81 protein-coding genes and 2 pseudogenes are annotated in these 90,337 nt (G+C 42.9%); 66 read left to right on the top strand and 17 right to left on the bottom strand.

Going from position 1 to position 90,337, the window contains the following annotated elements; translation table 11 throughout:
* Positions 1-115: 115 nt before the first annotated feature.
* The 7 genes and pseudogenes from C1G53_RS13350 to C1G53_RS08105 form a co-directional block, all read left to right on the top strand.
* A pseudogene (locus C1G53_RS13350) lies at positions 116-223 on the top strand (PadR family transcriptional regulator); the annotation flags it as partial.
* Complete coding sequence (locus C1G53_RS08130) at positions 213-710, top strand: DUF2812 domain-containing protein (RefSeq protein ID WP_029187636.1); 498 nt, start codon at positions 213-215, stop codon at positions 708-710. The pseudogene C1G53_RS13350 and the gene C1G53_RS08130, both read left to right, overlap by 11 nt.
* Before the next feature lie 266 nt (positions 711-976).
* Complete coding sequence (gene hrcA / locus C1G53_RS08125) at positions 977-2,011, top strand: heat-inducible transcriptional repressor HrcA (RefSeq protein ID WP_105118320.1); 1,035 nt, start codon at positions 977-979, stop codon at positions 2,009-2,011.
* Positions 2,012-2,023: 12 nt separating this feature from the next.
* Positions 2,024-2,536: a nucleotide exchange factor GrpE gene (grpE, locus tag C1G53_RS08120; protein WP_002943082.1), complete on the top strand. Its 513-nt coding sequence runs from the start codon at positions 2,024-2,026 to the stop codon at positions 2,534-2,536.
* Between the two features lie 226 nt (positions 2,537-2,762).
* Entirely contained in the window at positions 2,763-4,586 is a 1,824-nt protein-coding gene (gene dnaK / locus C1G53_RS08115) for a molecular chaperone DnaK (protein WP_024417547.1), read from the top strand.
* A gap of 511 nt (positions 4,587-5,097) precedes the next feature.
* Positions 5,098-6,234, top strand: a complete 1,137-nt coding sequence (gene dnaJ, locus C1G53_RS08110; protein WP_105114409.1) for a molecular chaperone DnaJ — start codon at positions 5,098-5,100, stop codon at positions 6,232-6,234.
* Positions 6,235-6,326: 92 nt separating this feature from the next.
* Positions 6,327-7,574 carry a MucBP domain-containing protein gene (locus C1G53_RS08105; protein ID WP_105118319.1) on the top strand — a complete coding sequence of 416 codons (1,248 nt, stop codon included), beginning with the start codon at positions 6,327-6,329 and terminating at the stop codon, positions 7,572-7,574.
* Between the two features lie 119 nt (positions 7,575-7,693).
* On the opposite strand, the pseudogene C1G53_RS13345 reads toward C1G53_RS08105, so the two are convergent.
* Positions 7,694-8,184, bottom strand: a pseudogene (locus C1G53_RS13345) (transposase); the annotation flags it as partial.
* Between the two features lie 250 nt (positions 8,185-8,434).
* Here C1G53_RS13345 and C1G53_RS08100 point away from each other — a divergent pair.
* The gene (locus tag C1G53_RS08100) at positions 8,435-8,887 is read left to right on the top strand and encodes a pyridoxamine 5'-phosphate oxidase family protein (protein ID WP_105118318.1); all 453 of its coding nucleotides are present in this window, start codon (positions 8,435-8,437) and stop codon (positions 8,885-8,887) included.
* 131 nt (positions 8,888-9,018) lie between these two features.
* Positions 9,019-9,360, top strand: coding sequence for a metal-sulfur cluster assembly factor (locus C1G53_RS08095; protein WP_105118317.1), 342 nt, complete (start codon positions 9,019-9,021; stop codon positions 9,358-9,360).
* A gap of 26 nt (positions 9,361-9,386) precedes the next feature.
* Here the strand turns inward: C1G53_RS08095 and C1G53_RS08090 are convergent, their stop codons facing one another.
* The 5 genes from C1G53_RS08090 to C1G53_RS08070 form a co-directional block, all read right to left on the bottom strand.
* The gene (locus C1G53_RS08090) at positions 9,387-9,773 is read right to left on the bottom strand and encodes a DUF6176 family protein (RefSeq protein WP_105118316.1); all 387 of its coding nucleotides are present in this window, start codon (positions 9,771-9,773) and stop codon (positions 9,387-9,389) included.
* Positions 9,774-9,820: 47 nt separating this feature from the next.
* Positions 9,821-11,539, bottom strand: coding sequence for a dihydroxy-acid dehydratase (gene ilvD / locus C1G53_RS08085; RefSeq protein WP_105118315.1), 1,719 nt, complete (start codon positions 11,537-11,539; stop codon positions 9,821-9,823).
* 165 nt (positions 11,540-11,704) lie between these two features.
* Positions 11,705-12,127 (bottom strand): hypothetical protein, encoded by a 423-nt coding sequence (locus C1G53_RS08080; protein WP_105118314.1) that lies wholly within the window; start codon positions 12,125-12,127, stop codon positions 11,705-11,707.
* Positions 12,102-13,043, bottom strand: coding sequence for a phosphodiester glycosidase family protein (locus C1G53_RS08075; RefSeq protein ID WP_105118313.1), 942 nt, complete (start codon positions 13,041-13,043; stop codon positions 12,102-12,104). The genes C1G53_RS08080 and C1G53_RS08075 overlap by 26 nt, the downstream gene beginning before the upstream one ends.
* Positions 13,030-14,082, bottom strand: a complete 1,053-nt coding sequence (locus tag C1G53_RS08070; protein ID WP_105118312.1) for a bifunctional glycosyltransferase family 2/GtrA family protein — start codon at positions 14,080-14,082, stop codon at positions 13,030-13,032. The genes C1G53_RS08075 and C1G53_RS08070 overlap by 14 nt, the downstream gene beginning before the upstream one ends.
* 226 nt (positions 14,083-14,308) lie before the next feature.
* On the opposite strand from C1G53_RS08070, the gene C1G53_RS08065 reads away from it, so the two are divergent.
* The 6 genes from C1G53_RS08065 to C1G53_RS08040 all read left to right on the top strand — a co-directional run bounded on the left by C1G53_RS08065 (position 14,309) and on the right by C1G53_RS08040 (position 20,860).
* Complete coding sequence (locus tag C1G53_RS08065; RefSeq protein WP_105118311.1) at positions 14,309-16,012, top strand: acetolactate synthase large subunit; 1,704 nt, start codon at positions 14,309-14,311, stop codon at positions 16,010-16,012.
* Entirely contained in the window at positions 16,005-16,481 is a 477-nt protein-coding gene (gene ilvN, locus C1G53_RS08060) for an acetolactate synthase small subunit (protein ID WP_105114429.1), read from the top strand. The genes C1G53_RS08065 and ilvN overlap by 8 nt, the downstream gene beginning before the upstream one ends.
* A 139-nt stretch (positions 16,482-16,620) precedes the next feature.
* Entirely contained in the window at positions 16,621-17,643 is a 1,023-nt protein-coding gene (gene ilvC / locus C1G53_RS08055) for a ketol-acid reductoisomerase (RefSeq protein WP_105118310.1), read from the top strand.
* Between the two features lie 758 nt (positions 17,644-18,401).
* Positions 18,402-19,652, top strand: coding sequence for a threonine ammonia-lyase IlvA (gene ilvA / locus C1G53_RS08050; RefSeq protein ID WP_105118309.1), 1,251 nt, complete (start codon positions 18,402-18,404; stop codon positions 19,650-19,652).
* A 27-nt stretch (positions 19,653-19,679) separates the two neighbouring features.
* A complete protein-coding gene (locus C1G53_RS08045) occupies positions 19,680-20,567 on the top strand; it encodes an SPFH domain-containing protein (protein WP_161941391.1) in 888 nt (295 codons plus the stop codon).
* Positions 20,568-20,650: 83 nt separating this feature from the next.
* A complete protein-coding gene (locus C1G53_RS08040) occupies positions 20,651-20,860 on the top strand; it encodes a hypothetical protein (RefSeq protein WP_009910800.1) in 210 nt (69 codons plus the stop codon).
* Positions 20,861-20,976: 116 nt separating this feature from the next.
* Here C1G53_RS08040 and C1G53_RS08035 read toward each other — a convergent pair whose 3' ends face one another.
* Positions 20,977-21,720 (bottom strand): amino acid ABC transporter ATP-binding protein, encoded by a 744-nt coding sequence (locus tag C1G53_RS08035; protein ID WP_105118307.1) that lies wholly within the window; start codon positions 21,718-21,720, stop codon positions 20,977-20,979.
* Positions 21,713-23,278, bottom strand: coding sequence for an ABC transporter substrate-binding protein/permease (locus C1G53_RS08030; protein ID WP_105118306.1), 1,566 nt, complete (start codon positions 23,276-23,278; stop codon positions 21,713-21,715). Before C1G53_RS08030 ends, C1G53_RS08035 begins: the two co-directional genes overlap by 8 nt.
* Positions 23,279-23,405: 127 nt before the next feature.
* Here C1G53_RS08030 and C1G53_RS08025 point away from each other — a divergent pair, with 127 nt between their 5' ends.
* The 8 genes from C1G53_RS08025 to sufB all read left to right on the top strand — a co-directional run bounded on the left by C1G53_RS08025 (position 23,406) and on the right by sufB (position 31,611).
* On the top strand, positions 23,406-24,242 hold the full coding sequence (locus C1G53_RS08025) for an undecaprenyl-diphosphate phosphatase (protein WP_105118305.1): 837 nt from the start codon (positions 23,406-23,408) through the stop codon (positions 24,240-24,242).
* A 125-nt stretch (positions 24,243-24,367) separates the two neighbouring features.
* Positions 24,368-25,090 (top strand): adaptor protein MecA, encoded by a 723-nt coding sequence (gene mecA, locus C1G53_RS08020; RefSeq protein WP_105107770.1) that lies wholly within the window; start codon positions 24,368-24,370, stop codon positions 25,088-25,090.
* Complete coding sequence (locus tag C1G53_RS08015; protein WP_105107769.1) at positions 25,087-26,274, top strand: glycosyltransferase family 4 protein; 1,188 nt, start codon at positions 25,087-25,089, stop codon at positions 26,272-26,274. Before mecA ends, C1G53_RS08015 begins: the two co-directional genes overlap by 4 nt.
* Before the next feature lie 79 nt (positions 26,275-26,353).
* Positions 26,354-27,127 carry a Fe-S cluster assembly ATPase SufC gene (gene sufC, locus C1G53_RS08010; RefSeq protein ID WP_024376584.1) on the top strand — a complete coding sequence of 258 codons (774 nt, stop codon included), beginning with the start codon at positions 26,354-26,356 and terminating at the stop codon, positions 27,125-27,127.
* 16 nt (positions 27,128-27,143) lie between these two features.
* Positions 27,144-28,406, top strand: coding sequence for a Fe-S cluster assembly protein SufD (sufD, locus tag C1G53_RS08005; protein WP_105118304.1), 1,263 nt, complete (start codon positions 27,144-27,146; stop codon positions 28,404-28,406).
* Positions 28,407-28,409: 3 nt separating this feature from the next.
* Positions 28,410-29,633, top strand: coding sequence for a cysteine desulfurase (locus tag C1G53_RS08000; protein ID WP_105118303.1), 1,224 nt, complete (start codon positions 28,410-28,412; stop codon positions 29,631-29,633).
* Entirely contained in the window at positions 29,620-30,060 is a 441-nt protein-coding gene (sufU, locus tag C1G53_RS07995) for a Fe-S cluster assembly sulfur transfer protein SufU (protein ID WP_105118302.1), read from the top strand. Before C1G53_RS08000 ends, sufU begins: the two co-directional genes overlap by 14 nt.
* Positions 30,061-30,195: 135 nt before the next feature.
* Positions 30,196-31,611 carry a Fe-S cluster assembly protein SufB gene (sufB, locus tag C1G53_RS07990; protein ID WP_105118322.1) on the top strand — a complete coding sequence of 472 codons (1,416 nt, stop codon included), beginning with the start codon at positions 30,196-30,198 and terminating at the stop codon, positions 31,609-31,611.
* Positions 31,612-32,325: 714 nt separating this feature from the next.
* Here sufB and pbp3 read toward each other — a convergent pair.
* A complete protein-coding gene (gene pbp3 / locus C1G53_RS07985) occupies positions 32,326-33,567 on the bottom strand; it encodes a D-alanyl-D-alanine carboxypeptidase PBP3 (RefSeq protein ID WP_105118301.1) in 1,242 nt (413 codons plus the stop codon).
* Positions 33,568-33,778: 211 nt separating this feature from the next.
* Here pbp3 and C1G53_RS07980 point away from each other — a divergent pair, with 211 nt between their 5' ends.
* From C1G53_RS07980 to C1G53_RS07935, 10 genes are all read left to right on the top strand, one after another.
* Positions 33,779-35,569: an oligopeptide ABC transporter substrate-binding protein gene (locus C1G53_RS07980; protein ID WP_105118300.1), complete on the top strand. Its 1,791-nt coding sequence runs from the start codon at positions 33,779-33,781 to the stop codon at positions 35,567-35,569.
* Between the two features lie 223 nt (positions 35,570-35,792).
* The gene (locus C1G53_RS07975) at positions 35,793-36,791 is read left to right on the top strand and encodes an ABC transporter ATP-binding protein (RefSeq protein ID WP_105118299.1); all 999 of its coding nucleotides are present in this window, start codon (positions 35,793-35,795) and stop codon (positions 36,789-36,791) included.
* A 3-nt stretch (positions 36,792-36,794) separates the two neighbouring features.
* A complete protein-coding gene (locus C1G53_RS07970; RefSeq protein ID WP_105118298.1) occupies positions 36,795-37,736 on the top strand; it encodes an ATP-binding cassette domain-containing protein in 942 nt (313 codons plus the stop codon).
* A gap of 1 nt (position 37,737) precedes the next feature.
* Complete coding sequence (gene opp4B / locus C1G53_RS07965) at positions 37,738-38,694, top strand: oligopeptide ABC transporter permease (RefSeq protein ID WP_105118297.1); 957 nt, start codon at positions 37,738-37,740, stop codon at positions 38,692-38,694.
* A 13-nt stretch (positions 38,695-38,707) separates the two neighbouring features.
* Positions 38,708-39,610: an ABC transporter permease gene (locus tag C1G53_RS07960; RefSeq protein ID WP_105118296.1), complete on the top strand. Its 903-nt coding sequence runs from the start codon at positions 38,708-38,710 to the stop codon at positions 39,608-39,610.
* Positions 39,611-39,734: 124 nt separating this feature from the next.
* The gene (locus C1G53_RS07955) at positions 39,735-40,100 is read left to right on the top strand and encodes an Asp23/Gls24 family envelope stress response protein (protein WP_002939192.1); all 366 of its coding nucleotides are present in this window, start codon (positions 39,735-39,737) and stop codon (positions 40,098-40,100) included.
* 2 nt (positions 40,101-40,102) lie between these two features.
* The gene (locus C1G53_RS07950) at positions 40,103-41,767 is read left to right on the top strand and encodes a DAK2 domain-containing protein (protein ID WP_105118295.1); all 1,665 of its coding nucleotides are present in this window, start codon (positions 40,103-40,105) and stop codon (positions 41,765-41,767) included.
* Positions 41,768-41,867: 100 nt separating this feature from the next.
* Positions 41,868-42,308, top strand: coding sequence for a tRNA (adenosine(37)-N6)-threonylcarbamoyltransferase complex ATPase subunit type 1 TsaE (gene tsaE, locus C1G53_RS07945; protein ID WP_105118321.1), 441 nt, complete (start codon positions 41,868-41,870; stop codon positions 42,306-42,308).
* Positions 42,301-42,825, top strand: coding sequence for a GNAT family N-acetyltransferase (locus C1G53_RS07940; RefSeq protein WP_105118294.1), 525 nt, complete (start codon positions 42,301-42,303; stop codon positions 42,823-42,825). The genes tsaE and C1G53_RS07940 overlap by 8 nt, the downstream gene beginning before the upstream one ends.
* The gene (locus tag C1G53_RS07935) at positions 42,825-44,066 is read left to right on the top strand and encodes an LCP family protein (RefSeq protein ID WP_105118293.1); all 1,242 of its coding nucleotides are present in this window, start codon (positions 42,825-42,827) and stop codon (positions 44,064-44,066) included. The genes C1G53_RS07940 and C1G53_RS07935 overlap by 1 nt, the downstream gene beginning before the upstream one ends.
* Positions 44,067-44,103: 37 nt before the next feature.
* Here the strand turns inward: C1G53_RS07935 and C1G53_RS07930 are convergent, their stop codons facing one another.
* Positions 44,104-44,403, bottom strand: coding sequence for a chemotaxis protein (locus C1G53_RS07930; protein ID WP_105118292.1), 300 nt, complete (start codon positions 44,401-44,403; stop codon positions 44,104-44,106).
* Between the two features lies 1 nt (position 44,404).
* Positions 44,405-44,818, bottom strand: coding sequence for an HIT family protein (locus C1G53_RS07925; RefSeq protein ID WP_105118291.1), 414 nt, complete (start codon positions 44,816-44,818; stop codon positions 44,405-44,407).
* Positions 44,819-44,879: 61 nt separating this feature from the next.
* Here C1G53_RS07925 and C1G53_RS07920 point away from each other — a divergent pair, with 61 nt between their 5' ends.
* From C1G53_RS07920 to C1G53_RS07870, 11 genes are all read left to right on the top strand, one after another.
* A complete protein-coding gene (locus C1G53_RS07920) occupies positions 44,880-45,614 on the top strand; it encodes an ABC transporter ATP-binding protein (protein WP_105118290.1) in 735 nt (244 codons plus the stop codon).
* Positions 45,611-46,648 carry an ABC transporter permease gene (locus C1G53_RS07915; RefSeq protein WP_105118289.1) on the top strand — a complete coding sequence of 346 codons (1,038 nt, stop codon included), beginning with the start codon at positions 45,611-45,613 and terminating at the stop codon, positions 46,646-46,648. The genes C1G53_RS07920 and C1G53_RS07915 overlap by 4 nt, the downstream gene beginning before the upstream one ends.
* Positions 46,649-46,701: 53 nt before the next feature.
* Entirely contained in the window at positions 46,702-47,496 is a 795-nt protein-coding gene (gene ccrZ, locus C1G53_RS07910) for a cell cycle regulator CcrZ (RefSeq protein ID WP_105118288.1), read from the top strand.
* Positions 47,493-48,128, top strand: coding sequence for a tRNA (guanosine(46)-N7)-methyltransferase TrmB (gene trmB, locus C1G53_RS07905; RefSeq protein WP_105118287.1), 636 nt, complete (start codon positions 47,493-47,495; stop codon positions 48,126-48,128). The genes ccrZ and trmB overlap by 4 nt, the downstream gene beginning before the upstream one ends.
* 214 nt (positions 48,129-48,342) lie before the next feature.
* Positions 48,343-48,813 carry a ribosome maturation factor RimP gene (gene rimP, locus C1G53_RS07900; protein WP_105118286.1) on the top strand — a complete coding sequence of 157 codons (471 nt, stop codon included), beginning with the start codon at positions 48,343-48,345 and terminating at the stop codon, positions 48,811-48,813.
* Positions 48,814-48,852: 39 nt separating this feature from the next.
* Positions 48,853-49,995 carry a transcription termination factor NusA gene (nusA, locus tag C1G53_RS07895; protein ID WP_105118285.1) on the top strand — a complete coding sequence of 381 codons (1,143 nt, stop codon included), beginning with the start codon at positions 48,853-48,855 and terminating at the stop codon, positions 49,993-49,995.
* Positions 49,996-50,011: 16 nt separating this feature from the next.
* Positions 50,012-50,308, top strand: coding sequence for an RNase P modulator RnpM (rnpM, locus tag C1G53_RS07890; RefSeq protein WP_105118284.1), 297 nt, complete (start codon positions 50,012-50,014; stop codon positions 50,306-50,308).
* The gene (locus tag C1G53_RS07885; protein WP_238139121.1) at positions 50,295-50,603 is read left to right on the top strand and encodes a YlxQ-related RNA-binding protein; all 309 of its coding nucleotides are present in this window, start codon (positions 50,295-50,297) and stop codon (positions 50,601-50,603) included. The genes rnpM and C1G53_RS07885 overlap by 14 nt, the downstream gene beginning before the upstream one ends.
* A gap of 17 nt (positions 50,604-50,620) precedes the next feature.
* The gene (gene infB / locus C1G53_RS07880) at positions 50,621-53,404 is read left to right on the top strand and encodes a translation initiation factor IF-2 (RefSeq protein WP_105118282.1); all 2,784 of its coding nucleotides are present in this window, start codon (positions 50,621-50,623) and stop codon (positions 53,402-53,404) included.
* A gap of 121 nt (positions 53,405-53,525) precedes the next feature.
* A complete protein-coding gene (gene rbfA, locus C1G53_RS07875; protein ID WP_024379497.1) occupies positions 53,526-53,879 on the top strand; it encodes a 30S ribosome-binding factor RbfA in 354 nt (117 codons plus the stop codon).
* Positions 53,880-54,122: 243 nt separating this feature from the next.
* The gene (locus C1G53_RS07870) at positions 54,123-55,268 is read left to right on the top strand and encodes a carbohydrate-binding domain-containing protein (protein WP_105118281.1); all 1,146 of its coding nucleotides are present in this window, start codon (positions 54,123-54,125) and stop codon (positions 55,266-55,268) included.
* 42 nt (positions 55,269-55,310) lie between these two features.
* Here C1G53_RS07870 and C1G53_RS07865 read toward each other — a convergent pair whose 3' ends face one another.
* Positions 55,311-55,970 carry a trimeric intracellular cation channel family protein gene (locus C1G53_RS07865; protein ID WP_105118280.1) on the bottom strand — a complete coding sequence of 220 codons (660 nt, stop codon included), beginning with the start codon at positions 55,968-55,970 and terminating at the stop codon, positions 55,311-55,313.
* Between the two features lie 233 nt (positions 55,971-56,203).
* On the opposite strand from C1G53_RS07865, the gene C1G53_RS07860 reads away from it, so the two are divergent.
* From C1G53_RS07860 to C1G53_RS07840, 5 genes are all read left to right on the top strand, one after another.
* Positions 56,204-57,172 (top strand): thiamine pyrophosphate-dependent dehydrogenase E1 component subunit alpha, encoded by a 969-nt coding sequence (locus C1G53_RS07860; RefSeq protein ID WP_002942391.1) that lies wholly within the window; start codon positions 56,204-56,206, stop codon positions 57,170-57,172.
* 51 nt (positions 57,173-57,223) lie between these two features.
* Positions 57,224-58,219, top strand: a complete 996-nt coding sequence (locus C1G53_RS07855; protein ID WP_014638601.1) for an alpha-ketoacid dehydrogenase subunit beta — start codon at positions 57,224-57,226, stop codon at positions 58,217-58,219.
* Between the two features lie 225 nt (positions 58,220-58,444).
* Positions 58,445-59,830: a dihydrolipoamide acetyltransferase gene (locus tag C1G53_RS07850; protein WP_105118279.1), complete on the top strand. Its 1,386-nt coding sequence runs from the start codon at positions 58,445-58,447 to the stop codon at positions 59,828-59,830.
* Between the two features lie 196 nt (positions 59,831-60,026).
* Positions 60,027-61,787: a dihydrolipoyl dehydrogenase gene (gene lpdA / locus C1G53_RS07845; protein ID WP_105118278.1), complete on the top strand. Its 1,761-nt coding sequence runs from the start codon at positions 60,027-60,029 to the stop codon at positions 61,785-61,787.
* A gap of 113 nt (positions 61,788-61,900) precedes the next feature.
* Complete coding sequence (locus C1G53_RS07840; RefSeq protein WP_105118277.1) at positions 61,901-62,581, top strand: hypothetical protein; 681 nt, start codon at positions 61,901-61,903, stop codon at positions 62,579-62,581.
* Between the two features lie 44 nt (positions 62,582-62,625).
* Here C1G53_RS07840 and C1G53_RS07835 read toward each other — a convergent pair whose 3' ends face one another.
* Positions 62,626-63,582 carry a hypothetical protein gene (locus tag C1G53_RS07835; RefSeq protein ID WP_105118276.1) on the bottom strand — a complete coding sequence of 319 codons (957 nt, stop codon included), beginning with the start codon at positions 63,580-63,582 and terminating at the stop codon, positions 62,626-62,628.
* Positions 63,583-63,735: 153 nt separating this feature from the next.
* Between C1G53_RS07835 and C1G53_RS07830 the strand changes: the two genes are divergently transcribed.
* The 4 genes from C1G53_RS07830 to rpsR all read left to right on the top strand — a co-directional run bounded on the left by C1G53_RS07830 (position 63,736) and on the right by rpsR (position 65,965).
* On the top strand, positions 63,736-64,725 hold the full coding sequence (locus C1G53_RS07830; RefSeq protein WP_029944207.1) for a lipoate--protein ligase: 990 nt from the start codon (positions 63,736-63,738) through the stop codon (positions 64,723-64,725).
* Between the two features lie 172 nt (positions 64,726-64,897).
* Positions 64,898-65,188: a 30S ribosomal protein S6 gene (gene rpsF, locus C1G53_RS07825; RefSeq protein ID WP_002942403.1), complete on the top strand. Its 291-nt coding sequence runs from the start codon at positions 64,898-64,900 to the stop codon at positions 65,186-65,188.
* Positions 65,189-65,199: 11 nt separating this feature from the next.
* Positions 65,200-65,694, top strand: coding sequence for a single-stranded DNA-binding protein (locus tag C1G53_RS07820; RefSeq protein ID WP_105118275.1), 495 nt, complete (start codon positions 65,200-65,202; stop codon positions 65,692-65,694).
* Between the two features lie 31 nt (positions 65,695-65,725).
* Complete coding sequence (gene rpsR, locus C1G53_RS07815) at positions 65,726-65,965, top strand: 30S ribosomal protein S18 (RefSeq protein WP_002939250.1); 240 nt, start codon at positions 65,726-65,728, stop codon at positions 65,963-65,965.
* 410 nt (positions 65,966-66,375) lie between these two features.
* Here rpsR and C1G53_RS07810 read toward each other — a convergent pair whose 3' ends face one another.
* Positions 66,376-67,032 (bottom strand): DUF1129 domain-containing protein, encoded by a 657-nt coding sequence (locus C1G53_RS07810; RefSeq protein WP_105118274.1) that lies wholly within the window; start codon positions 67,030-67,032, stop codon positions 66,376-66,378.
* Between the two features lie 15 nt (positions 67,033-67,047).
* Positions 67,048-67,992, bottom strand: a complete 945-nt coding sequence (locus tag C1G53_RS07805) for a magnesium transporter CorA family protein (RefSeq protein WP_105118273.1) — start codon at positions 67,990-67,992, stop codon at positions 67,048-67,050.
* Between the two features lie 574 nt (positions 67,993-68,566).
* Here C1G53_RS07805 and uvrA point away from each other — a divergent pair.
* From uvrA to nusB, 5 genes are all read left to right on the top strand, one after another.
* Positions 68,567-71,395 (top strand): excinuclease ABC subunit UvrA, encoded by a 2,829-nt coding sequence (uvrA, locus tag C1G53_RS07800; RefSeq protein ID WP_105118272.1) that lies wholly within the window; start codon positions 68,567-68,569, stop codon positions 71,393-71,395.
* A 99-nt stretch (positions 71,396-71,494) separates the two neighbouring features.
* Positions 71,495-72,556: a M24 family metallopeptidase gene (locus C1G53_RS07795; protein ID WP_105118271.1), complete on the top strand. Its 1,062-nt coding sequence runs from the start codon at positions 71,495-71,497 to the stop codon at positions 72,554-72,556.
* Positions 72,557-72,620: 64 nt separating this feature from the next.
* The gene (efp, locus tag C1G53_RS07790; protein WP_029998462.1) at positions 72,621-73,178 is read left to right on the top strand and encodes an elongation factor P; all 558 of its coding nucleotides are present in this window, start codon (positions 72,621-72,623) and stop codon (positions 73,176-73,178) included.
* A gap of 26 nt (positions 73,179-73,204) precedes the next feature.
* A complete protein-coding gene (locus C1G53_RS07785; protein WP_105118270.1) occupies positions 73,205-73,597 on the top strand; it encodes an Asp23/Gls24 family envelope stress response protein in 393 nt (130 codons plus the stop codon).
* Complete coding sequence (gene nusB / locus C1G53_RS07780) at positions 73,587-74,006, top strand: transcription antitermination factor NusB (protein WP_105118269.1); 420 nt, start codon at positions 73,587-73,589, stop codon at positions 74,004-74,006. The genes C1G53_RS07785 and nusB overlap by 11 nt, the downstream gene beginning before the upstream one ends.
* Before the next feature lie 66 nt (positions 74,007-74,072).
* Here the strand turns inward: nusB and C1G53_RS07775 are convergent, their stop codons facing one another.
* Complete coding sequence (locus tag C1G53_RS07775; protein ID WP_105118268.1) at positions 74,073-75,038, bottom strand: LacI family DNA-binding transcriptional regulator; 966 nt, start codon at positions 75,036-75,038, stop codon at positions 74,073-74,075.
* Positions 75,019-76,473, bottom strand: coding sequence for a sucrose-6-phosphate hydrolase (locus C1G53_RS07770; protein WP_105118267.1), 1,455 nt, complete (start codon positions 76,471-76,473; stop codon positions 75,019-75,021). The genes C1G53_RS07775 and C1G53_RS07770 overlap by 20 nt, the downstream gene beginning before the upstream one ends.
* A 201-nt stretch (positions 76,474-76,674) precedes the next feature.
* On the opposite strand from C1G53_RS07770, the gene C1G53_RS07765 reads away from it, so the two are divergent.
* The 8 genes from C1G53_RS07765 to C1G53_RS07730 form a co-directional block, all read left to right on the top strand.
* A complete protein-coding gene (locus tag C1G53_RS07765; RefSeq protein WP_105118266.1) occupies positions 76,675-78,564 on the top strand; it encodes a sucrose-specific PTS transporter subunit IIBC in 1,890 nt (629 codons plus the stop codon).
* Positions 78,565-78,808: 244 nt separating this feature from the next.
* Positions 78,809-79,690: a fructokinase ScrK gene (gene scrK / locus C1G53_RS07760; RefSeq protein WP_105118265.1), complete on the top strand. Its 882-nt coding sequence runs from the start codon at positions 78,809-78,811 to the stop codon at positions 79,688-79,690.
* A gap of 171 nt (positions 79,691-79,861) precedes the next feature.
* Positions 79,862-80,527, top strand: coding sequence for a hypothetical protein (locus C1G53_RS07755; protein WP_105118264.1), 666 nt, complete (start codon positions 79,862-79,864; stop codon positions 80,525-80,527).
* Between the two features lies 1 nt (position 80,528).
* A complete protein-coding gene (murC, locus tag C1G53_RS07750; RefSeq protein ID WP_105118263.1) occupies positions 80,529-81,860 on the top strand; it encodes a UDP-N-acetylmuramate--L-alanine ligase in 1,332 nt (443 codons plus the stop codon).
* Between the two features lie 54 nt (positions 81,861-81,914).
* Entirely contained in the window at positions 81,915-82,397 is a 483-nt protein-coding gene (locus C1G53_RS07745) for a GNAT family N-acetyltransferase (RefSeq protein WP_105118262.1), read from the top strand.
* A 74-nt stretch (positions 82,398-82,471) separates the two neighbouring features.
* Positions 82,472-84,277 (top strand): endolytic transglycosylase MltG, encoded by a 1,806-nt coding sequence (gene mltG, locus C1G53_RS07740; RefSeq protein ID WP_105118261.1) that lies wholly within the window; start codon positions 82,472-82,474, stop codon positions 84,275-84,277.
* An 85-nt stretch (positions 84,278-84,362) separates the two neighbouring features.
* A complete protein-coding gene (greA, locus tag C1G53_RS07735; RefSeq protein WP_105118260.1) occupies positions 84,363-84,845 on the top strand; it encodes a transcription elongation factor GreA in 483 nt (160 codons plus the stop codon).
* Between the two features lie 426 nt (positions 84,846-85,271).
* On the top strand, positions 85,272-90,337 hold a 5,066-nt coding region (locus C1G53_RS07730; RefSeq protein ID WP_153046677.1), incomplete at its 3' end, for a MucBP domain-containing protein.

Below are 90,337 nucleotides of genomic sequence, written 5' to 3'. Positions count from 1 at the left end.
CTCTCTTCGGGTTTTCGGTCTGTACTGAAATCAAGGTATTATTGGGAATCCCAGCTTAAATCATAGATACCGTAAGGGATTTTATTCTTTATTTAAAACTTTGCAACAGAACCAGCGGAAGTTTTATCGGATAACAGAAACAGGTCGAGAAATCCTAGACATAGAATTGGCTCGGATTGAACGGCTCTATCGAAATAGCAAGGGAGAAAATGATGGAGACTAGGACAGAGTTCAAGGTATTTTTTATCACAGATTTCAGTCAGCAAGCAGACTATCTCAGTGAGATGCATCAGCAAGGGTGGAAACTAGTTAAGATTAGCTGGCTCTTGTTTTATCATTTTGAAAAATGCCTGCCAGAAGGGGTTGTGTATCAGGTTGATTTCAAGAAAGCAAAAAATAAAGATAGAGAAAACTATCTGCATATGTACGAGGAATATGGATGGGAGTTTGTCGTATCCTGCCAAAATTTCAATATTTTTAGGAAACCTGCGAAGATGGGAGAGCTTGAATTATATGGTGATAGAGAAAATAAAGTGGAGTTTGTGAAAACAATCTTCCAAAGACGCTATTTGCCATCTTTGGGACTGTACGGCATTCTACTGGGAACAAGTTTGCGTTCGCGTCCAGGTTTTGTCTTAGGTATTTCTATCATTTATATTCCGCTTTTATTATTACTAGGCATCCGTTTTTATCGTATGGTAAAAGAGTAACTAGGTCCTCAGACTGATTTTTAGCACTCTAAGCAAAAGAGTGCTAATTTTTTGGTTTTTTCTCTTGACAATCCATTTTTTCGGCGTATAATGGGAGTATATAGGTTAGCACTCGACATCATAGAGTGCTAACGCTCTTCGAAAATCAACACTAACCGTTGTCAGCTTGCCTTTGTGAACCACAGTTCTACATTCGGCCTCGCTTCCTAGGCTACTGTCGATTTTCATTGAGCGTAACTAAAACAGTGTTCATGAAAGGAGCGAAGATGATTACCCAACGTCAAAATGATATTTTGAATCTGATTGTTGAATTGTTTACGCGACATCATGAGCCAGTTGGTTCTAAGGCCTTACAGGAAATGATTGCTTCAAGTTCGGCTACTATTCGTAATGATATGGCTAAGCTGGAGCAGTTGGGCTTGCTGGAAAAGGCTCACACTTCAAGCGGTCGGATGCCCAGTCGGGCTGGTTTTCAATACTTTGTCAACCACTCGCTTAATTTGGAACACATCAATGAAGAAGATGTTTATCAGGTGGTTAAGGCCTTCGACTTTGAAGCTTTCAAGCTGGAGGACATCTTGGAGCGGGCCAGCACAGTCCTAGCGGATTTGACAGGCTATACCTCGGTCATTTTAGATGTGGAGCCAACCAGTCAGCAGCTGACTTCCTTTGACATTGTGCAGCTCAGTAGCCACGATGCCCTGGCAGTCTTGACTTTGGACCAGTCCAAACCTGTCACCGTTCAGTTTGCCATTCCTAAAAACTTTTTGTCCAGGGACTTGGAGGTGCTCAAACGCTTAGTTGATGAGCGCTTCGTAGGACAGACAGTCTTGTCCATTCACTACAAGCTACGGACGGAGGTTCCCCAAGTGGTGCAGCGTTACTTTGCCACGACGGACAATGTCTTGGATCTCATGGATTACATCTTTGCCAATCTTTTCCAAGAATCGGTCTTTATTAGTGGAAAAGTTGCCTCGCTGACCTATGGCAATCTAGCTACTTATCAGCTCTTGGATAGCCCTCAGTTATTGGCACCAGAGTTGCGACAGGGCCTGGCTCCAGACCAGCAGACCAGCATTTCCGTGGCGGAACATCGTGATCCAGCCCTAGCGGATGTGACAGTTATTCATCATCGCTTTCCAATCCCCTATCGGGGCATGGCCCAGATGAGTTTGCTTGGTCCTGTTGACATGAACTACCGCAGGCAGATGAGTTTGATCAACATCATCAGTCGCGTCCTATTTATGAAATTAACCGATTACTACCGTTATCTAAGTAGTAATCATTACGAAGTCAATTAGAAGGAGAATGCTTTGTCAGAAGAAATCAAAAACGAAGAAATCGTAGAAGAGGTTGAAGCAACAGAAGAAGTTGTGGAGACACCTGAAAAATCAGAATTGGATTTGGCAAATGAGCGGGCAGAGGAATTTGAAAACAAGTACCTCCGTGCCCACGCTGAAATGCAAAATATCCAACGCCGTGCCAACGAGGAACGCCAAACCATTCAGCGTTACCGTTCGCAAGACTTGGCTAAGAAAATCTTGCCAAGTTTGGATAACTTGGAGCGTGCCCTTCAAGTTGAAGGCTTGACAGAAGATGTCAAAAAAGGCTTGGAAATGGTTCAAGAAAGCTTGATTCAAGCCCTCAAAGAAGAAGGGGTGGAAGAAGTCGCAACAGATGTCTTTGACCCAAATCTTCACATGGCTATTCAAACAGTCCCAGCTACAGACGATTGCCCAGCAGAACACATCGCACAAGTCTTCCAAAAAGGCTACAAGCTGCATGAACGCTTGTTGAGACCTGCTATGGTGGTAGTGTCGGAGTAGTCGCTCTGCTATTTTACAAAAAAAGAAACTTGACCGAAATGTCATGCACAGTAGTTTGCAACCAATCGCTTCGTCGCGAGGCTCCTAGCTCTTGGGCAAACTTTGTGTCGGTAACTCTAAGGTCGCTAAAGCGACAAGAGTTACTCGAAAACTATGAAAAAACCTCGTCTGCAATGACGGTAAACTATGAATGAATAAAAGAAAACTAAAATAAGAGGTAAAACACATGTCTAAAATTATCGGTATTGACTTAGGTACAACAAACTCAGCAGTTGCAGTTCTTGAAGGAACTGAATCAAAAATCATCGCAAACCCAGAAGGGAACCGCACAACTCCGTCTGTTGTATCTTTCAAAAATGGTGAAATCATCGTTGGTGACGCGGCTAAACGCCAAGCGGTAACCAATCCAGATACTATCATCTCTATCAAATCAAAAATGGGAACTTCTGAAAAAGTTTCAGCAAACGGCAAAGAATACACGCCACAAGAAATCTCAGCAATGATTCTTCAATATTTGAAAGGCTACGCTGAAGAATACCTTGGTGAAAAAGTAACTAAAGCAGTTATCACTGTTCCTGCTTACTTCAACGATGCTCAACGTCAAGCAACAAAAGATGCTGGTAAAATCGCTGGTCTTGAAGTAGAACGTATTGTCAACGAACCAACTGCAGCAGCCCTTGCTTATGGTTTGGACAAGACTGACAAAGACGAGAAAATTTTGGTATTCGACCTTGGTGGTGGTACTTTCGATGTGTCTATCCTTGAACTTGGTGACGGTGTCTTTGACGTACTTGCTACAGCAGGTGATAACAAACTTGGTGGTGATGATTTCGACCAAAAGATTATCGACCACATGGTTGCAGAATTCAAGAAAGAAAATGGTATCGACTTGTCAGCTGATAAGATGGCCCTTCAACGTTTGAAAGATGCGGCTGAAAAAGCGAAGAAAGATCTTTCAGGTGTGACATCAACTCAAATCAGCTTGCCGTTTATCACTGCAGGTGCAGCAGGTCCGCTTCACTTGGAAATGACATTGACTCGTGCGAAATTTGACGAATTGACTTACGACCTTGTAGAACGTACAAAAATTCCTGTTCGCCAAGCCCTTTCAGATGCAGGCCTTAGCTTGTCAGAAATTGACGAAGTTATCCTTGTCGGCGGTTCAACTCGTATCCCAGCCGTTGTAGAAGCTGTAAAAGCTGAAACAGGTAAAGAGCCAAACAAATCTGTCAACCCTGACGAAGTGGTTGCCATGGGTGCGGCAATCCAAGGTGGTGTCATCACTGGTGATGTCAAAGACGTTGTCCTTCTTGACGTAACACCATTGTCACTTGGTATCGAAACAATGGGTGGCGTATTTACAAAACTCATCGACCGCAACACAACTATCCCAACTTCTAAGTCACAGGTCTTCTCAACTGCGGCGGACAACCAGCCAGCTGTTGATATCCACGTGCTTCAAGGTGAGCGTCCAATGGCAGCGGACAACAAGACTCTTGGTCGTTTCCAATTGACTGACATCCCTGCAGCACCTCGTGGTATTCCACAAATCGAAGTAACATTCGACATCGACAAGAACGGTATCGTTTCTGTAAAAGCCAAAGACCTTGGTACGCAAAAAGAACAAACTATTGTTATCCAATCTAACTCAGGTTTGACAGACGAAGAAATCGACCGCATGATGAAAGATGCAGAAGCAAACGCTGAAGCAGATAAGAAACGTAAGGAAGAAGTGGACCTTCGTAACGATGTTGACCAAGCAATCTTTGCGACTGAGAAAACTCTGAAAGAAACTGAAGGCAAAGGCTTCGACGCAGAGCGCGACCAAGCCCAAGCAGCTCTTGACGAGTTGAAAGCAGCACAAGAAGCCAACAACTTGGACGACATGAAGGCTAAACTTGAAAACCTCAACGAAAAAGCCCAAGCTCTTGCAGTGAAACTCTACGAGCAAGCCGCAGCAGCACAACAAGCAGCCGCAGGCCAAGAAGGTGCCCAAACTGCTAACAACGCAGGCGATGATGTCGTAGACGGCGAGTTTACGGAAAAATAAAAAGGTCTGGGAGACCTTTTTATTCCGAGCTACGAAATTCTTCACTAGGCTTCGTTAACTCTCCTCGATGAACTCCAGTTCAATCTTCGTCCAGTTGCCTAGCCTAGTCTTGAATTTCTTTGAGTATCTAGAACAAGGAAAGTTATCTTTTTTCCGAAGTTCTTAGCTCGAACTCAGTTCTTATCTTCTCGAGAATAGAAATCATTATTAAATCAAGATTCCAATCACAGAGGTTGCAACCCAGCCTCTGTTTTTGGGTAAATAACCCTTCTAACTTTTACAGAAAGAAAAGTGTTCGCAATCGAACACGGGATACTTTCTGAGTTTCGTCTATTTTTTACGAAAGGAATTGAACCCGCCCTAAAAGCTGTGTGAAAAGTCAAAAAGTCTGGGGATAGACTTTTTGAGAAATAGCTGTCGCTTATTGTTTTTGTACGACAGGGCTGAAAGTGTCCGCTGGACACTCTCACTCCCTATTTTCACTTTGCTTTTTACGGGCTTGGTATCTTATATGAACAATACTGAATTTTACGATCGTCTGGGGGTTTCTAAGAATGCTTCGCCAGACGAGATTAAGAAGGCTTATCGGAAGCTTTCAAAGAAATACCATCCAGATATTAACAAGGATCCGGGTGCGGAGGATAAATACAAAGAAGTTCAAGAGGCTTATGAAACCTTGAGTGATCCGCAGAAGCGTTCTGCCTATGACCAGTTTGGTCCAGCTGGGGCAAACGGTGGCTTCGGCGGCGGAGCTGGTGGTTTTGGTGGTTTCGATGGAGCTGGTTTCGGTGGCTTTGAAGACATCTTCTCAAGCTTCTTTGGTGGTGGCGGTGCGACCCGCAATCCGAATGCTCCTCGTCAAGGGGATGACCTCCAATACCGGGTTAACCTTAAGTTTGAAGAGGCAATTTTCGGCGCAGAGAAAGAAGTTTCTTATCACCGTGAAGCTACTTGTCGGACTTGTACGGGTTCAGGTGCTAAACCTGGTACTAGTCCAGTAACCTGTGGACGCTGTCACGGTTCAGGGATTATCAATGTGGACACGCAAACACCACTTGGTACCATGCGCCGTCAAATGACCTGTGATGTCTGTCATGGTCGTGGGAAACAAATCAAAGATCCATGTACAACTTGTCGCGGAACCGGTCATGAAAAACAAGCTCATACGGTAACGGTTAAGGTACCAGCTGGTGTGGAAACTGGTCAGAAAATCCGTCTGGCAGGTCAGGGGGAAGCAGGTTTTAATGGAGGTCCTTACGGAGATCTCTATGTGGTCATTCAAGTCCAGGCTTCAGATAAGTTTGAGCGTGAGGGGACAACAATTTATTATAAATTAGACCTCAACTTTGTTCAGGCAGCCTTGGGTGATACGGTCCATGTGCCAACCGTTCACGGTGATGTGGATATGGTGATCCCTGAAGGAACACAGACAGGTAAGACCTTCCGTCTGAAAGGCAAGGGAGCTCCAAGTGTTCGTGGCGGGGCTATCGGTGATCAGTATGTGACGGTCAATATTGTTACTCCTACAAGTCTGAACGACCGTCAACGTGCAGCTCTTAAAGAATTTGCAGCAGCAGGAAACATTGATATCAAACCTCATAAAAAAGGCTTCTTTGACAAGGTAAAAGATGCTTTTGAAGAATTGTAAAATAGCTGAGATAAAGTAAAGATACATAGAGTAGCTTCTCTTTCAGGAGCGATATTCTATTCTAAAATAAAGCAAAAAGGAAGTGTAATGTATTGCTTCCTTTTTCGTTGTGCATACTGTCTTTAAATAAAACCTTGTTTTCTATCGTTAAAGAAGGCACAACTGTTACTTATGTGTACCAAAAAGTTGCCAACTGGATTCCGCAAATCCCAGGTGTACCTGAAGGAGAAGAACCAAAAGTTCCATATCCATTCGATCCAGACAATCCAGATGTACCAGTGACACCTACTCCTGATACAGTGATTCCATACGTGCCAGGTTATGTGCCAGTTGGTCCAGATGAGGTAACTCCATTGACACCAGTAGATCCAGAGGATCCATCTAAGGGTTATGTGCCACCAACAGTGGATAATCCAGGTGAAAATACTCCAATCCCTTATGTGAAGGCTGGTTCGGTAGTTGTTAAGTATCAAGATACTAACGGTAAGGAATTGATTGCACCTGTTGTAGATGAAAACAATGTAAAAGTTGGTACTGCCTACGATACGACAGATCAGAAGAAGACTGAGATTAAAGATGCTGAAGGCAACCGTTACGTCCTAGTTCCATCTAAGACAGTTGGTTCAGAGACTGGTGAAGTAACAGATGGTACAACAGAAGTTATTTATGTGTACCAAAAAGTAGCCAACTGGATTCCGCAAATCCCAGGTGTTCCAGAAAAAGAATACCCAGTAGTACCATATCCATTTGATCCAAACAACCCAGATGTACCAGTGACACCTACTCCTGACACAGTGATTCCACATGTTCCAGGCTTCACACCAGTAGATCCTAAGACCAACGAGCCATTGAAACCATTTGATCCAACAGATCCTAATAAAGGATATGTTCCACCAGTTCCAACAACACCAGGTGAAAACACATCAATCCCTTACGTACCTGCAACACCAACTAAGAAAGTTGTGACAAACCATGTTGACGAAGTGACAGGTCTTCCAATTGCACCGCAAGAAGAAGGAACAACCCCTAACAAGTCAATCCCAGGTTATGAGTATGTACGTACAGTTGTAGATGCAGATGGTAATACAACTCACATCTACCGTAAGAAACCAACGACGCCAGTAACACCAGTTCTACCAGGTGAGCCAGTAGCGCCTGCAACACCAGTTGCACCTGCAGTATCTGCTAAACCAGCGGCACCAGCTACATCTGCTAAGTCAGGTGCGGCACAGTTGCCAAATACAGGTGAGTCAAGTACAGTAGCAGCTTCTGCCTTTGGTGTGGGTATGCTGGTTGCAGCACTTGCTTTGGCAGGTAAACGTCGTCGTAACGAAGACTAATTCAGATTTTATCAAGAGGAATCTTTCTTGATAAAAAGAATATGAATGGAGAAAGCAAGGGTTTAGGCCCTTGCTTTTTTGGCTCTTTGTCAACTGTAGTGGGAAGATGTCAGCTAACATTAAGAGAGAACGAAGTTCGTTTTCTCATTTTTGATGTTTAAGGCAATCAAAATCAGTTTTTTAAAGTTTTCATCTTCCTAAAACAAAGGCATTTCGTTTAATGACTTTGATGAGATTATTAGTAGATTCCAATTTTGCGTTGGAATAAGGCAATTCCAATGCGTTTAAACCTTGTCCTTATCTTTTAGAAACGTCTTGAATACCGTCTGGAAAATAGGGTTAATTGAGGAATTTTCCTGTTTGATGAGGTTAAAGAAATAGTCTAAGTTTTTTTCTTGGAAATGGGAAAGAAGGATTTGGTAGACTTGATGCTAGAATTTCAGTTCTTCTGAGAAATTCAGTGTCTTCTGAACCACCTCATTCTGTGCAAGGTTTGCCCAAAGGTACGGGAATGAAAGTGATTCTGGGACAGTTTACAGCTGTCTTTTAGGAGAGTGCGCCAGTGCTTTTTCATGGATCGATAAGGTATAGACCGCGTATCAAAAGTTTCACTTTACTATTTCTAGGCTCAGGAGTCTTAGTTACCCCCCTTACTCTTGCTTTATCCGATATAAACTCTTTTTGTGTGAGTTCGGTTGCTTTTCATTATTGGTCATATGGACTTTTTCTACATTCAAAAAGGCTCTTATAATCTTCTTTGTGTATTTTACTCACAGCAGTTTTATTGATCCGTATTTTTTCTTAACTTTCTTGTTAGAATTTGCTATAATCAAGGTAGAAAGAAGTCTAGGAGGTGTGCTATGGAATTGAAAGATATCATGGACATTTTGGAAGAAATGAAGGTAGGGATTTTTGCTACGGTTGATGAGGCGGGTAATCCTCATTCCAGACCGATTCATATTACAGCTGCGACGGAAGATGGTGTATTCTTTATGACAGGATCAGAAACACATTTTTACCATCAATTGATGGGAGATGAGCGCCTAGCCGTCACGGCCTTATCTGAGGAAGATTATCTTATTCAAGTCATTCGAATTGAAGGAAAGGCTAGACCGGCAAGTCAAGAACTCTTGGAAAAGGTCTTTGCGGACAATCCCTATGTCCAACATGTTTATAAGGATGAAGAAAGTCGGAAGACCATGCAAATTTTTCAACTTTATGAGGGGAAAGGTTTCTACCATAGCTTGACCCAAGGTCACAAGTATGTCTTCCAGATTGGAGAAGGTCAGTCGAAGGAGATGAGAGCGATCTAATTCTCTAGACAGAAAACTTCAAGAAGCTCTTTGGAGCTTCTTTTTGAATATTCAGACAATTAAGCTACATTTTCTTGAAAAATTATGAAAAATATGAGAAAATGATAAAAACAAGAAAGTTGAGAATTCCAATGAGAGATGATATAAAAATCAATGACCGAGCAGCTGCACTTTCAAGTCAATTGATCGAAGTCCTAGAGAATATTTATGACCCGGAGATTGAATTGGATATCTATAATTTAGGCTTGGTCTATGAAATTGATTTGGATGAGAATGGATTTTGTAAGGTCATCATGACCTTTACTGATGCTGGTTGTTCTTGTGCTGATACCATGCCAGGAGAGTTGGTTGCAGCCTTGAAAACCATTGATGGTATTGAGGATGCCCAAGTAGAGATTGTCTGGTCTCCTGCTTGGAAAATGACCCGTATCAGCCGTCTGGGACGGATTACGCTAGGTATCAGTCCAAAATAAAAAGAAAATGAGTTGCATGGAGCAGCTCATTTTTTAAATGTTTCATTGTATTGTCTGTCTAATTCTTCCATAGTTTCATAAATCAGCTTGGGAATCATGACAACCTGAGGTTCAAGATCCACCATACCATAGTTCGGGTCGATGCATTCATTCCAGTATTCTAGGTGTTTTTTGTCAATATAGGATTGGGAATGATCTACCTCAATCCCGCCTTCTGCTTGGACGGAATACCAGTAGAGGTATTCACGACCGTCCAGCACTTCACGGAAGATGGTTTCGACATACATTTTCTCCCCTTCCAGAGTGAGAAGGGTGTCTTCCATGTGGTCATTGAGAAAGGTCATCCACTGGTCAACGACAGCTGACTTCCCCTCTTTGACACGGAAACGAGATAGTTCGACGTTTAGTTTCATTTTTTCTCCTTATGAAAACCCTGTCGCAGTGCCAGGGTTTTGTAATGTTATGATTGTTTCCCACTGCGTTCTGGTCTCCAGAAGTCGGTAACAGCTCCTTTAGAGGCAGAAGACACGGTGTGGGCATATTTGCCGAGAACACCACGAGAGTAAAGCGGTGGAATGACCGTCGTTTTCTTGCGTTCTTCAATTTCTTGGTCAGAAACGTGCATGGTGATTTCTTTGGTATCCTGGTCAACCGTCACCAAATCTCCTGTGCGGAGGTAGGCGATTGGACCGCCGTCCTGGGCTTCAGGAGCGATGTGGCCAACAACCAGACCATAAGTACCACCAGAGAAGCGGCCGTCTGTCAGAAGGGCTACCTTGTCGCCTTGGCCTTTGCCGACAATCATAGAAGAAAGGGACAGCATTTCAGGCATACCTGGACCACCTTTTGGTCCAACATAGCGGACAACAACAACATCGCCATCGACGATATTGTCAGAAAGAACAGCCTCGATAGCCTCTTCTTCAGAATCAAAGACTTTGGCTGGACCAGTATGGTTACGGACTTTCACACCGGAAACCTTGGCAACGGCACCTTCAGGTGCTAGGTTACCTTTGAGGATGATGAGTGGGCCATCTGCACGTTTTGGATTTTCAAGTGGCATGATGACATCTTGACCAGGTGTCAAATCTGCAAAGTTTTCCAAGTTTTCAGCAACGGTTTTACCTGTACAGGTGATGCGGTCACCATGGAGGAAGCCGTTTTTGAGCAAGTATTTCATAACCGCAGGAACACCACCGACATTATAGAGGTCTTGGAAAACATATTTTCCAGATGGTTTCAAGTCTGCCAAGTGAGGTACCCGTTCTTGGAAATCATTGAAATCTTCCAAGGTCAAGTCAACGTTGGCAGCATGGGCAATGGCCAGCAAGTGAAGAGTAGCGTTGGTTGAGCCGCCGAGAGCCATGGTAACAGTGATAGCATCTTCAAAGGCTTCACGCGTCATAATGTCAGATGGTTTGATGCCAAGTTCAAGCATGCGTACAACAGCACGACCTGCTTCTTCAATATCAGCCTTCTTCTCAGGAGATTCAGCAGGGTGAGAGGAAGAGCCTGGAATGGACATACCCATGACTTCAATGGCAGTAGCCATGGTATTGGCAGTGTACATACCACCGCAACCACCAGGTCCAGGACAGGCATTACACTCAATCTGGCGAACTTCTTCAGCAGTCAAGTCGCCATTGTTCCATTTTCCGATTCCCTCAAAGACTGAAACGAGGTCAATATCTTTACCGTTGAGATTGCCTGGTGCAATGGTTCCGCCATAGGCAAATACAGCAGGGATGTCCATGTTGGCGATGGCAATCATAGAACCAGGCATGTTCTTATCACAGCCACCGATTGCAACAAAGGCATCGACGTTATGACCGCCCATGGCCGCTTCAATAGAGTCAGCGATAATATCACGGGAAGTCAAGGAGAAACGCATACCAGGCGTTCCCATGGCAATCCCGTCTGCAACGGTGATGGTGCCGTATTGAACAGGCCAGCCCCCTGCCTCTTTGACGCCTTCTTTGGCTAGTTTTCCAAAGTCGTGAAGGTGGATGTTACAGGGTGTATTTTCTGCCCAAGTCGAAATAACCCCAACAATCGGTTTTTCAAAGCTATCATCCGTCATGCCTGTAGCACGCAACATAGCACGGTTGGGCGATTTGACCATCGAATCGTAAACAGAGCTACGGTGACGGAGGTCTTTGAGTGTATCTTTATCTGTCATTTCTCTTCTCCCTATCTTTCTGGTGATTAGTTCTCTTATTATACCATAGTTATGAGGGAAATGAAAAAGGATTCGTTAAATGATGTGAAATTTCTGAATTTTACAAAAAATAAAATAAAACAAAACAGCCTTGGATGTTCCAAAGACTGTTCTAGTTTGTTCTTGTTACTGAGCAGTTGCTCGGAGCTGTGCTTTCTTGTTTCCGGTAAAGAAGAGGCTAATCAAGGCAAGAATTAAGAATCCTGCTCCGATAAACCAATAGGGTTGGTCCAAGGTGGTTGAACGACCAGACAGGTTGATGATACCACGGAGTAGGAAGCCTGCTGTAATGGTGGCAACACCTGAATTCCAGAGATTGAAGGTCAGACGTGATAGATTTGGCTTTAGAGTGAGCATACCAAGGAGTAAAGCTCCGCCAATCAGGGTCACACAGAACATATAATGCATGAAGAATGAAACCTCGCCATAACTAAGGCTTTCGTAGATACGACTGAAGATAAAGAGGAAGGCTGTTGTAGCCAAGTAGGTAATGAAGGTGCGTGCAGTACGCGTAGATGTTTGATTAGTAACCGATGTAGACAATGTCACTTACCGCCCTTTCTGAGATAGTATTTCCATTTGTTGTTGGATTGTTGATGACTTGGCCGTTGAAGTAGAGGGTTGACGAACCACCACCGTCAAGGTTATAGGCTGTTTTGGCACCATACTGCTTCATAACCTCGGCCATTTGATAGAGAGAAAGTCCTTGACTTTCAGAGGTACGTCCGTCTGCGACTACGATGATGTAGTGGTTTTCATCAATAATACCGATTGCAGAGCGTGGATTGGATGACTTGGCACGACCAACTTCTGTTGATGTATCAACGACAATTTCGCCATTCTCTACCAATGATGGACCGAATGCTAAGAGGTTGACGACACCCTTGTCAATCAATTCTTGAGCAGTGATTTCATTTTCATAGATGATTTCAAATGAGCCGTCGGCGTAGATTGCCAAGTCGCCGTAAGCTGCATTGTCACGGACAGTGTCACGGTAGAGGACGCCGTTTTTAATGACATAACCAGTTGAGTTGGCGCCGTAATAGTCACCGTTGACTGCTAGGATAGCATTGTTTGCAGCGGCGGTTTCAGAAGTTTTGGCCGTTACGTTCGTACCGTAGGTATTTTGAGCTAGAGCTGTCTTTAGATACTCTGGAGAGCTGACCTGGATATCAGCCACATAGACAGTTGTGTTGTTGGTAGTGATGGTTTCTAAGTTAACTTGGATATTATCATCAGAGTAAGATGTATCTGTTGTCGTCACGTTGGTAGCTGTTGAGGCAGTGGTGGCTGATGAAGCGGTCGTTTCTGCTGTCGGTTGACTACTTGTAGTAGTGCTGTTTGCCGCGACGGTGGAAATAGCTTCAGACAGGACAAAGGTTTTCAACATAGAGTAGGAAAATCCACTCGTTAGCAGCATTCCAAAGATGGTGGCGTAGGCAAAGGGTTTTTTAAGCAATTTCATGGGAATATGATTTCCTTTCTTTAAAGATGATATTTTTTTGAATGAGCCAAGAGGCTAGGAAGAGGAAGACTCCGACCACAAGTTTGACAAGGTAGAGGTTAAGTCCAAGAATTTGATGGAAAAGATAAAGAAGAGCTGTATCAGCTAGGAAGAGAATGAGAGCTAGAGTAAAGTAGCCAGCACCTGTTCGTGCGACGCTTTCTTCGTTTTTAAAGACTAATTTCTTATTGAGGACAAAATTACAGCTAGCACTGCAGATGCGAGCAATTGTGTTTGCAGCTAGTAGTCGTGCAGCTGTTGGTAGTCCGGTCAGCACTAACAAAACTAAGGCATAGATACCATAGTCGACTAAGAATCCACCAAAAGATGCCAGAGCAAATTTGAAGAGATTTTTGTAAATGAGTAGTCCATCTTTTATGGGACGAAAGTGCGAACTGGCATTATCATCGATATAAATAGTTTGAATAGGAACTTCCGTAATTTTATAACGTTGACATGCCTGAGTTAACATGTTCATCTCGTACTCATAGCGGTCGCCGTCAATTTCTAACATGAATGGAATTAAGTCGGTATGAAAACCACGCAAGCCTGTTTGTGTATCGGATACATTGACACCGGTTTGTAGTCGGAACAAGACTCTTGTTAGTTTGTTACCGAAACGGCTACGGAGCGGAATATCTTTGGTAAATTGACGAACACCAAGGATGAGGCGACTGGGTAGGTTCATGGCTGCGCGTGCGACACGGTCTATATCATTCACAGCATGTTGACCATCTGCATCAGCGGTAACAACGACACCAGGCTTTCTCAAATCTTGGATAAAGCTAAAGGCTGTCCGCAAGGCTTGTCCTTTTCCTTTGTTGATATCATGGTGGAGAACAATGGCATAGGTTTTGGCGATTTCAAGAATATTTCTTGCTTGGTCTGTACTACCATCATCTACAACAATGACCTGGCAGTTTAGTCTATTTTTCATAACTTCTAAGAGTTGGATCAATTTTTCATCTGGCTGATAAGCCGGTATCACTACATAATACATATCATAAACCTCGTCTGTTTTTCTTGATGAGTCTACTATACGGGACTTTCCTAAAAGCAAGCTAAAACCAGAGGGGGCTTGCGATTAGCTTAAGTTTGCTTTAAGAATTTCTTTGGAAAATTTTAAGAATCCGAACAAATGTAGGAATTTTCAGAAAGTTTTCTTGACATTCCAATTCCTTGTGATATTATAGTAGATAACACACTTGCAGAGAGGAGGAATATTCGTGCAAGAATTCCAATTAGACCAACCACGTTCAGGGTCTTATCTAATCTTAGACACCTTGCACCAACTGGGAGTTGACCTTGTTTTTGGTTACCCAGGTGGCGCAGTTTTGCCGTTATACGATGCTATTTATCAGTATGAGGGTATCCAGCATATTTTGGCGCGACATGAACAAGGGGCAGTTCACGAGGCAGAAGGTTATGCAAAATCATCAGGAAAGGTGGGCGTAGCCATTGTCACTTCTGGTCCAGGAGCAACAAATGCCATCACAGGCATTGCGGATGCAATGGGAGATAGCGTCCCTTTGTTGGTCTTTACAGGTCAAGTAGCTACACGGGGGATCGGTAAGGATGCCTTCCAAGAGGCCGATGTCTTGGGTATGACCATGCCCATTACTAAATATAATTATCAGATTCGAGATACTGCCGATATTCCTCGTGTCATTACAGAGGCACTTCATATCGCGACGACTGGCCGCCCTGGTCCGGTTGTCATTGACGTTCCAAAAGATATTCAAGAGAGAATAGTTGATTTTTATCACGACCCAACTGTTCAGCTTCCAAGTTATCAACCGACTGTTGAGCCAAATGGTTTACAGGTCAAGAAAGTATTGAAACAGCTTAGTCAGTCCAAGCAGCCAGTTATCCTAGCTGGTGGAGGAGTTAACTACGCGGATGCTAATCAGGAACTGATTGCCTTTGCAGAACGTTATCGTATTCCTGTAGTTTCAACTCTGCTTGGTCTTGGAGCCATGCCTATCGAGCATGAATTGGCGCTGGGTATGGGAGGCATGCATGGTTCTTATGCTGCCAATATGGCTATGAACGATGCAGACTACATCATCAATATCGGTGCCCGTTTTGATGACCGATTGACAGGCAATCCCTTGACCTATGCGCCAAATGCCCTGGTTGCCCATGTCGACATTGACCCTGCAGAGATTGGCAAGGTCAAAAAGACAGCTATTCCTGTCGTAGGAGATGCCAAGGCAACTCTCCAAGCCCTGCTCAAACTGGATTCAGTAGAAACAGATTATGCAGCCTGGACAGCCCAGGTCTTGGACAACAAACGCCGAGCACCATTTTGGTATGAGGAAGATGATCGGGTTATCAAACCGCAAGAGGCTATTGAGTTGATTGGTCAGCTAACCAAGGGAGATGCCATTGTGGTTACAGATGTTGGTCAACACCAGATGTGGGCAGCCCAGTTTTATCCATACAAACACGCTCGTCAGTTGGTGACTTCAGGCGGTATGGGGACCATGGGCTTCGGTATTCCAGCAGCCATTGGTGCCAAGTTAGCCAATCCAGACAGGGAAGTTGTCTGCTTTGTTGGGGACGGTGGTTTCCAGATGACCAACCAGGAATTAGCCATTCTCAACGGCTATGGTGTACCGATTAAGGTGGTTCTGATTAACAACCACTCGCTCGGTATGGTCCGTCAGTGGCAGGAGTCCTTCTATGACAAACGTCGTAGCCAGTCTGTCTTTGATGCGGAGCCAAATTTCCAGTTGCTAGCGGAAGCCTACGGAATTGCTCACTACAGTTTTGACAATCCAGCGACCCTGGCTGAAGATATGAAAGTTATTTTGGAAGACAAGCCCATGTTGATTGAAGTGCATATTTCCAAAACAGAGCACGTTCAACCAATGGTGCCAGCTGGCAAGAGCAATGCAGAGATGTTGGGGGTGAAGTTCAATGCGTAGAATGTTAACAGCAAAATTACGGAATTCATCCGGCGTCCTCAACCGCTTTACGGGTGTATTATCTCGTCGCCAAATCAATATTGAGTCCATATCCGTCGGCCCAACAGAAATAGATGGGATTTCCCGTGTTACCGTGATTGTTGACGTAGTTAGCCAGGATGAACTAGAGCAAATCATCAAACAGCTCAATCGTTTGATTGATGTGGTCCGTGTCCGTGATTTAACGGATATTCCCCATTTGGAGCGGGAAGTAATCTTGGTCAAAATCGTTGCACCACCAGCTAAGCGAGCAGAAATTTTGGCTATTATTCAACCTTTCCGCGCTAGCGTGGTCGATGTAGCCCCTCATTCCATTACCATTCAAATGACAGGTGATGGAGATAAGATTGATGCTCTCCTGCGTGTCATTCAGCCTTATGGCATTAAAAATATTGCGAGGACGGGGGCAACTGGCTTTAGCAGAGACTAATGCTCTTCGAAAATAAACACTATACTGTGTTGACTTGGCTTGATGAACTTTAGTTCTATATTCGCCTTCGTCGCCTAGTCTAACCTTCATTTTCTTTGAGCATCCAACCTTATAAATAAAAAATAGAAAAGAGAATTTTATGGCAGTAGCAATGCAATATGAAAAAGATGTAACAGTAGCAGCACTTGACGGCAAGCGTATCGCCGTTATCGGTTATGGTTCGCAGGGTCATGCCCATGCCCAAAACTTGCGTGATACAGGACACGACGTTATTATCGGTGTGCGTGCAGGTAAGTCATTTGACAAGGCAAAAGAAGATGGATTTGAAACCTTTGAAGTGGCAGAAGCAGCAAAACAAGCGGATGTCATCATGATTTTGGCTCCAGATGAAATCCAAGCTGACCTTTACAATGAAGAAATTGCTCCAAATTTGGAAGCTGGCAATGCTCTTGGTTTTGCCCATGGTTTCAACGTTCACTTTGAATTTATCAAGGTGCCAGCAGATGTGGATGTCTTCATGTGTGCACCAAAAGGTCCAGGTCACTTGGTTCGTCGTACCTTTGAAGAAGGATTTGGTGTACCAGCCCTTTACGCAGTTTACCAAGATGCAACTGGCAATGCCAAGCACATCGCTATGGACTGGGCAAAAGGCGTTGGTTCAGCTCGTGTAGGTCTTTTGGAAACAACCTTTAAGGAAGAAACGGAAGAAGACTTGTTTGGTGAGCAAGCAGTTCTTTGTGGTGGCTTGACAGCCCTTATGCAGGCTGGTTTTGAAGTCTTGACAGAAGCGGGTTATGCACCTGAATTGGCTTACTTCGAAGTTCTTCACGAAATGAAACTCATCGTTGACCTTGTTTACGAGGGTGGCTTCAAGAAAATGCGTCAATCTATTTCAAACACTGCTGAGTTTGGTGACTATGTATCAGGTCCACGCGTGATTACAGACCAAGTCAAAGAAAATATGAAAGCAGTCCTTGCGGATATCCAGTCAGGTAAATTCGCAAATGACTTTGTAAACGACTACAAGGCTGGTCGTCCACGCATGGAAGCTTACCGCAAAGAAGCAGAAGGACTTGAAATCGAAAAAGTCGGAGCAGAACTCCGCAAAGCAATGCCATTCGTCAGCCGCAACGACGACGATTCGTTTAAGATTTATAACTAGAATAGCCTACGGATAGGCTATTCTAGCCCTTGCCTAGAAATACGAAAGCAAGGCAGTTAAGGTGGACTGTTTTAGCCCTCGCCTGAAAACGAGAAAGCGAGGTAAGTCCAGTGGACTGTTTTAGCCCTCGCCTAAAAACGAGAAAGCGAGGTAAGTCCGGGGGACTATTTTAACCCGAGCTTGACAACAAGAGATCGAGGTAAGCCTACGGATAGGCTATTCTAGCCCTTGCCTAGAAACAAGAGAGCGAGGCAGCCTACGGATAGGCTATTCTAGCCCTTGCCGAGAAATACGAAAGCAAGGCAGTTGAAGTGGAGTGAAAGAACATGGTATAGGCTCTTTCAGCTAGTCGTCCAGAAATTCAAGCATACGCTAAAAGATTGGAAAGCGGAATTTTGGTTACCAATAGACAGTTGGAAAAGCTTTTGCTTCCCTATCCTATTTTGAAGTTAGGGAGTTTTGGAAAAGTTTAGTAGACAAGACATATTAAAGAGCTGGTGGGGCCAGCTCTTTTGACCGTCTATTTATGGTATAGTCCTTTAATAGATAGTATTTGCTTTCTTCGGATCCCTATGTCTAAGTGTAACTCGATCCATCATTAGAGAGGTTACTTTGACCCACTCAAGGAAGACTACTATAGCTAAAAAGTTCGGTATTTGACCGAAATATATAATATTATTTTAAATATGCGTATAATTGTTAGTATTATTTTTAAAATACTGGTACAATATGATTGATAGAAAGAAATTAGTGCAAATATGATTACAGCAAAAAATGTAGAGCAGGCCTACGAAGTCTTAAAAAGAGTTGTCGTTCGAACGCCATTAGATTACAGTCGCTACTTATCAGAAAAGTACGGAGCCACCATCTATATCAAGCGTGAGAATGAGCAACGCGTTCGTTCATTTAAAATACGTGGAGCCTACTATGCCATTTCTCAATTATCAGATGAAAAAAAGGCGCTAGGTGTGGTCTGTGCTTCTGCCGGCAACCATGCCCAAGGTGTTGCCTATACTTGTCAAGAGATGCAGATACCAGCAACCATCTTTATGCCTATTACAACACCACAGCAAAAGATTGGACAGGTTCGTTTCTTTGGCGGTGACTATGTAGATATTCGTTTAGTGGGCGATACTTTTGATGAATCTGCTCAGGCAGCACAGGATTATACTACGGAGAGTGGTAAGACCTTTATCGACCCATTTGACGATGACCATGTTCAGGCGGGTCAAGGAACGGTTGCCTATGAAATAATAGAAGAAGCCCAGGAACAGACCATTAGTTTTGATCAAATCCTCGTGCCCGTAGGTGGAGGCGGTTTGATTGCTGGTGTTTCTGCCTACCTCAAAGAACACGCGCCAGAAATCAAGATTATCGGCGTTGAAGCTAACGGTGCTCGTTCCATGAAGGCAGCCTTTGATAAGGGACGTCCTATCAAATTGGCGAGCATTGATAAGTTTGCGGATGGGATTGCTGTTCAAAAGGTTGGTGCTAGAACTTATGAAGTGGCTCGCAAGCATGTCGATAAGTTGGTTGGTGTTGATGAGGGTTGGATTTCAGGTACCATTTTGGACCTCTATTCAAAACTCGGGATTGTAGCTGAGCCAGCAGGTGCAGCGACTGTGGCAGCTTTAGAAGTCATCAAAGATAAGATTAAGGGGCAGACTATCTGCTGTATTATTTCAGGTGGCAATAATGACATTAACCGTATGCCGGAGATGGAAGAGCGTGCCCTTATTTATGAAGGGATTAAACATTACTTTGTAGTGAATTTCCCGCAACGACCGGGTGCCTTGCGTGAATTTGTAAATGATATTTTAGGTCCAAATGATGATATTACTCGCTTTGAGTACATCAAACGTGCCAATAAGGGAACAGGTCCGGTCTTGATAGGGATTGCCTTGGGCAATAAGGAGGATTACGCACAGTTCCTATCGCGTTTGGAGGATTTTGATCCCCAATATATCAATCTTCATGAAAATGACTCACTTTATAAAATGCTTGTTTAGGAGGTAAATATGGAAGCTGGTTTTTTGATGGTTTTCATTAGTTTCTTATTTTTGGTCTTGCTTGTCTTGATTTTAGTGGTTTCAGGGCTATACGTGGTCAAGCAACAGACGGTTGCCATCGTGGAGCGGTTTGGGAAGTACCAAAAGACTTCTACCTCTGGTATTAACTTTAAAATCCCCTTTGGGGTAGATGTGATTGCGGCCCGTATCCAATTACGGATGTTGCAGAGTGAGATTGTGGTAGAAACCAAGACCCAGGACAATGTCTTTGTGACTATGAATGTCGCCACTCAGTATCGTGTCAATGAAAACAATGTTACGGATGCTTATTACAAACTCATGCATCCAGAGGCACAGATTAAATCCTATATTGAAGATGCCTTGCGGTCATCCGTTCCGAAATTGACCTTGGATGAACTCTTCGAGAAGAAAGATGAAATCGCCCTTGAAGTACAAAAGCAGGTGGCGGAAGAAATGTCGACCTACGGTTATGTTATTGTCAAGACCTTGATTACCAAGGTTGAGCCAGATGCCGAGGTTAAGCAATCAATGAATGAAATCAACGCAGCTCAGCGGAAACGGGTTGCGGCCCAAGAATTGGCAGAAGCCGATAAGATTAAAATAGTCACTGCTGCTGAAGCAGAAGCTGAAAAAGACCGCCTACATGGTGTGGGGATTGCCCAACAAAGGAAGGCAATTGTAGACGGACTAGCAGACTCTATTCGTGAATTGAAAGAGTCTAACATCAGCATGACGGAAGAGCAGATTATGTCTATCTTGTTGACCAACCAATACTTGGATACATTAAACAATTTTGCACAAGGAGGTAATCAAACAATCTTTTTACCAGCTAATGCTGGCGGAGTGGAGGATGTACGTACACAAATATTATCTGCTCTAAAGGTTAAAAATTGAGTAAAATCCGAACATTTTACTTGACAATTCAAAGCAATTTGTATTATACTTAATTGCACGAATAAATTGGAAAGGGGTTCCTAATGACTAGTTACGAAAAAGTTGCCGCTGTTGTCGGCTGGGTACGCGAAAAGAAAATCACTGGCTACCGTATCAGCAAGGAAACAAATGCTCGTGAGATGTCAGTTATCGCTCTTGCACAAGGACGCGCTAAAATTGACAACATTTCATTTGCGACTGCCTTGGGGTTGATTGACTTTTACGACAAAAACCACAAGAAATTTGAAAACTAATCTAAGTCATAGTATTTAGACGATTGCATAAGAGGGTCATCGAGCCCTCTTTTTTGACGTCAAAAAACCTTACCAGCTTTGAAACTGGTAAGGTTACTATCTATAAGAGAGAAAGCTTATCCTAAAAAACGCTGGAGGAATTCGCGGGTCCGCTCTTCTTGTGGATTTTCAAAGATTTGTTGAGGAGTACCTTCTTCAGCGATGACACCCTTATCCATGAAGATAACACGATCAGAAACATCGCGGGCAAATTCCATTTCGTGAGTAACAATCACCATGGTTAGACCAGACTTGGCCAAATCCTGCATGGTTTTGAGTACCTCACCGACCATTTCTGGATCTAGAGCAGAAGTTGGTTCATCAAAGAGAATAACTTCGGGATCTACAGACAGAGCACGGGCAATGGCAACACGCTGTTTTTGACCACCAGAGAGTTGGCTTGGTTTGGCCTGCCAGTATTGCTCAGTCATACCGACCTTGTTGAGGTTTTCTTTGGCGATTTTCTCAGCCTCTGCACGATCGCGTTTCAATACAGTGGTTTGTGCTACGATGGCATTTTCCAAGACATTGAGGTTGTTAAAGAGGTTGAAGGACTGGAAAACCATGCCTAGTTTTTCGCGATAGGTGGTCAAATCATAGCCTTTGCCCAAGACGTCTTGACCGTGGTAGAGGATTTGTCCTTCGGTTGGTGTTTCCAAGAGGTTGATGGAACGGAGGAAGGTTGATTTTCCAGACCCCGAAGAACCGATGATGGAAATCACTTCTCCTTTTTCAACTGTCACAGAAATGTCCTTGAGGACTTGGTTTTGTCCGTAGGATTTCTTTAGGTTTTTAATTTCTAGAATGATGTTCTTAGTCATGAAGCACCTCGATTTGCATTTGGTTGGCACCAGTTGTATAGGTGTCTGTGTCAAAGCGTTTTTCAACTGCACGCAAGATGCGGGTCACAGTAAAGGTCAAGATAAAGTAAATAATGGCAATGACGGTAAAAGTTTGGAAGTACTGGTAGGTTTGTGTGGCAACAGTATTTCCTGAGAAGTACAATTCAACAACTGAGATAACATTCAATACAGAAGTATCCTTGATGTTGATAACGAACTCATTACCAGTAGCTGGGAGGATGTTGCGGATAACCTGTGGCAAAACAATCTTGCGCATAGTCTGGTTGTGGGTAAATCCAAGAGCCGTTGCGGCTTCGAATTGCCCCTTGTCTACTGCGAAAATACCACCGCGGACAATCTCACTCATGTAAGCACCTGTGTTGATGGATACGATGAAGATGGCAGCCAGGGTACGGTCAAGGTTAAGACCGAAGGCTTGGGCAGTACCGTAGTAGATAACCATAGATTGTACAATCATTGGTGTACCGCGGAAAACTTCGATGTAGATATTGATAAACCAACCGAGAATTTTTTGACCAATAGCAAGAGCCTTGTTAGCTGCTTTTGGAGCAGTACGGAAAACACCAATTAAAAGACCGATAAGGGTACCGATAATGGTTCCAAGGATGGAAATGAGCAGGGTCATTCCAGTACCACGAAGCAACTGCTGCCAGTTGTTGACAATGATATTCCACACTTGAGCAAAGAAGCTAGGAGTTTCGCCTTCGCTGGCTTCTTCAACAGGCTGGTTTTCAATCATATTGTCCATAAGGGCAATTTGGTCGTTCTCCGAAAGAGTAGCTAGTACTTCATTGACCTGGCTGATGCGAGCATCGTCTTTACGCATACCGACAGCAATAGTCACGTCCTCAGCATTGGTTTCAAAATTATCCGATAATTCGACCATCTTGAATGTCTTGTTAGCTGCTTCGGCTGTACGACCTTCTGGACGCTCAGAAACATAGGCATCAATAATACCAGCTTCTAGTGCTTGACGGATTTGAGAGAAATCACCCATAGCTGTTTGTTTATCAGCTCCTTGGATTTGGTCAATCAAATCGTAGAGGTAGACACCTTGCTGGGCAGTGATTTTGGCACCAGCAAATTCAGCCAAGCTAGTCGCCGTAGCATACTGGCTGTCTGAGCGAACAACCAAGGTTGGAATAGATGTATAGTAGCTGTCTGAGAAAGCAATTTCTTTCTTACGTTCTTCAGTTGGGCTCATACCGGCGATGATCATGTCAATCTTGCCAGAAGTAAGGGCAGGAACCAGACCTTCCCACTTGGTTTTAACAACTAGCAACTCTTTATCCATAGATGCTGCGATTTTTTTTGCAATCTGGACATCGTAACCGTTGGCAAATTGGTTGGTTCCTTCGATCGGAACTGCTCCGTTACTGTTATCTTCTTGGGTCCAGTTAAATGGAGCGTAGGCTGCTTCCATTCCTACCCGGAGGTATTCATCTGCTTTAACACCGGTTGCCATGGAAAAAACAGCAATCAGTGTTAGCAGAAATATACTAAGTTTATGTTTCATAATGTCTCCTTAATAAATAATATTATTCCATTTTATTAAAAATTCTGACAAATTTCAATCTCCTTGTACCATGAAAGGAAGTTTTTTTTATGGTATAATAATAAGACTTGATATAAAGGAGTGTAGTATGTTACTCGAATTATTAAAAGCTGTTTTTTTAGGGATTGTTGAAGGGGTGACAGAGTGGTTGCCTGTTTCTTCAACAGGGCATTTGATTTTGGTTCAAGAGTTTATGAAGCTCAACCAAAGTGCTAGTTTTGTAGAAATGTTCAATATCGTCATCCAGTTGGGAGCCATCCTTGCTGTTATGACCATCTATTTCAAAAAATTAAACCCCTTCCAGCCGGGTAAGACCAAGCGTGAGATTCAGTTGACCTGGCAATTGTGGGCAAAGGTTGTCATAGCCTGCCTGCCTTCTATTCTAATAGCTGTTCCATTGGATAGTTGGTTTGAAGCGCATTTTAACTTTATGGTCCCTATTGCCATTGCCTTGATTGTCTATGGTATTGCATTCATCTGGATCGAAAATCGTAATCGGGATCTAGAGCCACAGGTGACAGATTTGGCTAAAATGTCTTATAAGACAGCTCTCTTGATTGGTTGCTTCCAGGTCTTGAGCATTGTTCCGGGCACTAGTCGTTCTGGAGCAACTATCCTTGGAGCGATCATTTTGGGTACAAGTCGAACGGTTGCTGCTGACTTTACCTTCTTCTTGGGAATTCCGACCATGTTTGGTTACAGTGGTCTGAAAGCTGTTAAATATTTCTTGGACGGAAATAGCCTAAATCTTGAGCAAGTTCTCATTCTCTTGGTTGCTAGTTTGACTGCTTATCTTGTTTCCTTAGTTGTTATACGCTTCTTGACCGACTTTGTGAAGAAAAATGATTTTACAGTTTTTGGATATTACCGTATTATCTTGGGAGTAATTTTGCTAGTCTATTCTTTTATCACATTCTTATTTTAAGAGCAGGGCAACCTGCTTTTCTTTTGTCTTTCAAGCAGTCATTTAGTATAATGGAAAGAGATATGTATGAGAATTGAAAATGAATGCTATATTTTTCGGCACCTATTCATTAGTATGAGGTAAGTATGAAAGTAAAACAAATTAGTGATTCGACCTTGAAAATCACTATAAAAATGGATGATTTAGAAGAAAGAGGGATGGAGCTGGCTGACTTCCTCATTCCTCAAGAAAAGACAGAAGAATTTTTCTATACCGTCTTGGACGAATTAGAATTGCCTTTAACCTTCCGAGAAAGTGGGATGTTAAGTTTTCGTGTCACTCCTAAACCAGATCGGGTGGATATTTTTGTAACCAAGTCTGACTTAGATCAGAATTTGAATTTTGATGAGTTTTCTGACTTGTCGGATTTTGGTGATATTTCCAGCATGAGTCCGGATGAATTTTTCAAGAATTTGGAGCAGACTGCTCGAGAGCGAAGCAGTAAGGATATGGATGCTGTTCGTCATTTGGAAGAAGTTGAAAAAGCTGAAGAAGCTGAGGAGAGCGAGTCAGAAGGCTACATCTACTATATCCTTGATTTTCCTAACATGGATGAACTGATGGCTTTTGTAGGAACAGTAGATTACCCTATCGAAGAGTCAGAGCTCTATAAGATGGACGGTCATTACTATATGACTGTCTTGATCAATATCGAGGAACGTTCTAAGCGTTACCCTGACTATCTTCTGGCGCGTATGTTGGAATTTGCCAATGATACTAAGTTGACTAGACCTGTCTTACAGGAACATGGGGTGACCCTCTTGCCAGTTGCAGCCCTAGAGGAACTTAGGAAGGTTTCCTTGCTATGATGCCTTTTGCTTTAAAATATATAATGGTCATCATTTCGACCATGGTTGTAGCAGCGATAGCAACTCCTTTGGTGCGTTTTCTATCCTTCAAGGTTGGAGCAGTGGATAATCCAAACGCGCGTAGAATCAACAAGGTGCCCATGCCATCGGCTGGAGGCTTAGCTATCTTCATAGCTTTTTCCTTGGCTGCCTTGGTCTTTTTGCCGAGAATTGTCACCCACATCAATTATCATGGAACCTACCTGCATTATATTTTGCCCTTGATTGTATCCTCGCTTATTATCATCATTACAGGCTATATTGATGATGTGAAGGAGTTGGGTCCAGCTCCAAAGATGTTTGGAATTGTTCTTGCAGCAACCCTGATCTGGTTTTTTACGGAATTCCACTTTGATAGCTTCAAGATCCCATTCGGTGGGCCCTTGCTCATTTTTCCAAGCTGGCTATCCTTCTTTTTAACTGTCTTGTGGATTGTGGCAATTACTAATGCCGTTAATTTGATCGATGGTCTAGATGGTTTGGTGTCAGGGGTGTCTATCATTTCCTTGACGACCATGGGAATTGTTTCCTACTTTTTCTTACATGATAGCAATATCTTTTTGACCCTGACTATTTTTATTTTAGTGGCCGCTATTATAGGCTTTCTACCTTATAATTATAATCCAGCTATTATTTATCTAGGTGATACCGGAGCTCTCTTTATTGGTTTCATGATTGGAGTTTTGTCACTCCAAGGATTGAAAAATTCTACAGCTGTTGCGGTAGTTACCCCCATGATTATCTTGGGGGTTCCAATTACAGATACGGTTGTAGCCATCATCCGTCGAAAATTGTCTGGAAAAAAAATTTCAGAGGCGGATAAGATGCATTTACACCATCGTTTGCTATCTCTAGGCTTGACCCATCGTGGTACAGTTTTAGTTATCTATGCCATTTCCTTCCTATTTTCTTTAACCTCGCTCTTGCTCAATGTTTCCAGTCGTCTAGGCGGTGTTCTCTTGGTTCTAACCATGGGTCTGGGTGTAGAGGTCTTATGTGAGTTGATAGGTATTTTTGGTGAAAATCGCATGCCCTTGCTTAATTTCCTTCGTTTCATTGGCAACAGTAGTTATCGTCAGGAACGCATAGCGGATTGTAAGGAAAAGCGCTGTCTTCGTAAACAGCAGACCAAGAAAAGAAAATAAGAATCTTTCTAAACAAGAAGAGAGCCCTTAGGCTCTTTTTTTGATATAATGAGAAAGATAATAAATAAAGGAGTATACGATGTCAGTATTAGAAATCAAAGACCTTCATGTTGAAATCGAAGGTAAGGAAATCCTCAAAGGTGTCAATTTGACCCTCAAAACAGGTGAAATTGCAGCCATCATGGGACCGAACGGAACAGGCAAGTCCACCCTTTCCGCAGCTATCATGGGTAATCCAAGCTACGAAGTAACACAAGGGGAAGTTCTCTTTGACGGTGTTAATATTTTGGAGTTGGAAGTGGACGAGCGTGCTCGTATGGGACTTTTCTTGGCCATGCAATACCCGTCGGAAATTCCGGGAATCACCAATGCAGAGTTCCTCCGTGCTGCTATGAACGCTGGCAAGGAAGATGAAGACAAGATTTCTGTCCGCGATTTCATCACCAAGTTGGATGAAAAGATGGAACTCCTCAACATGAAAGAGGAAATGGCAGAGCGTTACCTCAACGAAGGTTTCTCAGGTGGTGAGAAAAAACGCAATGAAATTCTGCAGTTGCTCATGTTAGAGCCAACTTTCGCTCTTCTTGACGAGATTGACTCAGGTTTAGATATTGATGCCCTTAAAGTGGTATCAAAAGGTATCAATGCTATGCGTGGTGAAGGCTTCGGTGCCATGATTATCACTCACTACCAACGCTTGCTCAACTACATCACTCCTGATGTTGTCCATGTCATGATGGAAGGCCGTGTTGTTCTGTCAGGTGGACCAGAATTGGCGCAACGCTTGGAAAAAGAAGGCTATGTCCAAGTCGCAGCTGAGCTTGGCATCGACTACAAAGAAGATGACATTTAAGTCTTTGGAGGACCCTATGACCAAAGATAAAATTCAAGAATTTTCAGCCTTGCAGGCAGAACCAACTTGGTTGACAGACCTGCGTCTTAAGGCTTTTGACAAAATAGCAGAGCTGGACTTGCCGGTTATCGAGCGGGTCAAGTTTCACCGTTGGAATCTAGGTGATGGAAGCCTTGCTACAAATGATGAAATCGGAGCTGTTCCAGATTTTACAGCTATCGGTGACAATCCTATGTTGGTCCAGGTTGGCAGCCAAACGGTTCTAGAACAGTTGCCGGTTGACCTTGTAGAGAAAGGTGTGGTCTTTACGGACTTTGCTTCAGCTCTAGATGTCATTCCTGATGTCATTGAGAAATACCTCGGTGTAGCAGTTCCATTTGATGAACACAAATTGGCAGCCTGCAATACAGCCTATTTCAACGCAACCGCGGTTCTCTATGTTCCTGACAACGTTGAAATTGACCAGCCAGTTGAGGCACTTTTTTACCAAGATAGCACTAGCTCGATTGCCTTTAACAAACGTGTTCTCATCATTGCTGGGAAAAATGCCAAGTTTAATTACCTAGAACGCTTTGAAAGTTTGGGAGATGGAGCGGAAGCGACTTCGGCTAATATCATTGTGGAAGTCATTGCCCTTGCGGGTAGCCAAATCAAGTTTGCAGCCATTGACCGCCTTGGCAAGCACTTGGATACCTACCTTAACCGCCGTGGTTATCTTGGAAACGATGCCAGCATTGACTGGGCAATCGGTCTTCTTAACGAAGGAAATGTGATTGCCGATTTGGACAGCGAATTAAAAGGAAATGGTAGCCATGCCAACCTCAAGGTTGTTGGTCTTTCATCAGGCCGTCAGGTCCAAGGTGTGGATACGCGCGTGACCAACTACGGTCATAATTCTGTCGGTCACATTCTGCAACATGGGGTTATCCTTGAAAGTGGAACCCTGACCTTTAACGGTATCGGTCACATTGTCCGTGGTGCCAAGGGTGCAGATGCCCAGCAGGAAAGCCGTGTTCTCATGCTATCCGATAAGGCTCGCTCCGATGCCAACCCAATCCTCCTCATCGATGAGAACGAAGTTACAGCTGGTCACGCAGCCTCTATCGGACAGGTTGACCCAGAGGATATGTACTATCTCATGAGTCGTGGTTTGGACCGTGCAACAGCTGAACGATTGGTCATTCGTGGCTTCCTTGGTGCCGTCATCACAGAAATCCCTGTCAAGGAAGTCCGTGACGAGCTGATTGCCGTCATTGAAGAAAAACTAACAAAGAGATAAGATATGGATTTGGAACGCATTCGCAAGGATTTTCCAATCCTAGACCAAGTTGTTAACGATGAGCCGCTGGTCTATTTGGACAATGCGGCGACCACTCAAAAACCGCAGCAGGTGCTGGATGTGCTGGCAGATTATTACCAGAAGGACAATGCTAATGTCCACCGTGGCGTTCACATCCTTTCGGAACGGGCAACGGCTCGCTACGAGGCGGCTCGGCAGAAGGTAGCTGATTTTATCCAGGCCAAGTCTAGCAAGGAAATCCTCTTCACCAGAGGAACGACCACCGGTCTTAACTGGGTGGCTCAGTTTGCCAGAGAAATTCTCCAGCCAGACCAGGAAGTGATGATCTCGGTCCAAGAGCACCACTCCAATATCATCCCTTGGCAGCAAGCCTGTCAGCAAACAGGTGCTAAGCTCCGCTATGTCCCTCTAAAAGACGGCGAGCTGGATATGGACCACCTGCGATCGCTACTATCTTCCAAGACCAAGTTCGTCTCCCTGGCCCACGTGTCCAATGTCCTGGGCAGTGTGGCTCCTATCGGAGAAATAGCAGAGCTGGTGCATCAAGTCGGTGCCTACTTGGTGGTGGACGGAGCCCAGTCAGTTCCCCACATGGCCGTCAACGTGCAAGAATTAGACGTGGACTTCTATGCCTTTTCAGGCCATAAGATGTTGGGACCGACAGGAATTGGCGTTCTCTACGGCAAGGAAGAATTACTCAATCTCATGTCGCCAGTTGAATTCGGCGGTGAAATGATTGACTTTGTCTATGAGCAGTCAGCCACTTGGAAGGAATTGCCTTGGAAGTTTGAAGCAGGAACGCCCAATATTGCAGGTGCCATTGGGCTGGGAGCAGCCATTGATTACCTGACCGAAATTGGTATGGACGCTATCCAGGCCCACGAGGCAGAACTGGTTGACTATGTCTTTCCAAAATTGCAGGCTATTCCAGGCTTGACCATTTATGGCAGTCAGGATCTGTCCAAGCGGACGGGAGTTATTGCCTTTAACTTGGACGACTTGCATCCACACGATGTGGCAACTGCTCTGGACTATGAAGGTGTTGCTGTGCGGGCTGGTCACCATTGTGCCCAACCGCTTCTCAGGTATTTGCAGGTACCAGCCACCGTTCGAGCAAGTTTTTACATCTACAACACCAAGGCTGACTGTGACAAGTTGGTTGAGGCAATCATCAAGACAAAGGAGTTTTTCAATGGCCCTATCTAGATTAGATTCTCTTTATATGGCAGTTGTGTCTGAACACTCCAAGTCGCCTCGCCATCGTGGGAGCTTGGACGGAGTGGAAAAGTTAGAGCTCCACAACCCAACCTGTGGCGATGTGATTGAACTATCCGTCAAGTTTGAAAATGGGAAGATTTCCGACATTGCCTTTGATGGTGTTGGCTGTACCATTTCAACCGCCTCGGCTTCCATGATGACTGAAGCAGTCCTTGGCAAAGAAATCAAGCATATTGAAGAACTAGCAGAAATATTTTCGCAAATGGTACAAGGGCAAGAGGATGCACGTCAGAAGGAGTTAGGGGACGCCTCTCTCCTTGCAGGTGTCGCCAAATTTCCTCAACGAATCAAATGTGCCACATTACCGTGGAATGCCTTAAAGAAGACGATCGAACGAAATGAAAGTGCTGAATGAGCATGAACAAATAAATAAAAATGAAAATCATACAGAAAGGATTGTTCAGTTTCTGATTGGAATTGAACAGGCCCAGCAAGCTTTGAGGAAAGCGTAACAGCATTCTCATACTTTTTGGGCTTAGTATCTTATATTATGTCAGAAGAAAGAATTGAACCAACCCCGATTGATCTTGGGGAATACAAATTCGGTTTCCATGATGAAAATGTGGAACTGGTGGCTTCGACTGGTAAGGGCTTGAGCGAAGAAGTTATTCGTCAAATGTCCCGTATCAAAGGCGAGCCAGAATGGATGTTGGAATTCCGTTTGAAATCCTACGAAACCTTCAAGAAAATGCCGATGCAGACCTGGGGAGCCGACTTGTCTGAACTGGATTTTGATGATATTGTTTACTATCAAAAACCGTCGGATAAGCCAGCACGGAGCTGGGATGATGTACCGGAAAAAATCAAGGAAACATTTGAACGCATCGGTATTCCAGAAGCCGAGCGTGCCTACCTGGCAGGAGCCTCTGCCCAGTACGAATCAGAAGTGGTCTACCACAATATGAAGGAAGAGTACGACAAGCACGGCATTATCTTTACAGATACTGACACGGCCCTCAAGGAACATCCAGAACTCTTCAAAAAATACTTTGGAAAACTAGTTCCACCGTCAGACAATAAACTAGCCGCCCTCAACTCAGCGGTTTGGTCGGGTGGAACCTTCATCTACGTACCAAAAGGTGTTAAATTAGATATTCCACTCCAGACCTACTTCCGTATCAACAACGAAGGAACAGGGCAGTTCGAACGCACCCTCATCATCGTGGATGAAGGAGCAAGTGTTCACTACGTAGAAGGCTGTACGGCTCCGACTTACTCAACAGCTAGCCTCCACGCTGCTATTGTGGAAATCATTGCCCACGAAGGTGCCTATATGCGTTATACCACCATTCAAAACTGGTCTGACAACGTTTATAACTTGGTAACCAAGCGTGCCCGTGCTGAGAAAAATGCCACAGTTGAGTGGATTGACGGCAACCTTGGTGCTAAGACGACCATGAAATATCCAGCGGTTTACTTGGAAGGCGAAGGAGCTCGTGGAACCATGTTGTCCATTGCCTTTGCCAACAAGGGTCAGGTACAGGATACCGGTGCCAAGATGATCCACAACGCCCCACGCACTTCATCCTCTATCGTATCCAAATCCATTGCCCGTGGCGGTGGAGAAGTCAACTACCGTGGTCAAGTTACCTTTGCTAAAAACTCAGCCAAGTCTATCAGCCACATCGAGTGTGATACCATTATCATGGATGATATTTCCAAATCAGACACCATTCCATTTAATGAAATTCACAATTCACAAGTGGCGCTTGAACACGAAGCCAAAGTATCAAAAATCTCAGAAGAGCAACTTTACTACCTCATGAGCCGTGGCCTATCTGAATCCGAAGCCACAGAAATGATTGTCATGGGCTTTGTCGAACCATTCACAAAAGAACTCCCAATGGAATACGCAGTCGAACTCAACAGACTGATTGCCTATGAGATGGAGGGGAGCGTTGGCTAATTTGTGTAGCTCCACATAGCTAAGAAGCTATTTGGAGCACACAAATGCCAACGCTCGTTGGAAATAGAGAGCGACGGCAGTCGCTCTTCTTTGTAATCTTATAAAAATCCTATTCCTTCCACGCTCGTCGTTTTCTGTAAGAAAATGATATGTAGCTAGGAGTTCCGCAGGAACTCTCACCAACCGAGGTGGGAGATGAGGAGTAGCGAATGCTACTCTACATTGCAATGTCAACGCTAGTTGGAAATAGAGAGCGACGGCAGTCGCTCTTCTTTGTAATCTTATAAAAATCTTATTCCTTCCACGCTCGTCATTTTCTGTAAGAAAATGATATGTAGTGAGGAGTTCCGCAGGAACTCTCACCAACCGGGGTTGGTGATAAGGAGTAGCGAATGCTACTCTACATTGCAATGCCAACGCTCGTTGGAAATAGAGAGCGACGGCAGTCGCTCTTCTTTATAATCTTATAAACTTCCTATTCCTTCCACGCTCGTCGTTTTCTGTAAGAAAATGATATGTAGTGAGGAGTTCCGCAGGAGCTCTCACCAACCGAGGTGGGAGCTGAGGAGCGATGGCAGTCGCTCTACTATGTAAATTTAGCAAACTAGTCTGGGAGATTAGATTACCTCACTGATGTTGCTCCCTGCAGGAACTTTACAAGCCTATAACATAAAAATACTATGCCGAGTGCTTATCTGGCATAGTATTTTTGTATTATAATTTCTCGTTCACATATCGAACGAAGTTATTCCACCATGAAACTGGCCAAGGAGCTTTTTTCATATCATTTGGGAGGACCATTTCTACACTGGCTTGCTCTCCAATATAACCTTTCCCAATCAAGTCTTGGTCTTTTAATTGTAGTTTTCCAACAACGCTACCAGCAGTCAAGGGTGCATCGATTTCATTTGTAGTAGGGATAAAGTTTGCAGACGCAGTCAATTCTGTCTGATTGCGCTGAACGATGTATAGGTCTGCAGCAGCAACGACGGGACTGGTTTCCTTTTCTCCGTTAAAGACCTTAATTTTACTATTGTTGTAGGCTTTTCCTTTTTCGGCAATTGCAACCCGTGAAAAATTGGCATAGACATAGTTCATCAAATCATTGGTTGCAACAAAACGATTATCAGGCATAGCCAAACCGTCCGTGGCATTGAGGACTACTGTAATGATACGCATACCAGCTTGTTGGGTTGTGGCCAAGAAACCTGAACCAGCAGAGTTTGAGGTCCCTGTTTTCAACCCATCCACTCCCCCACGAGCATGGGTTCCGTCACTCAGCATTTGGTTGGTGCTATAGTAGGTATAGCCACCAAAGTCATAGGCGTTGAGTGAGGTAATCTCTAGGACTTGCGGATAGTCAAGAATGAGCCGACGTGCAATAGTAGCCATATCGAGTGCTGAAAAGTGATTGGCATCTTCAGGACTGGAACCAGGATAGATATTACCTCCTAAATCAGCATTATCCAATCCAGAAACGTTAACGATTTTAGCATCTGTAATGCCCCATTCCTGAACTTTTGCCTTCATTCGATCTACAAAAGCGGCTTCGCTACCCGCTATTTTTTCAGCCAGAGCAATGATGGCGCTGTTGGATGAAGTGATGAGAGAGGCATTCAATAGATCACGGACAGAATAAGTGCGCTCATCCAAATTCACGTTACTGAGTTCGATATTGGCAGTCAAGCTATAGGAGTAGTCTGAAATGTCCACCATGGTATCCAAGTTGATTTCGCCTTTTTCCAAGGCTTCGTAGACCATGTAGACACTTAAGAGCTTACTGATGGAGGCGACACTGGCTTTGGTTTCAGCATCTTGTTGAAAAAGGATTTTTCCTGAATCAACCTCAACCGCGATAGCATGTTTAGCTGCTACCGAGAAATCGTCCGCTAGGACAGCGGGGCCTCCGATAAGAAAACTAAAGGTTGCCAATAATAGAAGTATTAACTTACGCATAAACATTCCTTTATCTGATATTTCTTCCATTATATCACATGGATTGTAAGAAAAATAAGGAAAAAACATGAAAAATAATAGAAAATAATGAAAATTTATGTTTTTACAAAATTTTCTGACAAAAAGACTTTATTTAAGAAAATTTTATGATATAATAAATTTCATAAGACATACAATTATGTGTCAAACAAAAAGAAAACAGAGGTGTTTTATGAAAAAGACAACAAAACTCTTTGCACTTGCAGGTGTAACTCTTCTTTCTGCATCTGTACTTGCTGCTTGTGGTTCTAAATCATCAAGCTCAACAGAACAAAACTTGTCATTCCCGTCAGAAGTGAAACAAGACGGAACTGCTGTGGCTGATGCACAGTTGAAATACGCTTGGGTGTCGCCAACAACTTCATCAGGTCTTTTGATTGATGAATTGACTGAGAATACAACAGACTCAACTTTTGGTGGAATGGTCGATATCTCAATGTTCGGTTATGATGGAAATCGTAAATTAGACGATTCAGGTCTTGCTAAGGCTGAATTTGATATCGAAAACAAAAAAATCACTGTTAGTTTGACAGGTAAAGACTACAAGTGGTCTGATGGTCAGCCATTCACAATCAATGATTACATCTTCACAATCAAGTCATTGGCAAGCAAAGACTACACAGGTGTGCGTTTTGATGATAAATTCTTGAACATCGTTGGTATGGAAGAATTTGTGGCTGGAACAGCATCTGATATTTCTGGTATCAAGAAAGTTGACGACTACACAGTAGAATTGACTGTGAAAGAAATGTCACCTTCTATGATGTATGCTGGTGGTGATGTACCTGCCTATATCCAGCCAGAACACATCTATAAAGATATTCCTGTGGCTGATTGGGAAAAGAGCGAGTACTCACGTACTGCTAAACTTGTAGGTATGGGTCCATGGAAGATTAAAGAAATCGTTAACGGTGAGTCTATCACTTACGTTCCAAACGAACACTTCTTCAAGGGAACAACTCCAAAAACAAGCTCATTGAAGATCGATATCGTATCACCTGATACTATCGTTTCTGAGATGAAAGCTGGTAACTACGATATCGCAGATATGCCGGTTGACCAATTGGACTCATACAAAGACTTGTCTAACTTGAACATCGTTGGTTCACTTAACTCATCTTACGAATACATCTCATTTAACTTTGGTAAATATGACGAGGCTGCTGAGAAGAACGTCATGAACGAAAACGCTAAGATGAACGATGTGAAACTTCGTCAAGCGATTGCCTATGCAATTGATACCAAGACAGCTGGTGAGAAATTGTACAACGGTTTGTACCACCCAGCAAAATCATTGATTATCTCATTCTTTGGCGATCTTCACGATTCTGAATTGGCAGGCTACACATACGATCCAGAAAAAGCTAAGAAACTCTTGGATGAAGCTGGCTACAAGGATACAAACGGTGACGGCATTCGTGAAGGTAAAGACGGTAAAGAATTCAAAATCACTTTCGCAGCTCGTAAACGTACAGAAGCCAACGAAGCACTCGTACAACAATACATTGCTTGGTGGAAAGAAGTTGGCTTGAATGTTGAATTGTACACTGGCCGTACTGTTGAAGTAAATACTTTCTACGATGCAATTCAAGCAAATGACCCTGCAATTGATATGTATGCTGGTGGATGGTCAACAGGTTACGATCCAAATCCTAACGGACTTTGGGGAGAACTTGCTCCATTCAACATGTCACGTTTCGTATCTGAAGAAAACACTAAATTGTTGGAGGCAATCGGCTCAGTAGAATCATTTGATGAGAAGAAAAACCTTGAAAGCTACAAGGCATGGCAAAAGTATGCTGCTGAACAAGCATTTGCTATCCCAACATTTGAATCTGAAGAAATTACAGCACTTAACAAACGTGTGAAGAACTACGATTCTAACTACGGTTCAGCTTCAGGCAAAGGTATTGCGCTTGAAAATATCGAATTGACAGCTGACAAAGGTGTAGCAGCAGAATAATCCTATTTCATCCAAATAGTATCTGAAAAAGCCAACCTGGTTGGCTTTTTTCAGATGGCTATTGGAATTTTCAGATAATTATGGTATAGTAGAACCAGTACACAAAAAAAGAGTAATTTACTTTTTAATATATGAATTGGTTAGTCAAAGACTGGATGATGTTGATATTATAGAGTTCGAAATGATTGAGCTTGATTAGCCGATAGACAAAGGAGGACGAAGCGTGGCTACTGAAAAACCGCTTTTAGATATTAAAGATTTACACGTCGGATTCCGTATTGCTGATGATTATTTTGATGCTGTTGATGGCGTTGATATTTCATTGCAGAAGAATGAGATTCTTGCAATCGTTGGAGAATCAGGATGTGGTAAATCTACTTTGGCAACGACCATTATGGGCTTGCACAATCCATTAAACACAAAAATAACAGGAAGTATCCAGTACAATGATATGGAGTTGATTGGGATGGATGAAGCTAAGTACAATACTGTACGCGGAAATGACATTGGGATGATTTTTCAAGATCCCTTGGCTTCCCTCAACCCCTTGATGACCATTGGAGCGCAGATTGATGAAGCCCTCTTCTATCACACGGACTTGGATGCGACTGCTCGTACGGAGCGTGTTTTGGAGTTGTTGGCTCAAGTAGGTATTCCGAACCCGAAGCGTACCTTCAAGCAGTATCCACATGAACTTTCAGGTGGTATGCGCCAGCGTATTATTATCGCTATGGCCCTTTCTTGTAAGCCACCAATCATTATTGCCGATGAGCCTACAACAGCCTTGGATGTGACCATTCAGGCACAGATTTTGGACCTCTTGAATGATATTCAGGCGGAAACGGGTTCTGGTATTATTTTGATTACCCACGACTTGGGTGTAGTGGCAGAAACGGCTGATCGTGTAGCCGTTATGTATGGTGGTCAGTTTGTTGAGGTGGCTCCTGTTGAGGAACTCTTTACCAATCCAAAACATCCATATACACGTTCGCTCTTGAAGTCAAATCCGCAATCAGGTGGCGAAGGTGGGGATCTTCACGTTATCGAAGGTATCGTACCACCGATTACCAAAATGTTGCGTCAAGGTTGCCGTTTTGCACCACGTATTCCTTGGATTGAAGCAAGTGCTCACGAGGAAAATCCAGGTATGCATGAAGTAGGACCAAACCACTTTGTTCGTTGTACTTGTCACGAAACATTCTATTTTGAAGAGGAGGCCTAAATAGTGGGATTTATTGAAGTAAAAGATTTAAAAGTCCATTATCCAATTCGAAGTGGCTTCTTTAACCGTGTCACAGACCATGTTTATGCCGTGGATGGTGTCAATCTCGAGTTTGAAGAGGGAAAAACCTATGGTTTGGTAGGCGAGTCAGGTTCTGGTAAGTCAACAATTGGTAAGGCAATTATTGGTTTGGAGCGGGCTACATCTGGTCAAATCATCTATGAGGGTCAGGATGTGACCAACAAATCACGCAGTAAAAAAGGTAACTTTAATCGTGATGTCCAAATGATTTTCCAAGATTCGCTTTCTAGTTTCAACCCTAAAAAACGTATTTTAGACATTATTGCTGAGCCTATTCGTAACTTTGACCGTCTTTCTCCAGATGAGGAGAAGAAAAAAGTCCTTCAACTCTTGGATACCATCGGTCTCAACGAAGAAGCCTTGATCAAGTATCCACATGAATTTTCAGGTGGTCAGCGTCAACGTATCGGCGTTGCCCGTGCCCTAGCAAGTAATCCGCGTCTGATTATTGCTGATGAGCCTGTTTCTGCCTTGGACTTGTCTGTTCAAGCTCAGGTTTTGAACTATATGAAACGTATCCAAGATGAGTTTAAACTCAGCTACCTCTTTATTTCTCATGATCTTGGTGTTGTGCAACATATGTGTGACGAATTGTTTATCATGTACCGTGGTCGCTTCGTAGAAACGGGTAACAAGCAGGACATCTATAACAATCCACAGCATATCTATACCAAACGTCTTTTGTCAGCTATTCCATCGATTGATCCAGTTAATCGTTTGAAGAACAAGGAAAAACGCTTGGTTGCTGAAAAAGAGTATCAAGAAAAACAAGGTCAATACTATGATGAAAAGGGTCGAGTTTACGATTTACAAACCTTCTCAGCAACTCATCAGGTAGCCCTTCCAAAAGGAGGTCAGAACTAAGATGTGGAAAACAGTTTTACGTCGTTTGCTCATGATGATTCCTCAAATTATCATTTTGAGTGTCATCGCTTTCTTCGTGGCTAAGATGATGCCAGGGGATCCTTTTACGGGTATGATTGATCCCAATATCGACCCAGCCATTATCGAACAAAAACGGATTGCAGCAGGGTACTATGACCCAATTCATATTCAATACTTCCGCTGGGTTGGTAATCTCTTGCAGGGTGATTTTGGTCAGAGTTTCCTCTTTAAGCAACCTGTTTTGGATGTTATCATGCAACGCTTGAACAACACTATTTGGTTGTCGCTCTTGACCATGATTTTGACCTATGCTATTGCCCTTCCTTTGGGGATGATTGCTGGTCGCTACCAAAACTCTCTAGCTGATAAGGTGATTGGGGTTTACAACTTCCTGACCTTCTCAACACCAACCTTCGTTTTTGCCATTCTTATGTTGTGGTTGTTTGGTTTTAGCTTGGGCTGGTTCCCAACTCGTGGTTCAATCGGGGGTGGCGTTGAAGGTTTTGCAGCAGTACTCAGCCGTCTTCATCATATGATTTTACCGGCGATTACCATGGCTATCTTATCTACAACAGTAACCATCCAGTACCTCCGTACAGGGATTATCGATGCTAAGAGCCAAGATTATGTCCGTACGGCGCGTGCTAAGGGTGTTCCTGAGCGTGTGGTTTACAACCGTCATATCTTCCGTAACTCTATTCTGCCAATCGCATCATTCTTGGGTTATGAATTGACTGGTTTGATCGGCGGTTCTATCTTTATCGAGAATATTTTTACCTATCCAGGTATCGGTCAATTGTTCTATAATTCCATTTCTAGTCGTGATTATAGTGTTATCTTGGCCCTCTTGTTGATATTTGGTATGGGAACTCTCTTGGGAACCTTGATTTCAGATATTATCATGAGTATTGTAGATCCACGTATCCGTGTGAAATAGAAGGAGGAGTAAGGTGAGTAAAGAAAATAAAAAACAAGTACAATCAGCTTCAACTCCTCCAGGTGGTTTTCGCGTCATCGCGCGTGAGTTCTTGAAGGATAGATTAGCTTTAGCTTCCTTGGTCATTTTGGTGACAGTTCTTTTGACTGTTTTCATCGGTGCCCTGGTCTTGGATCAAGAGCAAGTGATGAAAGTCAATCTTTTGGGACGTTACTTGGAACCTGGAGTTGATGGTTATATCTTGGGAACGGATGAAGGTGGTAAAGATATCTTTGGTCAGTTGATTATTGGTGCTCGAAACTCCATTGTTATCGGTTTTACTATTACCATTATTACAAGTATTGTTGGTATCTCGGTCGGATTGATTTCAGGCTACTATGGAGGTCGTTTGGATGGTTTCTTGATGCGGATTGTGGACTTCATTATGATTCTACCTGTTACGATGCTCATTATCGTTTTCGTAACGGTTATCAAAAACTATACCATTTATCACTTTATCCTAATCATGAGTGCCTTCTATTGGACAGCTAAGGCCCGTCTTTTCCGTACGCGAACCTTGTCTGAGGCTAGCTTGGATTATGTCAATGCGTCGAAAACACTTGGAACAAGTGACTTTATGATCATGTTCCGTGAGATTTTGCCTAACTTGAGTTCTTTGATTATTGTCAACTTGACCCTCAACTTTGCAGGGAATATTGGTATCGAAACATCATTGACTTATCTAGGCTTCGGTCTTCCGTCGACAGTTCCAAGTTTGGGTACCTTGATTTCAAATGCCCGTAATGCAGATATCTTAGAGAACAAGACTTGGATTTGGTTGCCAGCAGCTATCTTTATCCTTGTTATGATGCTTTGTATCAACTATGTCGGTCAAGCCTTCCAACGTGCTGCCGATGCAAAACAACGTTTGGGTTAACAAACACATAAGGGTTCCTTCGGGAACTCTTTTTCTCTTCCTTTCAGCTGTCACAAGCTTGTCTTTTACAGAATACAGAAAATGTGGTAAAATGGAGTGATAAAACTATTTGAGGTAAGGAATTATGACTGTAAAAATCAATACAAAAGACGGCCAGATTGAATTAACTGATGACGTGATTGCCACAGTTGTCGGTGGTGCTACGACTGAGATTTTCGGTGTTGTTGGTATGGCTAGTAAGTCTGCGATTAAGGATAATTTTCAGGCCCTTTTACGCAAGGAAAATTACTCCAAAGGTGTTGTCATTAAGACCTTGGAAGATGGTCGCATTGCAGTCGATGTTTACACTGTTATGAGTTACGGTGTGAAAATCAGTGAAGTATCTCGCAATATCCAAGAACGTGTGAAATTCAACTTGGAAAATCAATTGGGTATCTCTGTTGATGCCGTTAATGTTTTTATCCAAAATATTAAAGTCGTAGGAGAATAATTGTGTCTAAAATTACAACAAGTTTATTTCAAGAAATGGTGCAGGCAGCATCTACTCGTCTGAATAAACAAGCCGAATATGTAAACTCATTAAACGTCTTTCCTGTTCCAGATGGCGACACGGGAACCAACATGGGCATGACCATCACCAATGGTGCCAAAGAAGTGGCAGACAAGCCTGCAAATACGGTTGGTGAAGTCGCTCAAATCTTGTCAAAAGGTTTACTTATGGGTGCTCGCGGAAACTCTGGTGTTATTACGTCACAATTGTTCCGTGGTTTCGGTCAGTCTGTTAAAGGCAAGGTTGAATTGGACGGTAAAGACTTGGCGCAGGCCTTCCAACATGGTGTAGAAGTGGCCTATAAGGCTGTAATGAAACCAGTTGAAGGTACCATTTTGACGGTTTCTCGTGGGGCAGCTACAGCAGCTCTTAAAAAAGCAGAAGAAACTGATGATGCGGTAGAAGTTATGCGCGCAACCCTTGAAGGTGCCAACCGTGCCCTCAAGAAAACACCTGAAATGTTGCCAGTCTTGAAAGAGGTTGGAGTTGTCGATTCAGGTGGTCAAGGTCTGGTTTATATCTACGAAGGCTTCTTGTCAGCATTGACAGGTGAGTACATTGCTTCTGAGGATTTTGAAGCAACTCCAGCTGTTATGACAGAAATGATCAATGCAGAGCATCACAAGTCTGTAGCTGGCCATGTAGCGACAGAAGACATTACCTTCGGTTACTGTACAGAAATCATGGTAGCTCTTCGCCAAGGACCTACTTATGTCAAGGACTTTGATTATGAAGAATTCCGTAACTACCTCAACGACCTTGGTGATTCTCTCCTAGTTGTCAACGATGATGAAATTGTTAAAGTCCATGTCCATACTGAAGATCCGGGCTTGGTCATGCAGGCAGGTCTTCAATATGGTAGCTTGGTCAAGGTAAAAGTGGACAACATGCGTGAACAACATGAAGCGCAAGTTGAAAAAGAAGAAGCCTACCAAAAACCAGCTGAACAAAAAGAATATGGCATTGTTGCTGTTGCGGCAGGTGAGGGATTGACAGAAATCTTCAAATCACAAGGGGTTGACTATGTGATTTCAGGTGGTCAGACCATGAACCCATCAACAGAAGACTTTGTCAATGCTATTGAATTGGTCAACGCCCGTAATGTCATCTTGCTTCCAAACAACAAGAACATCTTGATGGCGGCTCAGACTGCAGCAGAAGTTGCTGAAGTGGCGGTTAAGGTTGTAGAAACCAAGACTCTACCACAAGGCTTCACTAGCTTGCTTGCCTTTGATCCAAGTCGTGATTTGGAAAGCAACTTTGAAGCGATGACGGCATCTCTCGCAGAGGTGAAAAGTGGTAGTGTGACAACTGCAGTTCGCGATACAACCATTGATGGTCTTGAAATTCATGAGAATGACAACCTTGGTATGGTTGATGGCAAGATTGTAGTGTCCAATCCAGATATGATGGAAACACTTGTTGCTACATTTGAGAAAATGCTGGATGAAGATAGCGAAATCGTAACGATCTATATCGGTGAAGATGGTGATGAAGAATTGGCGCAGACACTTGCTGAACAGCTAGAAGAACAATTTGAAGATATCGAGGTCGAAATCCATCAAGGAAACCAACCAGTTTATCCATATCTTTTCAGTGTAGAATAAACAAAATCGCAGGCCTAGGCTTGCGATTTTTTCTGTAGATTTGTCTACAATTTCCAGTAGACCTATGACAAAGCCGAATGGCTATGGTATAATAACAAGTATGTATAGTCAAAATGAAAATGAATTGATTGCAATCGGTGAGCGAATTGGTAGGGCTTGTAAGGCCAATCAAGTGCTAGTCCTGTCGGGCGATTTAGGTGCAGGAAAGACCACTTTGACCAAGGGTTTGGCTAAGGGTTTGGATATTGACCAGATGATTAAAAGTCCGACTTATACCATTGTCCGTGAGTATGAAGGTCGAATGCCTCTCTACCATCTAGATGTCTATCGGATTGGTGACGATCCGGATTCTATTGATTTAGATGATTTTCTCTATGGTGGTGGTGTGACGGTTATCGAATGGGGAGAATTGTTGGATGCAAGCCTATTAGATGACTATTTGCTCGTTCGTATCGAGAAGGAAGAAGACGGTCGTCGTCTGACTTTTAAGGCTCATGGGGCTAAAAGTCAAGTATTGGCTGAGGAAATACAGAATGACTGAAAAAGAAGTATATTTTAGCGAGGCTGAGCCAGCTGATGCGGTGGCCTTTATTGATTTTATGAACCAAGTGGCTAGCGAAACGGATTATCTGGTCATGGATGAATCAGGCTTTCGGTTTAGTCCTGAAGAGATGGAAAGGATTTTTGAAGCTGGCATTGAAAATCCTGGTGAACTGTGTTTGCTGGCGAAAGTAGGAACGGAAGTTATAGGGGCTATTTCTGTCAAATCATCCAAACAATTTCGGATCAGCCATATCGGGAATATTTTCATTGCGATAAAAAAAGATTACTGGGGACATGGCTTGGGGACCATTTTACTGGATGAGGTCATCGAGTGGGCTCAGGAAATAGACCTCCTCAAGCGTCTGGAATTAACTGTTCAGGTGCGCAATCAAGCGGCAGTCCACCTCTATCAGAAGATGGGCTTTGTGATTGAAGGGACCCAGGTGAGAGGGGCTAGAACAGATGAAGGGGAATGGCTTGACCTCTATTACATGGGCAGGCTAATTGGTGAATGATGACAATTGGAAAAAAAATAGTCTTAATGTCGTTGGCGATTATAGTTCTGACACTTGGAGCTGGATTTGCCTATGGGATTAGTTTATTAAACTTTTCGACAGATGCGATTTCAAAAACCTTTAGGCAGTTAGATGGTGAAGAGGAAATTACGCCTATCGATGCAACGGAGCCTCTTACCATTCTTTTGATGGGGGTGGATATGGACCAGGCTACTCGTGGTGGCGTTTGGGAGGAAGGTCGAAGTGACTCCATGATTTTGGTGACGGTCAATCCCAAAACTAAGGAAACCACGATGATGAGTTTGACGCGTGATATCATGGTGGAGATTGCTGAAGCCAATGGAGAATCAACAGGAACGGTAGAAAAACTTAACCACTCCTATAGCTACGGGCAGGCTCCTATGGCTATTGCTACCATTGAAAAAATGATGGACATCAACATTGATCGTTACATTGAAATCAATATGGATGGTCTAGTCGAGCTAGTTGATGCAGTAGGTGGGATTGAAGTCAATAATACACTAGGTTTCCCGATTTCCATTTCAGAGTATGAACCAGCCTATACGGCAATTGTTCCAACAGGTAAACGTTTGGTAAATGGTGATCAGGCTCTTGTATATGCACGGATGCGTTACGACGATCCAGAAGGAGATATTGGTCGTCAACGCCGTCAGCGTGAGGTCATTACAGCTATTGTGAAGAAACTTCTACAACTAGATGGCTTTACCCAGTATAAGAAAATTTTAACAGCTATTTCCAACAACATGCGGACGGATATTGAAATCAGTACGGCAACGATACCAGAACTTTTAGGATACAAGGACTCAATTAGGAATTTACATTCCTACCAATTGAGAGGAATTGATGAGCTTGTTGATGAAATCTATTACCAGCTACCTCCTACCCAGCATTTGCTAGAGATGCAAAATATCTTGAAGACTTCTATTGGTTTAGAAGCAAAGACGGATCTCCTAACAAATGTTAAGGTTTATGAGGGGCAGATGGGCTTGTCTAGTCCAATCAACGTCTATAATGCTTATACAGATTTACTAGAACTTGAGGCCAGTCCTTGGGCGGAAGTGATTGATTTGGAGACGATGACGGGGACGGTCGCTACTGATGCAAGTGACTTACAAGTCAGTGAAGAGCAGTTTGATTCTGTTGTAGTTGAGACTACAGAAACAGAAATATCTGGAACAACCGAGGTTGGAACAGAAATACAAACAGAAGAAGGACAATAAAAAATGAGGTTGGATTTCCAATCTCATTTTCTTTGGCCTATTTTTCGTCTTCTTTTTTATATTTTGCCATTACTTTTTGGATTTCTTCTAGATTTCCTGTAATACTTTGCTGATAGACACGGCTTTTGTACTGTAAATCATTTGCTAGACTTTCTAGTGGCTCTTTGAAATTTTGGATGATGGCAAGTTGTTCCTGGATATTGGCTTTGCTTGTTTCCATATCAGTCATAATTTGCTTGGTATCCTTGACTTCTTTGGCAATTTTTTCTCGGTTGGATATGGCCAGATAGGTAGCACTAGCAGCAGATAGGGCTAAGAGGAGGTTGCGAAGTTTCATCTTATTCTCCTAGATAGACTTCTTGAGCCAAATTGGCTAGGGCAGGAAAATCAGGTTCATTGACCTTAAATTGAATATCCAGACCATCGTTCTGGTCAAAGCGAGGCAGGAGGTGGATATGGGTGTGAAAAACGGTTTGTCCAGCTGCTTCTTCATTGTTGTTGACAATATTTAAACCGCTAGCGCCCAATTTTTCCTTCAAGTGACGGGCAATAGCTGGAACGGCAGTAAAGAGTTGTCCAGCTGCCTCGGCGTCCATATCTAAGACATTACGATAGTGTTTTTTTGGAATGACTAGGGTATGTCCCTTGGTGACCTGAGTAATGTCTAAAAAGGCAAGAACTTGGTCATCTTCATAGACCTTGGAAGCTGGGATTTCTCCAGCTATAATTTTACAAAAGATACAATCTGACATAATACGCCCTCTTTCTAGGATTTCTGTTATAATAATTATATCAAATTATAGGAATAAATGTATGTTAGAAGTTAAAAATGTCACAGGGGGCTATGTCAATATCCCTGTCTTGAAAGATGTTACCTTCACGGTTGAAAATGGTCAATTGGTTGGCTTGATTGGTCTAAATGGTGCTGGGAAATCAACGACTATCAAGGAAATCATCGGCCTCTTGACGCCTTATCAGGGGCAAATTTTGATTGATGGCCAAGGGCTAGCTCAGGCTCCTGAAATTTATCGGAAGAAGATTGGCTTTATCCCTGAAACACCTAGTTTATACGAGGAGTTGACGCTAAAAGAGCACTTGGAAGTGGTGGCAATGGCTTACGATTTGCCATGGGAAGCTGCTTGGGAGAGAGCAGAGAGATTGCTGAAAATCTTTCGTTTGGAAGAAAAGTTAGACTGGTATCCGGTTAATTTCTCTAAGGGCATGAAGCAAAAGGTCATGATTATCTGTGCCTTCCTGGTAGAGCCGAGCTTGTTAATCGTTGATGAGCCATTTTTAGGTTTGGACCCAGTTGCCATTGCAGATTTGATTGCTCTCTTGGAAGAGGAAAAGGCAAAGGGGACTTCTATCCTTATGTCCACTCACGTTTTGGACTCGGCTGAAAAGATGTGTGATTCCTTTGTGATTTTGCATCAAGGACAGGTGAGGGCGACAGGGAATTTGGCGGACTTGCAGACTCAATTTGGTATGGAAGGTGCTAGTCTGAATGATATTTACCTGGCCTTGACCCAAGAAGGAGCAGTTGGATGAAAGCATTGTTCCAAAAACGCAGACGAGATTTTCTAGAACGGTGTTCCAAGTATCTGCGCTATGTCTTGAATGATCATTTTGTCTTGGTGCTCATGGTTTTTCTGGGATTTTTGAGTTTGCAGTATCGACAACTCTTGATAGCTTTTCCCAAAAATTCCTGGCCGATTACTTTAATTGTCCTTGCTGTCAGTTTCTTGATTTTGTTTTCAGGTAGAATGGCGACTTATTTGGAGGAAGCTGACCAGATTTTCCTATTAACTAGGGAGAAGGAAGTCTTGGAAGAATTTGAAGCTGCAAGCCGTCGTTCATTCGTGCTTTGGTCTGGATTGCAGGTCTTGCTCCAGCTTCTGCTCTTACCCATTTATCTGAAGCTGGGTTTGGAAATCTGGATGGTGGTTGTTTATATAGTGGTCTTGCTTGTTGCCAAGTATTTTCTAGTAAAATACCAGCTAGCAACCTACCAGCAACAAGGTATTTTGAACTGGTCAACAGCCATTCAGGATGAGCAGAAGAGAAAGCAAACTATCCTGCGCTTCTTTGCTCTCTTTACGACCGTTAAAGGAATTAGTGCGACCGTCAAGCCAAGAAGGTATTTGGATGGCATCTTGCGTTTGCTTCATTCTCGCCAAACCTGGTTCTATCTCTACTTGAGGGCATTTTTACGGGCTGGAGATTATTTTGGTCTCAGCTTGCGCCTGTTCTTGCTAATCCTTCTGTCCTTGATAGCCATTGACGAGGCATGGCTCTCTATTGGTCTGGTATTGGTCTTTCATTATCTGCTCCTCTTTCAACTTTTGGGGCTCTACAAGCACTATGATTACCAGTATTTGACCCAACTCTATCCCTTGGACAAAAAAGGTAAAATAAGAGATTTTCAGCGCCTGCTTCGGGTCATTTTATACGGGCTCTTGCTAGTGGAAATACTGGTCGCTCTGCTATTTGTCCAAGAAAAAATCTGGATAGGTATGCTAGCCTTGATAGGACTTTTCCTGCATGAAATCTATTTGCCTGCAAAATTGAAAAAAATTGATTGACTAAATAGCTGAAAATTAGTAAAATAGTAAAGAATTTTTAAAGGAGGTAAGGCATGCAGTTTGATACCAGTGGGCTACAGTTACAGTCTATTGCAGGAAATAGTGGCAAAGCGTTTAAGGGCCTACGGTCAGACGGAACGCAAGTCTTTGTAAAATATGAAATGCCTCCCATTGTGTCCGCACTAGCTCGTGAGCAGATTACACCACCTGTTTTGTCTGCAAATCGGGAGGTAGGTATGGGGCACCGTGTGGAGCAGGAGTGGCTCAACGGTCGTACCTTGGAACGCCATGATATGACCAGCAAGCAGGTTCGACAAATTTTAGTGCGGATGCACTTTTCACGGATTTTGCTTAACCAGGCCCTTCAAATGAATTATACTTATATGGAGCCGAAGGATTTGGTTCGTCGTTGGCAGGAAGAAGTGCCACCGATTTTGCTTCAAAATTCCTATTTGCAATCCGTGTGTCAGGATTTGTTGAACACTGTACCTAGATTTCGTCAGGAACTAGCTACCTTTGTGCATGGGGATTTGCACCATAGCAACTGGGTTGAAACAACTTCAGGTTTCATTTATCTGACGGATTGGGAAACGGCCTGTGTGACCGATCGTATGGTCGATGTGGCCTATATTTTGACCCACTACATTCCCCGTCAGGCTTGGGAAGAATGGCTACGTGATTACGGGTATAAGTATAATCAAACCGTTTTGAACAAGATTTATTGGTATGGTCAGTTGGCCTACCTCAATCAAATTGCCAAGCATGTTGAGAGTTACAATACCTTGGCGGCTAATAGAGAAATTTACGCTCTGCGTCAATTCCGCCAGAGTTTTTATAGGGAAGTATGAGAGTTAGAAATCGTAAGGGAGCCAGTGAGCTCCTAGCAAATAATCCCCAGTATGTTATCTCCAATCCAGAGGAGTGCAAGGGGAGATGGGCTGAAATTTTTGGAAATGATAACCCCATTCATATCGAGGTTGGGTCTGGTAAAGGTCGTTTTGTAACAGGAATGGCTGCACAAAATCCAGATATTAACTACATCGGTATTGATATTCAGATGACGGTTTTGAGTTATGCCTTGGACCGAGTTTTAGAAGCTGGTTTACCAAATATCAAACTCTTGCAGGTGGATGGTTCTAGTTTGACCAATTATTTTGCCCCTGCGGAGATTGATCAGCTCTATCTGAATTTTTCTGATCCATGGCCCAAGAAACGTCATGAGAAACGTCGCTTGACCTACAAGTCTTTCTTGGATACCTATAAGGAAATTCTGCCTGAAAATGGTGAAATTCATTTCAAGACGGATAACCGTGGTTTATTTGAATATAGTTTGGCTAGCTTTTCCCAATACGGCATGGTCTTGAAGCAGGTCTGGCTAGACCTACATGCAGATGGTTTGGAAGGCAATGTTATGACAGAGTATGAGGAAAAATTCTCAAACAAGGGTCAGGTTATCTATCGTGTGGAAGCGCGATTTTAATAAGATAAGCAAATAAGGAATCCAGGTGGGCTCCTTATTTTTGCTTGAAGTGATAGGTAACGTTTACAAGAACCTATTCTTATCGTTTTCCTTTACAGGTGCTAGAAATTGTGGTAGAATACAGGGAGAAATAAAGAGAAAAGGGGGTTGACGTCAGTCAACCCTTTCCCTGTATGCAGATTGTAGCAGGTTAGAATTGTAAAAGGAGGTGCCTATGTCATCAATTGTTGATTTAGTCACGGCTACCATTGCACCAGCTATCCAGGCTCCCTATGAGTTGGTAGATGTGGAATATGGCAAAATGGGTGGTGACTATGTCCTGTCTATTTTCATTGATAAAGAAGGGGGGATTTCCCTTCAAGATACGGCAGATTTGTCAGAAGTCATTAGTCCGCTTTTGGATACCATTCAGCCGGATCCTTTCCCAGAGCAGTATATGCTGGAAGTGACCAGTCCAGGTTTGGAACGTCCCTTGAGGACGGCTGAAGCTGTTGCCCAGGCTGTTGGGAAGTACATCCATGTCAAGCTCTATCAGGCTATTGACAAGGTTAAGGTTTTTGAAGGAACTCTTCTGTCTTTCGATGGTACAGACTTGGTCATGGAGTACATGGACAAGACCCGTAAAAAAGAAGTGACCATTCCATATTCGACAGTAGCTAAGGCACGTTTGGCCGTTAAAATTTAAGTGTAAGAAAGGACCTTTTGACATCAAAAGGAAATCAAAATGAGTAGAGAAATGCTAGAAGCCTTCCGTATTTTAGAGGAAGACATGGGTATTAACAAGGCGGATATTATCGATGCAGTGACAGAATCACTTCGTTCTGCTTATAAGCGCCGCTATGGACAAGCTGAGTCAGCAGTTATCGAGTTTGATGAGAAGAAGGCTGATTTCCACGTATATACTGTCCGTGAAGTAGTGGATGAGGTCTTTGATAGCCGTTTGGAAATCAGCCTCAAGGATGCCTTGGCCATCTCAACTGCTTATGAAATGGGTGATAAAATCAAATTCCCAGAAGATCCGGCAGAATTTGGTCGCGTAGCTGCCCAATCAGCTAAGCAAACCATCATGGAAAAAATGCGCAAGCAAAAGCGTGCCATTACCTTTAATACCTACAAGCAACATGAAAATGAAATCATGTCTGGTACGGTAGAGCGTTTTGACAATCGTTTTATCTATGTCAACCTTGGCACCATTGAAGCCCAGTTGTCAAAACAGGATCAAATTCCTGGTGAGGTTTTCCAATCACATGATCGCATCGAAGTCTATGTTTACAAGGTAGAAGATAACGGCCGTGGGGTGAACGTATTTGTCAGCCGTAGCCATCCAGAGATGATCAAACGCCTCATGGAACAGGAAATTCCTGAAGTATATGATGGAACTGTTGAAATCATGAGTGTGGCCCGCGAAGCTGGTGACCGTACGAAAGTTGCTGTCCGTAGTCATAATCCAAACGTGGATGCTATCGGGACTATCGTTGGTCGTGGTGGTTCAAATATCAAGAAAATCACCAGCAAATTCCACCCAGCTCGCTACGATGCTAAAAATGACCGCATGATTCCAACTGAGGAAAATATTGACGTTATCGAGTGGGTAGCAGATGAAGCAGAATTTATCTACAATGCTCTCGCTCCTGCAGAAGTTGACCAAGTATTGTTTGATACAGAAGATGGCAAGCATGCTACGGTTGTTGTGCCAGATGATAAATTGTCACTAGCAATTGGTCGTCGTGGTCAGAACGTTCGTTTGGCAGCCCATTTGACAGGCTTCCGTATCGACATCAAGTCTGCTTCCGAATATGAGGCATTTGAGGCGGCTCAATATGCAACAGAAGAGCTTGTAGAAGAAGTCGCGGAAGAACTAGAATAAGACAAAAGGAGCAACCATGGCAAAAGCTAGAAAAATACCCTTGCGCAAGTCTGTGGTGTCCGGTGAAATCATCGACAAACGGGATTTGCTCCGTATTGTAAAAAATAAAGAAGGTCAAGTATTTATCGATCCAACAGGCAAGGCCAATGGGCGAGGAGCCTATATCAAACTAGATAATACGGAAGCTGCCCAGGCTAAAAAACGTCGTGTCTTCGATCGTTCCTTTAGTATGGAAGTAGCTGAAGAGTTCTATGATGAATTGATTGCCTATGTTGATCACAAGGTCAAGAGGAGAGAACTTGGACTGGAATAAGAAACAGAAAATCTTAAATTTATTGGGATTAGCCCAGCGAGCAGGTCGCCTGGTTTCAGGTGAGGACCTGGTTGTTGAAGCTATTCAAAAAGGAAAGGCAAAATTGGTTTATTTAGCTAATGATGCTGCTGGAAATTTAAGTAAAAAAGTAACAGATAAAAGTCATACCTATCACGTAGAAGTTGTAACAGTGTTTTCAACACTGGAATTGAGTGCAGCTGTCGGCAAGGCTAGGAAAGTTCTTGCAGTGACAGACGCTGGATTTACAAAGAAGATGAGGTCTATTATGGAATAGAACAGGAGGACAAGGCATTGTCTAAGAAGAGATTGAATGAAATTGCCCGAGAATTAGGCGTAAGTAGCAAGGAAGTTGTTGCTAAGGCTCAAGAATTGGGTTTTGAAGTCAAAAGCCATGCTTCAAGTGTAGATGAAGCAAGTGCCAAACGTTTGGCTGACAGCTTTACTAAGAAAGCAGAAGCTCAAAAACCAGTTGAGAAAGTCCAGTCTGTTGAGAAACCGACTGAAAGCAAGGCTCCAGTAGCAAAGCAAGAAGCACCCGCTCCAGCTACCAAGGAAGAACCGAAGGCAGTTGCTCCAGCAGCACCTCACCGCCCACAGAGCCGTAACTTTAAGGCAGAGCGTGAAGCGCGTGCCAAGGAACAAGCAGCTAAGCGAGCTCAGGGTAAAGGTGGACAAAATAAACAAGGTCAAGACCGTCGTGACAACCGTCAGCAAGGCCAAGGCCGTCCAAGTAATGAACGCAATGAGCGTCGTGATAACAGACGTGAGCAGGGTTCAGACAAGCGTAGGGACAATCGTTTTGGTGACCGTTACGATAATCGTGACAACCGTTCTACTCAATCAGCACGCTTTGAGCAAAAAGAGGTTGCAAAACCAGCAACACCGAAGATTGACTTCAAAGCGCGTGCAGCAGCCTTAAAAGCAGAGCAAAATGCAGAATACGCTCGTACCAGCGAAGAACGGTTCCGTCAGGCCCAGGAGGCTAAAAAGCAACCGAAAAAGCCTAAGGAAATCAAGTTCGAAGAACCGGTGATTGAAAGCAAGCCATTTGTCAAACCAGCACCAGTCGCAGCGGTGCCTGAGAAGGTTGCAGAAAGTGCTCTAGATACCCGTCGTAAAAAACAAGCTCGACCAGACAAGAAACGTGACTTTAATAGTGACGAAGAAGATGGTCCACGGAAACAACAAAGAAATCGAAATAGTCAAAATCAAGTGAGAAATCAAAGAAATAGTAACTGGAATAACAACAAGAAAAACAAAAAAGGCAAGAGTAACCAACCTGTCAAGCCAGCAACTGAACGCAAGTTCCACGAATTGCCAACAGAATTTGAATACACAGCTGGCATGACCGTTGCAGAAATTGCAAAACGGATCAAACGTGAACCTGCTGAAATTGTGAAGAAACTCTTCCTCATGGGTGTCATGGCAACTCAGAACCAATCTCTAGATGGCGACACCATCGAACTCCTTATGGTAGATTATGGAATCGAGGCCAAGGAAAAGGTTGAGGTCGATAACGCTGACATTGAACGTTTCTTCGTCGAAGAGGGCTACCTCAATGAAGAGGAAATGGTTGAGCGTCCACCTGTTGTGACCATCATGGGACACGTTGACCACGGTAAGACAACCCTTTTGGATACCCTTCGTAATTCTCGTGTGGCAACAGGCGAAGCAGGAGGTATCACCCAGCATATTGGTGCCTACCAAATCGAAGAAAATGGCAAGAAAATTACCTTCTTGGATACGCCTGGACACGCTGCCTTTACATCTATGCGTGCTCGTGGTGCTTCTGTGACCGACTTGACCATCTTGGTCGTTGCAGCAGATGACGGTGTCATGCCACAGACCATTGAGGCCATCAACCACTCCAAAGCTGCCAATGTTCCAATCATCGTTGCTATCAACAAGATTGACAAGCCAGGAGCCAACCCAGAGCGTGTTATCGGTGAATTGGCTGAACACGGCGTTATTTCAACTGCCTGGGGTGGCGAGTCTGAATTCGTAGAAATTTCTGCTAAGTTCAACCAAAATATTGATGAGTTGTTGGAAACAGTTCTTCTTGTAGCTGAGATCCAAGAACTTAAGGCAGACCCAACTGTTCGTGCTATTGGTACGGTTATCGAAGCTCATTTGGACAAAGGAAAAGGTGCTGTTGCGACCCTTCTTGTTCAACAAGGTACCTTGAATGTTCAAGACCCAATCGTTGTCGGAAATACCTTCGGTCGTGTTCGTGCCATGACAAATGACCTTGGTCGTCGTGTCAAGGTGGCTGGACCATCTACACCGGTTTCGATCACTGGTTTGAACGAAACGCCAATGGCTGGCGATCACTTCGCTGTCTATGAAGATGAGAAATCTGCGCGTGCAGCCGGTGAAGAGCGTGCTAAACGTGCCCTTCTCAAACAACGTCAGGCAACCCAACGTGTCAGCCTTGAAAACCTCTTTGATACCCTTAAAGCAGGTGAAGTTAAGTCTGTCAACGTCATTATCAAGGCCGATGTACAAGGTTCTGTAGAGGCCCTTGCAACCTCTCTTCAGAAAATCGAAGTGGAAGGCGTGCGCGTCAATATCGTTCACTCTGCAGTAGGTGCTATCAACGAGTCTGATATTACACTTGCAGAAGCATCAAATGCCCTTGTAATTGGTTTCAACGTACGTCCAACTGCTGAGGCTCGTAGTCAAGCAGAAGCAGATGATGTAGAAGTTCGCCTCCACAGTATCATCTATAAGGTGATTGAAGAGATGGAAGATGCCATGAAAGGGATGTTGGATCCTGAGTACGAAGAAAAAATCATCGGTGAAGCGATCATCCGTGAAACATTTAAAGTGTCTAAAGTCGGAACGATCGGTGGTTTCATGGTTGTACGTGGTAAGGTTACCCGTGATTCAAGTGTTCGTGTTATCCGAGATGGCGTTGTTATCTTTGACGGTAAATTGGGCAGCTTGAAGCGTTACAAGGATGATGTGAAAGAAGTCGGTAACGCCCAAGAAGGTGGTTTGATGATTGAAAACTACAACGACATCCGTGTAGATGATACCATCGAAGCCTACATCATGGAAGAAATTAAGAAATAACAGCTTTTTAAAAAGCAAGGGTGTCAAGGGAACTGAGATATTTGTTCTACCGAAGCCCTCTTATGAAACAATGTTAAGCTGAGGAAACTCAGCTTTTCTATCATCTAAGAAAGGAATGACTATGGCAAACCATTTTCGAACAGACCGTGTTGGGATGGAAATCAAGCGCGAAGTCAATGAGATTTTGCAAAAGAAAGTTCGCGATCCCCGTGTACAAGGAGTGACCATCACTGATGTGCAGATGGTCGGCGATTTGTCCATGGCCAAGGTTTACTATACCATTATGAGTAACCTGGCTTCTGACAATCAAAAAGCCCAAACAGGTCTTGAAAAAGCAACAGGAACCATTAAGAGAGAACTAGGTCGCAAGCTGACCCTCTATAAAATTCCTGATTTGGTCTTTGAAAAAGACCAATCCATTGAGTACGGCAACAAGATCGATCAGATGTTGCGTGCCCTTGAGCAAAAAGATTAAGATAGGAAAGTCGGATGGCAACATTCGGCTTTTTAGCTTCTGAATGGGCTATATGTGGAAAGACCAATCAATTGAATGTATTAATTCAGGTTTGGTTGACATGCTGGTGAGTTAGAAAGCATTGCGGTCTATTTTAAGTTTTCTTTTGGCTATCTTTAATCTTTCTTTTAGGAATGTGGAGTAAACTAAGAGCATATCAGGAAGGCAAGCGAACTTCCTAAAGAAAGAAAAGGAATTTACATTATGAAAACAAATCTTAAAAAACTTCTTTACTCTGGCGTCACTCTTATGAGTTTAGGTGTCTTGGCTGCTTGTTCGACAGCTTCAAGTTCTACAACAACATCAAGTTCAGCAACGACTAGTCAAACAAATGTCGCTTCAACCACAAGCAACGGAAACTCATCGACTTCGAGTACTTCTTCAATTGACTGGTCAGCCCTTCCAACAACAGAAGTAACATTGTCAAATGATGGTTTGAACATTACGGAAGGTGGTACCTACATCCTGACCGGATCAACAACTGCAGGTGTGACAGTTGAAACAGATGCCAATGTCCGTATCGTTTTAGCAGGTGCAGAAATCTCAAGTTCAGATACTGCTGCTATCAATGTCATTCAGGCTGATAATGTTGAATTGGAAATCAAAGACGGAACTAGTAATACTGTAAAAGATACTAGCAACCACTCAGATACAAACATTGAAGGTGCTATCCATGTTGAAGCAGATTTGACTATTACTGGTAATGGAAATCTAACAGTTGAAGCAAACTTCCAAGACGGTATTGTTTCAACGGATGACATGGTTGTCAATGCTGGCAATATCAAAGTAACAGCAGTTGATGACGGTATTCGAGGGAAAGATTCGATGACTGTCAATGGTGGAGCCATTGATGTAACAACAGGTGGTGATGGTATCAAGTCAACAAATGACACGGATACAACAAAAGGTTATACAACGATTACTGGTGGTGCTATCACTGTGAAGGCAGGTGATGATGCCATCAAGGCAGAAACCGCACTGACAATTGATGGAGGCACGATTACTGTTCCAGAATCAGCAGAAGCTATGGAAGGAACGAATATTACCATCAATGGTGGTACATTAGATGTCTACGGTTCAGATGATGCTATCAACGCGGCAAGTACAATTTCATCAGACATCTTTATCAAAGTGACTGGTGGTGATTTGAAAGTTGCAGTAGGTAGTGGAGATACTGATGCTTTTGATGCCAATGGGGATATCTACATCACAGGTGGTACAATCGATGTTACAGCGCCAACTTCAGCCTTTGACTTTGACGGTACAGTTGAATTCACTGGTGGCACAGTAACTGTTAATGGCCAACAAATTAGCCAGATTGTAGCAACTGGTCCTGGCGGTGGCTGGTAAAAAACTGAATATAGGATAAGAAAAAGGTCTGAGTTGAGTAACTCAGACCTTTCGTTTTCTATCCATATTTGGGAGGTTAATCTTATACTTGATGACCAAGAGTCGAATAATCAGACTGATGGAAAAAATACTAATGAAAATGGGAATTTGTGGTAATTGCCAATCGACAATACAAAGGTGGTAGAGAAGGCCAGAAAAGAAGGCTAGCACAGCATAAACATCTTCTTTCAGAACGATGGGCGTTTCGTTAACTAGTAAATCTCGGGCAATACCGCCACCAACACCTGTTAGAGCGGCCAAGATGCCAGTTGTCATGGCGTTTAGTTGAAGGTCAACTCCAGTATTGGCACCGATAAGGGCAAAGATGGCTAGTCCGATGGCATCAAAGACCAGATTGGTCTGGGAAAGTAAAATAATCATTTTTTTATCCAGTGGCTGGTCTTGCTTCATATTGATGACAATCACATACATGATAATGGCTACGCCGATAGAAAGGTAGATAGCCTTGGGGTCTGTTAAGGCAGCTGGGATATGATTGGCCATGGTATCACGAATGATCCCGCCGCCCACAGCTGTGATGATACTGAGTAGACAGATACCAAAAATATCTAGTTTCTTATTGAATCCCTTGACAGCACCTGAAACAGCGAAAGCGATTGTACCGATATAGTTGCAAATGATAAGAAATAAATCAAATTCCATAGGCACCTCCATCTATATAATAACAAAAAGAAAAAGGGCTGACAAGTCTGTCCAAAAGTTTGTGAAATAAAAAACAAATGAAAAAATAAAAAGTGAAGCAGTAGTAAAAAATAGCAGGAAAATCAGTGTTTTCACGAAATTTTCAGTAAATAAGAAAACGGTTCAAATACTTGCCATTTGTGAAATATTGGTCTATCATAGTACAGAAAGAGAAAAAACCTTTGGAGGAAATTATGGTATCTATCTCAAAAGAACAACACTTGGATATGTTCCTAAAAATGCAACAAATCCGTGATGTTGACATGAAATTGAACAAATTGGTGCGTCGTGGCTTCGTACAAGGTATGACTCACTTCTCAGTTGGTGAAGAAGCTGCGGCTGTTGGACCAATCGCTGGTTTGACAGAGCAAGACATCATCTTCTCACACCACCGTGGTCATGGTCACGTTATTGCAAAAGGTATTGATATCAACGGTATGATGGCAGAGCTTGCTGGTAAAGCAACAGGTACATCAAAAGGCCGTGGTGGTTCTATGCACTTGGCTAACGTTGAAAAAGGAAACTTTGGTTCAAACGGTATCGTAGGTGGTGGTTATGCCCTTGCAGTAGGTGCGGCCCTTACTCAACAATACCTCGGTACAGATAATATCGTTATTGCCTTCTCAGGTGACTCAGCGACAAACGAAGGTTCATTCCACGAATCAATGAACTTGGCAGCTGTTTGGAATTTGCCAGTTATCTTCTTTATCACTAACAACCGTTACGGTATTTCAACTGACATTTCTTATTCTACTAAGATTCCTCACCTCTACCAACGTGCTGCTGCATACGGAATGCCAGGTCACTATGTGGAAGATGGAAACGACGTGATTGCCGTTTATGAGAAAATGCAAGAAGTTATCGAATACGTTCGTGCAGGTAACGGTCCAGCCATGGTCGAAGTTGAATCATACCGCTGGTTTGGTCACTCAACTGCCGATGCAGGTGTTTACCGTACAAAAGAAGAAGTAAACGAGTGGAAAGCAAAAGACCCACTTAAGAAATACCGCAAATACTTGACAGAGAACAAGATTGCGACTGACGAAGAATTGGATGCCATCGAAGCACAAGTTGCAGAACAAGTAGAAGCATCTGTGAAATTCGCACAAGAAAGCCCAGATCCAGACATCTCAGTAGCTTACGAAGACGTGTTTGTAGACTAGTCTACTGTCCAGATTGAAGAAAATTTTTGATATAGTAGGAGAAATTTTAAAATGGCTGAAACAAAAGTAATGGCCTTGCGTGAAGCGATTAACTTGGCTCAAAGCGAAGAAATGCGTAAGGATGAAAAAGTATTCTTGATGGGTGAAGACGTCGGTATCTACGGCGGTGACTTCGGTACATCTGTTGGTATGTTGGACGAATTTGGTCCAAAACGCGTTCGCGACACGCCTATCTCTGAGGCTGCAATCGCTGGTTCTGCGGTTGGTGCGGCTCAAACCGGTCTTCGTCCAATCGTTGACTTGACTTTCATGGACTTCGTGACAATTGCACTTGACGCGATTGTTAACCAAGCTGCCAAAACTAACTACATGTTTGGTGGCGGCTTGAAGACACCTGTAACCTTCCGTGTGGCTTCAGGTTCTGGTATCGGTTCTGCAGCACAGCACTCACAATCTCTTGAAGCATGGTTGACTCACATCCCAGGTATCAAGGTTGTCGCACCTGGTACAGCTAACGATGCAAAAGGTCTTTTGAAATCATCTATCCTTGATAACAACCCAGTTATCTTCTTGGAGCCAAAAGCTCTTTACGGTAAAAAAGAAGAAGTTAACTTAGACCCAGATTTCTACATTCCACTTGGTAAGGGTGAAATCAAACGTGAAGGTACTGATGTAACCATTATTTCATACGGTCGTATGTTGGAACGTGCCTTGAAAGCGGCTGAAGAAGTAGCTGCAGAAGGCATCAGCGTAGAAGTGGTTGACCCACGTACCCTTATCCCATTGGATAAAGAATTGATCATCGAATCTGTGAAGAAAACTGGTAAGGTTATCTTGGTTAACGATGCTTACAAAACAGGTGGTTTCATCGGTGAAATCGCATCAATCATCACAGAAAGCGAAGCCTTTGACTACTTGGATGCCCCAATCATCCGTATCGCTTCAGACGATGTACCAGTTCCTTACGCAAACATTCTTGAAAACGCAGTATTGCCAAACGTAGAGAAAATCAAAGCGGCAATTTATAAGCAAGTAAACAAGGGTTAAGAATCATGAAAGGACGGGCAACCGTCCTAGCCCTGTTTGAAAGAATGTAACCTAGAATTGAGCCGACTTAGTGAATAAGTCTGGTTTAGTGGTTATGTAAGAAACTGAAAGAAAGGAATTGATCCCGTCCGGAAAACTAGGAGAAAAGATAAATCGTTAAGAAATCAGGATTTTCTTTGATTTCCTAAGCTCCTTCGTTTTCTGTTCGGACTTGGTATCTTAAAAATGGCTATTGAAATCATTATGCCTAAGCTCGGTGTGGACATGCAAGAAGGTGAAATCATCGAGTGGAAAAAACAAGAGGGCGATTTTGTCAACGAAGGCGACGTCATCTTGGAAATGATGTCTGACAAGACCAGCATGGAGCTGGAAGCAGAAGAGTCAGGCGTCTTATTAAAAATTGTTCATGGAAACGGTGCTACTGTCCCTGTTACCGAAGTTATTGCCTACTTGGGTGCTGAAGGTGAGACAGTTGACGCAGGGGCTTCATCTGCTCCAGTTGCTCCTGCAGCAGCAATCGAAGAAGTGCCTGCAGGTCGTACACCAGTAATCGTTGCTCCTGCAGCGGCTGCCAAACCACAAGGTGGTGGCAAGGTTCGTGCTACTCCAGCTGCGCGTAAATTGGCGCGTGAGCTTGGAATTGACTTAGGACTTGTGCCAGGAACTGGTGCAAATGGCCGTGTCCACAAGGCTGACGTTGAAGACTTCAAGGGAGCAGCTCCAAAAGCAACTCCGCTTGCAGCCCGTATTGCAGCAGACCAAGGTGTTGATTTGTCAACCCTTACTGGTTCAGGTGTCAATGGTAAGATTGTTAAGGACGACGTTCTTGCAGTACTTGCTCCTGCAGCTGTAGAAACTGCTGCTCCAGCACCGAAAGCAGAAGAGAAACCAGCTAAAGAATTGCCAGAAGGCGTTGAAATCATCAAGATGAGCCCAATGCGTAAAGCGATTTCAAAAGGTATGGTCAACTCTTACTTGACAGCTCCAACCTTTACGCTTAACTACGATATTGACATGACCAACCTCATGGCACTGCGTAAGCAGGTTCTTGAGCCAATCATGAACAAGACTGGTTTGAAAGTGACCTTTACAGACTTGATCGGTCTTGCGGTTGTTCGTACTTTGATGAAAGAAGAACACCGCTACATGAACGCATCCTTGATCAACGATGCTCAAGAAATTGAGTTGCACAAGTTTGTCAATCTCGGTATCGCGGTAGGTTTGGATGAAGGCTTGGTGGTGCCAGTTGTTCATGGTGCCGATAAGATGAGCTTGTCTGACTTCGTGGTGGCTTCAAAAGATGTCATCAAGAAGGCTCAATCTGGTAAGTTGAAGGGTGCAGAAATGTCAGGTTCTACCTTCTCTATCACCAACTTGGGTATGTTCGGTACTAAGACCTTCAACCCTATCATCAACCAACCAAACTCAGCCATCCTTGGTGTTGCAGCAACTGTTCAAACACCAGTTGTTATCGACGGCGAAATCAAAATCCGTCCAATCATGGCACTCTGCTTGACCATTGACCACCGTATTGTTGATGGTATGAATGGTGCTAAGTTCATGGTTGACTTGAAGAACTTGTTGGAAAACCCATTAGAATTGTTGATCTGATAAGGTTTCCATTGGTTTAAACTAGAGAATTAGATTTCTGAATAGAAAATAAAGAAAGGGAATAAGAGCGAGAGAGTTTTAGCAATTGAACCCGAGCGGAAAGCTCGGAAAAATAGATAAATCGTTTAGAAAATCAGGATTTTCTACGATTTCCTAATTTTTCAGTCGCTTTCTCTTCGCTCTTGGTATCTTAATCATGGCAATTGAAATTATTATGCCTAAACTTGGTGTAGATATGCAAGAAGGCGAAATCATCGAGTGGAAAAAACAAGAAGGTGATTTTGTCAACGAAGGCGATGTTATCTTGGAGATGATGTCAGATAAGACAAGTATGGAATTGGAAGCGGAAGAGTCAGGTGTTCTCTTGAAAATCGTTCACGGTAACGGTGCAACAGTTCCTGTAACAGAAGTCATTGCTTACCTTGGAGCAGAAGGTGAAACAGTTGAAGTAGGTAGCGCACCTGCTCCAGCTGAGGTTGCTCAAGCAACTGCTGACTTGAAAGCGGCTGGTTTGGAAGTGCCTGCAGCTCCTGCAGCAGCTCCACAAGCTCCTAAGGCTGAATTGGCAGCTGACGAGTATGACATGGTTGTTGTCGGTGGTGGTCCTGCTGGTTACTACGCAGCTATTCGTGGTGCTCAATTGGGCGGTAAAATCGCTATCGTTGAGAAATCAGAATTTGGTGGTACCTGCTTGAACAAGGGATGTATCCCAACGAAGACTTACCTCAAAAATGCTGAAATCCTTGACGGCTTGAAGATTGCTGCTGAGCGTGGTATCAACCTTGCTTCAACAAACTACACCGTTGATATGGATAAGACAGTTGACTTCAAGAACAAGGTTGTGAAGACACTGACTGGTGGCGTTCAAGGTCTCTTGAAAGCTAACAAGGTAACCATCTTCAACGGCCTTGGTCAAGTAAACCCTGACAAGACTGTTGTTATCGGCGACAAGGTCATCAAAGGTCGTAGCATCGTTCTTGCAACAGGTTCGAAAGTATCCCGCATCAACATTCCAGGTATCGATTCTAAGTTGGTATTGACTTCTGATGATATCCTTGACTTGCGTGAAATTCCAAAGTCACTCACTGTTATGGGTGGTGGCGTAGTCGGTGTGGAACTTGGTTTGGTTTACGCATCATATGGAACAGAAGTAACAGTTGTTGAGATGGCAGACCGTATCATTCCAGGTATGGACCGCGAAGTGTCTGTAGAATTGCAAAAAGTCCTTTCTAAGAAAGGTATGAAATTCTTGACATCAGTTGGTGTATCTGAAATCGTTGAAGCTAATAACCAATTGACCATCAAGTTGAACGACGGCTCAGAAATCGTTTCTGAAAAAGCCCTTCTTTCAATCGGTCGTGTACCACAATTGGCTGGTCTTGAAAATCTTAACCTTGAACTAGACCGCGGTCGTATCAAGGTTAACGAATACCAAGAAACATCTATCCCAGGTATCTACGCACCAGGTGATGTCAACGGTACTAAGATGTTGGCTCACGCTGCTTACCGTATGGGTGAAGTGGCAGCTGAAAATGCCATCCACGGTAACCACCACAAGGCTAAATTGGACTTCACACCAGCAGCGGTTTACACACACCCAGAAATCGCTATGGTTGGTTTGACAGAAGACCAGGCTATCGAGAAATACGGTAAAGAAAATATCCTTATCGGTCGCAACAGCTTCACTGGTAATGGTCGTGCTATTGCATCTAACGAAGCACATGGTTTCGTAAAAGTGATTGCGGATAAGAAATACCACGAAATCCTTGGTGTTCATATCATCGGTCCAGTTGCAGCTGAAATGATCAACGAAGCAGCAACTATCATGGAATCTGAGTTGACAGTTGACGACGTGGCAGCATCTATCCACGGTCACCCAACCTTCTCAGAAGTGATGTATGAAGCCTTCCTTGATGTGCTTGGTGTTGCAATCCACAACCCACCAAAACGTAAATAATCAGCTAAGCAAAAAGAAAGCCGTTTGGCTTTCTTTTTTTGGTGTGCTTGGAGATATTTATATTTTATGGATAGTATGATACAATAGTCAAAGAAACTATCAAAGGAATATATATGAAAAAATATTGGAAACGAACAGTTCTCATTTTATCGCTCTTTCTATTGATGGGGTGTGCAGCCTCTTCAGAAACGAAAAAGTCTGATGCAAGCACAAAATCTTCCATAAATACTCAGTTGAGTGGTGTAGAGGACCCAATACAGCTTTATTTTGAGCGACTAGATCGTAACATAAAAAATTATCTAAAGGAAGATATAAAAAAAGATATTCTTGATGATGTAGATATTGATAATATATGGTTTAATTCTATCCCTTACTATACACCGACAGAAAAGGAAATGGAAGCTATTATCGATGCTTACTGGGAGCGGTATATTAAAGATTGGGATGACTATACAATTTCTCTCAAGGCGGATTATGTTACGGAAATTATGATTGAAATAAACTATCGTTGGGAAGAACCCGATATGACTTTGCTCAATCAAAAAATTGAAGATCGGGAAAATGGGTTAAAGAAAACATTAAATGGTGATCATGCAAAAATGTTTCAAATGATTGCCCAAGAGATACCAGATATTATTCGGAACATGCCCGAAAGTGAAACAACAGCAAGGGAGCCTGAATATTATTCTCGAATTTTAAATGAAGTAGCTTCGGAAAATAAAGAAGATTCCAACAGTATCGATGATGTAAACTTAGAATTTCTGTATAGGCCACTAAGTCAACTCTATCCTTAATAAAGAAAAAGCTCCAAACAGCATTTGTGCTGAGTGGGGCTTCTTTAGTATTGATTGAGAATTTCTTTGATATACTCATTCTTATTTTCTTCGTTATAGGTCTTGGTTTCAGAGTATTGCCAAAGAACTTCGTTTTCTTCTTTGAAGTAAGTATGACGAATGGTCGTCTTGAATTCTGATCCAGTAGTACTGATACTGAGGGGAATATTGGTTAATCTATCTGAATAAAATAGCATGTAATAATACGATTGTTTTTCAGGATATATTTCATTCTTTACATCATAATCCCACCTTCTGTCCCAATAGTTAGGCTCAGCATTTGGATTATAGTTATCAAAAAATGCTTGACGTTCTTCTGAACTTGCTTCTGCACCTTGGATAAAATAGCGAGTTCGATGAGAAGGAGTCTCAGCCACTTTTGAATATTCATAATAGGTCTGTAATTGACCTGTTTCTGGATTTTTTAGTTTAAAGCGAGCTAAATGTAGAAAATTTGTATCAGCTTGAAATAAGGTATCGCCAGTATGTAGCATTAGAAGCTGGTCTAAGACTTCTATGTCATCTTCCTCTTCAAGAACCATACCTGGAAAGCGAAGACTTAGCTTATTGTAAAGATGCAGATTGGGGAGGAAGTTGTTAAAACCAGGTCCAACACCTTCATTGATTTCGATAGGTAGCTCTAATGTTTCACCATTATCCAAGTTAACCGTTAGGAAATAATTATTGTATCTTGACCTACTAATATGGTCTCTATCGGCTTCTTTCCAGCCCTCCTGATTCAAGATATGGGGTGGAGTGTCTTTGTGGGTAATTTCAATCTCGATGTCTTTGATAATAGCCTTTTGTGGCTTTAGATCTTTAATCACTTCATAATCATAGACTTTATGATAGATGTTTTCTTTATCAAACCATTCAGGTCGGAGTTTATAGCTTGTCCAAATAGCTAGACTAGATAGTAGAAGCATGCCTGCCAGACCATACCATATTTTTTTCTTCTTCATTTTCATTGACTTCTCACTTAAAAAAGTAATTTCTATTAGTATAGCATAAAAACAGACAGGAGGGAAGTTTTCCATTGAAAATCAAGCCTAGTGCTTGTCTTTTGTTATCGTTTCCACTATAATAAAAATTAGTTAACAATAAAGGAGTTTTGCATGAAATACATTGTAAATAATAGCAATGACCCAGCTTATAACATTGCGCTGGAAGCCTATGCATTCAAGGAATTAACAGATATCGACGAGATTTTTATTCTCTGGATCAATGAGCCTGCCATCATTATCGGTAAGCACCAGAATGCCATTGAAGAAATCAACAAGGAATTTACAGACGAAAAGGGCATCCATGTGGTTCGCCGTCTGTCAGGTGGTGGCGCAGTTTACCATGATCTCAATAACCTCAACTACACTATTATTTCAAACAAGGCGGATGAAGGAGCCTTTGACTTCAAGACCTTCTCTAAACCAGTGATTGATACCCTCGCTACATTAGGTGTAGAGGCCAATTTCACAGGCCGTAATGACCTGGAAATTGATGGAAAGAAAATTTGTGGTAATGCCCAAGCTTACGCTAAAGGCCGTATGATGCACCACGGTTGCCTGCTCTTTGATGTGGACATGTCTGTCCTAGCAAGTGCTCTTAAAGTCAGCAAGGACAAGATTGAGTCCAAGGGGGTCAAGTCAGTCCGTGCCCGTGTGACCAACATCAACAATGAATTGCCAGAGAAGATGACTGTTCTGGAGTTCAAGGATGCCATCCTCAACCAAATGAAGCAAGAATACCCAGACATGGATGAGTATGTCTTGTCAGAAGATGATTTGGCTCGTATCCAAGAAATCCGTGATACCCAATTTGCGACTTGGGATTGGACCTACGGTCAAACACCAGAATACACTGTGGAGCGTAGTGTTCGTTACCCGGCTGGTAAAATCACAACCTACATCAAGGCTGAAAAATCAGTCATCGAATCTATCAAGATTTACGGAGATTTCTTCGGAATTGGTGATGTATCGGACATCGAAGACTTGTTGGTAGGTACTCGTTACGAGTATGCAGATGTGCTTGCAAAATTGCAAGAAATCGACACAGCTCACTATTTCTCACGCATGACAACAGAAGAAGTGGCAAAAGCGATTGTAGCTTAATCTATCAGACTGTCCATGAACTTGGATAGTCTTTTCTTTTCGTGAAATTGTTTTCAGTAAGCCCTTTTCACTTGCACATTTTCTATATTATGGTATAATTATTTTCTGTGAGTATCCCTCACTTACTCGTGGCTAGACCATGAGTCATTAGACCAAAAGGAGGAACATATCAATGGCTAAATACGAAATTCTTTATATTATTCGTCCAAACATTGAAGAAGAAGCTAAAAACGCTTTGGTAGCACGCTTTGACTCTATCTTGACTGACAACGGTGCAACAATCGTTGAATCAAAAGCATGGGAAAAACGTCGCCTTGCATACGAAATCAAAGATTTCCGCGAAGGTTTGTACCACATCGTTAACGTTGAAGCAAACAACGATGAAGCTCTTAAAGAGTTTGACCGTTTGTCAAAAATCAACGGCGACATTCTTCGTCACATGATTGTCAAACTTGACGCGTAAGAAGGTAGATTATGATAAATAATGTAGTATTGGTTGGTCGTATGACCCGTGATGCAGAACTTCGTTATACTCCGTCTAACCAGGCTGTTGCGACTTTTAGTCTGGCAGTTAACCGCAATTTTAAAAATCAAAACGGTGAGCGTGAAACGGATTTTATCAACGTAGTCATTTGGCGTCAACAAGCTGAGAATTTGGCGAATTGGGCTAAGAAAGGTGCTCTGATTGGTATTACTGGTCGTATTCAGACTCGTAGCTATGATAACCAACAGGGACAACGTGTCTACGTGACTGAGGTGCTTGCGGATAGTTTCCAACTCTTGGAAAGCCGTACTGCTCGTGAAGGTCAAGGTGGTGCTTATTCAGCTGGTAATTCATTTGCTGCTGGGAACGACTATAACTCACCTTATCAAGCACCTGCACAATCTACACCTAACTTCGCTAGAGAAGAAAGTCCATTTGGAGCTAGTAATCCAATGGATATATCAGACGATGACCTACCATTCTAGGTCTGAAATAATAATATAAAGGAGAACACACATGGCTCAACAACGTCGTGGCGGCTTCAAACGCCGTAAAAAAGTTGACTATATCGCAGCTAACAAAATTGAATATGTTGATTACAAAGATACTGAGCTTCTTAGCCGTTTCATTTCTGAACGTGGAAAAATTCTTCCACGCCGTGTAACTGGAACTTCAGCTAAAAACCAACGTAAAGTAACAACAGCTATCAAACGTGCTCGCGTAATGGCATTGCTACCATTCGTAAACGAAGATTAGTAAAAAGACCCTGACGGGTCTTTTTAGCTTGCGCTCTAGAAATGCGAAAAGCGCAATAACAGTATGGGTCATTTTTTCATGAGCTCGGAAATTAGAAGGCGAATTGAGACCCCAACGGGTCATTTTTTCTTGCGCTCTAGAAATGTGAAAAGCGCAATAACAGTATGGACTGTTTTTTCATGAGCTCGGAAATTAGAAGGCGAATTGAGACCCCAACGGGTCATTTTTTCTTGCGCTCTAGAAATGCGAAAAGCGCAAGAACAGTATGGACTGTTTTTTCATGAGCTCGGAAATTAGAAGGCGAATTGAGACCCTGACGGGTCTTTTTCGCTTGCTCTAAGTAGACTGGGGGAAGCCAGTATCCATGGATAAAAACAAGGCGACTGGATAGACCAATCGCCTTTTGTTTATTATTGTACAGGTGACATTGCGTTACGGATATTGTATTTCTTTTTCAAGAGGTAGCGAGCACCGAAAGCTGCAGCTCCAATAATAATGGTAACAAGTGGAGGCAAGACAGGGTTTAGGCTAGCAGGGATTAGTGCTGCCAAGAGGAAGACAAGTGACCATGCCAGCGTAGCAAGTCCGAGGAAGAGGATTGCTTTTAATAATTTAGGACGTTGACCAGTTTTGATTTGTTCTCTGTAAACGAAGTGGTACATGAAGTACATACCTGCGCCGACACCAAAACCAATGACCAATAGAGTGAACAAGCCATACTGGGCACCTTGTCCCAATAAGTTCATCAATCCATTGATACCTGCAATAATAGCAAGCATGAAGAGACTGGAATCGAGCCACATCAACCAAGGATTTTCGTTGTATTCAACTTGGTCTTTCTTTTCTTGTTCAGAAAGAGTTTTGCTGGCCGCCCATTCACTCGGTGCTCCATAGAGATTGCGAGCTGTTACGCCAGTTTTTTGTTTCTCGATAATAGTCGGCAAGATTTCTTCCAACAGTTCCTTAATTTCGCTATCAGACTTACCATCTTTGATGAGCTGGTTGGTGGCAATGTGGATGAATTCCTGGTTTTTCTTGGTTAATTCTTTAAATTCTGTAAATGACATTGTAATCTCCTAATGTTAGAACCATCTCTTACGAATGAAGTAGAAGGTTAATGATAAGCTGATGGCAAAGGCGAAGAGGATAATCCACCAAAATGCATAGGGAATATCGTTGAAGGGAATAATGTTATCCTTAAAGTTCATACCATAGGCAGAGAAGACCATGGTTGGAATGGACATGACAATGGTCATGAGAGCCAAGGTTTTCATGATGGTATTCTGGTTGTTGGAAATGATGGATGCAAAGGCGTGGGTCATGGAGTTCAGGATAGAACCGTAGATGTCCGCCATCTCAATAGCCTGTTGGGTTTCGACCAGGGTGTCTTCCAACAAATCTTCGTCTTCTTCGTATTTTCGTAATAGGCGAGAAGAAGAAGCCAGCTTTTTGACCAAACGTTCGTTGGTTTTGAGGGAGGCCTTGAAATAGACAATGGTTTTTTCCAATTCCATGAGAACAATCAATTCTTCGTTACGAGTGGCTTCGTGGAGTTGTTTCTCAATCTCCTCGCTCTTTCTGTCAATGGTCCGTAGGGCAGACAAGTAGAGTTGGGCATTGCGGTAGAGGATTTGGAAAACGAAGCGAGATTTCATAAATGTGAAGAAATTCCGCAAACGCCGATGGATAAATTGGTCAAAGAGTGGTAAAGGCTCTAAACAAGTTGTAATAATGGCATCCTCGGTCAAGACAATACCAAGCGGAATGGTGATATAGTAGGTCTTGTTATTTCGCTCCTCAAGAATAGGAACGTCAACCAGGATTAGTGTGTAATCATCTTCGACGGTGATACGAGAAGATTCTTCCGCATCGAGTGGTGCCCGTAGGTCGGCGATATCAATCTTATAGTGTTCAGCCACTTCCATTGATTCGCTCTGGGAGGGGTTAACCAAATTAATCCAAGCCCCAGGTTCAAAGGTTTGGATTTCTTCTAAATCAGTCATGGTTGATAGAAAAATCTGTTTCATATGACGCCCTCCTTTTGCAATTGTTTCGTTAACGCAACCTCTATTATACCAAAAAATGTGTCGTTACGGAAAGCTTTTATGCAGAATTGTGATATAATATGAAGACATTTAAGTGAGTAAGTTGTACGGACTTTTTCTAATCTCTCATGGTACAGCTAGAGCCTCTTAAGAAAGGAATTGAACACGGGCTAAATGCAGTGTCAAAAAGTACTAGTTTCTTTATGGAATAAGTATGGGAACTGGTTTCTACGTCGTAGACATCTGTACTTTCTTCGGTTTTCGACCTGTGAAAGCACTAGTTGTCTTGACGGGGTGCGTCTTCGAAATCACAGATTTCGGGCTTACCGCCTATTTTGACTGTGCGTTTTACGGTCTTTGTATCTTTAGAAAGGATTTGAATGCGTGCTAAAAGCGTCGAGTTTTATACGGTTTCTTGACGTGAGATTTTCAAAACGATATTTTTTGAAAATCGAGCTAATACAAGATATAGAAATTGCCCATAGGCAGTTTCGTCTGATGATGCGGAGCTAGTTGACCGTCACCAGTTATCTTGTGAACGCACTTATATCATGTTATGCAAGAAAATATTGTGATTCATGGGGCGCGTGCCCATAATTTAAAAAATATTGATGTGACCATTCCGCGTGAGAAGTTGGTGGTGGTGACTGGGTTGTCAGGCTCTGGTAAGTCGAGTTTGGCTTTTGACACCCTGTATGCCGAAGGCCAACGTCGGTATGTGGAAAGTCTTTCAGCCTATGCTCGTCAGTTCTTGGGCAACATGGACAAGCCTGATGTGGATTCCATAGAGGGTCTCAGCCCTGCTATTTCCATTGACCAAAAAACGACGTCGCGGAATCCGCGTTCGACAGTTGGAACGGCAACAGAAATCAATGACTATCTTCGTCTGCTTTATGCAAGAGTGGGGACACCGTACTGTATCAATGGGCATGGTGCCATTGCGGCTTCGTCGGTTGAGCAGATTGTTGATGAAGTTTTGGAATTGCCAGAGCGTCAACGATTGCAGATTCTAGCTCCGATTGTTCGTAAGAAAAAGGGGCAACACAAGACCATTTTTGAGAAAGTGCAGAAGGACGGCTATGTTCGGGTTCGTGTCAATGGTGATGTCTATGATGTGTCGGAAGTGCCTGAGTTGTCCAAGAGCAAGGCTCATAATATCGAAGTCGTAGTCGATCGGATTGTCATCAAAGAAGGTATTCGCTCGCGGCTCTTCGATTCTATCGAAGCTGCCTTGCGGATTGCGGACGGCTATGTCATCATTGACACCATGGACGAGAAGGAACTGCTCTTCTCTGAGTACTATGCCTGCCCAGTTTGTGGCTTTACGGTGCCTGAGTTGGAGCCTCGCCTCTTCTCTTTCAATGCTCCTTTTGGGTCTTGTAGCGACTGTGACGGTTTGGGCATGAAGCTGGAAGTGGATACGGATTTGATTGTCCCAGATGCCAGCAAGACCTTGCGTGACGGTGCCTTGGCTCCGTGGAATCCTATTTCTTCTAACTACTATCCGCAGATGTTGGAACAGGCCATGAACCATTTTGGTGTGGACATGGACAAGCCTTTTGAGGAATTGACGGAAGAGGAGAAGAACCTGATTTTCAACGGTTCTGACGGGAAAGAATTCCATTTCCATTATGAAAATGAATTCGGTGGGGTGCGTGATATCGATATTCCCTTTGAAGGTTTGATTACCAATATCAACCGCCGCTACCGTGAAACCAACAGTGATTACACACGTACGGTTATGAAGACTTACATGAATGAGCTGACCTGTGGAACCTGCCACGGCTATCGCCTCAATGACCAAGCCCTGTCTGTTAAAGTTGGTGGCGAGCAGGGACTTCATATTGGGCAGTTATCTGACTTGTCTGTAGCGGATCATTTGCAAGTCATTGAAAATCTGACCTTGTCTGAAAATGAAGCGACGATTGCGACGCCCATTGTCAAGGAAATCAAGGATCGTCTAAGCTTCCTAAATAACGTTGGTCTCAATTATCTGACGCTTTCGCGAGCTGCAGGGACATTGTCTGGTGGTGAGAGCCAGCGGATTCGTTTGGCGACCCAGATTGGGTCCAACCTGTCAGGTGTTCTCTATATTCTGGACGAGCCGTCGATTGGTCTGCACCAGCGGGACAATGATCGTCTCATTGCCAGCCTGAAAAAGATGCGTGATTTGGGCAATACCCTGATTGTGGTGGAACATGACGAGGACACCATGCGGGAGGCGGATTGGCTGATTGATATCGGTCCAGGTGCGGGTGTCTTCGGTGGAGAAATCGTGGCCTCTGGAACGCCTGCCCAAGTAGCTAAAAATAAAAAATCCATCACAGGCCAGTACCTGTCTGGCAAACGTGAAATTCCTGTACCTCTAGACCGTCGTGTTGGCAATGGTCGTTTCCTAGAGGTGATAGGTGCCAAGGAAAACAACCTGCAAGATGTGACTGTTCGGTTCCCGCTTGGGAAATTTGTAGCGGTGACAGGGGTGTCTGGCTCAGGTAAATCAACTCTGGTCAACTCCATTTTGAAAAAAGCCATTGCCCAGAAACTCAATCGCAATTCGGACAAGCCAGGTAAGTTCAAGTCTATTTCAGGAATCGAACACTTGGATCGCTTGATTGATATTGACCAAAGTCCGATTGGACGGACACCGCGTTCCAATCCAGCCACCTATACAGGTGTTTTTGACGATATTCGGGACCTTTTTGCCCAGACCAATGAAGCCAAGATTCGTGGCTACAAGAAGGGACGGTTCTCTTTTAACGTCAAAGGTGGACGCTGTGAGGCTTGTTCTGGTGACGGGATTATCAAGATTGAAATGCATTTCTTGCCAGATGTCTTTGTTCCTTGCGAAGTCTGCCATGGTCACCGTTATAACTCTGAAACCTTGGAAGTACATTACAAGGAGAAAAATATCGCCCAAGTCCTTGATATGACGGTCAATGATGCGGTCGAATTCTTCAAACACATTCCTAAAATTGAGCGGAAACTCCGCACCATTCAAGATGTGGGTTTGGGCTATGTTACTCTAGGTCAGCCAGCAACCACCCTATCAGGTGGGGAAGCCCAGCGGATGAAGTTGGCTTCTGAACTCCACAAGCGGTCAACTGGTAAGTCCCTCTATATCTTGGATGAGCCGACGACAGGTCTTCACACAGAGGACATTGCCCAGTTGCTCAAGGTCTTGGCCCGCTTTGTTGATGATGGCAATACCGTGCTGGTCATCGAGCACAATCTGGATGTGATCAAGACAGCTGACCACATTATCGACATGGGACCAGAAGGCGGTGTCGGCGGTGGTACTGTTGTTGCGACAGGCACACCAGAAGAAGTAGCTAGCAACCCAGCCAGCTTTACAGGCCAGTATTTGAAAACCAAGTTGAAGTTATAAGTTACAAAAGTCGCTCTAGCGGCTTTTTTGCTTGCTGGAAACAATTGGTGTTTCGATTTATTTCTGCTATAATAGTTACAAAATCTTTGGAGGTAGCTTATGCAAGCGCGTGTGGAAAAATTTGAGACAAAATTAGCCCAATCTGATGTGGATGGGATTTTGGTAACGGGACAGAACAATATTTACTACCTAACTGATTTTTGGGGAACTGAGGCGACTGTCTTCATCAGTGGCAAGCGTCGCTTGTTTGTGACCGATGCACGCTATACCTTGATTGCCAAGGCTACAGTGCAGGGATTTGATATTATTGATAGCCGTTTTGCCCTTGAAGAGATTGCAAAGGTGATAAAGGAAGATGGCCTTGAAAAAATTGGTTTTGATAGCCAGGTGACCTATGGTTTCTATCAAAGTCTGACTAGTATTTTTGAGGGGTATCAGTTGGTTGCTATGTCAAACTTTATCGAAGACTTGCGTATGATTAAGGACGAGAAGGAAATTGCGACTATTCGCCGTGCATGTCAGATTTCAGACCAGGCCTTCATTGATGTTCTTGACTTTATCAAGCCAGGTCAGACGACTGAGATGGATGTTAATCATTTCCTTGACCATCGCATGCGCCAACTAGGTGCCGAAGGGGCATCGTTTGAGTTCATCGTGGCATCTGGCTACCGCTCTGCTATGCCTCATGGAAGAGCTTCAGAAAAAGTTATCCAAACGGGTGAAACACTGACCTTGGACTTTGGTTGCTACTACCAGCATTATGTCAGCGATATGACACGGACCATCCATATCGGACATGTGACCGACCAAGAGCGCGAGATTTACGATGTGGTCTTGCGTGCCAACAAGGCCTTGATTGACCAGGCCAAAGAAGGTGTGACTTACCGTGAGTTTGACGCTATTCCTCGTGAGATTATCAATGCGGCTGGTTATGGAGCCAACTTTACACACGGGATTGGGCACGGGATTGGCTTGGACATTCATGAATATCCTTACTTTGGAAAATCTGACGAGCCAATCAAGGCTGGTATGGTCTTGACGGATGAGCCTGGCATCTATTTGGATGATAAGTACGGTGTTCGTATCGAAGATGACCTCTTGATTACGGAAACAGGTTGCGAAGTCTTGACCTTGGCTCCAAAAGAATTGATTGTCATTTGAGAAATTTGACAGTTTATGGTAAAATAAAACGAATAAATAAAATTTTGAAGAGGTATTCAATACAATGATTGAAGCAAGTAAACTTAGAGCAGGTATGACCTTTGAAGCGGAAGGTAAATTGATTAAGGTTTTGGAAGCTAGCCACCACAAGCCAGGTAAGGGGAACACCATCATGCGTATGAAATTGCGTGATGTGCGTACAGGTTCAACCTTCGATACAACTTACCGTCCAGATGAAAAATTTGAACAAGCCATCATCGAAACTGTTCCAGCACAATATCTCTACCAAATGGATGACACAGCTTTCTTCATGAATACTGAAACTTACGACCAGTATGAAATTCCAGTAGCAACCATCAAAGAAGAATTGCTCTACATCTTGGAAAACTCAGATGTGAAAATCCAGTTCTACGGAACAGAAGTAATCGGTGTGACTGTACCAACAACTGTTGAATTGGTTGTAGCAGAAACCCAACCATCTATCAAAGGTGCTACAGTGACTGGTTCAGGGAAACCAGCTACAATGGAAACAGGTTTGGTGGTAAACGTACCAGACTTTATCGAAGCAGGTCAAAAACTTGTGATTAACACAGCTGAGGGAACTTACGTATCACGCGCTTAATCGTTTCCTCCTAGAAAGGAGAGCTTATGACAACAGAATACCAAGGTGAAATTGTTATTGCACCACGCGTTCTTGAAGTGATTACAGGTATTGCAGCAGCCAAAGTAGAAGGAGTACATTCTCTCCAAAACAAACGTGTTGCAGATACTTGGTCAAAAACATCCTTAAATAAAGGCGTCTATCTTCAAACTGATGAAGAAGGTAAGGTCACAGCAGACATCTATGTTTACCTAGAGTACGGTGTCAATGTTCCAGCTGTGTCTATGGATATTCAACGTGCAGTTAAAACAGCTATTTATAACTATGCAGAAGTTGAAGTGACTGCTGTCAATATTCATGTCAATGGCATTGTTCCAGATAAAACACCAAAACCAGCCTTGAAAGATTTGTTCGGAGAGGATTTCCTCGATGAAGAATAACAGACACGCCCTGCGTAAGTGTGCTTTGCAGGCAATCGTATCACTGGAATTTGGTCAAGAACCTGTACAGGCAGCCCAATTCTCCTATCTTTACGACCAAGAAGAAGAGCAAGAAGGTGTTGAAATTCCGCTTTTCCTTTTAAATCTTGTCAATGGTGTGGCAGATTATCGTGAGGATTTGGACAAGGAATTATCTAGCCGACTAAAAGCAGGTTGGACCTTGGACCGATTGACCTTGATTGATAAGAATATCATGCGTTTAGGTCTATTTGAAATCTTGCATTTCGAAGAAACACCAGACCGTGTAGCTGTCAATGAGGCCATCGAACTAGCCAAAGAATTCTCAGATGAATCCTCAGCCAAATTTATCAATGGTGTTTTGAGCAAATTTATAAAAGAAGAAGCCTAAGTGGTTTCTTTTTTTATGTTTGACAAACAAAAAACAGTACCTGATTGATGTCAAGTACTGTTCTTTTTATATACTGCCTCCTGCTAGCAGGGATACTGGCAAGATATAATTATGTTTGCTTAATTCCTTACCTTCAATTTTGTCAATCAATAAATCAACCATTAGTTTTGCAATATCATCTAGGGGTTGCTTAATCGTTGTCAGTTGAGGATAGTAGTTTTCAATAAAGTGGGTTCCATCATAGCCAATCAGTTTTAGCTCTTGTGGAATGGACAGGTTGAGCGAACGTGCCACATTCCAGACTAACATAGCAGTAGCATCACCAGACACGAAAATACCATCTGGTTGATGTTTTTCAATAATCGTACGGATTTCCATTTCTTTTCTAACGGGAGAGAAATCACTGGAAACGTGGTAGACTATGGTATCTGGAAGGATGGAGAGAAATCCTAATTGCCGGAGCCCGGTTGGTGAGTTGGAATCGTCATTACCAGAAATCATAATAGGTCGCTGGCAACCAGCTTTTTTCAATGTTTTGGCAGCAAGTACACCTCCAGCATGGTTATCAGAAGATACCACTGGGATGGAAGGTGACAGGTTGCGGTCGAAGGCTATGATGGGAGCAGACACTCGATCATAATCCTTGATACCCAAGTTATGACTACCAGAGATAATGCCATCTACCTGGTTGGCTGCCAACATTTCCAGATATTCTCTTTCCTTGTTGGATTCGTGCTGGCTATTGCAAATAATCGTCTTGTAGCCCCGATTGAAGAGTTGGCTTTCTAAGTGACTGATCAATTCTGCATAGAAGACATTACTAATGTTAGGGAAAATCAAGCCAACCAGTTTAGCTGACTTTCCTTGCAAGCTACGAGCTAAGTTATTAGGTTTGTAGCCTAATTCTCGCATAGCTTCTTCAACCTTGCGAACTGTTTTTTCCGATAAATAGCCTTTTTTATTGATGACACGAGAAACCGTTGTCGGACTAACTCCGGCTAACTGTGCGACATCAGTTAGTTTTGCGACCATAATCTAAATGGTAGTAGGTTCCAGTTGGGTTTCCAGCAGTGATGGCAATACCATTTTGATCTGCATCAGGGAAAACGCGACCAGAAAATACTTTTTCTCCTTTATTGATGAAAATTTCAAAGACAGACTTGTCGATGAAAATATTGGCAGTAAGCGCCCCAGGCTCAATATCACAAGCGCGACTTGTGCCAAATTCAAGAGCAAATGGCTGACCACAATGTTCGCGGTCTAGCGTAATCTGTCCATTTTCTGTATCAACGGTCAAGACTAGACCTTTATTGTCTTGGTTTGCAAATAGCACGATTTCATGCTTGCTTCCAGCAGCAAATTCAAGTTCTAATTCATAAACATTGTTGGTTTCGTTTTGGTTTGAAAATGGCTGCGCTTCTTGACGAAGGCTGGTGATAGCTTCGACTGGATACTGGTAAAGTTTGCCGTCCTTGATAGACAATTCTTTGACCAAGGACAAGCAACCTTGGTAATCATAAGCATCAGTTGGGTACTCTACATCAGGAAGGGCCAACCAGCTGACTGATAAAGTGCGACCATCAGGAGCGTTGAAGGCCTGGGTTGCGTAGCACTCAAAACCATAGTCTAAATTGATAAGTTCACCTGGTTCTACAATGGTTGCTGATTCAGGATCAAAACCTTGACCAATCTTGTACATGTTTGGATAAATATTGCCGTAGTCTAAAACGTTCTTGTCTAAACCTTGAGGGCAATAAAGAAGAATTGGTTGCTCACCGACAAAGGCAATGTTTGGACACTCCATCATGTAGGCGGTCATGTCATTGGCAAAATCCAGGTCGCCAACCAAGGTCCAGTTGAGGTAGTCATTATTTTCAGCCTTATAGAGCTTGACAATGCCTTTTTTATTCAGATCTTGTCCGCCGACGATGGCGTAATATTGTCCCTTGTAGTTGAAGATTTGCGGATCACGGAAGTGGTCGGTTGTATCTTCTGGTTGGTCAATCAAAATCTTATCAATCTTTTCAATCTGACCATCCTTGTCCATTAAGGCACCGATTTGGTAAGGATGGCGAACCCAGTTTTCATCGCGGACATTTCCTGTATAGAAGAGGAAGAGCTTGTCACCGAATTCCATAGCAGAACCAGAGTAGGCACCGTGGCTATCCAGTGGTGTATCCGGATAAACAACTGTTCCCGTTTCTTCAAAGTGAACCAAATCTGTTGACTCTGTATGTACCCATGATTTTAATCCGTGTGCAGCACCAAATGGGAAGTATTGGTAAAAGAGGGTCCATTTTCCATTAAAATATGAAAATCCATTCGGGTCATTCAAAAGACCGTGTGGTGTTTCAATGTGGAAGTTGGTTCTCCAAGGGGAACTCTCCGTATTCTTTTTGATTTTTTCAATGTATTCTGGCGTCCAGTCAGCATAAGCTCTGTAACGTTCTTCAGTAGTAAAGGCCATACTATCTCCAATTTTATCTAATATTTCAATTAATATAGTAAACGTTTTCTTGTGAAAAATCAAGCTTTTACTGTGATTCTTGGAATATTTTTAAAAAATTCTGCAAAACGTTTGACATATTTTGTAAAAGTGATATAATTAAACCATCGAAAGCGTGAAAACACTTTCAATAAAGAAAAAATATAAGGAGATTTTTGCAAGATGAACAATACTGAAATTGCAAAAAAAGTCATTGACGCCCTTGGCGGACGTGAGAACGTACGTAGTGTTGCCCACTGTGCGACTCGCCTTCGTGTCATGGTTGTTGACGAAGGAAAAATCGACAAGGATACAGTCGAAAATATCGAAAAAGTACAAGGTGCTTTCTTCAACTCTGGTCAATACCAAATCATCTTTGGTACTGGTACAGTTAACAAGATCTACGATGAAGTTGTTGCCCTTGGTTTGCCAACTGCTACAACTGGTGAGCAAAAAGCAGAAGCAGCAGCTCAAGGAAATGCTTTCCAACGTGCCATCCGTACTTTCGGTGACGTATTCGTTCCAATCATCCCTGCTATCGTAGCAACTGGTCTTTTCATGGGTCTTCGTGGTCTTCTTGGAGCGCTTGGTTACACACTTCCTGAAGATTTGAACGTTTACTCACAAATCTTGACAGATACAGCCTTCATCGTATTACCAGCCTTGGTAGTATGGTCAACATTCCGCGTATTTGGTGGGAACCAAACAATCGGTATTGTACTTGGTATGATGCTTATTGCTGGTCAATTACCAAATGCTTGGGTTGTAGCATCAGGTGGCGATGTGAAACCAACTATTTTCTTTGGTTTCATCCCAGTTGTAGGTTTGCAAGGTTCAGTATTGCCAGCCTTCATCATCGGTTTGATTGGTGCTAAATTTGAGAAAGCAGTCCGCAAGGTAGTTCCAGAAGTTCTTGACCTCTTGGTAACACCATTCATTACCTTGTTTGTTATGTCAATCCTTGGTCTCTTTGTGATTGGTCCAGTCTTCCACGTGGTTGAAAACTACATCTTGGCTGGTACACAAGCTATTTTGAACTTGCCAATGGGTCTTGGTGGTCTCCTTATCGGTGGTGTTCACCAAGTTATCGTTGTATCAGGTGTTCACCATATCTTCAACTTCTTGGAAGCTCAATTGGTAGCAAACACTGGTGCTAACCCATTCAACGCTATCATCACTGCAGCGATGACAGCACAAGGTGCTGCTACAGTAGCGGTTGGTGTTAAAACGAAGAATCCTAAATTGAAAGCTCTTGCTTTCCCAGCAGCTCTTTCTGCCTTCCTTGGTATTACTGAGCCAGCTATCTTCGGTGTTAACTTGCGTTTCCGTAAGCCATTCCTTCTTTCATTGATTGCTGGTGCTATCGGCGGTGCTTTCGCATCGATCCTTGGTCTTGCTGGTACAGGTATGGGTGTTACAATCATCCCAGGTATGACTTTGTACGCAGGTAACGGACAATTCTTCCAATATATCCTTATGGTAGCAGTATCATTTGCACTTGGTTTCGCTTTGACTTACTTCTTCGGTTATGAAGATGAGGAGAAAGACGTAAAAAAGCCTAATGCTTCAGCACAAGAAACAGCAAAAACGCTTGAAGAAGCAGAGACAGGACTTGTAGCTGAAGAAACTCTTGTATCTCCACTTTCAGGTGACGTAGTTGCCCTTGAAAATGTTAATGACCCAGTCTTCTCTTCAGGAGCTATGGGTAAAGGTTTGGCAGTTAAGCCAACTGACGGTGTTGTTTACGCACCAGCAGATGCAGAAGTAACAATCGCTTTTGAAACAGGTCATGCCTATGGTTTGAAAACAGCTTCAGGTGCAGAAATCTTGATCCACATCGGTATTGACACAGTATCAATGAACGGTAACGGATTTGAAAAATTGGTTGCAGCTGGTGACAAGGTGAAAGCTGGTACGCCACTTGCTAAATTCGATGCAGCGAAAATTGCTGAAGCTGGTCTTGATGATACAACTATGATCATCGTGACAAACACAGCAGACTTCACAGAAGTTTCACCACTTGCTGAGGGACCAATCGCTCACGGGGAAGCCTTCTTGAAAGTTGCAAAATAATTCTAGACCTCCTCTTTACTTTCATTACTTCGTTAACTCGCTTTGGATGATTGAAACAGTCTGGGAGACTGTTTCAACTCAATGCCTCAAAATAAGAGAGCATTGAGTTATGCCTGCGGCTCGTTGCCTAGTACTGAAAGTAAGATGAGAGCCTAGAAATAATATATCTAGGAAAAAGGCGGTAAGCCTTTTTCTTCTATTTCTATCTATGGTATAATGAAAAAAACAAAAAGGGAGAAAATTCATGACAAAATTATACGGAAGCCTTGAAGCTGGTGGAACGAAGTTTGTTTGTGCGGTTGGTGATGAGAATTTCCAAGTAATTGAAAAAACACAATTTCCAACGACAACACCTTATGAAACTATTGAACGTACAGTTGAATTTTTCAAGCGTTATGAAGACCGTTTGGCAGGTATTGCCATTGGTTCATTTGGTCCGATTGATATTGATCAAAATTCACAGACCTATGGCTATATTACCTCTACTCCAAAACCACACTGGTCAAACATTGATTTGCTTGGTTTGATTGCCAAGGAATTCAATATTCCGTTCTATTTCACGACAGATGTTAACTCATCTGCCTATGGTGAAACCTTGGTTCGTAAAGGTGTTAAGAGCTTGGTTTATTACACCATCGGCACAGGTATCGGTGCTGGTGCTATCCAAAACGGTGAGTTTATCGGTGGTTTGGGCCATACGGAAGCAGGTCATACCTATGTTGCTCTCCATCCATATGATGTCAAGCACGAGTTCAACGGCGTATGTCCCTTCCACAATGGCTGTTTGGAAGGCTTGGCTGCAGGTCCTTCACTTGAGGGCCGTACTGGCATCCGTGGAGAATTGATCGAACTTAACTCAGATGTCTGGGATGTTCAAGCCTATTACATCGCTCAAGCAGCTGTTCAAGCAACTCTGCTATATCGTCCACAAGTCATTGTATTTGGTGGTGGGGTTATGGCCCAAGAACATATGCTCAATCGTGTACGTGAGAAATTTGTCGGCCTCATGAATGATTACCTTCCAACACCAGATGTCAAAGAGTACATTGTAACCCCTGCAGTTGCTGAAAATGGTTCAGCAACACTTGGAAACTTTGCCTTGGCCAAACAAGTATCTGAAAAATAATGAAAAATCCGACTTGTTCGGATTTTTTTGTGGCAAAAAAGCTGGTGCGAAAGGACGTAAGGGAGAGGCACTTTTAAAGACGAAGCAGGGAATAGGATTCCTATCATCCAGCATAGAATTAGGCAAATACTGCTCAAGTATGGTATAATAGAGTTTCGAAAGGACTAACTTATGATTAGAAAAGAGAAAAGATTTCCGCTAGTAGCTGATAATGAAGTGCTAGTTGGAGTAAATCCAATTATGAGTTTATATGATGAAAGCGACTTGATTAGTAATATCAAGGGGCCCTATCAAGAAAAAGACTTTGCCTGGGAACCAAGCAGCCAGCCTAAGCAAGGCTCGACAAGTGGTCGAGGAGAGCTGGATGATGATCTCCTGCCTCCGCTTTTTGAGGCCAAATCAAGTCATTATTCGCGGAGAGAGCGTTTGCAACAATATCCCCAAGCCAAACCTACTCAGGTTAAGACTCAGGGTCAACTAGCGCGTGAGACTGCTCGTGAAGATTTGAAGAAGAAACGGTCCGCAACTTACCTGAGAGATGAAAAACCAACACCGGCCAAGGTTTTTGTCAAGTCAGCAGCCAGTCCTGCACCTGAGGTAAAAGTAGACACCTTGTCTCATCTGGCAGATAAGCTCCGTCAAACAGACTATATCTTGGCAGATATTCCTGCGGTTTATTCCTTGAAAAAGGAGGATAGAGACCAAGAGCAGCCGATTATCAAAAATTCCTATGACTTTTTGAAGAAAAGTCAGGTTTACAACTATCCTGAGCGTCAGCAACAGAGAGAGCGTCGCATTGCCCAGGAATTGAATTTAACAACTATAGAAGAGGACTAGTATGACAAAAACCTATCATTTTATCGGGATTAAAGGATCAGGCATGAGTGCCTTGGCACTGATGTTGCACCAAATGGGCTATAAGGTTCAGGGAAGTGATGTAGAGAAATACTACTTCACCCAACGTGGCTTGGAACAAGCTGGTATTGAGATTCTGCCCTTCGATGAGAAAAATATTACGGCTGATGTGGAATTGATTGCAGGGAATGCCTTTCGTCCAGATAATAATGTGGAGATTGCATTTGCTGATGCACAAGGCTTTAGCTACAAACGCTACCATGAGTTCTTGGGTGAATTCATGAAAGGTTTTACTAGCCTTGGTGTAGCAGGAGCTCATGGTAAGACATCGACGACAGGTCTTTTAGCTCATGTTATGCGCAATATTACAGACACCTCTTTCTTGATTGGGGATGGAACAGGTCGTGGCTCAGCCAATGCCCAGTATTTTGTCTTTGAGTCTGATGAGTATGAGCGCCATTTTGCTCCTTATTATCCTGAGTACAGCATTATCACCAACATTGACTTTGATCACCCAGATTATTTTACTAGCCTAGAAGATGTTTTTAACGCCTTTAACGATTATGCTAAACAAGTCAAAAAAGGCCTCTTCGTCTATGGTGAAGATGAGCAGTTGCGTCGTATTACGGCCAATGCCCCAATCTACTACTATGGTACAGGTTCAGGTAATGACTTTGTAGCCTATGATTTGAAACCATCGACGACTGGTTCACAGTTTAAGGTGCGCTACAAGGAACAAGAATTGGGAGAATTCCAAATTCCAACCTTTGGTAAACACAATGTCATGAATGCTACAGCAGTGATTGCAAATCTTTACATTGCTGGCTTTGATTTGAGCTTGGTTGCTGAGCACTTGAAGACCTTTGCAGGTGTTAAACGCCGCTTTACAGAGAAGGTTGTTAATGATACAGTCATCATTGACGACTTTGCCCACCATCCAACAGAAATCATTGCAACGATTGATGCTGCTCGTCAGAAGTATCCAAGCAAAGAGTTGGTGGCTATTTTCCAACCACATACCTTTACGCGTACCATCGCCCTTTTGGATGAGTTTGCGGAAGCCTTGAATGGAGCTGATGCTGTTTACTTGGCACAGATTTACGGTTCTGCGCGTGAAACAGACAATGGTCAGGTCAAGGTAGAAGATTTGGCAGCTAAAATCAACAAAAAAGGTGGTCTGGTCACTGTGGAAAATACCTCACCGCTTTTAGATCATGACAATGCAGTCTATGTATTTATGGGGGCTGGAGATATTCAATCTTATGAGTATTCTTTTGAAAGATTGCTTTCTAGCTTGACAAATAATGTTCAATAAGAAGAAAGACGGAGGCCTCTGGCCCCTGTTTTTCCGCTATATAGGGGGATGTTTATGGAGATTCGTTTTGCTCGATTATCGGATCTAGACCAGGTTTTTGAACTTGAAACTGCTAATTTTTCCAAAGAAGAACGAATTTCGGAGCAGGTTCTGGAAACCTTTTTAAAAGAGGTGTCGCAGACTTGCTTGGTCATGGAAGAAGCGGGCCAATTAGCAGGCTTTGTCCTGGCCAGTCCATGGGCTTCTGCCACAGTTACAGATGAAATTTTCTATCTGGAGTCTGGCCAGTTGCCGATAGGTCAGCACCTGGCTATAGCCAGCCTATCAGTAGCTCCCAACTATCAAGGACAGGGAGTAGGCACCCTCTTGCTTGCGGGTCTAAAAGAAGTAGCTGTTCAAGGCAACTATCAAGGAATTGCCCTGACCTGTAAGGAGAGCCTGATCAAGTATTACCAAATCAATCAATTTGAAGACCAGGGCCCTTCACAATCTCAGTTTGGAGGAAAAACCTGGTATGATATGTATTGGAAAGCTTGATATAAAGGGAATTTCTTGCATTTCCTAGGCCTTTGAGATATAATGTATAGTAACTGTGTGAAAGGAGCGATAGCGTGACAAAGGATACGAATGAAAATAACACGCAGTCTTCAAGTTTTCGCGATCAGATTTTGCGGGATTTGGAAGAATTGAAATTAAAACGTTTGGCAGACCAGGCCATCAAGGGTCAGACGGAACAACCAAACCAAGTGAAGGTTGACCAGCAAATAGAATTCCCTGCTGAACCAGTTAGCCAAAGTGAAACCATTCAAGCTGGAGAAATGACTTATCCGGAGACTTATTTGGCAGAGGAAGGTCCAGAAAATCTTGAAGAAGAGGTTGAGGAAATCATCCCATCAGAGCCTATTGCTGAGACGGAAGATTTTGTTGTCGAGAAAGAAGAAGTACCAACTGCGTCTCCCGTGACCCAAGATACAGTCGAACGTAATCTGGAAGAGTTGAGAAGATTGGTTGCGGCGAATACGACTGGTTTTGAAAATGAACCATCACCAGTTGCGACTCCAGAAGCAGAAGTTGAACCCAGCTTAGAAGAGACATTTGTTGATTTTCCAGTAGAAGATGTTTCAGCAGTGACAGGTGATACAGAAATCATCTCCCTAGAAGATACCCTTCTAGCTTCAAAGATCAATGATGAAGCGCCTGCGGAAGAGTCAGCTCAGCCAGTAGTTGCAGCAGCCTTGCCATCTAGGAAGAATCTATCGAATAAGAGCAGTCTTCAACGCCGCAAGAAACAAGACAAGGCAGCCAAGCGTATCGTATCGGTAATCATGTCCTTGATTCTAGTAGTGGTAGTTGTGACTGGAATCGCAGGTTATATGTGGATCAAATCCAGCTTAGAGCCTGTGAATGCAAAAGCAACTGAAGCTGTACAGGTTGAAATTCCAGAAGGTTCTTCAACTTTAGAGATCGGTAAGATTTTGGTAGACAACCAGCTGGTGAAGAATGCTACGGTCTTTAATTACTATTCAAAAATCAAGAGCTACAATAACTTCCAAAGTGGTTATTATAATTTGAAGCAAAGCATGTCGGTTGACGAAATTGCAAAAGCCCTACAAGAAAGTGGGACTCCGACTCCTCAGAAAGAGCCGGCAGGTAAAATCTTGATCGTCGAAGGTTATACACTGACTCAAATCTCACAGGCTATTACCAATAATACCAAGACAGAAGATAAGAACGATAAGACACCATTCACATCAGAAGAGTTTATGGCGACAGTGACCAATCCAGATTTCATCAATCGGATGGTAGCTGCCTACCCACAACTATTTGCTAGCCTACCAGGAGTAGATAGCGGTGTTCTTTATCAATTGGAAGGCTACCTCTTCCCGGCTGTCTACGAGTATGCTGATGATACGACCATCGAAGAGCTAGTTGAGCAGATGATTGCAGCTATGGATAACCGTCTGCAACCCTACTATGAAACGATTGCTGCCAAGAACCTTACTGTCAACGAAGTCTTGACATTGGCTTCATTGGTTGAAAAAGAAGGCTCTACAGATGAAGACCGCCGTAATATTGCAAGCGTCTTTATTAACCGTCTCAACGTGGACATGCCTCTCCAGTCCAATATTGCTATTCTCTACGCAGAAGGCAAACTAGGACAGGAAACAACCCTTGCTGAAGACGCAGCAATTGACACTTCTATCGAATCTCCATATAATATCTACTGGACCCCAGGTTTGATGCCTGGACCAGTGGACAGCCCAAGCGTATCAGCGATTGAGGCCGTGCTCAATGCCAATAAAACGGACTACCTATACTTTGTGGCAGATGTTACAACTGGTACTGTTTATTTTGCACAAACACAAGAAGAGCATGATCAAAACGTTGCCCAATACGTCAATGCCCATCTAGAATAATTTAGTAAATGTATTACAAAATTATGTGGATTTCCACATAATTTTGTTTTCATGAAAAATAAAGACAAAAGAAAAGGAAATGAAAATGGCAGAAAAAACTTATCCAATGACCTTGGATGAAAAAGAAAAATTAGAAAAAGAATTGGAAGAGCTAAAGCTTGTCCGTCGTCCAGAAATCGTAGAGCGTATTAAAATCGCTCGTTCCTATGGCGACCTCTCAGAAAACTCTGAGTATGAGGCAGCCAAGGATGAGCAGGCTTTTGTAGAAGGTCAAATTAAGATTATCGAAACAAAGATTCGCTATGCTGAGATTGTCAACAGCGACGCTGTAGCAGCAGACGAGGTAGCTATCGGTAAGACTGTTACGGTTCAAGAAACTGGCGAAACAGAAGAAGAAGTTTACCACATCGTTGGTGCTGCAGGTGCAGATGCCTTTGCCAACAAGATCTCTAATGAAAGCCCAATCGGTCATGCCTTGATCGGTAAGAAAACAGGAGATGTTACAGTGATTGAAACACCTGCTGGAAGCTATGAAGTGAAAATCTTGAAGGTTGAAAAAACCAAATAGTGTGGAGAGGGTCAGTTGACTCTCTTTTCTTGTCTCCTGAACGTCATTTTAGAAGCGCTTAATAGAACGTTGTTTTGTAGAAAAGTTACTATAAATAAGTAGGGTTAATATAGAAAAGCACACATTCATGTCAAATTACTTGCAAATAAGGGGGGGGTATGGTATTCTAGTACGTAGTCCTTCATTAGGGCTAGTTCAAGGCAGGGCGTGATTCGAACAGTCTTGTTCTAAGTTACTTGACTCTTGTGAAACAGCAGTATCCATTTGAATTTTCCCCTATATAGATTCATTGAAGATAAACAATTATCGCTGAGTCATAAGAAGTTAAGTAATTTAGAACAAGACTAAGACGGCATCATTAAGATTACGTTTGGAATTGGCGTTTTCTTATCTGTCTGACAAGAATATTTTTTTTGGGAGGATTCTATGCGTAAGGCAAAGAAAAAATCATTTGACTGGTATGGAACGAGACAACATTTCTCGATTCGTAAATACCATTTTGGAGCAGCCAGCGTATTGCTTGGTATGTCCTTGGCACTGGGTGCAGGCGGACAAGCAGTAAAAGCGGAAGAGACAGCTGCTTCATCAGAAGCGATAGCTTCTACAACGGCGACATCTTCGACACAGGCTAGCTCAGAAGTTGTGCCAGTAACCACTGTTGAGACAGCAGCTACCGAAACAGTAGCGTCTACAACAGCACCAGCAGCTACACCTAAAGAAGTAGCAGCTACAGAACGTTCAGCAACCATCAACTACATCGTGAACTATGTGCTAGAAGATGGCACCCTTGTAAACGCAGTAGTGAAATCAACTACAGTTACTACAACAGATGCAACTGCTAAAACAACAGTTGAAGTAGTAGCAGAACTACCAGAAGGCTATGAATTGGCTGAAGGTCAAGTAGAAACAACTTCACAAGAAGTAACAGAAGGTGCTGAAAACCTTGTAGCAGTGAAAGTTGTTAAGAAAGCAGTAGCGACAACAGCTACTACATCAGCAACAACTCCAGCAACAACTTCAACAACTACTAAAACTGCAGCAGCGCAAACACCTGTTGCTGAAGCTAAAGTAGTTCTTGAGCAAAACATCTCAGAAGCTGAAGTTTTGTCTGATGAAGCTGACCGCCTTGTTGCTACATCTGATAGCGATAATACTGCATTGAAAACAGCGGCTAACGCAACAAAATTAGCAGCGAGTGAAGCAACTAAAGTCTTGAAAGACTCAGTAACAACTCTTGAAACTGTTAATGCACAAATCAATGCTGTTCGTTCAAACGTAGAAGCCTTGGCCTTGGAATTGCGTAAATTCTTGGGAACTGAAGATATCCAAGTAGTACTTGCAACATCATCTACAAATTTAAAAAATGTGGGTGATGCGGAAGGTATCCTTATCGAAACAGGTACAACTGCAACTCCAGATATGTCCGATCCAAACGGTGCAGCTGTAACATCAAAAGTTAGTGGGTCCCTTAAAGCTACTGAAGTTGCAGATTATTTGACAATTCAATATACACCTGTTGCATATTTTGATGCTGTTGCACATAAATATTCACCATTTAAAGAAAATGGTGGGCAATCAACAGGTGGTGCTTACTTCCGTACATCTGTTAACCCAACCGATCTTTACGGCAAGCTCTTGGTAGAGTTGGTTGCAAACGACGGAACAGTTGTTGAAACTAAGAAAGTTGAACCAAACACAGCTGTAGATTTTGATTACTTCAAGACTACACATGGTGCAGGCTATCCATTTGTCTACACATATGATCCAGACTATGATTCGAAAGATATGTTCGGTGTTGTTCGTATTCAATGGGCTTACAACACAATGAGTGCTGTCAGTCAAAAGTTAATCCGACCAACCACTAATACGACTGTCTACAAGACAGAGGATGGTCAACAACTAGCTACCTATACGGTGTTAACAACACCAGACTTGAATACAACACCGTCTGAAAAGAGAGAGTTTGCGGGTTATACTTACAAAGAAACGACAACAACAACATCTAACGTCGTTCTAGTTCCATCAGAGCCATACGTTGAAGTAACTCGTTTTGCTACAAGTGGTGTACAGTTCAAGACTATCGTTGAAGCTGTGGGTACAGATGGAACTATTAAGAAAACATACTACATAGCAGATCCGAACTACACAGGTACACAGAGTTTTACAGATACTAATCTAGATGGATTCCTACCAATCTTGGTAACAGATGACATGCCAGTTGGTACAGTGAATACAAACTTGAAGCTTCTTCCTTCTCTACTAACATCTGGCTATGAAGTTTATCGTGTAGATGCTTCAACAGAGAAGATTTATCCAGACAAAGAAGGGGATAAGCAACCAACTCCAGTTCGTGGTACTTTGATTACAGATCCAGCAGAGCTTGATTTCAGTACCTTGACTTCAACAAGCCAGTGGTTCCATATCAAATTTAACGAGAAACAAGATGGTACACTAGCATTTGCTCGTCTTCGCCCAGAAGCCCTAGGTAACGCATCGCGAATAACCTTTGAATATGATACTCGTAAGAATGATGGTTCGACGGTTGATACGAGTGGGTGGGGAGGTGATCAAGATCTTGGTGTACGTCCAAAATCTTGGAATGGGATTCACCATACTATCAGTTTGAATAACAATGCCCAAACTGTTTCTGAAACAACTCACATTTATACACCAGTTCCACAAGAAGCTATCATCCGCTACCAAGTTGAAGGTGCGACAGACTTCTTGGAAGATTCAGGTACCTTGACAGGTAACCCAGGTACAGATATCAATTATTCAACGACAGATACTATTAACAAGTATAAACAAAAGGGTTATGAGCTTGTATCTGACAACTTCACAACAGCCGCTGGTCAAGACTATGACTACGATACAGCTGTGAAACAAGAATTCCTTGTTGTCATCAAACCTCGTGTCGTTGATGTTCCTAAGACTGCTGTACCAGGTGAGCCTGTAGATCCAACAGATCCAAACTCACCAGTATGGCCAGACACTCTTAAAAACTTGGAAGCAACTCAAGAAGTTACTCGTACAGTTGAGTACAAGTATGAAGATGGTACACCAGTTCTTGTAGATGCTGCAGGTAATGTATTGCCAAAAGGTTCAACAGAAGGTACACCACTTGTTAAGACTGAAACTGTAACCTTCACTCGTCCAGCTCAAGTAAACCTTGTAACTGGTGAGATTACTTACGGTGACTGGGTAGCAGATACAACAGATACACTTAAAGGAAATGTTCTTCCAGAAGTTTCAGGCTATACAGCAAGCCGTACAACTCTTGAAGGTGCTGATGCGCCAATGACAGAAACAGTCAAGGATAAGACTGTAACTGCAACTGACGCAGACATCAACGAAGTAGTTTACTACAAAGAAAATCCTAAGTATGGCGATGTTGTTGTGAACTATGTAAACACAGACGGTAAAGTGATTGCCTCTCCTGTTGTTGATACAAACGATGCTCTTGTAGGTACAGAGTACTCTACTGCTGACCGTGTACCAGAGAAAATCGTTGAAGATGCGACTGGTGATGTTTACTACTACAAGGAAATCAAACCAGAAGATGCAACTAAAGAAACTGGTACAGTAGTTGAAGGAACAACAGAAGTAACGTACGTATACGAAAAAGCAGGAAATGTAATAGTTAAATACGAACTAGAAGATGGAACGCCATTAAAAGATCCGGTGAAAGATGTAGAAAATGGAAAACCTGGAGATAAAAATAACCCAGCAGATGACTACACAACAACAGATAAAATAGAAGAAACAATCACAACAGCAGATGGAAAAGTATACAAACGAGTACCGGCGAAAACAAAAGGTAACGAAACAGGTGATGTAGAAGCTGGAGAAACAATCGAAGTAACATACATCTACGAAGAAGTAAAAGGAAATGTAGTAGTAGAATACTATGATACAGAAGGAAATCCAATTTCAGGAACAGAAACAGAAAACAAAACAACTGTAGAAGACACACCAAACAGTTCAGTAGGAACAGCGTACACAACGCTAGACAAGAAACCAGCTAAGATTACAGCAGCAGACGGAACAGTATACTACTACAAAGAAGTTGCATCGGACTCAGCAGCAGAAACAGGAGATGTAGTAGAAGGAACAACAACAGTTAAGTACGTATACGAAAAAGCAGGCTCTGTCAATGTTAACTATGTAGATGTAAATGGTACTGAAATCCAGGCAGATGTATTGGATGTTGAAAACGGACAACCAGGTTCTAACTACGATACACTTGTGGACAACCGTCCAGATACAATTGTTGCAAAAGATGGTAAGACCTACAAACTTGTTCCAGCAGGTGACTACCCAGTTGGTACAGTAGCAGCAGACAGCAACTTGGCTTCAGGTGATGCTCCAACTGGTGCAGTTGAAGCAGGTAAGACAACAGAAGTAACTTACGTCTACAAAGAAGTGAAAGGTAACGTTATTGTTAACTATGTGGATGAAAATGGTAACCCAATTTCAGGTGTAACTGATGCTGGTAAAGAAACAGCAAGCACTGTAGAAGACACTCCAGAAACATCTACAGGTACTAATTACGATACAACTGACCTCCGTCCAAATACCATCACAACAGCAGACGGTAAAATCTACAAACTTGTTCCATCTGCAGTTCCTTCAAATGAAACAGGTACTGTTACACCAGGTACAACAACTGTAACATATGTGTACGAGTTGGTACAAGGTGATGTTGTTGTTCATTATGAAGATACAGCAGGCAACCCAATTGCTAAAGATGTTACAGATACAAAAGTAACAGATACTGGTACGGCATATGATACAAGAGATAACAAACCAGAGAAAATCATTGACGATACAACTGGTGAAGTTTACTATATCTTGCCGAAGGATGAGGTGAAAGCTGGATCAGCTCCTGAAACTGGAAAAGTTACAGAGGGTACAACAGAAGTTACCTATGTTTATGAAAAAGCTGGTAACGTTGTAGTGAACTACATCACTGAAGACGGTACGCCTATTAAGACACCTGTAAACGATGAAACAAACGCTAAACCAGGTTCTGAGTACAACACAACAGACAACAAGCCAAACACTATCACTACAGAAGATGGTACAACTTATGAGCTTGTTCGTGTGGAAGGTTCAGAAACAGGTACTGTTGTAGGTGGTAAGACAACTGAAGTAACATACGTTTACCGTAAAGTAGAAACACCTGCTAAGAAGGTTGTAACAAACCACGTTGACGAAGAAACAGGTCTTCCAATTGCACCGCAAGAAGAAGGAACAACCCCTAACAAGTCAATCCCAGGATACGAGTTCACAGGTAAGACTGTAACAGATCCAGACGGTAACACAACTCACATCTACCGCAAAGTAGAAACACCTGCTAAGAAGGTTGTAACAAACCATGTTGACGAAGAAACAGGTCTTCCAATTGCACCGCAAGAAGAAGGAACAACCCCTAACAAGTCAATCCCAGGATACGAGTTCACAGGTAAGACTGTAACAGATCCAGACGGTAA

Source organism: Streptococcus suis, from assembly GCF_002960445.1.
Taxonomy (GTDB): domain Bacteria; phylum Bacillota; class Bacilli; order Lactobacillales; family Streptococcaceae; genus Streptococcus; species Streptococcus hyiners.
Note: the sequence above shows the minus strand (reverse complement) of the source record. Positions and strands in the feature narration are given on the sequence as shown.

Bases quoted from the DNA above. Each gene is read 5' to 3' on its own strand.
- C1G53_RS07860 (WP_002942391.1), top strand. From the start codon at position 56,204: ATGGTATCTATCTCAAAAGAACAACACTTGGATATGTTCCTAAAAATG.
- C1G53_RS07925 (WP_105118291.1), bottom strand. From the start codon at position 44,818: ATGTCAGATTGTATCTTTTGTAAAATTATAGCTGGAGAAATCCCAGCT.
- sufD (WP_105118304.1), top strand. From the start codon at position 27,144: ATGACCAAAGATAAAATTCAAGAATTTTCAGCCTTGCAGGCAGAACCA.
- C1G53_RS08000 (WP_105118303.1), top strand. From the start codon at position 28,410: ATGGATTTGGAACGCATTCGCAAGGATTTTCCAATCCTAGACCAAGTT.
- rbfA (WP_024379497.1), top strand. From the start codon at position 53,526: ATGGCAAACCATTTTCGAACAGACCGTGTTGGGATGGAAATCAAGCGC.
- tsaE (WP_105118321.1), top strand. From the start codon at position 41,868: ATGTATAGTCAAAATGAAAATGAATTGATTGCAATCGGTGAGCGAATT.
- C1G53_RS07805 (WP_105118273.1), bottom strand. From the start codon at position 67,992: ATGAAACAGATTTTTCTATCAACCATGACTGATTTAGAAGAAATCCAA.
- C1G53_RS07850 (WP_105118279.1), top strand. From the start codon at position 58,445: ATGGCTATTGAAATCATTATGCCTAAGCTCGGTGTGGACATGCAAGAA.
- sufU (WP_105118302.1), top strand. From the start codon at position 29,620: ATGGCCCTATCTAGATTAGATTCTCTTTATATGGCAGTTGTGTCTGAA.
- C1G53_RS08040 (WP_009910800.1), top strand. From the start codon at position 20,651: ATGACTAGTTACGAAAAAGTTGCCGCTGTTGTCGGCTGGGTACGCGAA.
- C1G53_RS08090 (WP_105118316.1), bottom strand. From the start codon at position 9,773: ATGAAACTAAACGTCGAACTATCTCGTTTCCGTGTCAAAGAGGGGAAG.
- C1G53_RS08095 (WP_105118317.1), top strand. From the start codon at position 9,019: ATGAGAGATGATATAAAAATCAATGACCGAGCAGCTGCACTTTCAAGT.
- C1G53_RS07855 (WP_014638601.1), top strand. From the start codon at position 57,224: ATGGCTGAAACAAAAGTAATGGCCTTGCGTGAAGCGATTAACTTGGCT.
- greA (WP_105118260.1), top strand. From the start codon at position 84,363: ATGGCAGAAAAAACTTATCCAATGACCTTGGATGAAAAAGAAAAATTA.
- mecA (WP_105107770.1), top strand. From the start codon at position 24,368: ATGAAAGTAAAACAAATTAGTGATTCGACCTTGAAAATCACTATAAAA.
- trmB (WP_105118287.1), top strand. From the start codon at position 47,493: ATGAGAGTTAGAAATCGTAAGGGAGCCAGTGAGCTCCTAGCAAATAAT.
- hrcA (WP_105118320.1), top strand. From the start codon at position 977: ATGATTACCCAACGTCAAAATGATATTTTGAATCTGATTGTTGAATTG.
- ccrZ (WP_105118288.1), top strand. From the start codon at position 46,702: ATGCAGTTTGATACCAGTGGGCTACAGTTACAGTCTATTGCAGGAAAT.
- C1G53_RS07940 (WP_105118294.1), top strand. From the start codon at position 42,301: ATGACTGAAAAAGAAGTATATTTTAGCGAGGCTGAGCCAGCTGATGCG.
- sufB (WP_105118322.1), top strand. From the start codon at position 30,196: ATGTCAGAAGAAAGAATTGAACCAACCCCGATTGATCTTGGGGAATAC.
- C1G53_RS08100 (WP_105118318.1), top strand. From the start codon at position 8,435: ATGGAATTGAAAGATATCATGGACATTTTGGAAGAAATGAAGGTAGGG.
- C1G53_RS07795 (WP_105118271.1), top strand. From the start codon at position 71,495: ATGCAAGCGCGTGTGGAAAAATTTGAGACAAAATTAGCCCAATCTGAT.
- opp4B (WP_105118297.1), top strand. From the start codon at position 37,738: ATGTGGAAAACAGTTTTACGTCGTTTGCTCATGATGATTCCTCAAATT.
- C1G53_RS07935 (WP_105118293.1), top strand. From the start codon at position 42,825: ATGACAATTGGAAAAAAAATAGTCTTAATGTCGTTGGCGATTATAGTT.
- C1G53_RS07870 (WP_105118281.1), top strand. From the start codon at position 54,123: ATGAAAACAAATCTTAAAAAACTTCTTTACTCTGGCGTCACTCTTATG.
- dnaK (WP_024417547.1), top strand. From the start codon at position 2,763: ATGTCTAAAATTATCGGTATTGACTTAGGTACAACAAACTCAGCAGTT.
- C1G53_RS08030 (WP_105118306.1), bottom strand. From the start codon at position 23,278: ATGAAACATAAACTTAGTATATTTCTGCTAACACTGATTGCTGTTTTT.
- efp (WP_029998462.1), top strand. From the start codon at position 72,621: ATGATTGAAGCAAGTAAACTTAGAGCAGGTATGACCTTTGAAGCGGAA.
- ilvN (WP_105114429.1), top strand. From the start codon at position 16,005: ATGCGTAGAATGTTAACAGCAAAATTACGGAATTCATCCGGCGTCCTC.
- C1G53_RS07865 (WP_105118280.1), bottom strand. From the start codon at position 55,970: ATGGAATTTGATTTATTTCTTATCATTTGCAACTATATCGGTACAATC.
- nusB (WP_105118269.1), top strand. From the start codon at position 73,587: ATGAAGAATAACAGACACGCCCTGCGTAAGTGTGCTTTGCAGGCAATC.
- pbp3 (WP_105118301.1), bottom strand. From the start codon at position 33,567: ATGCGTAAGTTAATACTTCTATTATTGGCAACCTTTAGTTTTCTTATC.
- ilvD (WP_105118315.1), bottom strand. From the start codon at position 11,539: ATGACAGATAAAGATACACTCAAAGACCTCCGTCACCGTAGCTCTGTT.
- ilvA (WP_105118309.1), top strand. From the start codon at position 18,402: ATGATTACAGCAAAAAATGTAGAGCAGGCCTACGAAGTCTTAAAAAGA.
- C1G53_RS07775 (WP_105118268.1), bottom strand. From the start codon at position 75,038: ATGGTCGCAAAACTAACTGATGTCGCACAGTTAGCCGGAGTTAGTCCG.
- C1G53_RS07840 (WP_105118277.1), top strand. From the start codon at position 61,901: ATGAAAAAATATTGGAAACGAACAGTTCTCATTTTATCGCTCTTTCTA.
- nusA (WP_105118285.1), top strand. From the start codon at position 48,853: ATGAGTAGAGAAATGCTAGAAGCCTTCCGTATTTTAGAGGAAGACATG.
- C1G53_RS07755 (WP_105118264.1), top strand. From the start codon at position 79,862: ATGATTAGAAAAGAGAAAAGATTTCCGCTAGTAGCTGATAATGAAGTG.
- C1G53_RS07770 (WP_105118267.1), bottom strand. From the start codon at position 76,473: ATGGCCTTTACTACTGAAGAACGTTACAGAGCTTATGCTGACTGGACG.
- C1G53_RS07835 (WP_105118276.1), bottom strand. From the start codon at position 63,582: ATGAAGAAGAAAAAAATATGGTATGGTCTGGCAGGCATGCTTCTACTA.
- C1G53_RS07810 (WP_105118274.1), bottom strand. From the start codon at position 67,032: ATGTCATTTACAGAATTTAAAGAATTAACCAAGAAAAACCAGGAATTC.
- C1G53_RS08025 (WP_105118305.1), top strand. From the start codon at position 23,406: ATGTTACTCGAATTATTAAAAGCTGTTTTTTTAGGGATTGTTGAAGGG.
- C1G53_RS07785 (WP_105118270.1), top strand. From the start codon at position 73,205: ATGACAACAGAATACCAAGGTGAAATTGTTATTGCACCACGCGTTCTT.
- ilvC (WP_105118310.1), top strand. From the start codon at position 16,621: ATGGCAGTAGCAATGCAATATGAAAAAGATGTAACAGTAGCAGCACTT.
- C1G53_RS07820 (WP_105118275.1), top strand. From the start codon at position 65,200: ATGATAAATAATGTAGTATTGGTTGGTCGTATGACCCGTGATGCAGAA.
- C1G53_RS07765 (WP_105118266.1), top strand. From the start codon at position 76,675: ATGAACAATACTGAAATTGCAAAAAAAGTCATTGACGCCCTTGGCGGA.
- murC (WP_105118263.1), top strand. From the start codon at position 80,529: ATGACAAAAACCTATCATTTTATCGGGATTAAAGGATCAGGCATGAGT.
- C1G53_RS08035 (WP_105118307.1), bottom strand. From the start codon at position 21,720: ATGACTAAGAACATCATTCTAGAAATTAAAAACCTAAAGAAATCCTAC.
- C1G53_RS07915 (WP_105118289.1), top strand. From the start codon at position 45,611: ATGAAAGCATTGTTCCAAAAACGCAGACGAGATTTTCTAGAACGGTGT.
- C1G53_RS08045 (WP_161941391.1), top strand. From the start codon at position 19,680: ATGGTTTTCATTAGTTTCTTATTTTTGGTCTTGCTTGTCTTGATTTTA.
- sufC (WP_024376584.1), top strand. From the start codon at position 26,354: ATGTCAGTATTAGAAATCAAAGACCTTCATGTTGAAATCGAAGGTAAG.
- C1G53_RS07920 (WP_105118290.1), top strand. From the start codon at position 44,880: ATGTTAGAAGTTAAAAATGTCACAGGGGGCTATGTCAATATCCCTGTC.
- rpsF (WP_002942403.1), top strand. From the start codon at position 64,898: ATGGCTAAATACGAAATTCTTTATATTATTCGTCCAAACATTGAAGAA.
- C1G53_RS07745 (WP_105118262.1), top strand. From the start codon at position 81,915: ATGGAGATTCGTTTTGCTCGATTATCGGATCTAGACCAGGTTTTTGAA.
- lpdA (WP_105118278.1), top strand. From the start codon at position 60,027: ATGGCAATTGAAATTATTATGCCTAAACTTGGTGTAGATATGCAAGAA.
- rnpM (WP_105118284.1), top strand. From the start codon at position 50,012: ATGGCAAAAGCTAGAAAAATACCCTTGCGCAAGTCTGTGGTGTCCGGT.
- C1G53_RS07955 (WP_002939192.1), top strand. From the start codon at position 39,735: ATGACTGTAAAAATCAATACAAAAGACGGCCAGATTGAATTAACTGAT.
- C1G53_RS07830 (WP_029944207.1), top strand. From the start codon at position 63,736: ATGAAATACATTGTAAATAATAGCAATGACCCAGCTTATAACATTGCG.
- C1G53_RS07980 (WP_105118300.1), top strand. From the start codon at position 33,779: ATGAAAAAGACAACAAAACTCTTTGCACTTGCAGGTGTAACTCTTCTT.
- rimP (WP_105118286.1), top strand. From the start codon at position 48,343: ATGTCATCAATTGTTGATTTAGTCACGGCTACCATTGCACCAGCTATC.
- C1G53_RS08130 (WP_029187636.1), top strand. From the start codon at position 213: ATGGAGACTAGGACAGAGTTCAAGGTATTTTTTATCACAGATTTCAGT.
- C1G53_RS08075 (WP_105118313.1), bottom strand. From the start codon at position 13,043: ATGAAATTGCTTAAAAAACCCTTTGCCTACGCCACCATCTTTGGAATG.
- C1G53_RS08070 (WP_105118312.1), bottom strand. From the start codon at position 14,082: ATGTATTATGTAGTGATACCGGCTTATCAGCCAGATGAAAAATTGATC.
- rpsR (WP_002939250.1), top strand. From the start codon at position 65,726: ATGGCTCAACAACGTCGTGGCGGCTTCAAACGCCGTAAAAAAGTTGAC.
- C1G53_RS08015 (WP_105107769.1), top strand. From the start codon at position 25,087: ATGATGCCTTTTGCTTTAAAATATATAATGGTCATCATTTCGACCATG.
- scrK (WP_105118265.1), top strand. From the start codon at position 78,809: ATGACAAAATTATACGGAAGCCTTGAAGCTGGTGGAACGAAGTTTGTT.
- dnaJ (WP_105114409.1), top strand. From the start codon at position 5,098: ATGAACAATACTGAATTTTACGATCGTCTGGGGGTTTCTAAGAATGCT.
- uvrA (WP_105118272.1), top strand. From the start codon at position 68,567: ATGCAAGAAAATATTGTGATTCATGGGGCGCGTGCCCATAATTTAAAA.
- C1G53_RS07930 (WP_105118292.1), bottom strand. From the start codon at position 44,403: ATGAAACTTCGCAACCTCCTCTTAGCCCTATCTGCTGCTAGTGCTACC.